We start from the raw sequence: 109923 nt of genomic DNA, 5'->3' as shown, positions 1-109923 counted from the left end.
GCTGGTACATCGGCAGCGCCTCCAGCACGACTCGGTACTGGTTGGCCTGGCCGTAGATAGTCGAGATCTGCCGCTGCGCGAAGGCGTCGTTCAGCGTGTCGGTGATGGCCTGGAGGCTGACGCCGAGTTGCCCCGCCCGCGTGCGATCCACGTCGAGCTGCGCCCGCAGCCCGCCTTCCTGCGCCTCCGAGGAGACGTCACGGAACAGCGGATTCCGCCGCATCTCCGCCACCAGCTTGCCCGCCCATTCCGAGACCAGCGTCGCATCGGTGCCGGTCAGCGTGTACTGGTATTGCGAGCGGCTCGACTGGGTCGAGATCTGCACGTCCTGCACCGGCTGGAAATAGACCGTCATGCCGGGAATGCCAGATACCCTCTCCTTCAGGCGAATCACGACCGCGGCGACATCGTCGCGCCGTTCGCCGCGCGGTTTCAAGGTCATCACGATGCGCCCGACATTGGTGGTCGGGTTGACCGAGCCCGCCCCGATCACGGAGACCACGCCAACCACGTCGGGATCGGCCTTGATGGCGGCGGCGGCCTCGGCTTGCCGCTTCTGCATCTCCGCGAACGACACGTCGGGCCCGGCCTCCGTCACCGCCGTGATCGAGGCGGTGTCCTGGAGCGGCAGGAAGCCTTTTGGCGCGACGACATAGAGGACGAGGGTCGCAACCAGCGTGGCAAAGGTTACGACCAAGGTGGCGCGCTGGCGTTCCAGCACCCACAGCAGCGTCCGGTGATAGGCCTCGACGGTGCGGTCGATGAAACGGCTGACAGCGGCGAGGCCCGGCACCGCCAGCTCCTCGTGGGCGGCTTTAAGCAGACGCGAGCACATCATCGGCGTCAGCGTCAGCGAGACCACCGCCGAGGTGACGACGGCGATGGTCAGCGTCAACGCGAATTCGCGGAACATGCGCCCGACGAGACCGGACATGAACAACAGCGGAATGAAGACCGCGATCAGCGACACCGTCAGCGAGATCACCGTGAAGCCGATTTCGCTGGCGCCCTTCAGCGAGGCCTCCATCGCACTCTCGCCATTCTCCATGTGGCGGACGATGTTCTCGATCATGACGATGGCGTCGTCGACGACGAAGCCGGTGCCGATCGTCAGCGCCATCAGCGAGAGATTGTCGAGGCTGAAGCCGGCAAAATACATGATGCCGAAGCTCGTAATCAGCGATAGCGGCAGCGCCACGCCTGCGATCAACGTAGCCCGTAGCGAACGCAGGAACAGCAGCACCACCAGGGTCACCAGCACGACGCTCAGGATCAAGGTGAACTGCACGTCATGGACCGAAGCACGAATGGTGACGGTGCGGTCGGAGACGATGGTGAGGTTCACGCCGGCAGGAATCGCGCGCTGCACCTTGGGGATCTCGGCGCGGATCTGGCTGACGACGTCGATGACGTTGGCGCCGGGCTGGCGCTGGATGTCGATGATGACCGCCGGCGTGCCCTGGTACCAGCCGCCAGTGCGGTCGTTCTCGAGGCCGTCGACGATCTGCGCGACGTCGGCGATGGTCACGGGCGAGCCATTGCGATAGGCAATGATGACGGGCTTGTAGGCGTCCGCCGCGGCGATCTGGTCGTTGGCGGCAATGATGTAGGATTGTTGCGCGCCGTCGAGCGATCCCTTCGGCCCGGAGACGTTGGCATTGGCGATCGCCGTGCGCAGGTCCTCCATGGCGATGCCATAGGCGGCCAGCCGCGCCAGATCGGCCTGGATGCGCACGGCCGGCTTCAGCCCGCCGAGCACCGAAACGCGTCCGACGCCAGAAATCTGGCTCAAGCGTTGCGCCAGAATGGTGTCGGCGATGTCGCTCATCACGCGCAGCGAGATCGTGTCCGAGCGCAGCGCCAGCGTCATCACCGGCGCGTCCGCCGGATTCACCTTGGCGTAGGTCGGCGGATAAGGCAGCGTTTTGGGCAGCACACCAGCCGCCGCGTTGATCGCGGCCTGCACGTCCTGGGTCGCACCGTCGATGTCGCGGTTGAGGTCGAACTGAAGCGAGATCTGGCTGACGCCGAACGAGCTGGTCGAGTTTATCGCCGACAGCGAGGGGATCTGGCCGAGCTGCCGCTCGAGCGGCGCGGTGATGAGCGAGGCGATCACGTCGGGGCTCGCGCCTGGCAGCTGCGTCGTCACCTGCACGGTCGGGAAATCGACCTGCGGCAACGCCGAGACCGGCAGCGCGAAGTAGCCGAGCGCGCCGCCGATCAACAGCGCGATGCCGAGCAGCGAGGTCGCAATCGGCCGTCGGATGAAGGGTTCGGAGACACCCATGGGCTACGCCTGCCGCTTCAGGCGGCTGTTGTCGGGATCATGGCTGCTTGGCTCCACTTCCCGATGCGCCCGGCCCCGGTGCCGGTCCGGTCTGCCCCTTCTGATCGCCTTCGCTGCTCTTCCGCTTGGCGCGGAACTCGCCCTCGTTGCCTTGTCCCTCCTTCTGGCCTTCTTTGGCACCATCCTTCTTCTGAGCGTCCGGCCCGCGCGAGCGCTTGCGCGGGGCTAGATCGGCCGAGGGGGTCTGGTCGTCGCGGCCGACGATCACTTTGGAGCCGTCGGACAAATTGGCAAAACCCGTGGTGACGATCTTGTCATTCGGCGAGAGGCCGCTGGCGATCACGGCATCATGCTCGTTCTGCTGCGTCACCGTCACGGGCTTGGCCGAGACGACGTTGTCCTCGCCGATGACATAGCTGAAGGTCCCGATCGGACCGCGCTGCACCGCAGAGGTCGGCACCACCAGCGCCTGCGTCAAGGTCTCGACTTTGAGGCGGACATTGACGAACTGGCCCGGCCAGAGCTGGTAATTGGCGTTGGGAAATTCCGCCTTGAGCTTGAGCGTGCCAGTGGTCTGGTCGACCTGGTTGTCGATGCCGGTGAGCTTGCCGGTATCGATCACCGTGACGCCGTCATTGCCGAACACGTCGACCGCGAGCGTCCCCTTCGCCGCCGCGGCGTTGACGCGCATGATCTGCTGTTGCGGCAAGCTGAACCACACCGCGATCGGCTGCAGCTGAGTGATCACCACGAGCCCTGTGGTGTCCGAGGCATGGATGATGTTGCCCTGGTCGACCTGGCGTAGGCCGGCCCGACCCGAGATCGGCGCTACGATCTTAGTGTAGCTCAGCGTCGCCGCTGCATTGTCGATCGCGGCCTGATCCGCCTTCACCAGCGCCTCAGTCTGGGCTACCAGCGCGCGCTGGGTGTCCGCCTGCTGCTTCGAGCCGGCATTGGAGGCGGCAAGCTGCTCGTAGCGCGCAAGGTCGATGCGCTGGTTGGCCAGCTGGGCTTGGTCCTGCGCCTTCTTCGCGACGGCTTGGTCGTATTGGGCCTGGTAGATCGCCGGATCGATCTCGCCGAGCACGTCGCCTTTCTTGACGTCCTGGCCTTCGGTGAAATTGACCGCGATCAGCTTGCCATCCACCTGCGAGCGCACGGTCACGGTATTGAGCGCGCGGATCGCCCCGACGCCATCGAGATAAACCGGCACGTCCTGGATGCGCGGGCTTGCCGCCAGCACCGGCGCCGGCAGATCGGGTCGCTGGTTGCGGTTGTTCGCTTGCTGCTGATGCGTGACGGTCCAGCCGAGATAACCGAGGCCGCCGAGGATCGCGAGCGTGATCAGGGTCATGATCAGGCCGCGGCCGCGCGACTTTTTCGCCGTGCCCTCCGTCGCGTCCTTCTTAGTCTCCGGCTTAAAGAGCATTGACCGGTTTCTCCATCCTCGGCTCCCAACCGCCGCCGAGCGCCTGGTACAGGCTGACGATGGCGAGGAGCCGTCCGAGTTGGGCCTGCGACAGCGCGTCTTCCGCCTGAAACAGGGTCAGTTGGGTGTTGAGCACGGTCACGATGTCGGCAGTGCCGGCGCGCAATTGCTGCTCGGAGAGATCGAAGGCGCGGCGCGAGGCGGCAACGACGTCGCGCTGCAATTGCAGCTTGATCGTGGTCTGCTTGATCGAGAACAGCGCGTTGTCGACGTCGGCAAAAGCCTGGACGATGGTCTTGCGGTAGGTCTGGAGCAGCTCGTCCTGCCGCGCCTTGGCCAGTTCGAAATTGCCGAGGATCCTGCCCCCGTCGAAGATCGGCTGCGTGGCACTGCCGACGAGCTGGAAGAAGGCGGCATGCGGCTGGAATAGCGAGACCAGCGCCGAGCTCTGATAGCCGCCATTGCCGGTCAGCTGGATCGTCGGAAAGAATTGCGCGCGGGCATTACCGATGTTTGCGGTAGCGGAGGCGAGCTGTGCCTCCTGCCGGCGGATGTCCGGCCGCTGCGTCAGGAGCTCCGACGGCAGTCCGGGCGTGACGCGGGGGATCGCGATCCGGTCGAGCGAGCCGCCGAGCACCCGCACGCTCTCCGGCGGACGCGATACCAAGACAGCCAGCGCATTGATGTTCTGGTCGAGCGTCTGGCGCAGCGGCGGGACCAGCGCCTTCTGGTTCGCGAGCACGCTCTCCTGCTGGGCGACGTCGAGATCGGTGCCGGTGCCGGCCCTGCGCCGCTCCTTGACCGCATCGAGGATGCGCTGCGCGCTCGCAATGTTGCGCTGTGAGGTCCTGATGCGGTCCTGTGAGGCCAGGACCTGGAAATAGGCATTGGCGACGGCCGCCAGCGTCGTCAGCGCGACCGTGTCGCGATCGAAGCGGTTGGCGTTCGCCGTCTCCTCGGCCGTTTGCAGCGCATCGCGGTTCTGGCCCCAGAAGTCGAGCTGGTAGCTCGCGCTCAACGAGGCCGAATAGTTGACGACTTCGCGCCCGCCTATGGACAGGCCGGAGGCGCTGGAGCCCGAGGTGCGTGAATAGGTTTCCGATCCGGCCGTGGACAGGCTCGGCAGCAGCGCCGCGCCCGCCTGCCGCGCCTGGGCGTCGGCCTGGACGATGCGCGCGACCGCAGCGGCGATGTCGAGGTTGACGGTCTGCGCCTCCTCCATGAGCTGCGTCAGCTCCGTGGAGCGGAAACCGCGCCACCAATCCAGCGATGGCGGCGCATCCCCTTTGCCGGCGTATTTGTATTGGGTGGGAACATCGAGCGCGGGATCGGGAAGATCCTGCGTCAGCACGCAAGCGCCCGAATTCGCCGCGAGGCACAGCGCCGCAAGCCAGCGCGCAGCGCGCCGCGTCCAGGACGCAGACCCCGGAGACCGCCGCATGGCGGTCGCAGGAACATCCTGTGTCACATCCACCCCCCGCCGGGCAGATCCAGCCGCCACCGCGAAGCCGGATTAACCGATTCGCGGCGGCAGAGTCGGGGGGCGTTGGACAACTCGTTCACAGCGTGATGCTTTCTGCGGAACCTCAGACTCATACTAGCCGGGTGCGCAACGGCGGGACAGTGCCGCAGGTGCGAGATAGACGGCTCGGACAAGCGTCTATCGAACCTGCCAAATGGGAAATATCCCTGTCTGGCAGCGATTTCTTCAATTCCGGCCCCCTCCTGGAGCGCGTTCAAGCTTACTAAGATTTCATGTGATACCGGCGCGGCCCGATCCGGGCGCACCGCTCGCAATGGGCGTCATGCGGCTTCAGCTCAGTCTCGGCGCCTGGCCGGCTGGTCTCACGATGTCGTCATTGGCCGAAAACGAGCCCGTCTCCGTCGTGTAGATATCTCCTCAAACTTCCACGCGCCATCGACGCTTTCGCCATCGAGACATCCTGCCGAAGGCGAAGATTGACGCGGGAGCCGCTCTTGCGACCGTTGTCTTCTGCACTCTCATAGATGTCAGGGATATCCTTCCCCTGATATCGCGCCCTCGTGGCCGAGCACATCATCGCCCGCTTTACCCTCTCAAGAATCCAGTGCTGCGGCGGCGCTTCGGCTGGTTTCGCCGCAGCGCAAAAGCCTTTCCCTTTTGGCTCCCAAGCACTAGGTTCTGGCCAACCTGATCAACCCTTTGCCAGTGATTTCCTCCGACATGACCATCAACAACGACGTTGTCGAAGCCATCGGCAACACCCCGCTCATCAGGCTCACGCGCGCCTCGGAGTTGACCGGCTGCACCATCCTGGGCAAGGCCGAGTTCATGAATCCCGGCCAGTCGGTGAAGGATCGCGCCGGCAAATGGATGATCCTGGAGGCCGAGAAGCGTGGCGAGCTGAAGCCCGGTGGCCTCGTGGTCGAGGCGACCGCCGGCAATACCGGAATCGGTCTCGCGGTCGTTGCGAGCGCGCGCGGCTACCGCACGCTGATCGTGATCCCGGAGACGCAGAGCCAGGAAAAGAAGGATTTCTTGAAGCTGTGCGGCGCCGAGCTGATCGAGGTGCCGGCCCTGCCCTATGCCAATCCGAATAACTATCAGCATGTCGGCCGCAGGCTCGCCGACGAGCTGCGCAAGACCGAACCCAATGGCGTGCTGTTCGCAGACCAATGGAACAATCTCGACAACGCCAAGGCGCATTACGAATCCACCGGACCTGAGATCTGGGAGCAGACCGGCGGCAAGGTCGACGGCTTTGTCTGCTCGGTCGGCAGCGGCGGCACGCTCGCCGGCGTCAGCCGCTACCTCAAAGAGAGGAACAAGAGCATCCGCATCGCCTGTGCCGATCCGCACGGCGCCGGCATGTACGAATATTTCAGGACCGGCGATCCCAAGGCGACGCCGGGTGGCTCGATCACCGAGGGCATCGGACTGAACCGCGCGACCGCGATCGTGGAGACAGCCAAGGTCGATGACGCCTATCTCATTCCCGACGCCGAAGCCGTAAGTGCGATCTACGAGCTGCTCCAGCACGAAGGCCTGTGCCTCGGCGGCTCGACCGGCATCAATATCGTCGGAGCGATGCGCCTTGCGAAGCAGCTCGGGCCCGGCAAGACGATCGTCACGGTGCTCTGCGATTCCGGCAGCCGCTACCTGTCGAAGCTGTTCAACGCCGACTTCATGCGCGCCAAGAACCTTCCAGTACCCGAGTGGCTGGAGAAGCGCAGCAACATCAAACCGCCGTTCGTCTGATAGCGGCGCGGGCGGTCTACGCGACCTCGACGCGTTCCGAGGCTGCCGCACAATAATCGCGCCAGAACTGGCGATAGCCCGCCTCGACCCTGCGCGTATAGATCTCGACATTGCCCGCCGGCGAGTGCGCGATCCGGGCCGGCAATTCCGAGCGCAGCTTCGCCAGATGCCCGGGCTGTGCCGCGAACTTGCGGGCGATCGCCGCATAGCCCTCGTCATCCTCGGTGACCCAGTCATCGAGACCGGCACCGGTCAGGATGGAGGCGCCGGCGCGGGACGAGGCACCGTGGCCGAGCTTGGCGACGACCGGAACGCCGGCATAGAGCGATTCCCAGGTGCTGATGCCGCCGTTCTGCGGAAATGGATCGAGCGATATATCGACCTCCATGAACGCCCGCAGGTGCTCCGCACGTTCCGACGAGCCCAGGCAGGTGACATGCTCTTCGGCAATGCCCTGTGCCGCGAATCGAGCGAGGAGACCGTCGCGCACCAAGGGATCGTCAAGCAGGGTATGCTTGACGATGAGCTTCGACCCGGTCACCTCGCGCATGATTTGCGACCACACGCGAATGGCCTCGTCCGAGATCTTGTTGATGCGGTTGAATACGCCGAAGGTCACATGGCCCTTGCGGAGCATGGGAAGCTCTGAAGGCGGCGCATCCAGGATCGGGTCGATCGTGATCAGGCACGGCAGGTCGTAGACCTTTTCCGTCAGCAGATGTCGTGCCAACTGCGGGATGAAGACGGGATCGGCGAGCACATAGTCCATGGCCTGAAGCCCCGTTCCCGTGGCATGCCCGAAGCCCGTGACCTGGATAGGGGCAGGCTTGCGCGCGAACACGGGCAGCCTGTTGCCGGTCGAATGACCAGACACGTCGATCAGGATATCGACCTTGTCAGCTTCAATACGATCGGCGAGTTCCTCGTCCGATAGCTGCCAGGCATCGACCCAGACGTCCGCCACCGACCTGAACCTGGCGGTCATCGCGTCCTGTGACGGCGAGCAAGAATAACAGATGATCTCGAACTGGGCGCGATCATGGCGGCTCAGCACCGGGAGCAGCGCGAATGCCGCCGAATGGTACCAGAACTCGGCAGCGACATAGCCGATCACGATCCGCCTGTCCGGATCGACCTGCCGGGGCGAAAGCTTGCGTCGCTGCACCCTGGCGCCAATCGTCTCGCCCCAATATCGTCGCGCGCCCTGCTGGACCGCGAAATCGGCGTCGGGGAGATAGTCGAGAAAGAAGATCTTCCGCGCGATCAGGTCCGGATCCGGTGCGATTGCCAGCGCGGCGTCGAGATGTTCGATCGCCGCTGCGATCTCGCCCTGATTCGCAAAACAGGCGCTGAGCAGCGCCAACGCGACCGCCGAGCGCGGATTTTCCTGAAGCAACGACTTGCAGGCGAGGATCGCCTGCGCCGTCTTTCCCATGCTCAGCGAGACTTCCGCCTTTCCCCGCAAGGCTGCCTCGAGATTCGGTGCAAGCGCGAGTGCGGCATCAAAATCCGACGCCGCCCGTTCGGGGCGCGACCGCGCAAGATGGAGCCGGCCTCGGTGCGCCAGGACCTTCGCCGAACGGGGCCTGATGGCGAGCGCCGCTTCGAGCGCGGCTTCCGCCTCGTCGTAGTGCTTGAGCTCGATACTGACCACGCCCTTGCCGACAAGCCCTTCCGCGTGACGCGGCTGGAACAGCAGGGCGCGCTCGAAACTCTGTTTGGCGCGCTCGATCCGGCCCAGCGCCAGCTCGGCCAAGCCGCGATTGCAGAGCGCGTCGGCATAGTCAGGCTTCAGCCCGATGGCGCGATCGTACATCTCGATGGCCTGCTCGGGCAGGTTCATGTGGAGCAAGGTGTTGCCGAGACCGGTCAGGGCCGGTGCGAAATTCGGCTTCAGTGCGATCGCCTTCTCCAGACAAGCGCGAGCGGCCCCGAACTTCTGCTGGACGAAGTACACGGTCGCGAGGTTGTTGTGGGCCTCGTGCGAACGCGGATCGATTGCGACCGCGCGCTCGAGCAGCTGTTGCCCCTCTTCCAGCCGCCCGGCCTGTTGCCCGCACAGGCCGAGCATGTGCGTGGCATCGAAATGATCCGGAACAGCCTGCAGGATCTGGCGGCAGAGCGCATCAGTCTCGGCATAACGGCCCTGGCCATAGGCGCTTGCGGCAGCAGAGATGAGGCCATCCGCCTGTTTCTTCAATTTCTTCTGCAAGCGCGCATTGTGGAATGCGCGCGCGCCGGCGCTGCTCTGCAAGATGTCTCTCCGGAAATGGCCCGGAGCGAGTCTAGCTGATTCGCATGCCGGGCCGGCTGGTCGGCGGCATCGGCAACCGCCCCGGTATTTCCCGGGGCTCGGCGCGGCATCTGGCAGGGAGCAGCTGGATCTGCCCGACCGGCCTACGCAGCATCGCCGCTTTCCGAGGCGGCAGCACAATAATCGCGCCAGAACTGGCGATAACCAGCTTCGAGCTCACGCGTGTAGATCTCGACATTGCCGGCGGGCGATGCTGCGATCTGAGCCGGCAACTCCGCGCGCAACTTCGCCAGATGATCAGGCTGCGTCGCAAATTTGCGGGCGATCTCGATGTAGCCCTCGTCATCCTCGGCGACCCAGTCGCCGAGCCCAACGGCCGTCACGATAGAGGCACCGGCACGCGAGGAAGCGCCGTTGCCGAGCCTGGCCACGACGGGAACGCCTTTGTAGAGCGATTCCCAGGTGCTGATGCCGCCATTTTGCGGGAACGTATCGAGGGAAATATCGATATTGGCAAAGGCCAACAAATGGTCGTTGCGCGAAGTGGAGCCCATGCAGGTGATATGCTCTTCGGCAATGCCCTGGGCCGCGAAACGTGCGATCAGACCATCGCGCAGCAATGGGTCATCGAGCAGACCATGTTTGAGAACAATCTTGGATCCCGGCACCTCTCGCATCAGGCGCGACCACACACGGATCGCATCGTCCGATATCTTGTAGATGCGGTTGAACACGCCGAAGGTGACGTAACCCTTGCGGAGCATCGGAAGCTCCGAAGGCTGCAGATCCGCGACGGGCTCCATCGTGATCAGGCACGGCAGGTCGTGAATCCTTTCGGCAAACAGATGCCGAACCGATGGCGGAATGAAAATGGAATCCGCGAGCACGTAGTCCATGGTCTGCATGCCCGTGCCCGTGGCGTGTCCGAAGCCCGTGGCCTGGATCGGGGCCGGCTTCCGCGCGAACACCTGCAGCCTGTTAGCGGTTGTGTGGCCCGAAACGTCGATCAGGATGTCGACATTGTCGGCCTGAATGCGATCGGCGAGTTCGTCGTCTGATAGCTGCCAGGCGTCGACCCAGACGTCCGCCATTTGCTTGAACTTGGCTGTGTACTCGTCCTCTCCCGGCCAAGAGTAGTAGCAGATGATTTCAAACCTGGCGTGATCATGATGGCGCAGCACCGGCAGCAGGGTGAGCCCCGCCGAGTGTTGCCGAAATTCAGCGGCGACATAGCCGACCACGATCCGCTTTTCCGGATCAAGCGGCCGCTTCGGCAGCTCCCTTCGCGGCAGCTTGGAGCCGATCAGGTCCCACCAGTCTCTTCGGACCGCCTGCTGGACGGCGAAATCGGCGTCGGCGCGGTAGTCCTGCAAGAAGATCTTGCCTCTGATCGCATCTCCATAGTCCGGTCGGATGGCCAGCGCACGATCGAGATAGTCGATCGCGGCGTCCATCTCCCCCTGGTTGGAATAAGCGAAGCCCATCAGCGCCAACCCGATCTCGGAGCGCGGATTTCGCTCGATCAAGGTCGTAGCGGCGGCCATCGCCTGCGCGGTCTTTCCCATGACGAGGCAGGCCTGTGCCTTCCCCCGGAGAGCCAGTTCGAGCTTGGGCGAAATCGCAAGCGCCGCCTCGAAATCCGCAAGCGCCTGCTCCAGGCGCTGCAGCTCGTAACTGAGCCGCCCGCGCTGGGCCAGGATCCTTGGCGAGTCGGGCTTGATCGCGAGCGCCATGGCAAATTTGGCCGCCGCCTCTTCGTGGTGCCGCAGCTCCATGCTGACCATGCCCTTGCCGACGATGGCCTCCGCGTGACGCGGCTGAAACAGCAGGGCGCGCTCGAAACTTTCCTTGGCGCGAGTGACCTGTCCAAGCAAGATCTCGACCATGCCGCGATTGCAGAATGCATCAGCGTAATCCGGCTTCAACTTGATGGCGCGCTCGTGCAGCTCCAGCGCCTGTCCGTACAGTCCTAAATGCATCAGCGTGTTGCCGAGATTGGTCAGCGCCACCGCGAAATTCGGCTTCAGCGCGATGGCCCTCTCCTGACACCGCCGCGCCTCTTCGTAGTCACCAAGATCGAAATGCACGGTGGCGAGATTGTTATGGGCATCGTGCAAGCGCGGGTCGAGCTCGATCACACGCTCGAGCAACTGTTGCGCCTCCTCAAGGCGCCGGCGGTCATGGGCGCACATGCCGAGCAGGTGCATGGAATCGACATGATCCGGAATCGCTTTCAGGATCTCACGGCAGAGCGCCTCGGTCTCGGCATATCTGCCCTGGCCATAGGCGGCGGCCGCGGCGGAGAGGATGGCGTCCGCCTGCTTCATCAATTTCTTCTGCAATCGCGCGTTCTGGAATGCGCGCGCGCCGCCGCTGCTCTGCAAGGTGTCTCTCCGGAGGATTGCCCGGAAAGGAGTCTAACTGATTCGCGGCCGGGGCCTGCCGGTCAGCTGCCGAGGACGCCCCCGGGATTCCCCGGGGTCAGCGCAGGATCTGGCTCAGGAAAAGCTTGGTGCGGGCGTGCTGCGGGGCCGCGAAGAACTCGTTCGGCGTGTTGGCCTCGATGATCTGGCCGGCGTCCATGAACACCACGCGGTTGGCGACCTCGCGGGCAAAGCCCATCTCGTGGGTTACGACCAGCATGGTCATGCCCTCCTCGGCGAGATCGACCATGGTGTCGAGCACCTCCTTGACCATTTCGGGGTCGAGCGCCGAGGTCGGCTCGTCGAACAGCATCACCTTCGGGTTCATGGTCAGCGCACGAGCGATCGCGACGCGCTGCTGCTGGCCGCCCGACATCTGGCCGGGAAACTTGTGGGCCTGGTGCGGAATCTTGACGCGCTCCAGGAATTTCATGGCGGTCGCCTCGGCATCCCTTTTGGGGATGTTGCGCACCCAGATCGGCGCCAGCGTGCAATTGTCGAGGACCGTGAGATGCGGAAACAGATTAAAGCTCTGAAACACCATGCCGACTTCGCGTCGCACCGCGTCGACATGCTTGAGGTTCGGCCCGAGCTCGATGCCGTCGACGACGATCTCGCCCTCCTGGAATTCCTCGAGCGCGTTGATGCAGCGGATCAGCGTCGACTTGCCTGAGCCCGACGGCCCGCAGATCACGATGCGCTCGCCCTTGCGGACCTCCAGGTCGATGTCGCGCAGGACGTGAAAGTCGCCGTACCATTTGTTGAGGCCGGAAATCTTGACGATGGGGTCGGACATGGTGAGCTCCATCAGGTGCGGCGGTGAGCGTTGAGGCGGTGCTCGACGAACAGCGAATATCGCGACATTCCAAAACAGAAGATGAAGTAGACGATGCCGGCGAAGGCAAAGCCGGTAAACGCGGTCGACGGCGTCGACCATTTCGGATCCGAGAACGAGGCGCGGAGCGAGCCGAGGAGGTCGAACAGCGCCACGATCGACACCAGCGAGGTGTCCTTGAACAGCGAGATGAAGCTGTTGACGAGGTTCGGAATGACATGGCGCAGCGCCTGCGGCAGCACGATCAGGGAGGTCGTCTTCCACCAGGATAGCCCCAGGGCGGCCGCCGCCTCGCCCTGCCCTCGCGGAATCGCGGCCAGCCCGCCGCGGACGTTCTCGGCCTGATAGGCGCCCGTGAACAGAGCAATCCCGATCAGGGCGCGCACGAGCCCGTCGACGGTGAAATTGCCGGGCAGGAACAAAGGCAGCATGTAGGTGGCAAAGAACAGCACGGTGATCAGCGGCACGCCGCGCCAGAACTCGATGAAGGCGATCGAGAATATCCGGATCAGCGGAATGGTGGAGCGGCGGCCGAGCGCCAGCGCGATGCCGATCGGCAGTGAGGTCACAATGCCGGTGACCGAGACCACCAGCGTCACCAGAAGGCCACCCCACAAGTTGGTTGACACGATCGGCAACCCACCACGATCGAGCCCCATCAGCTTGATGACGATCGCGATGCCAATGAAGGTGGCGATACTGGATGCCAGAGCCCGCCCGCCGGTACGAACGCCGCCGCCAAGAAGGAAGGCGATCCAGCAGACAATCACGGCCGTGGTGGCGAAATCGGCCCAGACCGGCTCCCCCGTCCTCTGGACATGATCACGCAGCCAGACGAGCGGAAAGATCAGCCAGGAGATCGCCGTGCCGACCAGTACAATCAGGCTCCCGACGGCCCACAGCAGCGGTGCGACCGCTGACGTCTTGCTGAGATTGAGCATCGCCTGCCCGGCGCCGATGATGCTTTCGTCGAACAATTGCAGCAGGCCAACCGTCCAGCTCAGGCCAAATCCCTTGATGCCGCCGCCGTGCAGCAGGAAGAATGCGACCACCGGAAAGGCGATGAAGAACAGGCCGGCATTCAAACTCTTCGCCGGCAGCCTGGGAATGAGCAGCGGCATCAGCAGCACCACCGCCAAGACGAACGTGAGATTGACCCGCCAGCGCTCGGCCTCGGGATAGAAGCCGTAGATCAGTTGCGGCAGCTTGGCCTGAATGTAAGGCCAGCAGGCGCCGACCGCAAAACCGACGTTCTCGGTGAGGCAGGCCGTGCGATCCTTGCCGGTCCAGACCGCATCGACCATCAGGAACTTGACGGAGGGAACGATGGTGAACCAGAGCAGCAGGGCGCCCACGATCGTGAGGAGGATGTTGGTCGGCGAGTTGAACAAGCGGGTGCGCAGCACGCCGATGAAGCCCGTGGTCTGGACCGGCGCGGGACGCTCAGCGACCAGGTCCTGACGGACGAAGGCGGACGTCGCCACATCGCTCATGCGTCCAGGCTCCGGCTGACGCGCCAACCGTAGACGCTCATGATCGCGCTGGTGACGAGTGAGATCAGGAGGTAGACGCCCATCGTCATCGCGATGATCTCGATCGCCTGTCCGGTCTGGCTCAGCGAGGTGCCGGCGAATACCGACACCAGGTCAGGATAGCCGATCGCGACGGCAAGCGAAGAATTCTTGGTCAGGTTGAGGTATTGATTGGTCAGCGGCGGCACGATGACGCGCATGGCCTGCGGCACGACGATCAGACGGAGCGTGGTGCCGCGGCTCAGGCCTAGCGAGGACCCCGCCTCCATCTGCCCCTTGTGGACGGACAGGATGCCGGCGCGCACGATCTCGGCGATGAAGGCGGCGGTATAGGTCGATAGCGCCAAGGTCAGCGCCACGAACTCCGGGATGATGCGCGAGCCACCGGCGAAATTGAACCCTTTGAGCTGCGGCAGCTCGAAGGTGAAGGGCAAACCGAACACCAAGATGGTAGCGAGCGGCAGCCCGAACAGCAGACCCAGCACATAGGGCCAGATCCGGATCATCCGCCCCTCCTGAAACAGCGCGCGCCGCGCGTGGATGCGCAAGGCCAGCGCCGCGACGAAGCCGAGCGCCAGCATCGCCAGGAACGGCTCGAGACCGCTCTGGCCGATCGGGCTGGGAACGACAAGGCCCCGGTTGCTGAGGAAGGCAATGCCGAGCAGCGAAATGCTCTGCCGCGGATTGGGCAACGCCGCCAGCACCGCGAGGTACCAGAACAGGATCTGGAACAGCAGCGGCAGGTTGCGGATGATCTCGACATAGATCTCGCCGACGCGCGACAACAGCCAGTTCGGCGACAGCCGGCACAGCGCGACGATGAAGCCAATCACGGTGGCGAAGACGATGCCGACCACGGAGACCACGAGCGTGTTCAGAAGCCCGACCACGAACACGCGCAGGAACGTGTCCGAGCCGGTGTAGGAGATCAGAGTCTGATTGACGTCGAAGCCGGCATTGTTCCGGAGGAAGCCGAATCCGGCGGCGATGTGCTGATTTTCGAGGTTGGCGCGAGCATTGGAGACGATCTCATAGCCGATCCAGCCCAGGATCGCCGCGAAGGCAAACTGGACGGCAATGCCGTTCCAGCCTGCCTTGCCGCCCAGCACGCGCCTGACCTTCAGCGCAATCTGGGGCGACGGTTTACGGGCCTCGGTGCTCATCGCCGCGAGCTGCGGATCAGGATGATCAGCGGATCGGCGGCGCGTACTGGAGACCGCCCTTGTTCCAGAGGTTGTTGAGACCGCGGTTGATGGCGAGCGGCGAGCCCGCGCCGACGTTGCGGTCGAACACCTCGCCGTAATTGCCGACCGCCTTCACGATCCGCACCACCCAGTCCTTGGTCAGGCCGAGCTGTTCGCCGAAATTGCCGTCGCTGCCGAGCACGCGCTTCAGCTCCGGGCTTTCCAGCTTCGCTTTCTCGTCGACGTTCTTCGAGGTCACGCCGAGCTCTTCGGCTGTGATCATCGCAAACAGCGTCCATTTCACGATGTCGAACCACTGGTCGTCGCCGTGGCGCACCATCGGCCCAAGCGGCTCCTTCGAGATGATTTCGGGGAGCACCATATGGTCGTTGGGATTGGCGAGCTTGAGGCGATTGGCGTACAGGCCCGATTGGTCGGTCGTGAAGACGTCGCAGCGGCCGGCCTCATAGGCCTTGACCGTTTCGTCGTTGGTGCCGAACGCGATCACCTCGTACTTCATGTTGTTGGCTTTGAAATAGTCGGCGAGATTTTGCTCTGTGGTGGTGCCGGTCTGCACGCAGACCGATGCGCTGTTGAGCTCGAGCGCCGAGTTCACCTTGAGCGACTTCTTCACCATGAAGCCCTGCCCGTCATAATAGGTCACGCCGGTGAAGTTGGCGCCGAGCGAGGTGTCGCGCGAGATGGTCCAGGTGGTGTTGCGCGAGAGCACATCGATTTCGCCGGATTGCAGCGCCGTGAAGCGGTCCTTGGCGGACAGCGGCACGTACTTGACCTTGGTCGGATCGTTGAAGATCGCTCCGGCGATGGCGCGGCAGACGTCGACGTCGAGCCCCGTCCAATTGCCCTTGTCGTCCGGCGATGAAAAGCCTGGCAGCCCCTGGCTGACGCCGCAGGACAGCATGCCCCGGTCCTTGACGGTCTTGAGCGTTTGCGCATCGGCGGCCTGGGCCGAGAGGCCGGCGGCGAGAGCAAGAGTGAGAGCCAGGGTTACGCGTTTCATGGGCTTTGGGCCTTTCAAAATCGCCTCAAGGTCGGGAACGTTGTCTTTGGGGTCATCTCTGCCAGGGCTAATCGTACCTAGGCTAGTCTTGCAAGACTCATGCTGGAAAACCTAGCCGAACACCCGCCGATCCCGGGAGGCCATACCTTCGTCCCGCCGAAGAGGCGCCCGCCGGGATGGCTGTGACGCGAAGTCCGTTCAGGCGATGGATCGAAGGTCGCAGCAGGCCCCTCAACATGCGGCGACTGAATAGCACCTGCGCATCACAGAACGACTGGCGTGCCGGGTCAAGGGGTTGACGGGACTCTTCTGTATTCTGTTATTAACGGCGGCGGCCTTTCGGCCAGCCCCGCGGGCGCGACGCGCCCGGCGGAAACGCGGTTTTGAAAGCAGACGCATGGATTCCTCGCACCCCTCCCAGCAGCATGCCGAGACCCGGCTGGTCACCTCCGGCCGCGACACCAAGGCGCAGAAGGGGTTCGTCAATCCGCCTGTGTTTCACGGCTCGACCGTGCTCTATCCGACCGCCGAGGACCTGCACGCCCATCGCGGCGAGTTCACCTATGGCCGCCACGGCTCCCCCACCACCAAGGCTTTCCAGGAGACGCTGATGGCGCTGGAGGGGCCGCAATGCGCCGGCGTCGGCATCGTGCCGTCGGGGCTGTCGGCGATCTCGACCACCCTGCTCTCGGTGCTGAACGCCGGCGACCATCTCCTGGTCTGCGACAACGTCTATCGGCCCTCGCGCAATTTCTGCAACGGCATGCTCACCCGCTATGGCATCGAGACCACCTATTTCGATCCGCTGATCGGCGCCGGGATCGAGAAGCTGTTCAAGCCCAACACCCGCGCGGTGCTGGTGGAGGCGCCAGGCTCGCAGTCGTTCGAAATGCCAGATATCCGCGCCATCGCCGAGGTCGCGCATGGGCGCGACGCGCTCGTCATCGACGACAATACCTGGGCGACACCACTCTATCACCGGTCGCTTGAACAGGGCGTCGACATCAGCATGCAGGCGGCCACAAAATATATCGGCGGCCATTCCGACATCATGTTCGGCACCATCTCCGCCAACGCAAAGACCTGGCCGATGGTCGCCGAAGGCATCCGCCTGCTCGGCGTCTGCGCCGGCCCCGACGACGTCTTCCTGGCGCTACGCGGCCTGCGCACGCTGTCGGTGCGGCTGGCGCAGCATCATCGTTCGGGACTCGACATGGCGCGCTGGCTGGCTAGCCGGGCGGAGGTCGCGCGCGTGCTGCATCCGGCACTCGAAACCGATCCCGGCCATGCGATCTGGAAGCGTGACTTCACCGGCGCGTCCGGCCTGTTCAGTATCGTGCTTAAGCCGGCGCCGCAGAAGGCAGTCGACACCATGCTCGACACGCTCAAACTGTTCGGCATGGGCTTCTCCTGGGGCGGCTTCGAGAGCCTCGTGATTCCGTTCGACTGCGACAGCTATCGCACCGCGACCAAATGGGCGCCGGGCGGCCCGACGCTGCGTCTGCACATCGGGCTCGAGAGCGTCGATGATCTCAAGGCCGATCTCGATCGCGGCTTCGCTGCACTGAAAGCGGCAATGTGAGCCTGCTCACAAGGCATCGTGCCGGCGGACGCGCCATCGCGCGCCGGGGGAACGTGCACGCGCCGTAAACGTTAACGCCGACGCGCCAACAAATGGTTTGATCCGCCGACGTTTGGCGCTAGCCTCACCAATCGACTCCAATCCGGACACGGAGCATGGGAACGTTGGTTCTGCTCGATCTCATGGGCGGCGTGGCGCTGTTGCTGTGGGGCCTGCACATGGTCCATAGCGGGATCTTGCGCGCCTTCGGTCCCGACCTTCGGCGCCTGCTCGGCAAGGCGCTGAGCAACCGCGTCAGCGCCTTCGCTGCCGGCCTCGGGCTCACCGCCCTGCTCCAGAGCAGCACGGCGACGGCGCTGATCACCAGTTCGTTCGCGGCCGAGGGCCTCGTCAGCCTCGCTGCCGCCCTCGCCATCATGCTCGGGGCCAATGTCGGCACGACGCTGATCGTGCAGGTGCTGTCGTTCAACATCGCAGCCGTTGCCCCGGTGCTGTTCGTGCTCGGCCTGGTCGCCTTCCGCTCCGGCCCGCGATCCCGGATCAAGGACATCGGCCGAGTCTGCATTGGCCTCGGCCTGATGCTGCTCTCGCTGCACATCCTGCTCGACACGTTGGCGCCGGCGGAGAACGCACCCGGCGTGCGCGTCGTGATGTCGGCCATAACAGGCGACCCCATTCTGTGCATCTTTATCGCCGCTCTCGTCACCTGGGCTGTACATTCGAGCGTCGCCAGCGTCCTGTTGATCATGTCGCTGGCCTATTCGCAGTTCATCTCGCCTGCCGCGGCTCTGGCGCTGGTGCTCGGGGCCAATCTCGGCAGCGCCATCAATCCGGTGTTCGAGGGCGCCAGGCGCGACGATCCCGCGAGCTACCGCCTGCCGGTCGGCAATCTCATCAACCGCGCGATCGGGATTGCTCTCGTCCTGCCCTTCCTCGGCGCGATCGCCGAGCACATGCACGCCTGGCAGCCCGATCTCGCCAAGCTGACGGCGGCCTTCCACATCGCCTTCAATGCCGGCACCGCCGTCCTCTTCATCGGTCTGCTCGATATCATGTCGCGTCTGTTGACCCGCCTCTTGCCCGATCGCGTCAAGGAGGCCGATCCGGCCCGCCCGCGCTATCTCGACGAGACCGCACTGGAGACACCGTCACTGGCGCTGGCCGACGCCGCCCGCGAGACCTTGCGCATGGGGGATCTCGTCGAGGTCATGCTGCGCAAGGTGATGGCCGCGATGATGACGGGCGACCGCGCACTGGTCGACCAGGTCTCGAAGACGGACAATCTCGTCGACGGCCTGGACGAGGCCATCAAGCTCTACGTCACAAAACTCATGCGAGGCAGCCTCGACGAGAGCGAAGGGCGGCGCGCGATGGAGATCATCTCCTTCGCCATCAACCTCGAGCATATCGGCGACATCATCGACAAGAGCCTGAGCGAGCTCGCCACCAAGAAGATCAAGCGGCGCTTCCAATTCTCGGCCGAAGGGGCTGAGGAGCTCGCCGCTTTCCACAAGCGCACGATGGATTCGCTGCGGATCGCCTTCGGCGTCTTCATGTCGGGCGACGCCAATGAGGCGCGCAAGCTGCTGGTAGAGAAGACGGCGCTGCGCAACACCGAGCTTGCTGCGGTCGAGCGCCATCTGGACCGGCTGCGGAAGGGCCGCCCCGAGACCATCGAGACCACGTCGCTGCATCTGGACGTGCTGCGTGATCTGCGTCGCATCCACTCGCATATCTGCTCGGTCGCCTACCCCGTGCTGGACGCGGCAGGTGAGCCCTATCGGAGGAGTGCGGCCGAAGCAGCTGCCCTGCCCGCGTCAGGCGCGGCGTCGGCGCTGCCGCACTAGCGTCTCCGGTCAGCGATCCAGCGTCTTCGAGGCGCTGCCGCGGTTCTTCCAGATCAGCATGATGTTTCTGATGTAGATGATGGTCGCGAGCGACTGTCCGAGGATGATGACGGGCTCGCGCTTCACGACGCCATAGACCAGCGTCATCAGCCCGCCGCCCATCGAGCAGAACCAGAACGCCATCGGCACCACGCTGTTGCCGGCGCGTTCGCTCGCGATCCACTGCACCAGGAAGCGCGCGGTGAAGAACAATTGCGCGACGAGGCCGAACGCGAGCCAGAAATCGAACTTGGCGACGAAGACGTCGTAGAGATAGTTGCTCAGCGCTTGACCGTATTGGATGATCATGGGTTCACCTCGGTCACATCTGGCGTCGGCTTCTTGCGCCGGATCAGCCACCACACGCCTGCGAGATCCATGATGCCGATCCACAGCCGGTCGAAAAAGCCATAATTCGACACGCCGGCGCGGCGCGGCCGATCGATCACGTCGACATAGGCAATGTCGTAGCCCTCGCGGCGGACCAGCGCCGGCAGGAAGCGATGCAGCCCGTCGAAATAGGGCAGCATCAGGAAGACGTCGCGCCGGAACGCCTTCAGGCCGCAGCCGGTGTCGCGCGTGCCGTCCTTCAGGATCGCGTTGCGAATGCCGTTCGCCACGCGCGACTGAAATTTCTTGAAGCCGGTGTCCTTGCGCCCGATCCGCTGGCCGGCGGCGAGCCCGACCCGCCCTGCTCCCTTCTCGACTGCCGCGATCAGGTCCGGCAGAAACGCCGGATTATTCTGGCCGTCTCCGTCAAGCGTGGCCACGATCATCCCGCGCGCCGCACGCACGCCACTGCGCACCGCCGCCGACTGGCCGCCCGATCTCGCATGGCGGAGCTGACGCAGATTGTCCCGCTGCTTCATCATGGCGCTGAGCCGCTCGCCGGTCGCATCCGTCGAGCCGTCGTTGACATAGATGATCTCATAGGCCCAGCGGCCATCGAGCGCCGCCGTGATCTCCTCGATCAAGGGCGCGATGTTCTCGGCTTCGTTGCGCACGGGAACGACGATGGAAACCGAAGGCTGGGACGTCGACAAATCGAGGCTCGTGGGTTGGAATGGGCCTGCCCCGTGGAACCGGCGGTCCGGCAGGCAGCCGCTTTTATGGGCCGGATGTCCGGCGGGCAACCCTTTTGAGGCGGCCGGAGACCATCCCCGCAATTGGCACGATGGTGCCGTCCGCCCGGATGGCAAAGCCTAGTTTTCGGGCCGCAAACCAGTAGCGGACCGCCATGGCACCGACCAGGCCGACCATGGCGCCGGCGACGACATCGCTCGGGTGATGCGCGAGCAGCACCAAGCGGGTCAAGAGGATCACGATCGCGTAAGTGAACATGAATACGCGCAGGTGCGGCCACAATGCCGACACTGCAAACGCCAAGGCGAATGCGGCGACCGCATGGCCCGACGGCAGGCTGGCGTAGGCACCCGTGCCCTCCAACGGGACGAAGTTGAACGGATCGGGCTTGCCGCCGACGAACGGACGTCCGCGCCCGATGAGATATTTCAGGATCTCGGCAGCGAACGCCGACACGGCAACCGACAGAAACATGAATTGCAGCCGCGTGCCGAGGCCGAGCAGCAACGCGCGGCGGGTCCCGTGCAGTGCTGCCGCGACGAAGGCCACGACCACCAGCGCAGCGCCCAGGAGAGACAGCACATACTCGTCCTTGCCGAAGTCGGTGAGGATGCGGATCGGCCAGAGGCTTGGCGTGCCGCGCGCCGGCATCAGTTGGATCTCAGTCTGGTCGAGCCCGACCATCAGCACGATGACCAGGGCTGCGCCTGCTGCGCTGAGCCAGAGCGAATGCCGCGCCAGCTTCCGGGCGGCCTCGGCGCGGCGCGAATGCGAGGGCGTGCGCACGAGCTGCGCCAGCGCGCGCCAGGACACGGCGAGCAATTGCGCGGGATAGCCTGCAGGCGGCCCAATGTCGTTCGGGGCCCGCATCTATTCGGTGCCCTCCGAGCGGAAGATCGAGATCGAGATCGCGCGCCCTTGCGAGAAATTGTAGCCCTCGATGCGCGTGCCAACCTTGTAGCGCAGCCCGATCGCCTCGGCGCGCTGCACGAAGCTACGCTCCGAGCGTTGCTCGATCAGGGCGAAGCGACAGCTGCCCTGCCGCAGAAAGTCAGCTGCGCCCGAGCCGTCGGTGAGCAGCGTCTGCGTGCCTGTCAGGAACACCAGGCTCGGCTCGTGATAGCCGGCAGCAGCCGCCTTCGGTCCCACGCAGGTGACGTTGCGAAGCGCGCGCGCGATCTCGATGCTCGGAAACAGCGGAGTCAGCGACGGCAGCACGATTCCGTAGACCGTCACCGCCAACATGAGCGCGGCGACCAGCGCGTTGAGCAGCGAGCGCTCGGCGCGATTGTTGTCGTAGAGCCACCAGGCGAACAGGCCGAAGATCAGCGACGCCGCGATGAAAGGCCAGGCCACGAAGGCCGGCTGGCGCGTCAGCATCACGGCGCCGACCACGGCGATGATCGAGGCGGCCGCGGGGATCGCGAACCACCAGGCCGAGCCGCGCATCAGCCAGGACCGCGACAGCACACGCCGCTCCAGCGCGCCCGCGGTGAGGATCGCGATCGCGGGGTACAGCGGCAGCACGTAATGCGGCAGCTTGGTCAGTACGGCCTCGAACACGATCCAGGACGGGACCAGCCAGGCCAGCAGGAACTGCGCGCCGGGCTCGCGCCGCGCTCGCCACACTGCGGGCGCCGCCATGGCCGCGAGCGGCGCGCCCGGCCAGAACGTGATCCAGAACAGCGCGAGGTAAAGACCGGGCGGCGCGCCATGGGATTCCTGGGCCCCTAACTTGCTCAGCATGTCGCCGCCGACGGAATCGGCGAAGAAGGCCTCGCCCGCGCGCCAGAAGATTGCGACGAACCAGGGCAGCACCAGGACCAGCATCCACATCAGGCCCCAGACCGGGCGCAGCTTCCGCAGCCAGGAGGCGTCGCGGTCCTGGATCGCGAGCGCGACGATAGTGAGGCCCGCGAACATCAGGATCAGCGGACCCTTGATCAGGATGCCGATGGCGAGCGCGCTCCAGAAGATCGCCGGCCAGCTCCAGGGCGGATGGGTCTCGTCCTCGGCGCGTTGCCATGACAGGTAGGCCCGCGCCATCGCGCCCATCGCGGCGACCACGCAGAGCAGCAGCATCGCGTCGGTCTTGGCCAGCCGCGCCTCGACGCCGAGCAGCACCGAGGCGGACATCATCAGCGCCGCCAGCACCGCGGCACGCCGGGTGACGAAGCCGAGTGCGGCCCAATAGGTCATGAGCACGGCGCCGATCGCTCCCAGCAGCGACGGCAGCCGGTAGACCCAGATGCGCAATTCGGCCTTCGGCAGCTTGAGCGCCGCGGCGGTTTCGACCGCGGCCGATTGCAGCCAGTAGATGCCGACCGGCTTCTTGTAGCGGACATCCTCCTGGAAGCGGATGTCGACATAGTCGCCGCTCTCGACCATCTGCTTGGTGGCCTGGGCAAAGCGCGCTTCATCGCGGTCAATAGGCGGGATGGTGAAGAAGCCCGGCAGGAACAGCAGCAGCGCACTCAGCACCAGAAAGCCGACTGCACGGGCGTGACTGGCCGTGACAATATCGAGCATGCGCACGAGCCCGCTGCCCGGATTCACGGGCGCTTTCGGCTCGCGGGGTGCTCCAAAACGGGGGCTCGGGTAGGTCTCGGCCATTGGTTCCGCTTACGCTGAAACCGCCATCGCCACAACCGCTTGAGGCAGGGTCATTGAATTCGAATGACAACTGTGTCCGCGGCGCCCGTCGCATCGATGACGGTGAGCCGCGCAAAGCCCGGACCGGGCGGATCGATCAGGCGCTGGCGACGGCCGTCGATCTCGCCAAGCGCGGTTCCGTTAACCATGACGATCATGGGCAGAACGCCGCCGGCGACCTTGACCGGCATCGCCGCGCCCTCCCGACCACTCGATCGATCGACGTCGATCCGCGAGCCGTTCAGCGGAAACTGAATGTGCAGCGCCTGCTCGCCGCCGGTGCGCACCAATTCCCCAACGGGACGGAACCGCTTCAGCGGCAGCGGCAACTTGGTATTGCTGGCGACCAGGGTTCCCTTGGGCGGCTTCGGCAACGGAGCGAGCGTCTTGCCGGTTCGGGCGAACGCGTCGAACAGGATCGGCGCGGCAGCGACGCGCCCGATCAGGCCGGGAACCGGGGCGCCGTCGGGCCGGCCGACCCAGACGCCGACGGTCATGCGGCCGTCGAACCCGACCGACCAAGCATCGCGATAGCCGTAGGAGGTGCCGGTCTTGAAGGCGATCCGGTTGTGGGCGGCGTTCTCGGGCGGCGGTGTGCCCAGAAGCACGTTGCCGACCTGCCAGGCCGCGACCTGATCGAGCAGCCGCAACGGCTCGCGATCATCCCTGTCAGTCATGACCTCGCGCAGCGGCTTGGTGGTGCCGAGCCGGGCGAAGCCCGTATAGAGCTGGACGAGGTCCTGGAGCGTGATTCCGACACCGCCGAGACCCATGACAAGCCCCGGCGCCTCGTCCTTGGGCAGCACGAGATTGCCACCAGCCTGCCGCAGCCGCGAGGCCAGCCGGCTGGAGCCAACGCGATCGAGCAGCACGATGGCGGGCACGTTCAACGACAATTGCAGCGCCTTCTTCACCGGCACCGTGCCCTGGAACATCATGTCGAAATTTTCCGGCGCGTAGGAGCCGAAGCGAACCGGCCGGTCGTCGATCAGGCTCTCCGGATGCACGAAGCCATCCTCGAAGGCGAGCCCGTAGATGAAAGGTTTGAGCGTCGAGCCCGGCGAGCGGATAGCGCGAGTCATGTCGACTTGCCCTGCCCGACTCTCGTCGAAATAATCGGCCGAGCCGACACGGGCGAGCACGTCGCCGCTCTCATTGTCGACCACGATGATGCCGACCGAGATGTTGGGCCCGAGCGCAATGGCGCGATCACGTGCCAGCGGCTCCAGCACCTTCTGCAAGTTCGCGTCCAGCGTCAGCCTGATGACCGGCGTGTCCTTCGCCGTGGAAAGCGCGGTGTCGGATGCATGCGGCGCCAGGATCGGCATCGGCTTGCGCAGCTTCGGAATGGCAACGGCCTTGGACTGCTTTGCATCCTCCGCGCTGACCTGATGCTCCGAGACCATGCGGTCGAGCACACGATCACGCGCAATGCGGGCTGTCTCTGGATGCCGATCAAGCCGGCGCGTCTCCGGCGATTGCGGGAGTGCGACCAGCAGCGCGGCCTCGGCCAGCGACAGACGCTTCGGCTCTTTGCCGAGATATGCGATCGACGCGGCGCGGATGCCTTCGAGATTGCCACCGTAAGGCGCGAGCGCGAGATAAAGGTCGAGGATCTCGTCCTTGCTCAAGCTCCGCTCGATCTCGATCGCGCGAACCATCTGCCGCAGCTTGGCATAGAGCGAGCGCTGTCGCCGCGGCTCCATCAGCCGCGCAAGCTGCATGGTAATGGTCGAGCCGCCCGACACGATGTGGCCGCGCGTTGCAAGCTGCAATGCGGCCCGGCCCAGCGCCAGCGGGTCGATGCCGTCATGCGCATAGAAGCGCTGGTCCTCATAGGCCAGCAGCAGTTTAAGATAGGTCGGATCAACGTTCGTCCTGGCATCGACGGGCAGCCGCCACCGCCCATCGGCCATGGCATAGGCGCGCAGCAGCTTGCCGTTGCGGTCGACGATGGTGGTCGAGACCTGCCGCGCCTCGTCGAGTGGCAGCGGACCGAGGGAGTAGACCCAGGCGACGAACCCGACGATGGCGAGGATGAGTGTGAGGGCGACGGCTGAGAGGACGCGATGGCCCTTGCCGCTGGCTACGTCATCGCCGCGCTTGTACTGGCCATCCACGTTCTTGCCCGCGGCCCCAAAAGCCGTAGATGCCCGGGACGCGCCCGGGCATGACGGCGGAGAATTTGGCGCGTTCAGAGCGTCACTCATCCTCGTTGCTCACTTCGCAGCCCGCACCTCGACGGTGCCCGTCCCGGTACGGCCGTAGCGCGAGGGATTATACATGTCCTCGACATAGGCCTGCGGCAGCACGTATTTGCCCGGCGAGACTGCGCGCACGACATAGGCGACTGTGAAGACCGACTTTGAGTCCGAGGCGCGGTCGATAGCCGCGGTGAAGCGGTCGTCGCGGAACTCGGTATCCTCAGGCTCCTCGCCGTCCTCGATCCAGTCCAGCGTACCGCTATCGCCGGACGAGACCAGCTTCGGATTGTCGATCTCGAGGCCCGCCGGCAGATAGTCCGACACCATGATGTGGCCGTCCTCGGGCTTGGCCTCGGTGATCTTCAGCACCACCGCAAAGCGCTGGTTCTGCTTGACCTTGCTGATGTCGGCCGGCTTGCCGTCGAGAGTGAAGTAGTTGCGCTCGATCTTGAAGCCGTTCGACGCCGCCGGCTCCGGCGTCACGGGCGAGCCCGACACCGAGACCACCGCCTGCACCGGCACATCGCCAGTGTTGGTGATCTTCAGCGGCTTGCCCTCCAGCGTCGCCGCCTTGTAGCTGCGATAGAGCGCAGTCTTCACCGGCTGGCCGTCGACTTCCATCGACAGGTTCTCCTTGGCGAGCGCGCGCGCCGCCAATACCAGCCAGGCATTCTCCTGCGTGGAGGTGTAGGGCGTAAGCCCGCGCGCGGTCTCGACCCGCGACACCGCCTGCGTCAGCGTCGCCTTCGGCGCGTTTCCTTCACTGGCGAGTGAGACCAGCGCCGCAGCATCACGGAGCTGCGAACCGTAGTCGGTGCGGCCGAACTCGAGTGCGGGCTTCGGCGCGAGGCTATCGAGTGCGGCGCCATAGACGCGTTCCGCGCGGTTACGATCGCCGACCAGCGCGAGCGCCGCCGCGAGCTGCGACTTCGCAATCGGCGTCGCAAGGTTGGCGAGCTTGGTGTCGGCGAGATAGCGGAGGTCTCCGATCGGAGCTGCGCCATTACGGGCAAGCACATAGAGGCCATAGGCGAGCTCCCGGCCGCCGTCTTTCTCTGGCTCGTCGGCATTGACGACGGAGTTGCGGATGCGGTCGAGCGCGTTCTTGAACAGCGCGTCCGGCACTGCAAAGCCCTTTTCGCGGGCGCGGGTCAGGAAGTCCGTGACATAGGCATCCAGCCAGGCATCGTCGCCCCCGGCCGACCACAGGCCGAACGAGCCGTTCGAACCCTGGCGCGCCAACAGCCGCTCGATCGCGTCGCGGATGCGCTGGTCGACCTCGGTATCCATGGCGAGGTGCGCCCCGGCGGCGAGGTCATTGACATAGAGCAATGGCATCGCGCGGCTCGTGATCTGCTCCGAGCAGCCATAGGGATAGCGGTCGAGCGCTTTCAGGATCGTCGCCGCATCGAGCGCGGTCGACAGGCTGGCCGACACCGAGACGCTGCCGGTGCCCGGCACGAGATCGGAGAACATATCCGCGGTCAGCGTCAGGCTCTCGCCCTTCGCCAGGGTACGGATCGAGCGCCGCGCCAACACCTGCGTCACCGCCTTGACGTCGAGCGCATAGTGACGCGCGAGCATAAGGCCGTTCGGTCCCTTGATGTCGACGTCGAGCGTCGCCTGCCCCGCGGCCGTTGCATCGATCGCCAGCGAGAACGCGTTGCGCTGCTTGGCGGCAAGCTTGACCGTGGTGGCGGGATTGCCAGTCATCTTCACCGGGCCGCCCGCCTTCACGTTGACGACATAGTCGCCGGCCTGGCCCTCGACATTGTCGATCTCCAGATTGACCGTGCCGCGATCACCATTGAGCAGGAACCGCGGCAGGGTCGTCGTCAGCACCACGGGATCGCGGATCACGACATCGGTGCTGGCGCGACCAAGTTTCGTGGCGGTCCACGCCACCGCCATCACGCGCGCGATGCCGGCGAACTCCGGAATGACGAAGCTCACTTCTGCGGTGCCGTCAGCGCCGAGCGTGACGATGCCTGAATACAGGGCCAGCGGTTTTTGCGTGGGCGGCGAGCCCTGGAGCTCGCCCGCACCGGCGTCGCCGCCGGACTTGATCTGGCCGCGGGTGCCCGACATCCCATCGATGAGTTGCCCGTAGAGATCGCGGATCTCGGCGCTGAGGCGACGCTGGCCGAGATAGTAATCATCCGGCGCCGGCGGCTTGTAATTGGTGAGGTTGAGGATGCCGACGTCGACTGCGGCGATGACGACCTTGGCGTCCTCGCCCGGATTGAGCCCGTCGAGCTTGACCGGGATTTTCAGCGTCGAGTTCGGCCGGATCAGCGCCGGCGGCGTCAGCTTCACTTGCAACGTGCGAGTCTGCTTGTCGATGCCGAACCATTTCAGGCCGATCGCCCGGCCCGGCATGCGCTGGGCGGCCGCATCGAGCGGACGGCGCAGCGTCGCCACGACGTAGGCGCCGGTGCCCCAGTCCTTGCCGATCGGAAGCTTGACTTGCGCGGTGCCTTCCTTGACGTCGATGGTCTGCGTCGTCAGCAGGCGGTCGCCGAGCACGTTGATGGTCAGCTTGCCGGCGCTGCGCACATTGACCGACACTGTCATGGTGTCGCCGGAGGCGTATTGCGGCTTGTCGATCGAGGTCTCCAACAGGTCCGGTGTGTCGGCGCTGCCATCGGAGTACCAGCCGACGTCGAACTGCACGGAGGTCACCGGGCCGTCAGCGTCGTTCGACTTCACATCGAGCCGATAGCGGCCGGGCTGGGGGTTCAGCGAAATCCGCGACGGCTTATCGGCGGCGATCACGACATCGCCATCGGCGACGCGCGAGGTCGACTTGACCGGCTCGTACTCCCAGTAATTATTCTGGCGATACCACTGATAGCGCGACTCTATCTTCAGGAGCTCGTAGCGGAGGCCATCGCGGGGGAGCGTCTTGCCCTCGGGCGAGACTAACACGACGTCGAACTCGGCCTTGTCGCCCTCGGCGACGTTCTTGTCGCCGAACAGCGGCTTGATGCCGATCATGGCGGTCGCTGGCGCGATCGGCAGCACCAGCTTGCGCTCGACGGCGCGACCGCCGGTCTCGACCATGCGGACGAAGATCTGCGCCTCCTGCGGGCGGGTCGAGGCCGGCTGCTTGTCCAGCGTCACCGGGAAGGTCGCAACGCCATTGGCGTCGGCTTCAGGCAGGTTCTCCAGCGGCGTGCGCTCGTTCGAGGTGGTCTCCTCGTCGTTGACGCCGAACTGGTAGCCGGCAAAGCCCGGACGCTCGCTCGCAGGCGCGACCAGCATGTCGCCTTCGAGCTGAAGGCCCGAGGCCGGCGCGCCATAGAGGAAATGACCGTCCGCCTTCAGCTCCACTGGAGCATTAGCTTTGATCAGCTTGTCCTTGGCGGACAAGTCGAATTCGATCCGATCGGGGACGTAATCCTCGACCATGAAGGTGGTTTCGCCGACCGAGGCGCCCTTCGGATCGGTGAAAGCGCGCGCTCGCCAGGTCCCGGTCGGGACGGCCGAGTTGAGCGGCACGGCGAGCGTGCGGCCGCCCGCGCCCTGGTCGGACAGCACGGCGCGGCGGAATTCGACGCCGTCGGGACGCTCGATCACTAGCGTGAGCGGCCCGCCGGTCACGGCATTGCCCTGCCCGTCGCGCAAGAGCGCAGTGAGATAGACGGTTTCGCTGGAACGGTAGACGCCGCGCTCGGCATAGACGAAGGCGTCGGCGCCGGCCGGGACCGCGCGGCCCGAAACGCCGCGGTCGGACAGGTCGAAGGCGCTCGTCTTGAGGCTGAGGAAGGCATAATCGGCGTTATCGCCAGTTACGGTCAGCAGCGCCGGCGACAGCCCGCCCTCACCGCGCGCGAGCCCCGCCTCGAACAGCACGTGGCCGCTGTCGTCAGTCTTGCGGCTAGCCAAGATCTCGTTGTTGCGGGCAACCAGCCGCACCTCGGCCTTGCCGACCGGATCGGTCGAAGCCAGCGAGTTGACGAAGACGTGGATGCCGTCGTTGCCGGAATAGGCCGACACGCCGAGATCGGAGACGATGAACCATTGCGTCGCGAGCTGGTAATCATCGTCGGAGCCTGGCCCCTTGGCCGCGGCGGTCATGACGTACACGCCAGGCTGAAGCTCGCCGAGCGCCTGATCGACTGGGAATGCGGTGGTGACGTCCTGGTTCAGCGTCGTCGCGGTCGCGAGCTGGCCGGACCAGACCTTGACACCGCGCTCGTCGCCGAGATCGGTGAGCTGATATTTCGACAACGTCTTCTGGAAGTCGCTGTCCACAACCGTGTTGATCAGGTTGCGGTCGCCGATCCTGAACACGTTGATGCTGACGGCGGGCGTATTGACGCTGACCACGGGAATGCCGCGCTGGCCGGTCCTCGGCAGTACATAGGCGCGGCTGGTGAAGCGCACGAAGGGTTTCCGGTCGCGCACATAAACATTGAATTCGGCCGATTTCGGCAGACCCTCCTTCACGGCCGACGGCAGCCCGGCGCGCAGGTTGATGTTGTAGCGCTCGCCATGCTTCAGCCCGTCGACGCAGAGCTGCTTACCCTCGGCCGACAGCGCCGGCCTGTCGGTGCCGGCCAACGCCAGGAACGGCGCAAAGTCGGTCCGCTTGGCCACCTCCTCAGAGAACTGGAAGCAGGCGCGCGGGCTCGCCGAATCCGAGTCCACGGTATAGTCGAGCAGCCGAAAACCATGCTCATCGCGCAGCTTTTCATACGGGCCGCGGACGTCGGCGACCTCGCGCATGTCCAGCGACAGCCGCATCGCATCCAGCGCCGGCCGCCACAGCTTGCGTTCGGCCAGCGACTTGCCGAGCGCGGCGAGCGCGTCGGCCTCCTCGCCCGAATTCCCGGCACGCATATAGGCGATGTAGGCGGCGGTCGACGCACGCTCCCAGAGGAACGTCTGCTCGCTCGAGCTCTTCGGCGAGATCTGGAAGATGACCTTGGCGAGCCGCAGCCAGTTGCCGGTATCCTCCGGCGTGATCGCCGCAATCTGCCCGAGCACCGAAAGGCCGGTGCGATAGTCGTTGCGCCGGAATGCGGCGTCGGCGTCGGTGCGCAGCGTCGCAATGGACTTGGCGACCGGTCCCGCCTCGCTCTTGATCTGGGCTTCCAGCTTGATCGCGGAATCGGCAAGATCGTCGCGCTTGAACGCCTTGTCGGCTCCTTGCGCTGCGCCAAGGCCGAGCGCCAGCGTGGCGCAGAGTGTGACGGCGCGGATCAGACCGATCATGAGGGACTCCCGGAAATCGCGGACGAGCGCCGCGGCGGCAAAATGAAGTGCGCGGAAAGGTGACGGACTCAAGGCGATGGAACCAAGGGTGCAAATCGTCGCTTCGCCATGACAACGCAAGCTCAGAGGAGACCGATCAAGATACCTCCGCGCACGTGTCCTGACGGCGCATCAATACCAGAGACCAGTCGGGGGGCGCCCGTGTCCCGGAAGCTATTCAGCGTTCCCGGAGATGTGATCCATCGTCCGTCGCGCTGCCGCTCGACCCGGCACCCTGACACGCCACCGTTCCGCTTTGTCGCCGCTCTGAGGAAAACGGTTCGGTTCAGACTTGGCGAAAGGCAAGAATTTTCCTATTGGCATGGAGGTGAACAGCCGGCCCTCAAAACCGGGGCGGCTGAAGACGGTCCCGTAGCTCAACTGGATAGAGTAGCGGATTTCTACTCCGCGGGTTGCAGGTTCGAGTCCTGCCGGGATCGCCAACCGACGCTAAAAGGGGGCTAGTCTCGCTCGGCCCCCGCGGCGCCGCAGCGGCGTTCATCTTCCAACCTCGGCCTGATGCGCCCGCCACCACGACGCAATCGCCGCGGCCAGATCATTCCAGAGCTCCGTCGGAAGATCGGGAATAGCCACCCGGACGCTATACTGTTCCCTAGTGGCATCGTGAAACCACTCGGTCGCGGCGAAGTCGAAACCGAAGCTGCCGGCGTGACGGATGGGAAAACCCTCGGCGCGGAGTTCGTTGCTCATGTCTTCGGCGGCCTGTCGCGCGCTCGCCTCGTCCAGCGGATGCCTGCTCCGAAGCGTAACGTAGAGGCCGTGGGTGAAATGGAGCTCGGCCGAGAGCGCCGGGAGCCTTGCGGCAAAATATCGGGCCGTGCTTCGTCCGTTGCGCAAGATCGCCGCAACGCGCCTTTTCGTCAGAGCCCAGTAGGTTGCACTGCCCGCAAAGGGCGGGAAGTGTGCCGGCAACGCCGCGCCGCCGAGCAGCCGCACCGCGTTACGCGTTGCGGCGGCGAGCCCTTTGCAGTCAAGGCGCCCTGCCCGCCGCTCGTGCTCCTTGTCATAGACGAAAACCGCCGAGCCGAGCCGGCCATATTCCGCTCCGAGCGAATCGAGCTTGTTGTGGCTTCGCACCAGCACCAGCGGAATTCCGTATCGCCGGGCCCATCGCAGGACGCGTCTGATCCGCCCGGATCTGCCGGCGAAACAGGTCGTGTCGAAGACGAGGAGATCGAGCCCCGAGCCGTCACTGCGGAGCGCCGCCTCGAAAGCGCCGGCAAAGGAGCAGGAATCGAGCAACAGGATTTGCGGAGAATTCCCCCGGGCAAACCCATCGCCCAGCGCGGGCTTCAAGCCGACGAGTTGCAGGTGCGGGACAAAGCTTCGGATCAGCTCCAGCGTTTCGCCGTAGGTGCTCGGGAGCACCAGGATGTCGGCCTTGTCGATGATCTGTGCGGAAGCGAGGAGCACAGCGGAGATCGCGGCCATGCCTGACGCGGTATAGATCGTCTCGATCGTGCAGCCGCACGCGAGCTCATAGAACGAAGGACCGCGTACCCTGAGATCGGCCCGCTGGTAGTCATAACTGAACTGGAACGGCCCGCTGGCGGGATCGGCCGTGTGCGACCAGGCCGTCTCCGTCGCCTTCCACTCATGCAGCTCATGCTCCGCTCTCAGCGCCGCAGTGATCTGGAATTTGGACCTGACGACCTCGTCGACGGATCGCGGACGTGCCAAATCGAGCCGGTTTCTCAGACAATCATTCAATAGCCTGAGTTCCTGATGCTTTCGTTCCAGATAGGCCTCAAGCGTCTCCATGCGGATCTTGGACATGTGCCATCCGCAATTCAACGTCTGCGCCCTGCGTTGGGTCCAGTATCTGCCCGCGCGGCCTGCAACGAAGGCCGCTCTTCGCAGTTAAAGACTGTGCAAGGAGGACCATATGGCTGATATCAGAGAGCACATGAAAATCATCGGCAAGGACGGCGCCCATGTCGGCACCGTCGACCGCGTCGAGGGCAACCGCATCAAGCTGACCCGGAAGGACAGTCCCGAAGGTCACAAGGACCACCATCACTACATCGACACGAAATATGTCGGCGCCGTCGAAGGCGATGTCGTCAAGCTGTCGGTGAACGCCGACGCCGTGCCGAAAACGGAAGCGGCATAACACAGCAAGCCCCTTTGGGGGCTTTTTCTTTGTTCACGGACCCGTTTCGGGGTTCGCCGATTCGTGTCAAGCGCAACATCGCTACGCAGCAAACTTTGCAAATCTATCGCACTTCAAGAAAGCGTGCGCAGGCCTGTCCAGCGGACAGCAGAGCCCTACCTATCCGGCATGCAAAAGAGCTGTCGAAGGTTATTGTGATGCCGCCATCCGATTGGACAAGAATCGCCATCACGTCCGGGGTTGCCGCCAGCGCCATGGCATTTTTGGCGATCGACGCTGCCGTAGACGTGAGCCCGGGCGGAATTGCGAAGCGCCTCGAAGTTGTGCAAGCTTCTCTGACGGATGTCGCGGTTGGTCACCATCAACTGGCCTTCGCCGTTCGGGCCTGGGCGCGTGGAGGCGACCAGACGCACCCGGCGGCGTATCGATCATGCATCCAGCGTCACGAGCAGAGGCCGCAGCCGGTAGGCATCAATCGCGGCGTTTGACAGTAGCAGTCTGCGCCGCTCGCCGCGCAGCATCATGCGGTCGATCCTGTTCAGGATGAAGCGGGCTGAATCCTTGGGTTCACCGGTTAGCAGACCGGATTGGTCGAGATATCTCCAGGCGATCTCGAAGGACTGTGCACGCAATTCGGGGTCGGTCATGGCCGGCCAACGCTGCTGCGGATCGAATGTTCCGAGATCTGAGCCGAGGTGGACCGCGCAAGCCGGTCGCCCTGGGCAAAGGCGCGATAAATTTCTGCGCGTCATGGAACGAGTTCACCACCGGCACGTTGCATGCGACGAAACAGGTGGTGCCGACCTACCAGCCCCGGTCGGCTTTGAAGAACCCCGTGCTTGTCCCCCCGAGCACGGGGTTTTTCTTGCCACGAAAGGGCTGTCGGCGGGAATGCGGCTAATCCGTCCGCTCCTCACGCCGGTCGCGGGCGAGCTGATGCCAAGCCAGGGCCAGCTGGATCAGGCGCTGCCGATCAGCGCCTTCGGACGCAGCGGCCCGCTTCATCGCGGCCTCGGCCTCGTGCTGTGGATCGTACTTGCTGCACATGATGCCGACCGTATAACCGGCCGATCTGGACAAGCGCATGGCAATTTCGTCCGTATCATTGCGGGGCAGCGCCGGCGTCCGGCGGAATTGTCACGGGAGACTCCGGAGCGATCGCTTCGATGTATGCAGGCATCGTGACGCCAGGGCCGAGATTCATTCAGACTGGTGTGTCATTCAGACTGGTCTGTGAATTGCCTCACAGGCTGCGGACGGCATCTCCGATAAACACTACTTGGCGCTCTCTAGGCGCGAGCGCTTGCAGGAGCGCAGAGGACAGGATGGTCCGGTCATGACACACAAAGCAGCAGCCGAGGTGGTCGTCCCGACCCAACGACAAGGGTCCGCCCTGCTCGGGATCGCCTATCTCGGCACCATCACCATCGTAATGCTGGCATGGATCGGCGGCCTGGTCTGGGCCGCGATGGCGTTTTTCAACTGGCTGGTATCTTGAAGCGCAAAGGCGATTTGGTCTGCCCGCTGGGGAGCCGCCGCCGATGGTGCGCTAGAACAGCTAATGCAGTACCTGCGAGAGCTTGATCCCCCCGCAAACGATCATGTCCCACCACGCCATGCTGATCTGGATGGAATCCAGCATGAGCTACACCCCGCGAATCATCCCGACGTTTTCTTTCGAGACTTGCGTGAGTGTCAGCGAGCGCAGTGCTGGATGTGATGCCTATCGCGGGGCGCCAGACGAAAGAGGCGGGCCTGAGCCCGCTTCTGCGCTTCAAATCCGGCTGGGAAAACTCAGTAGCATGCGCGGGGATCGGCCTGCACATACTGACCGTTGGGATAGCGGTAGTAGCAAACGCCCTGAGCCAGATAGTAGCCGGGTTGCGAGGCGGCCGTAGCGCCGGCGATCGCGCCGGTCGCCCCGCCGAGAACCGCGCCTGCGGCAGCTCCGGTTGCATTGCCGGAGAGCAGGCCGCCCAGCACCCCACCGACGATGGCGCCGCCCAGCGCGCTTGCACCGGGATCAGCTGGCGGCGGAGGCGGTGGCGGCGCGTACGCCGCCGGCGGCGGCGCATAAGCCACCGGCACGTCGTCGATATACTCCTCGGAGATGTAGGCCGGCGGTCCGGCCATGCGCTGCGGATAATAATACCAGACGCCGCCGACATCCCACCACCAGCCCGATCGGCCGTTGCGGACCTCGTGGCGCCAGCGTCCGCCCTCCCAGGCGCGGTTGCCGCGATAGGCGTGACCGCCCCAATCGCGCGCCGGTGCGGGCCCGCGGGCATAATTGCGCGCGGGCGGGCCGCCGGCATTGTGCGAGCCGGGACCGGCATGAGGCTGACCAGAAGGCTGCAGCGCGGGCCGGGCCGCCTGCTGCGGCGGAGGCCCCTTGCGCATGGACTGATTGTCCTGGGGCGGCGCGCCGGGTCGCGACCCTGCCGGCTGTTGGCCGGCCTCCTTCGGCGGTCTGGCCTCCTGCGCCTGCGCCGACAGCGCGAGCAACGACATGGCCGAAACCAAGGGAATGATGATCTTCATGCGGCTGGACGCACTCATGCGTGTTTGACCCCCTACTCTCTCGATTGCCGTGCTCAATTGCCGTGGTTCCTGGCGCGATAAACGCTTCATCTCACGCCGAGCTGACGCCGGGCTGACATAACTGACCTGCTTGATCGGCCAAGTCCCGTTAAAAATGATTAAGATCAGAGCAATTTTTGGCCCGAAAGAGCTGCAGCGGTGCGCGCCGGACCGCTCCTAGCGCGCCGGCTCGATCACGTTGCAGTTGCTCCGCCCTGACATCAGGCAGTCCTGCATCTTGCTGGCGGCCGTGAGATCCCGCGCGAGCCACCAGCCGACGCCCAGGATCACGATCGCAATAATCAAGCCGGCGACCGCGCCGCGCCGGTTGTCGCCGGATGGGGACTTTTGAGAGGATTTGGGCTTCGGGCCCGATTCGGGCTTGGACATGGCTACCAGACTCGGTCGGGCAAGGCGCCTTTAGCACCTCTGCGACGTGGCGTCACATCCGATCGTCCGATCCAGTTCAGCCCCGGGTCGGCCGGATTGCATCCTTGCGCGAGGTCTCGACCGCCGGGGTCGTCCGCGGTGCACAGGTGGTGAGCACGAATGCGGTCCGGGTGCACTCCCAATCGGCGCCCAACACGGCGCTCTCGATCGGCTGCGGACGGGCTAGCAGCAACGCGGCGCCGGCCAGCGCCGCCACCACGAAGGCAGCTCCGAGCGCCTTCAGGCTCAGTCGGAAGATCGTCATGCCCGTGCTCCGTCTCGTTGGGGCGGACGCTAGGCGCCGCTCCGCGTGCTCCCTTATGAGGGACATCACAATTCGGCAGTTTTTCCGGGCTACGAGAGATCGTCGGGGGGCGATTTTTCGTTGACCTGATCGGCTGCGATTTGGGTGGCGTTGCGACGTGCGTCGATGTACACGCATGTGCGTCGCGTGGCGCCTGCTATGCCCAGCCGACGTACCAACAGGCAGTGATTTAGGATCGAAAGCGAGGAAGACAAGGCTGGTCGATGAGTGGATTCAGGGAACCCGGTTTCGCAGACCGTCAGAAGGCGGCGCAGGACGCACGCAAAAATCTTTTGAACAAATTCAAATCCCAACCCGGGCCCGATGATCCCGCGGTTGCGGCGAAGCGCGCCGAGCGCGAGGCTCTCGCAGCGAAGCGCGCCGAGGCAAAGGCCGCGCGCGACGCGGAGAAGGCTGAGCAGAAGCGCCGCGAGGAAGAGGCGAAGGCAGCCGAGGCCGCGCGGATTGCACGCGAGGCTCAGGAGGCGGCCGAAAGGATGGCTGCGCTCGAGGCCGAGCAGAAGGCAAAGCGCGACGCCCGCTACGCGGCCCGCAAGGCCAAGCGGAAGTAGCGTTCAAATCAAATTGAACTGAGGCACGCCTCAGTTCACTTCACTTCGAGATGGTCCACCGGAGCGCGCGAATGCGCCGCCCCGATGGCCGATTGCGGAGGGCATCCGAAGCGCGCGCCTTCGCCTCGGCGAGGCGCTTCGCGACGACCCGGATGATCAATTCTTCTTCATCATCCCGTCGTCTTTCTTCATGCCGTCCTTCGACATGTGATCCTTCTTCATGCCCTCGTCCTTGGACATGGTATTCTTCTTCATGCCGTCCTTGGACATGGTGTCCTTCTTCATCATGCCCTCGTCCTTGCCCATCTTGTCCTGAGCAAAGGCGGCAGGCATCAGCGCGAGGCCAAGCGACAGGGCGGCAGCCGAAACGCCGAGCACGATGCGGGTGCGAATGGTCATGAGCAGTCTTCCCTTCGAGATGGTGTTTGTCAGCGACGGATGCCGCTGTCCTGTCGACGGATTGCCACGTGGTGTTGTTACGCGCCGGCCGATAATTTCCGCGCGCCCGCTGCCGTCCTTCGTCTGGCGTAGTCCCACGCAGATCGAAGTGTGCAGCGCAGCACGTCCGGCACTTGCCGCGGCATTCGGTCTCGAACTATCAGATGAGAGATCATCGGGTGTAAGACCGGCTAGGATGGGCCTACGCGCCGGGCTCGAAAACCCGGACCCAAATTCACGCCAAACAAGAACCGTGCAAAGAACCGCCCAAGGGGATCACACCATGCTCACGCGCCGTCATCTGCTCGCGACCGCCGTCGCCGCACCCGCCATTCTTCGCTTCGGCACCGGGACGGCGCAGGCCGCCACCACGCTGAAGATCTCGCACCAATTCCCAGGTGGCACCATCGACAAAGGCGATTTCCGCGACCGGCTCTGCCGCATGTTCGCCGCCGAAGTCGCCAAGCGCAGCAATGGCGACATCGCCGCTGAAATCTATCCGAACTCCTCGCTGATCAAGACCAACGCGCAGTTCTCCGCGATGCGCAAGGGCGCGCTCGACATCAGCCTCTATCCGATGCCTTATGCGGGCGGCGAGCTGCCGGAGACCAATATCGGCCTGATGCCCGGCCTCGTGACCACCTACGACCAGGGCTTGCGCTGGAAGAAAGAACCGGTCGGAAAGGCGCTGACCGACTTCCTCGCCGATAAGGGCATCATTCTGCTCACCTGGGTCTGGCAGGCCGGCGGCGTCGCCAGCCGCTCCAAGCCGATCGTCGCGCCTGAAGACGCCAAGGGCCTGAAGGTGCGCGGCGGCTCGCGCGAGATGGACATGGTGCTCCAGACCGCCGGTGCCTCGGTGCTGTCGGTGCCATCGAACGAAATCTATGCGGCGATGCAGACCGGCGCCTGCGATGCCGGCATCACCTCGTCCACCAGCCTGATCTCGTTCCGTCTCGAAGAGGTCGCGAAGTCGCTGACATCAGGGGCCGGCACCTCCTATTGGTTCATGCTCGAGCCGCTGATGATGTCGAAGGCGATCTTCGACAAGCTGCCGAAGAACCATCAGGACATCCTGCTCGCGGTCGGCACCGAGCTCGAAGCCTTCGGCCGCAAGGGCGCGCAGGACGACGACGTCGAGGTCGCCAAGGTCTACGAGAAAGCCGGCGCCAAGGTCTCGGCGCTCGACGCCGCGACCGTCGGCAAGTGGCGCGACATCGCCCGCGACACCGCCTGGAAGGACTACAGCGCCAAGACCGCGACCGCTGCGAACCTGCTCAAGCTCGCCACCGACGTCGCAGCATGAGCCACGGTCCGCTTCCGGATCGTGATGACCTGCCGAACGCTGCCGCAAGAACAGGCCTTGCGGCGGCGATCGATCGCGGCCTCGCCGTCCTCAACAGCATCATCGTCGTGTTCGCCGCGATCGCGCTGGTCGCGGCCTGTATGATCCTGAGCTACAGCGTGCTCAGCCGCGCGCTGTTCAAGGCCGCCAATTACTGGCAGGACGAGGCCGCCGTGTTCCTGCTGGTCGGCGCCACCTTCATGACGGCGGCCTATGTGCAGCAGAACCGCGGCCACATCGGCATCGAGGCCTTCGTCGGCCTGCTCTCGCCGTTCGCGAACAAGGTCCGGCTCTGGCTGGTCGACGCCGCAACGTTCCTGTTCTGCGCCTTCTTCGCCTGGAAGTCCTGGACCCTGGCCCATGAAGCCTATGTCGACGGCCAGGTCTCCAACTCGATGTGGTCGCCGCCCCTCGCCATTCCCTATTCGCTGATGGCACTCGGCATGAGCCTGCTCTGCATCCAGATCCTCGTGCAGCTTGCGCTGCCCTTCACCGGAGCCCGGCGGCCATGAGCGTCTTTGGTATCGGCCTCGCCTATGGAATCGCGACGCTGCTCGTGATGTTTTCGGGCATGCCGATTGCGTTCGCGCTTGGCGCAGTCGCAGTCGTGTTCATGGGCATCTACATGCCCGCCGCTTCGCTCGATACGGTGACGCAGAACGTCTACGAGGAAATGGCCTCGATCACACTCTTGTCGATCCCGCTCTTCATTCTCAAGGGTGCCGCGATCGGCAAGTCGCGCGCCGGCCAGGATCTCTATTCGGCGCTGCATGCCTGGCTGCATCGGGTGCCGGGCGGCCTCGGCGTTGCCAACGTCTTCGCCTGTGCGCTGTTTGCAGCGATGGCGGGCTCCTCGCCCGCGACCTGCTCGGCGATCGGCTCGGCCGGCATCCCCGAGATGCGCAAGCGCGGCTATTCCGGCGGCTTTGCTGCCGGCATCATCGCTGCCGGCGGCACGCTCGGCATTCTGCTGCCGCCCTCGATCACCATGATCCTGTTCGCCGTCGCCGCCGAAAAGTCGCTCGGGCGGCTGTTCCTCGCCGGCATCGGGCCCGGCCTCTTGCTGGTCTCGCTGTTCGGCGCCTATGCCGTGATCCGCTTCCGCCAGGAATATGCCGCCGCCGAAGCGATTTACAAGAACGGCGGCGCGGAAGCTGCGATCCTGCAGCGCGACGAGTATACGCTCGCCGAACGCTTCAGCGTGCTGCCGCGGGTGATCCCCTTCGTGCTGCTGCTCACCGGCGTCATGATCGCGCTCTATGGCGGCTACGCCACGCCGTCGGAAACCGCCGGCCTCGGCGGCCTCTTGGCGCTGGCGCTGATCGCAGCGATCTACAGCGTGTGGCGACCGAGCGATCTCGCTCCGATTATGCGGTCGACGATCCGGGAATCGACCATGCTAATGATGATCATCGGCATGTCGTTGCTCTATTCCTACGTGATGAGCTATCTGCACATCTCGCAATCGGTCGCCGAATCGATCGTCGCGATGCACCTGCCGCGCTGGGAGCTGCTGTTCGCGATCCTCGTCATGGTCGTGGTGCTCGGCTTCTTCCTGCCGCCGGTCTCGATTATCCTGATGACGGCGCCGATCATCCTGCCGCCGCTCCGCGCCGCCAATTTCGACATCATCTGGTTCGGCGTGGTCATGACCATCGTGATGGAGATGGGCCTGATCCACCCGCCGGTTGGCCTCAACATCTTCGTCATCCGCAATGTCGCGCCCGACATTCCCTTGCGCGAGGTGATCTGGGGCACGCTCCCCTTCGTGCTGCTGATGATGCTCGCAGTCCTGCTGCTGTGCCTCGTGCCGGAGATCTCGACCTGGCTGCCGGATCTCGTGATGGGGCCGGACGGGAGCAGGTAGAGCTAGCCGAACTGCCGTAGCTCGAGGAGCGAAGGCGGAAGCGTGCCCACCACTTCTGTCGCGATCATGGACAGATGGTGGGCACGGCGCTGCGCGCTTTTCCTCGCTTTACGATTTCTCCTTCCGCCGTGACTTCGGCGCGATCGCGCTGCCGGCCACCACCTGCAACAGATCCTTACGCACGGCTTCGATGTGCCGCTCCAGGAAACGGCAGGCCTCATCGACCTTCCGTGCGCGGCAGAGCGTGATCAGATACGCGTGCTCCTTCTCGGCGATCCCCATCGCCTTGGTGTTGGAGAGCTGCAAGCGGGTGTAGCGGTCGCTGGTCTGGAGCAGTGACAGCACGATCGCTCTTGTGCGCGGCTGCGGCGCATGAACGTAGAGCGCCATGTGGAAGTCGGCATTGAGCTGCCCCCATTCGCTGACGTTGCGCGCCTTGATCGCCTTCTCAAAACTCTTGTGGATGTCGTCGAGCCCGTCGAAATCATCAACGGTGAAACGTGGCGCCGACTGCGCCAGCAATCTCGGCTCCAGGATGCGGCGCAAATCGAACACGTCGTTGATCTCGTCCAGCGACAGCTCGGAGACGATGGCGCCCTTCTGCGGCACGATGCGCACCAGCCCTTCCGCCTCCAGCTGAAACAGCGCCTCCCGCACCGGGATGCGGCTGACGCCATAGGCCTCGCCAAGCGCATCTTGGCGCAGCTGCGATCCCGCCGGATAGGTGCCGTCGAGGATCGCCTGCCTGAGCTGGTCGACGATCGCGGCCGACAGCGTGCGATGCTTCAGAGGCTGTTTCATCTGACCTTCTGCCTTTCCTTCGCGATTCATCCGGCCGAAGCGGTCCCTCTCTTGCATGTTGAAGGCTTCAGCGAAAGCTAGAGTCCAGCAAAAGCCAGTGCCCAGCAAAACCGCGTCCTGCCGCCGAAGTGGCCGCAATCTCCGTTTGACAGCCTAAATGTATAAATTATACATTTGGCGATAGCACGACAAATCTCGAGGTTGGGCCTCCATGATCGAACAGACGATGCTGCCCACACGCGCATTCAGCGTTCGACGCATGATCGTCCGCGCGTCCAGCGCCCTGCTCGCGGTCGAGCGCCTCGCGCTGATGGGCCTCATGTACCTGCTCACCGGATTGATCCTGGTGAACGTCGTCACCCGGTACTCGCATTTCCCGATCTACTGGATCGACGAATCCGCCGTCTATTGCGTGGTCTGGCTGACCTTCATCGGCGCCTCCGCAATGACCCGGCTGCGGCTCGATTTCGCGGTGACTATGCTGACGGAGCGTCTTTCGGCGCCGCGCCAGAAGCTCGCCAAAGTGATCTCGACCGGCCTCGTGGTCGTGTTCGGCGCCGCACTGATCGTCACCTGCGTGCTTTGGATGGACCCGATTGGTCTCGCCCGCGCTGGCTTCGACGGGCGCAAGCTCGCCGCCGAGACCTTCAACTTCCTCTACACCGAGCACACCCAGACGCTGAACTGGCCGACCTGGATGCTATACCTGACGCTGCCGATCTTCGCGGTGTCGATGACCATTCACGGCCTCGCCAATCTGCTGGAAGATCTCGAGTTGGTCCCGCGCACCTCGCCAAAAGGCTTTCAGCTCTCCGAGCTGGACGGGGTCAACTGATGATCACATCAGCCGCCTTCATGGCTTTCATGCTGGTCGGCGTGCCGATCGGCCTCTGCCTGTGCCTCGCCGGCCTCGTCTACATCGCCGCATCCGGCAATCCCGTGCTGTTCCAGTCTTACCCGCTCCAGCTTTTCGGCGGCGTCGACAGCTACGGCCTGATCGCCATTCCGCTCTTCATCCTTATCGGCGAGATCATGAATGGCGGCGGCATCACAAGGCGCATCGTCGACATGGCGATGGCGTTCGTCGGCTCGTTCAAGGGCGGGCTCGCCTACGTCAATATCCTCGCCAACATGTTCATCTCGTCGATCCTGGGCTCTGCGACTGCGCAGGTCGCGATCATGGCCCAGATCATGGTGCCGGAGATGGAGAAGAAGGGCTACGACAAGACCTTCGCCGCGGGACTGACCGCCTATGGCGGCATGCTCGGCCCGATCATCCCGCCATCGGTGATGTTCGTGGTCTACAGCGTGCTCGCGCAGGTCTCGGTCAGCGACATGCTGATCGCCGGCATCGTGCCTGGCGTCATCCTCACCGTGATGTTCTGCCTCGTCATCGCGCTGATGGGCTATGTCTACAACTATCCCCGTGCGGACTATCAGACGCCGCGTCAGCGCATCATGACGATCCTGCGGACGTCTCCGACGCTGCTGATCCCCATCGTCATCGTCGGCACCATTCTCGGCGGCCTCGCCAACGCGACCGAATCCGCCGCCGTCGGGGCCGTCGCAGCAGCACTGGTCGGAAAATTCTGGACCAAGGAGTTCGAAGTTTCCCAGCTGCCGCAGATGATGCTGCGCAGCGGCATCTACTCGGCAATCGTGCTGTTCCTGGTGGCAGCCGCGGCGGTGTTCTCCTGGGTCCTGATCTTCGGCAAAGTGCCGCAGGAGACTGCCGCCTGGATCCAGACGGCCGCCAAGGACCCGGTCAGCTTCATGCTGATCTGCAACGTCATCCTGCTGGTGATCGGCACGGTGATCGACGGCATTCCCGGCCTGATCATGACGGTGCCGATCCTGCTTCCGGTCGCGACCGACGTCTATCACATCGACCCCCGGCATTTCGGCGTCGTGGTGGTGATCAATCTCGTGCTCGGCCTGCTGTCGCCGCCGGTCGGACTTTGCTTCTTCGTTGCGGCCGCTGTCACCGGTGCCAAGCCGGGCAAGATGTTCATGGTGACGCTGCCCTTCTTCGTCATCTCCTGCGTCCTCCTCGTGCTGCTCTCGCTCTACCCGTCACTCTCGCTGATCCTCGTCAAATAGGCCCATCCGAAAGGAGCCCGACCATGCCGCTTTCACGTCGCCGCTTTCTGGCCGCCAGTGCCGCCGCATCGGTGTTCGCGCCGTCGCTGGCGCTCGCCCAACCCAAGGAATTCCGGCTCGGCCTGATCACGCCCAACGGCCATTCCTGGAACAAGGCCGCCCTCAAATTCGGCGAAGATCTCAAGGCGGTCACGAGCGGCCGCTTGAGCGTCAGCGTGTTCCACTCCGGGCAGCTCGGCAACGAGCCCGCGATGATGCAGCAATTGCAATCCGGCGCACTCGACATGGGCTTCATCCAGGCCGCCGAGCTCGGCTCGCGCGTGCCGCACATCGCCGCGATCAATGCGCCCTACATCGTCCGCTCGACGCCTGCGGTCGCGAAATTCGTGCGGCATCCGGCTGCGGTGAAGCTGTTCGAAGTGCTGCCGCAGGAGACCGGAACGATCGGGCTCGGCTGGGGCATCACCGGCATGCGCGCCGTGTTCTCCTCCAAGGATCTGAATACGCTGGCCGACATTCGCGGCATGAAGCTGCGCATCAATCCGACGCCGGTCTATCGCGATTTCTATTCCTCGCTGGGCGCTGCACCGACTCCGATCCCGACGCCGCAGGTGTTCGACGCCATGGCCAACGGCCAGGTCGACGGCCTCGAGGCCGATCTCGAATTCTCCTGGAACCAGCGCTTCGACAAGGTGTCGAAAGTGATCCTCCAGATGAATGCCGTCTTCATGCCGATGGCGGCGGTCGTCTCGGGCCGGGTCTGGCAGTCGCTCCCCGCGGCCGACCGCGAGCTGATCACGAAGACGATCAGGTCGACGCTGGATGTGCAGATCGACGAGCTCGCCGGCAATGAGCCCGCGCTGATCGAGAATTTCAAGAACGCGCCGATTCCGATCCGCCAGGTCGACGCCAAGGACACCGAGGCCGTCATTGCCGAGTTCGACAAGATCTGGCTGCCAAAAGCCCCTGTCCTCGCCGAGCTGCGCAAGGTCGGCGCGACGCTCTGATCCCACTCTCGCCCTCACCGTCAATGCCCGGCGGATCGAACCATCCGCCGATACAATTCCAATCGGAGCCAAGCAATGAACCGCATTTCCTGGGAAGGCGTCTTCCCGGCCGTCACCACGCAATTCAACGACGACCTGTCGCTCAATATCGATGCGACAGCCAAGGTCATGGATGGGCTGATCCGCGACGGCGTTTCCGGTCTGATCGTCTGCGGCTCGGTCGGCGAGAACACCTCGCTGGAGCGCAAGGAGAAGGTCGCGATCATGGAGGCCGCGAAGTCGGTTGCGGCCGGCCGTGTGCCCGTGCTGTGCGGCATCGCCGAATTCACCACGGCGTTTGCAGTCGAGACCGCCAGGGAAGCCGCGCGCGCCGGTATCGACGGTGTGATGGTGATGCCGGCGCTGGTCTATTCGTCCAAGCCGCACGAGACGGCTGCGCATTTCCGCGCCGTTGCCAGTGCCACCGACCTGCCGGTGATGCTCTACAACAACCCGCCAATCTACAAGAACGACGTCACTCCGGACATCCTGGCCTCGCTCGCCGATGTCGACACCGTCGTCTGCTTCAAGGATTCGTCCGGCGACACGCGACGGTTCATCGACACCCGCAACATGGTCGGCGACCGCTTCGTGCTGTTCGCGGGCCTTGACGACGTCATCGTCGAGAGCGTCGCCATGGGCGCCGTTGGCTGGGTCTCCGGCATGTCGAACGCCTTCCCGCGCGAGGGCGAGACCCTGTTCCGTCTCGCCAAGGCAGGGCGCTACGCCGAGGCGATGCCGCTCTACGAATGGTTCATGCCGCTGTTGCATCTGGATGCACGCCCGGACCTCGTCCAGTGTATCAAACTGTGCGAGCACATCATGGGCCGCGGCACCGCGCTGACGCGCCCGCCGCGCCTGGCGCTGCTGCCGCAAGAGAAGACAGAAGTCGAGGCCATGATGGACAAGGCGCTCAAGAACCGGCCGCGCCTGCCGGATGTGGGCTTGAAGGCGGCGTAAGCGGCCTTAAGTCGCCGCGCGCCTCCGCTTGGCGTTCAGCGCGGACGCCACGCGGCTCACTGGCGGCTTGCCCAGCACGGCACTCATCTCGTTGGTCGCCGCCAGCAGCCGGTCCATATCTATACCGGTCTTGATGCCCATACCTTCGAGCATGTAGACGACGTCCTCGGTCGCGACATTGCCAGTCGCTCCGGGGGCGTAGGGGCAGCCGCCGAGGCCGCCCGCGGCGGCGTCGATGACGCGGACGCCCTCCTCCATCCCCGCATAGAGATTGGCGAGGGCTTGGCCGTAGGTGTCGTGGAAATGCATTGCGAGATGGGCGGGAGGAATGTTGGCGGCAACTGCGCGCAGCATCTCCCTTGCCTTGCTCGGCGTGCCGACGCCGATTGTATCGCCGAGCGAGATCTCGTAGCAGCCGAGCTCCCATAGCGAGTTGGCAAGATCGGCGACCGCCTTCGGCTTGATCTCGCCGTCGAACGGGCAGCCCAGCACGCAGGAGATATAGCCACGCACTTTGACGCCATCGGCTTTGGCGCGCGCGAGCACCGGCTTGAACCGCTCGATGGACTCCGCGACCGAGCAATTGATGTTGGCGCGCGAAAAGCCTTCCGAGGCTGCCGCGAACACCGAGACGACCTTCGCGCCCGCCGCGCTCGCGGCGTCATAGCCCTTCTCGTTCGGCACCAGCACATGGAATTCGGCGCCCTGCACATGGCTGACGCCGCGCAGCACGGCGTCCGAGCTTGCCATCTGCGGGATCGCCTTGGGCGAGACGAAAGCGCCGACCTCGACCGTGGTGAGGCCAGCCGCGACCAGCGCCTCGACGAAGGCGATACGGGACCCGACGCTGACGACCGTCTTCTCGTTCTGGAGGCCGTCGCGCGGCCCCATCTCGATGATGCGGATTTGGTCGCTCATCTCACTCTCCCGAAGGCTCGACCACAGCGAGTTCGATCCCCTCCTGCACGATGTCGCCGACCTTGCATTTGACGGACTTCAGCACGCCGGCATAGGGCGCGCGCAGCGTCTGCTCCATTTTCATCACTTCGAGCGTGAGGATCGGCGCGCCCTTATCGAGCTTGGCGCCCTCCTCCGCCAGCACGGCGACGACGGTACCCGGCAACGGCGCCGCGATCTTGTCCTCGCCGGCATGCTCTTCGCTCTCGCCGCCGAACGGATCGACCCAGTGCAGGTCGAAGCGGCCGTTGCGCGTGCGCAAATACAGCTCATGGCCGTCGATCACCGCCGCGACCTGCGATTTGACGCCGTCCAGCGTCAAGTCAAAGCCGCCTTCCTTGGTGGCAATCGCGAACGCCAGCTCGCGTTCGCCGATCACCAGCGTCGAGGCGCCGCTCCCGTAGTTCAGCGTAATCTTCTGCTCTGGCCCATGGCCGACGCGAAAGGCGAAAATGCGCTGGCGGCAGCCGACCGGCTGCCAGCCGAAGGTCTGCCAGGGCGAATTCGCATCCGCCTGCGCTGCTTGCCGTTCGTCATTGACGATTGCGGCCACGGCGGCGCACAGCTCGAGCTCGCCGGGCGCCGGCGCTGCCTGTGTCAGCACCGCCAGTTCGCGCTCGATGAAGCCGGTGTCGATCGCATTGGTCCGCACCTTCGGATGCGTCATCAGCGCCGACAGGAACGGAATGTTGGTGACGATGCCGCGGACGTCGGACTCCTGCAGTCCGCGGTTGAGCCGCTCGATCGCGACGTCCCGCGTCGGCGCCCAGGCAATCATCTTGGCGAGCATCGCATCGTAATACGGCGACACGCTGTCGCCCTCGCGATAGCCGGCATCGATGCGCAGTCCGCCGGTCTCGGCCGGCAAACGCCAGATCGAGATCCTGCCGACCGATGGCATGAAATTCTTGGTTGGATTTTCCGCATAGACGCGCGCCTCGACCGCATGGCCGTTGAGCCGGATCTCGTCCTGCTTCAAAGGCAGCGCCTCGCCGAAGGCGACGCGCAGCTGCCATTCGACGAGGTCGATGCCCGTAATCAGCTCGGTCACGGGATGCTCGACCTGGAGGCGCGTGTTCATCTCGATGAAGAACACGTCCTTGCCGTCGGAGACGAACTCGATCGTACCCGCCCCGACATAGTTCACCGCGCCCGCCGCCTTTCGCGCGGCGGCGCAAACGGTCTCGCGCTGGGCAGGATTGAGTGTCGGCGATGGTGCCTCCTCGATCACCTTCTGGTGCCGGCGCTGGAGCGTGCACTCGCGCTCGAACAGCGACAAGAGATTGCCGTGGCTGTCGCCGATCACCTGCACCTCGATGTGCCGAGGATTGTCGACATACTTCTCGATCAGCATGCGGTCGTCGCCGAACGCAGCCTTGGCTTCGCGTTTGGCGCTGATGATCGCGGGCCCGAGTTCGGCCGCCGAGCGCACGATCCTCATACCGCGGCCGCCGCCGCCGGCCGACGCCTTCACCAGGATGGGAAAGCCGATCCTGTCCGCAGCCTTCGAAAGCGTCGCCTCGTCCTGGACTTCGCCGTGATAGCCGGGCACCAGCGGCACGCCAGCCTTCTCCATCAGCGCCTTGGAGCCGGATTTCGAGCCCATCGCATTCATCATCTCGGCGGTTGGCCCGACGAAAACAAGCCCCGCATCGAGGCAGGCCCGCGCGAATTCGGCATTCTCCGATAGGAAGCCGTAGCCGGGATGCACGGCTTCGGCGCCGGTCTTGCGCGCGGCCTCGATCAGCCGCTCGACATTGAGATAGCTGTCGCGTGCCCGCGCCGGCCCGAGCAGCACGGCCTCGTCGGCGAGCGCGACATGCATCGCGTCGCGATCGGCCTCGGAATAGACCGCGACCGTGCGCAGGCCCATGGCCCGCGCAGTGCGGATGACGCGGCAGGCGATCTCGCCGCGGTTGGCGATCAGGAGCGTGCGAAATCGCCGGTAGAGCTTTGAGCGGTCCATCGCATCACATCCTGAACAGGCCGAATTTCGTCGGCTCGATCGGCGCATTCGACGCCGCCGAGAGGCCGAGCCCAAGCACCAGCCGCGTGTCGGCCGGATCGATCACGCCGTCGTCCCAGAGGCGCGCGGTCGCGTAATAGGGATGCCCCTGGCTCTCATATTGCGCGCGGATGGGGCTACGGAATTTCTCTTCCTCTTCCTTGGACCAGCTATCACCCTTGGCCTCGATATTGTCGCGCCGGACCTGGCTCAGCACCATCGAGGCCTGCTCGCCGCCCATTACCGAGATGCGCGCGTTCGGCCACATCCACAGGAAGCGCGGCGAGTAAGCGCGGCCGCACATGCCGTAATTGCCGGCGCCATAGGAGCCCCCGATCACGACGGTGAATTTCGGCACCGAAGCGGTCGCAACCGCCGTCACCAGCTTGGCGCCGTCGCGCGCAATGCCGCCGGCCTCGTATTTCTTGCCGACCATGAAGCCCGTGATGTTCTGCAGGAAAACCAGCGGGATGCCGCGCTGGCAGCACAGTTCGATGAAATGTGCGCCCTTGAGCGAGCTCTCGCTGAACAGGATGCCGTTGTTGGCGATAATTCCGACCGGATAGCCCCAGATATGAGCGAAGCCGCACACCAGCGTCGTGCCGTAAAGCTTCTTGAACTCGTCGAACTCGGAGCCGTCGACGATGCGGGCGATGATGTCGCGCACGTCGAATGGCTTGCGGCCGTCGACCGGGACCACGCCGTAGATCTCCTCCGCCGCAAACAGCGGTTCGCGCGGCGGATGCATGTTGAGGTTCGGCCGCGTCGGTGGCTTCAAGGTGCCGACAATGCGCCGGGCGATGCCGATCGCGTGTGCATCGTTCTGTGCGTAATGGTCGGTCACGCCGGACTGCCGCGAATGCACGTCGGCGCCGCCGAGCTCCTCCGCACTCACGACTTCGCCGGTCGCAGCCTTCACCAGTGGCGGACCGCCGAGGAAGATGGTGCCTTGATTGCGAACGATGATGCTCTCGTCCGACATCGCTGGAACATAGGCGCCGCCGGCAGTGCAGGAGCCCATCACGATCGCGATCTGCGGGATACCAGCCGAGGACATCTGCGCCTGGTTGTAGAAGATGCGGCCGAAATGCCGCTCATCCGGAAAGATCTCGTCCTGGAGCGGCAGGAAGGCGCCGCCGGAATCGACCATGTAGACGCAAGGAAGGTTGTTCTGCCGCGCGATGTCCTGCGCACGCAGATGCTTCTTCACCGTCATTGGATAGTAGGTGCCGCCCTTGATGGTGGCATCATTGGCGACGATCACGCATTCGCGACCCGAGATGCGCCCGACCCCGGTGACGACGCTCGCCGAATGCACGTCGCCGCCATAGAGGCCATAGGCCGCGAGCGGCGACAGCTCCAAGAATGACGTCCCGGGATCGACAAGCAGGTCGACGCGCTGGCGCGCCAGCATCTTGCCGCGTGCGGTGTGGCGGTTGCGCGACGCCTCACCGCCGCCGCCGGCGACCTGGCTAAGCTTTTCACGCAAGTCCGCGACGAGGGTGCGCATGGCCTCGGAATTGCGCGCGAAGTCTGATGAAGACGGATCGATGCTGGAATGGAGCGGCATGATGATTCCAATGAGGTGAACGTTTCAAGCCGTCTCGGCCATCAGCTCGCGGCCGATCAGCATGCGGCGGACCTCCGAGGTGCCGGCGCCGATCTCGTACAGTTTGGCGTCGCGCCACAGACGTCCGACCGGAAATTCACTGGTGTAGCCGACCCCGCCGAGCGCCTGAATCGCCTCGCCCGCCATCCATGTCGCCTTCTCCGCGGAATAGAGGATCGCGGCAGCGGCATCCTTGCGCAAGCTGCGCGCGTGGTCGGCGCGGTCACAGGCGCGCCCCACCGCATAGACATAAGCGCGCGTGGCCTGCCAGGTCGAATACATGTCGGCAAGCTTGCCCTGCATCAGCTGGAAGTCGCCGATCGGCTGGCCGAACTGCTTGCGCTCGTGCATGTAGGGCACCACCGCATCCATGCAGGCCGCCATAATGCCGAGCGGGCCGCCTGACAGTACCGCGCGCTCATAGTCGAGGCCGGACATCAGCACCTTGACGCCCTCGCCCACCTTGCCGAGCACGTTCTCCTCCGGCACCTCGCATTCGTCGAAGAACAAGGGGTAGGTGTTGGAGCCGCGCATGCCGAGCTTGTCGAGGTGCTGGCCGTGGGTGAATCCCTTGAAGCCTTTCTCGATGAGGAAGGCGGTCATGCCGCGCGGACCGGCCTCCGGATCGGTCTTGGCGTAGACGACGAGCACGTCGGCGTCGCCGCCATTGGTAATCCACATCTTGGAGCCGTTGAGCACGTAGCGGTCGCCGCGCTTGTCGGCGCGCAGCTTCATCGAGACCACGTCGGAGCCGGCGCCGGGCTCCGACATCGCGAGCGCGCCGACATGCTCGCCGGAGATCAGCTTCGGCAGATAGCGCTGGCGCTGGGTGTCGTTGCCGTTGCGGCGGATCTGGTTGACGCAGAGATTGGAATGGGCGCCGTAGGAGAGCCCCACGGCAGCCGAGCCGCGCGAAATCTCCTCCATGGCGACGATATGGGCGAGGTAGCCCATGTTTGACCCGCCATATTGCTCCGGCGCGGTCATGCCGAGCAGGCCGAGGTCGCCGAAACGCTTCCAGAGGTCTGCCGGAAACAGATTGGCTTTCTCGATGTCGGCAGCGCGCGGGGTGATCTCCGCCTCCACGAAAGCGCGAAGCGTGTCGCGCAGCATGCCGATGTCTTCGCCCAGATCGAAGTCGATGCTCGGGATGTTCAAGGCGATTCCTCCGTATCTTTGCGTCCGAACCTAGCGGGGCCCAGGCGCTCTTGCGGTCGAAAAGGTTGCATTTTCCGCCAAACTTGGCGAGGATTTTCCGAGGGAATTCCGATGCCTTTTCAAGCCGCCACCGCTATCCCGCGCCGCGCCGTGACCCCTGCCGCCTTCGTCCGCGGCGTGGTCGCCGCTTATGAACGATACGGCCGCGATCCAGCGGAGGCGCTGAGCCGGGGTCAGGTAGCGCTGGACCTTGTCAATTCTCCGGATGGGCGGATCACCGCCGCCCAGTTCGAGGCCGTGGCAGGCCATGCCATGCGCGAGCTCGATGACGAAGCGCTCGGCTGGTTCTCGCGGCGGCTGCCTTGGGGCACCTACGGCATGCTGTGCCGGGCCTCTATCACCGCACAGACGCTGGAGGTCGCGCTCAAGCGATGGTGCCGGCATCACCGTCTGGTGACCGAGGATGTGCTGCTCGATCTCGAGGTTGGCGAAGAGACGGCCGTCGTGTCGATCCGCGAGCTCCGTGACCTCGGGCCCTTCCGCGAGTTCTGCCTGGTCACCCTGTTCCGCTACGTGCTCGGCTTCTCGTGTTGGGCGGTCGACTCCCAGATCGCGCTCCGCGCGGCTGAATTCCCGTACCCGGAGCCCGGCCACGTCTCCGTCTATCCGACCATCTTCTGTCGGACTATCCGCTTCGACGCGGACCGCGCCGCGATCATCTTCGACAAGCACTATCTCTCGCTGCCGCTCACGCGCACCGCGGTCGACCTCGACAACATGCTCAAAGGCGCGTTGCGGCTGACCGTGCTGCCCTATCGGCGCGACCGCCTGCTGGTCGAGCGCGTCCGCCGCGTGCTCCGCAATGCGCGTGGGCGGGTCCTCGGTGCCGAGGATGTCGCGCGCGAGCTCGCGCTGTCCACACGCACCATGCACCGACGCCTGCGCGAAGAGGCCACCTCACTGCGCGATCTCAAGGAAGAGGCGAAGTTCGAGCTCGCCAAGCAGGAGCTGATGCGCGGCCGCACCCCGATCAAGCGCATCGCGGAGATCGCCGGCTTCCGCAACGAGAAGAGCTTCTCGCGCGCCTTCCGTACCTGGACCGGCGCGAGCCCGCGTGAATTTCGCGGCCGGTATCGGTGAGGCACACGCGAGCGCGTGCGTTGCGTGGTCGTCATGAAATTGACGGCCTCCGAGATGACTCTCGGAGGCCGTAACATCTCCAAACCAGTCTCGATTGCAACGTCAGTTCGAATTGGTCTGTCCGCCCGACCGAAGCTTGCGCGACTGCGTCTGCTTCGGCTGCAAGGCGAACGCGTCGCTGGAGGTTTTCGCTCCGCCGCTCTGCGAGCACGTGCCGCCGATGCCGCCGGCCGCGGCCCGGCACGCTTCCATCGTCGGATAGCCGCAGCCATGAGCGGCCTGGGCGCCGTTGGTGATGCAGTATTCTTCCGCCTGTGCTGCGGGTGCGGTCATCATCAGAAACGCAGATGCAAACAGCGTCGCAGCGGATGCGACGAACGTCTTCGAAATCGATGTCATGGTGTCTTTCCTGCTTCAGGGTCCCACAAAAGAGTCCTCGGCATGGCAGGCACGCCGAGGTTCACACCTTGCATCTAAGCGGCGCCGGGGAACCGACAATCACGGCCGAGCGCATTGCAGGACTTCGCAAATCACATGTCACAGTTAGGTTATTGACTCATGTATTATAATTCGGATTGCATGAAATACCGATTTGTCCGACCGGAGTATTCGGATCCTATCCTGCCGGCGCCGCCACGGCGACCTCCTGCAACGGCAGTGGCACGTCCTTCGCGACACCCAGCACCGGAAAGCTGCGGACGTTCTTCACGTTCGGCATCGCGGCGAAATGCAGGAGCTGCTGGCGCATGCTCTCGACGCTCGGCGCCACGCATTTAAGGAGATAATCGGTGTCGCCCGAAATCCGCCAGCACTGCTGGATGCGCGGGATTGCGGCGATCGAGCTCTCGAACGCCTCCAGCACCGGCTGGGCCTGGCTGCCGAGCTGGATCGACACGAACGACACCACCTCAAAGCCGAGCCGCCGTTCGTCGATGACAGCGCGCACCGCCCGGATCACGCCGCGGCTGAACAACGATTTCAGCCGCCGCAGGCAGTTGGGCGCGGATACGCCGACGCGCAGCGCCAGCTCGTTGTTGCGAACCCGCCCGTCCTGCTGCAGCTCGGACAGTATCTTCAGATCGACGCGATCGAGCTGGTCACGCCCCGCCATACCCCACCTCGCCCATAAGCTCGTCATGCCTCGCACCAGCGAAGCACGCGGCGGAATAGCTGCCAAGGGCCAGAGCCACTGGTTGCCTCATGGCCGGGCCCTGTCCGGGCCATCTAGGTTCTTTCGCGCGCCCCTGAGATGTAGATGCCCGGGACAAGCCCGGGCATGACGAGTTGACGTCGTTTGGACGCGGCGCAGTCTCGCCCGCTCCTCAATGCGTCCAGGGCTCGCCGCGCCGGAACGAGAAATTGTCGGCATAAGCGACCGGCCGGCGCACCGACTCCTGCGGCTCGATCACCTGGTAGGCGATCCCCTTGCGCTCGCAATAGGCGACCGCCTCTTCCTTAGAGTGGAAGCGCAGGGTGATCTGCTGCTTCATGTCGCCGGACGAGGTCCAGCCCATCAGCGGCTCGACCGAACGCGGCTGCTCCGGCTCGTAGTCGAGCTGCCATTCCCTCGTCTTGGACCGGCCGGATTGCATCGCGTTCTTGGCGGGCTTGAAAATGCGTGCGGTCATGGGTGGTCCGGGCCTCTTGGTCTTTCGCTCGATTTCGATGCGTCACGGTGGCAGTTGGTGGAAACCTCGGGGATAGTATAGAGACACCGTTGGAGAAATGTTCGGTGATTCCGGCTCCCGGGTGCCCTACCTTACGGGTATAGTCATTATGCTGCACCGTGACAATTGCGTACCCGCCTTCCGCGCCGGGACCCCGCCCGACGCCATTGCCTCCCCGACATCAGCGTATTTGTTCCTTCCGAAAGCTCTCGTTGCATGGCCTTCCTGAACATCAGCGCAACACTTCCCGAAAAGGGTCGCGACCTCCGGCTCGACCTGTTTCGCGGCGTCGCGAACTGGGCGATCTTCCTCGACCACATCCCCGACAACGTCGTGAACTGGGTCACGACGCGCAATTACGGTTTTTCCGACGCCGCCGACCTTTTCGTCTTCATCTCCGGCTACACGGCGTCCTTCGTCTATGCGCGCATGATGCTGGAGCGCGGCTTCATCGTCGGCGCCACAAGGCTGACCAAGCGGGTCTGGCAGCTCTATGTCGCCCACATCATCCTGTTCGTGATCTATATCGCCTCGATCAGCTACCTCGCCCTGCGCTTCGGCGATTCCGAGATGATCAACGAGTTCAACGTCGCCGGCCTCGTCGACAATGCCACCGAGACGCTGCGCCAGGGCCTGTTTCTGCGCTTCAAGCCGCTCAATCTCGACGTGCTACCGCTCTACATCGTGCTGATGGGACTGTTCCCGCCGGTGCTGTGGTTCATGCTGCGCAAACCCGACGTGACGATGGCGCTGTCAATCGTGCTGTGGCTCGCCGCGCGCCATTTCGGCTGGAATCTGACGGCCTATCCGGCCGGGCAGTGGTACTTCAACCCGTATTGCTGGCAGGTGCTGTTCGTGTTCGGGGCCTGGTGCGCCATGGGCGGCGCGCGGCGCTCGATGGCGCTGATCAATGCGCCGGTCACGCTCTACCTCTGCCTCGCCTATCTCGCCTTCGCGCTGATCATGACTATGGCTGGGCGCTTCCCGACCTTCGGCGGCATGTTCCCGCAGTGGCTGTTCTCGGCCTTCAACCCGAACGACAAGACCAACCTCGCGCCCTACCGCTTCATCCACTTCGTCGTGATCGTGATCCTGGTGATCCGCTTCGTGCCGAAGGAGTGGCCGGGCCTAGAGTGGAAGGTGTTCGATCCGCTGATCGTCTGCGGCCAGCAGTCACTCGCGGTGTTCTGCGTCGGCGTGTTCCTCTCCTTCGTCGGCCATTTCGAGCTGTCGATGAGCTCGGGCTCGCTGCTTGCGCAGCTCTTCGTCAGCATCGCCGGCATCGCGATCATGACGACGGTGGCCTATTACATCTCCTGGTCGAAGAAGCAGGACAAGCCCTTGAAGCCGCCACCGTCCAAGCCGGCAGCGAAGGCGGCCTGATCGTGACGCGGCGGCCGAAGCCGCGTCAGGCCGCCGCTTCGCCGTCGAACTCGGTGAACTTCTTGTAGATCCAGTCGCGGCCGTCATGGCGGCGCCAGACCTTGCCGTACACGAGCTGCCCGTTGATCGAACGGCGCGGCACGATCACGGTCCAGAGATGCCAGATTTCGGTCCAGCTCGTCTGCGGACCGGCGGTCTTGGAATTGCGATCGAAAGACATGGCAGAACTCACTGGCGCGGAAGTCACCCGCGCAGAACTCAACTGATGCGCGCGCTGCCGTCCACGTGCGAGCGCGGATTTCCGGCAGCCCATCGCGAGCCGTGCTTGATGTGATAACAGTCACTGAGGCGGCCGCAACAATCGCTCGCCCTTAACCTAACCGGTCAACCTTACTTCTCGTGCGCAAACGGCGAGATTGGTTGAAAGCCGCGGTCGACTTTTCTAGAATGCTTGCGTGATTTGAGAGCGCGCCGATTTGAGACGCGCGTGTTTTTGGCCCGACACGTATTTTGAAAACAATTGACCGGCCGGGGCGACCACAATGAATTTGCAATGTGCATGTCTGCGCTTGGCACTGCGATCGACGGCGCCTGTCCCGATCGTAAACACGTCCGCCCAGCAGCCGCCGAAAGCCGCCAACGATAACCAGACGGTCTGGCCGTTCGTGCCATTTCCGCTCGGCTGGCACGCCTCGAGCTGATGACGAGATCTGAACAGTGATGCCTGAAAAGCGCAACGCCGCGCAAGCGGAGTATCATCGCTCGGCGGCGTCCGTTAGGCATTGGGCGCTGAAATCCCCAACACGAATATGTCTTTGGCGGCGCTCAGAAGGTTCGAAGAGCGTCCGGAAATTCTGCGCCGCTCTGACGACCGCACGGCTTGAGGCGTCGCACCGAAGTCGCGCGGCAACGAGGTTGAGCGCCAAAGCTTCCGCCGCGCCTTTCGGCCCACACGAGGGCAACCAATCGCTGCGCCACGCGTTGCAGCTTTTTCCCGCCTGTCCGAGGGTGTCCGCAATCAGCGTGCGCCCGCCTGCGCGGAGGCGTCGCACGTCCATATGAGCTGGAGCGCGGCCGGTGAACTGTCGCGAACGAGCCGAAACCAACGAATGCCAGGCCGCAGGGCGAGGAAACGCTGGGAGCCAAGTCGATACGCCGGAGAAGCTCGTCGAGACGCCGGAGGCCGGAAGCTCGCTGCTTGCGCTCGGCGGGCTCGGCCTCGCGGGGATCGCCATGCTGGGCTGGATTTGCGCCCTCGCCTGGGTTGCTTGGCACCTCGTCAGCTGGCTGTTGTTCTGACGCGGTCCCGAAGCCCTCATAAGGCTTGGGCGTCGGCCTGGGGATGCTTGAGGCGCACGTCGGGACTGGTCGGGGCAGCTGGATTCGAACCAACGACCTGCAGTACCCAAAACTGCCGCGCTACCAGGCTGCGCTATACCCCGAATGTCCGGCGCGCCCCGTCGATACACGCTTCCCGGCTCGCCAGCAAGGCGCCAATGACGCCGATCCGGGGCGCCTATTTGCTGCCGAACAGCGGGTGGGCGACCCGGTCGCCAGGACGGATGCCGTATTTCTGCGCCGTTCCCGCCACCACCTCCAGCACCGCCCGGGCGGGGCCCTGAGACGAGATGATCTTGGTCGAGAGCGGCTCGGTGTTCTCGGCGATGCGCAGGATGCGGCCGTCGGCGCGGATGAAGATCATGTCGAGCGAGACGTAGGTGTTCTTCATCCACATCGAAACTTCCTGCTCGGGATTGAAGTCGAACAGCATGCCTTTGCCGTCGGCCAGTTCCTTGCGATACATCAGGCCGGTCTGCTTCTCCTGCTCGGTCGTCGCCATCTCGACCGAGAACACCTGCACGCCGCTTCTGGTGACGATCTCGAGCGGCTGGAAACTCGCGGCGCGGACGGATCCGATTGCGGCGACCATGCCGGCAACGACGAGGATGACGGCAAGCCAGCCCTTCACAACGGACCAGACGGCCTTTCGATCAGAATTCATGGGAGTACTCGGGGCGTGGGACTGGAACAGTCCTTACGCAACGGTCGCCGGAAAAGCCAGAGGCGCGCCGGTCGGCCGGTGCGCCTCTGCTCACGATTGCGGGAATTGGTGCCTTTAGTGCGACTGCAAGCCCGGCGAGCCGGTCTCGGGATGGATTTCGGCCGCCATCATGCCCTTGGAGCCGGGCCCGAACCGAACCAGCACATATTGGCCGGGGCGCAGTTCAGTCATGCCGAATCGGCGCAGCGTCTCCATGTGCACGAAGATGTCGGGCGTGCCCTCGCCGCAGGTGAGGAAGCCGAAGCCGCGCAGCCGGTTGAACCATTTGACCTGAGCCCGCTCCAGGCCGCTGGTCGGGGTGACCGTGACGTGGGTGCGCGGCGGCAGCATCTGCGCCGGATGGATCGCGGTGGATTCGTCCATCGAGACCACGCGGAATGCCTGATAGCCCTTGGCGCGCTGGATGCACTCGACGACGATGCGGGCGCCCTCGTAAGCGGTCTGAAAGCCGTCGCGCCTCAGCACGGTGACGTGCAGGAGCACGTCGGGCCAACCATTGTCGGGAACGATGAAGCCATAGCCCTTTGAGGCGTCGAACCATTTGATGACGCCGTGAACCTCGACCAGATTGCCGCTGCCCTCACCCAGTCCGGTGAAGGGGCTGAGCGCGCTGTCGCGACCGCCACCGTGCTCGCCCACGGGAACTCCAACCTTCTTGGACTCAAATCCGTCCGACGACCCCATAACCCCGGACCCCACACTGCCATGCAACCCGCCACATTGGCGGCGCTCGAATCACGCGTCTTAAGAGAATGTTCTCAATTCGACGCGACGCGAATCTTTCGACTCAAAAGATAACACTCCCGGTTGCGAGGCATAGACAAAAAAGAGATTCGCCGGGACCTATGAACAGCTTGCACAGCCGCGAATCAAATTGATGCCTCAATTCCCGGCAAAGGGCCCGAGCGTTTCGCCGATGTCGTGATGGATCACGAGGTCGGCGATGTCGTCCTGCTCGGTCGGCTCGCGGTTGATGATCACCAGACGTGCGCCGGCGTCCTTGGCCAACATCGGAAAGCCTGCCGCCGGCCACACCACCAGCGAGGAACCGATTGCGATGAAGAGGTCGCAGGCCTGCGACAGCGCGGTTGCCCGCTGCATTTCGTCCTCGGGCATCATCTGGCCGAACGAGATCGTGGCGGTCTTCACCGGCTCGTCGCACGTGGTGCAGTTGGGCGCAGCGCCCTCCGCGTCGAATCGGCGCTTCACCCAGTCGAGCTGGTAGACCTTGCCGCACCCGAGGCAGCGCGCATAAGTAGTATTTCCGTGAAGTTCAATCACGTGCTCGGCCGCCACCCCCGAGGCCTGGTGCAGATTGTCGATATTCTGGGTGATGATCGCGGGAACCTTGCCGGCGCGACAGAGCGAGGCCAGCGCTCGGTGGCCGCGGCCCGGCTTTGCAGCTGCGAAGACCTGCTCCATCGCAAAGCGGCGACGCCAGGATTCGTCGCGCGCCTCTTGGCTCGCCACGAACTCGTCGAACGGGATCGGACGGTTGCGCATCCACAGTCCGCCCGGCGAGCGGAAGTCGGGGATGCCGCATTCGGTCGAGATGCCGGCGCCGGTGAACGGCACGATTCGCTTCGCTTCGGCGATCATCTCGCCGAGCCGTTCGACGCCGCTGCGAAGATCCAATGCAATCAATCGCTGCTCCCGATGTGTTTGCGCTAGCTGCAAGGCGCACAAGCGGCAAGATTGTTGACGCTCTTGTCCAACATGATGAAAAAGAGCGAAGAGAAACAGAGTAGGCAACTCCTGCCGCCCCTCGCATATCACAATCCTGCAATGCCTCCTCCCAATTGACGCCCCATTCGAGAGCCCCAATGGATGTGTTGAATCCGACTCACGACGCAATGCGGCGGCAGCGCTCGAGGTCAGTCGAAAACACAGGTTCAGGTGCGAACAGAGGGGATGGACATGACCGAAGATGAAGAACGCAAAGCCCGCGAACGCGATGAGATCGCCGCCCGTGTTGCCGCCTTCCGCGCCACCCAGGAGAAGTTCAAGCGCGAGCGCGAGGAATATTTCGTGTCGACGCTCGATAATGCCCGCAAGGCGGAGCGTCCCTCGCTCTGGCCGTAGAGCGTGACATCAGGCGAACGAAAAAAAGCCCGGAGCCTTGCTCCGGGCTTTTCGCTTGTCAGTCGCTACCAGTGGCGCCAGTGGTGGTGCCGATAGTACGGTCCGCCGCCGTAATAGGCGTAAGGACCCGGTCCGTAATAGTAGCCCGGGCCGTCGTAATAGCCGTAACCCGGACCGTAATAGCCGTACGGATGCGATGCCGCGACCGCGCCCGCCGTGATTGCGCCGGCGGCAAGGCCGAATGCGAGGCCCGGCCCGATACCGCGGCCACGCGCCTCGGCAGGCGCAGGCGCCGCGACCGCGGTTACGCCGACGGCTGCGACGGTGGCCAGAACTGCCAATGTCTTCCTCATAATCTCCTCCTTCGCGCGTCTCGCGGAGATAACGGCGAGGGCCTGCGATGGTTGCGGCAATGCGGAACCGCAAGCCGTCCAAAAAATAGCGAGCCAGCAGGAACGAACGCTGCCTGCGCGGATTAACTCTGCAAGTGCGGAAGCCTTCACCATCCGGTTGAGGCGACAGCACGAAGACCCCGCCAGCATCCTCCGCGATGCTGGCGGGGTTTTTAGTTTCACGGGAGAGATGGCAGCAGAGGTGAGCTTCTGCCAGCGGGGCGGACGATCGAGGAGGAGAGATGCCCATATCCGCTTTGCTGGCCCGTATCCGCCGGCTCGTGCCCAAATCCGACGATCAGCACTACGAGGAGATCGTCCGCAGCTTCGGAGTCGGCACGCTGCGCCCGCCGGCGAAGCCAATGAGCGACCGCGAACTGGCGCAGGCCATCGCCGAGTTCCTCAAGGAACGGCCGTCGAGCGAGTCCGTTGCGGCCCTCGGCCGAAGGCTCGATCCCTCGTCCGGCCTCTGAACGGCGTAACTTCCTGTGTGCACGGAACAACATTTTCGCGCACACGTTGAGTCGTCTTCAGGCAGATGAGGCCCGACATGCCCGTGTGGCTCGAAGTCTTGCTCAACCTGTCCGGCTATGCCGGTTTCGTCGCGCTTGCAACGCGCGGCGGCATGTTCCGGGATACGTCCGCGGACGATCGGATTTGCGGCGAGAAGCGCTAGTTCGCGTGCGGCGCCTGCCCTGCCGTGCGCATCAGCCGATCCGCCTTGACCGCGACACGCGTGTCCTCGACCTGCGGCCGCAGCGAAAAGCTGATGGCCACGAAAGCGAGACAGAAGAGCGTGCCGACGATGGCGACGCGCCGGTAGGTGTGGCGGTCGCCTTGATAAAAGAACGGCTCCGAAAATGGTGTCATGACAAAATGGCTTCTGGACAAAGGCGTTTCTTGCAAACTCGCAAGGTCGTTTCTTGATTGTCGTTGCCAGACACCTATCCCAAGTAGCGGCGAGTGCAACGCGATTGGGCTTTTAACCTAACCGAATAGGGTTATTTGCTTTCCCCCAAGCTTTCGTTAGGCGCTGCGCCGCGATCTTGGTGCGCCGCTTCTGCATCGCGCGGAAGGTCCGCGCTGTCACGGCCCGCTACTCCCGACCTCCTTTGTTCCAGCTTCGACTCCTTTTCGTTCGCAAAGAACGAATCGGAATCCGGGAAATCGGCGCGGAGCAACCGTTAATGGGCGGTGAGGAGGCGCGCGGCGAACGTCCGAGCACGTAAGGTCGGTCGCTGCGGCACCGATAGCTTGCCTTGGCGTGGCTGCGAGTGGCGGACGCACCGGACGACCGCCGCGCAGCCCCGCCGTGACGGACGTGTCCCGCATCGACACAGAAGGCGTGGCTTGTTCTGCATCCGACTCCATTTCGTTCGCAAAGAACGAATCAGAATCGGAAAATCAGCGGGGCGCGAATCCTAACGATCCGTGAAAGCGTGCGCCGTCACGTCTTCGGCGCACGAGTCCTTGGCGGGAGAATTTTCGGCGGTAAGAATTTCGAGACGACGGCGAACACGATGACGATCTCACGGCACGGCTCGCATCGAAAGCTGTTGGGTGAGTTCGCCGTCATCGGCTTGGCGCATTGCGGGCATGTCATGCTGCGGGAACGCTGACGTCACAGGTTCGTTCCGTCACGTTGGCTTCCAAGGGCAATCAGCGATGGCGTTCGCTGATCCAATCACGCCGCCCGCTTCGCCTTGCCCTTCTCCGAAAAGCATTCCAGGATTTGGATGCGGAGCTCTTCTGCGGCCGGGCCATCGAGCTTTCTGAGCTCGTTCCAGAGCCTGATCACCTCGCGCTGTTTCTCGACGGTCATGAATCACCTCCAAGAGAAGATGACCAACTAGAACAAAATGAGAACAGAAAGTCCAGTCCTCCCCGAAATTCCACAGGGCGTGGCGGCTTGAACCTGCTCCGCGCTGTGCAGACCAAGGAGGCTCGGGATTTCAGCGCCTTGTCATACGGCAGCGCCGCCTGACGAACATATCCCGTCCTCGCGGCGCGGTTGCTATTTGGATTTTCAACCTTACGTTACAAGCGCAAGCGGCCAGGCGCTGAAATCCCAACGCCGTCAGCCAAGAGAGCCCCGTGCGAACGCGCGGAGTTTTTCTTTTCAGCCGCGGCTGGGCGGCAGGCCACCGCCGTGAGGACGAGTTTTCCTCTGTCGCATTGTCCGGCCGAATTCGATGGCGCCGGCGCCCTGGTGCGACGCGGCGCTAGGTCCCGGAGTTCCCGCGCCACGTGCGGGACTTGCGCGAGGCGCCGATGATCTGCCAGTTCTGCGAGAGCGAAATCCCGATCGGTCTTTCGGTGTGCCCGCTTGCGGCAAACCGCAGGGCGCGCCGGGACAAAACAGTCGGCGCTCCCTGGGGCTTCTCCTGATCGTCGTGGTGATGTTCGGCGTTGCCGTCGCCGAGCACCACTTTTTCTTCAGCGGTTGACCCGTCGTGATTCTTCGCGAAGCATCTCCGGTCTTAGACGGCGTCCTTGGCCACCTTCAGCGGCGAGGCCTTGACCGACTTGCTCGCCGGCTTTGCCGCAAACTGCATCGGCTCCTTGGTGAAGGGATTGATGCCCATCCTGGCTTCGGTCGCCGGCTTGTTCACCACCGACATCTTGACGAAGCCGGGAATGACGAACTCGCCGGACTCGTTGAGCTCCTTGTAGCCGACCGTCGCCATGTATTCGATCACCGACTTCACGTCGTTCTTTGACAGCTGCGTGCCTTCCGCAATTGCATCGATCAATTGGGTCTTCGTCATCTTCGCCATGTTCTGAATTCCTTTAAAGGGATGCGCGCGAATAACTCTGCTGTGGACGCGGCCGGACCCGCGGAGGCGCGCTTCTGATTCATGCCAGAGGTCATGAAGTGACGGGCTTAGAGCCTATCGAGGCTCAAAACGCAAGCAGGGGCTCTCTGGGGTTCCCGACGCCGGTGAACGGTGTCACGGCATGTGCCGGTACTTGTTGAACCATTTGCCCCCTGGCGCGTCTTACTCTTGAAGTCCCTAAGCTTCACCCCACCAGAAAGCCCCGCTTCCCCCAGGCGGGGTTTTCGCTGTTGGGTGCCTGTTAGGACGCCGCGGCTGCTATATGGTCGAGAGGTTTCTCGTGGGGGCTCATGAAGATCGCTATCGTCATCGCCGGCTTGATCGTTGTTGCAATCGCCGCCCTCGTAGCCATCCAGCCGAGCTTTTTGAAGCCTGCGTCATTGGCCCTCGTGAAAAAATCCGACATCTTCGGCTTCTCGCCCGGGATGACATTCGACGAGACAAGCAAGCTCGTCAGTCAACGTCGCTATCTGTGCCGCCAGATCCGCGGTTCGTATACCCTCGAATGCGACATCAATGGCGCCAAGGTCACGGTCCATAGCGACGAGGCCGACGTCAGGCATCCGATCTGGCGTGTCCATGCGGAGTTGACTAATCCGGGGCCGCAGGACGTCGCCGTCAAATCGATCTCCGACCAGTTCAACGCCCAGCCAGCCAAGGACCGCGATGGTTGGACATGGATCGTCGGCCGTGGGCTCAAGCTGAGCTATGACGGCCTCGCCTTGAATCTCGTGGACGAGAGCGCGGAGGCCCGGCTTCGCAAAGACGAAGCCAAGCGCTAGATCCGGAAAAGTGTACAGCGGTTGTCCGAAAAGATCATGCTCAAACAATGTCCTTCGCGATGACGCTTCATCCTGATTCATGCGCTTTAGAGAGAGCACTGCGGGTCACCTCATCGTGAAACTTGTGACTCGGCACACCTTGTTGAGACTTCGGTAACCTAACGCCTCCAATCTCGCATCAGTATCGTTGCGTTGGAGTATCCCACAGTGCTGGATTTTAACGAGCTGCGTGAACTCGCAGCTGACGTGCGTATTTTCGTCGATGTCGCCGAGGACAAGGCCGAAGCGCTGCGAGCCGTCATCGCAGCCTATGACGTCGTGCTCGCGATCTTCCCCTCTGGAGACGGCATGGGCCTCCACGTCGTCAAAGGCAAAGGGATCCTGGACAAGATCGCAAACTCGCGGAGCCACGCGACGTACAGCCACACGGCCATCGCGGTTCCTGACCTCGAGCACGCAGAAGTGCTCAAATACCTGACGGCCCCCGTCGAGCAACGGATCGCAGCCTGAAGCGGGAGGTTTTGTTGAATCGGTGCGGGCCGAGGGTTCACCTCTCCCGTAGTGCCGAAGGTGTTCGGCCGGCCTTTTTCGCTCGGCGATGCAAAGCATTGTCCGGAGACACCCGCGTCGGCGGCCTCCTCACCGTGACGGTCTGATATCTCGCCACAAAGCGACCTGAGGCCCGCTGGAAGCGGGCGTCTCGACGGATGGGCTCCGGGCGAGCTAACGCTACGTTTCTTGACCTGCCATAGGCCTTGCCCGCTGGGGAGAGGTGAACCCTCGAACGAGCGAGCGAAGCCGATTTCGCTACGAGCCGCATGGTTCTTCAGCAGCGCGCACCGTCACCGTTGAAGCACCTTGCAGCAAGCTTAGGAGGAAGCAGCATGAGAGCTGCAGGATGGGGTTCTCTTTTGGAAGCATTTCCTGCATAATGCTGCATGGCAAAAATAAAAGTTACTTTCAAAACCGTCCGGATCTCAGAGAACGACTGGAAGATACTGGCAGACTACCCCAACAGCGAACAGCGCGAAATCAGCGGATTCACCAGCAAGGCGGATGCCGACGACTGGATCAACGGCGACCGCAAGATCGCCTGGCTCCGCTCTCAGGGTTACGCCAAGTGACGCACTAGCTCGATCGCATCGCCCTTCAGCTCCACGCGGGCGGCCTTGGTCCTCCAAGGCTGCAACGACCCGCCTTCGGTTCATAGCAGCACCTAGGAACGCGTTGCTACTTGATGAACTCCGTCATCGGCTTGCCCTTGTCAACGACAAAGACGTTCAGCATCTTCAACGGCCGGTCACCGCCGATCTTGAATCCGGCGTGAGGCACATCGCGCGCGTTTATGATCGCAGCCCCTGTGGGCAACTCGCGATGACTTCCATCCGGCAAATCGAGCGTAGCGCCTTGCAGCACGTAGACGATTTCCTCACCGGGATAGATGTGCTTGGCCAGCGACTCACCGGGAGGCACTTCGACGACCACCACGACGACGTCCATGTCCTTTCCGGTGAGATCACCTCTCTTCAATTCCGTTCTGGAAATCGACGTTTGAGAACTCGCAGAGCCGATCAAGCAAGCGGTAGCAAATATGGAAAGGGCCAGTCGCATTGCAAACCTCCCTCGCAATATAGCTGTGAAAATTGGCATCCTGCATCATGCGCGTCCATGTCGCAAAGACACGGTCTCGGCTCGGCGCCGCCAACTGAGTGCACTGTCCTCGTAAGCCGTCGCCCATTTCCTGACTTGCTCATGGACTGTCCTTGGCCTTCCGGCTCTCGCCAATTGAAACCGGCTTGTTCAGGAAATACTCGCGGTTACCTGTCGCTGCTTCCGCATACTGGTCGATGGCCACGATGATGGCCTGGACGTGCGGATAGCACCACCCCTCCCGCGTCGCCTTTCGGCGAACATCCTCGAGCGCGGTCAGGAAGGGCGAGAGCCCTTGCTCGTCGTCGAACCAACGCCTGCTCACCACGTTCTCCCGCCAAGCACCCTGCCCTTGGTCTGGGGCGGCTGCGCACTCTTCAGCGCGTCCCGCTGGGCACAGAGACTTTCAACCTTCGCCTCCATCCGCGACAGCAGGGCTTCGGCCGATGCCGTCCCGAGACCCGCCCGCTGTAGCTGGAGGATTTCCTTCCTCTGCCTCCCCATCTGGATGCGCATCCGTTCGATCTCCAGCCTGACAGCGTCCAGGTCCGGCATGTTCAACCCCGCGATTTGAATATGGCCCATGAGAACAAAAACGGAACGAAGAGTCGAGTCAGACGTTGGACGAAAAAGGAGACGTGTGATGGCCGATAACACCCAGAAGACCCGAAAGACTGGGTTTCCGGGGATGACCCGATGACAGGAGCCCAGGAATCCTACCTCAAGACCCTCGCCGAGCAGGCCCATCAGAACCTGCCTGAGGAAGAGCTGACCAAGGCCGAGGCCTCCGAGCTGATCGACAAGATGCGGCAAAAGGCCGGGTTGGAGGAGTGACCCCATGATTGTGGGAACCTGCGGTCGTGTGGATGCAAACGAAATTGGGAATCGAAAATGCCCTATTTCGTTTGCGCCCGCGACGGTGCCGGGCAGATCATTTTGAAGAGGGACACCAGGGAAGCGGCCGAGAAAAAGGCCGCCGAGCTCCGTGACGTTGGCTACTTCGAAGTCGAGATCATCGCGAAAGCGGCCGAGAAGGCCGCCTGAGCAACTGGTGTCGCATTGCGCGCCCTGGCGTAGGTGCTCCTCCGCCTGCGCCGCACTTGTTGGGTCGCCCCTGCCCAGAACGGATGCAAGCGTGCGAGTGCGCGGCGGCCCTGCCGTCCATGGGGAATGGACGACCGCTGCTCGCTTTGGCTAGGCTGATCCAAATTCTGGAGGAGCCAAGATGCCGTACTTCACATCCAAGCAGGACCAGGCGCAACGCATTTGCAAGGTGCTGGCCGACGTGTTCTGCGCGATTTTGCTCGCGACCTTCTCGATTGTGTTTTTCGGACTGCTCGGCGGCATTGCCGCCTTCGTTGTAGTTGAGGCCGGCCTACTTGCGATTGATTGGCTCTTGCCGAACGAGGACGATGCGGCAGGCGTAGTTCGCTAGTGGACTTTCCCGTGGTGGCTCCATGCCGAAGCAGACGGGGCAGTCGGGCTTGTCAAAACTGATCGCCTATGAACTTGATGATGCTGACGATCAGGCCAGAGAGACATGCTGCAGTGCCGAGGTCGGCGAGATAAAGCAACACGTCACGTTCGTCCTCACTTAGTTCTGCCAGTGCCTTGCGCATCTTCCCTCTCCATGGCCTCGATCATCTCTTCGTCGTCGAGAACATCCAGCAGATCATTAATTGTCTTATTGCCGTCGCACGACCCCGGCTCGACATAACTTGCCAGAATAACCTGGGCCTGTTTGACGGCTACCCTCACGCGATCCGGTTTCACGGCCGGTACTCTACTTACACTGTGGAAGCTAAAACGCAGATAGGAACGGCGCGTTCCTTTGCTCAGCCCCTCGAATGAGCTGGCGCGCAACAACCCTTCGGATGTGATGTCGCGATACTCCACGTCAGCGTAGAACTTCGGCTCGACTCTGACGGGCGTGTCCGAAGGTCTTGGCCAGCGGGCTACAGGAGATCGAAGGCGACTACAACAAGCGATCCCGATCGCCCCCTTCGGTTCACGTTGGTTGGTGTAGTTCACCAGCTGTATTCCGCTCACGCACACGTGCGCCCGCCCCCTGCCCCTCCTCCCCTTTTCCTGCTACCTCCTAGCCCCGCCGTCCCGGCCCATAGCAAGACCCTCCATACGTCCAGGGAGCAACAACCATGCGATACCTCCACACCATGCTGCGCGTGCGCAATCTCGATGTCGCGCTCAAGTTTTACCAGGATGCGCTTGGCTTGAAGGAGGTGCGGCGGATCGAGAACGACAAGGGGCGCTTCACGCTGGTGTTCCTGTGCTCGGCGGACGATCTTGAAGGCCTGAAGAAGCAGCCGCAAACGCGCGGCGCGCCGCTGGTCGAGCTCACCTGGAATTGGGACGAGGAGAAGTACGGCGAGGATCGCTTCTTCGGCCATCTCGCTTATGAGGTCGACGACATCTACGCCACCTGCGAGAACCTGATGAAGGCCGGCGTCACCATCAACCGGCCGCCGCGCGACGGCAACATGGCCTTCGTCCGCTCGCCCGACCTGCACTCGATCGAGCTGTTGCAGAAGGGCGAACCGAAGCCGCCGCAGGAGCCTTGGGCATCGATGCCGAATACCGGTCATTGGTAAGACCCAGCAGGAACAAGCCCTCTCGCCCGTCGTTCTCTTCCCAACGAAGCCGATTGGAGGAGGATGCGATGGCGAGAGGGCTGTTGCTGTGGATGCTTGGCGTGCCGATTCCGGTGATCATTCTGTTGTGGCTGTTCTTCGGCCGCTGAGCGTCGCGTTGAATTTGCAATGAAGGCTCCGCCCCGGGCGGAGCTTTTTGCATGATGGGCTCGGCGCAATCGCGCATCGCTCGATGAGGCGAATTCCGCTATCACCCGCGCAAACGACAACGCCGCGGGAGACGCCTCATGCCTGACACCAAACTGACGATTTGGGGCCGCGCCAACTCGGTCAACGTGCAGAAGGTGCTGTGGTGCCTCACCGAGCTCGGCCTGCCCTACGAGCGCATCGATGCCGGCATGCAATACGGCAAGACCCGCGAGGCCGGGTATCTGGCGATGAATCCCAATGCGCGGATTCCGACGCTGGTCGAGGGCGATTTCGCGCTGTGGGAGTCCAATTCGATCATGCGCTATCTCTGCCTCGCGCATGGGCGCAGCACGCCGATCTACCCGGAGCCGCCGAAGCTGCGCGCCTCGGTCGACCGTTGGCTCGACTGGACGCTGTCGACGGTGCAGCCGGTCGACCGCCCGGTGTTCTGGGGCATCGTTCGCGCCGCGCCCGCCGAGCGCGACATGCTCCAGGTGCAGCGCGATGCCGATGCCGCTGCCGAGGTTTGGGCCATCGCCGACGGCCTGCTCGCCTCGCGCCGTTTCATCGAGGGTGATGCGTTCACGCTCGCCGACATCGCGATCGGGTCCTATGCGCGGCGCTGGCTCGGCGTCGAAGGCATCAGCCGTCCGGCGCAGCCGCACCTCACGCGCTGGCTCGCCGAGCTCGGCAAGCGGCCCGGATTTGCGCAATTCGTCGCACCGCCGATGTCGTGACCGCTGACGCGGCGTAAGTTGCGATGATCGCGCGAGGAATCGTCGTCGCGGCGCAAGCGCCCGGCGTCACGGCAGCACTTGATGGCTACTGTGCATGGGGTTGTTTTCGCATATTTTGTTGGGCCCTAGAGCCAGCCGCGCTCGACCAGCAGCACGCAGATGATCAGCATCAGCGTCACCGCCGCGGTGGCGAGCCGTGCGGTCCAGCTGAGGCCACGGCCGACCCACCACAGCAGCGCGCAGTACATCAGCACGGGGACGAGGATATCGAGCCGCAACAGGTCCGCCGACATGGGCCTTTAGCGCCGGATGCTGGTGTCGACGCTGACCGAGCCGCCGACCTTCACGCAGGTCCCGGTGCCCTCGACCATGACGAAGCGCGGGCCATAGGAGGCGCAGGAGCCGGCCTTTCCTGCACCGTCCGTGCCCTTCAGCGGCAGGATCTTGCCGGTCTCCTTGCCCGCCTGTGGCCGCTCGGCGGGCGGCAGGCGCAGGCTCTCCGCTGCGTTCGCGGACACGGCAGCAAACGAGATCAGGATGAGGAGCGGCATGCGCATGGCCGCCTTGTAGCCCGGACGGGCCGTGCGCGCCACCGGATCGGCGCGCAGCGATGTCAGAGGAATTTGATGCCGGCCGACTTGCCGCGGCGCCAGACCACCTGGCAGCTTCGCCCGGTCCGCGCATCGCGCGCGAAGGCCAACCGGATCACCCCGGGAAGCTGGCTCGCATCCTCGTCCATCGTGATCTTCGCGCCCGTATCCGAGATGTCCTGGACCAGGCAATGCCGCGCCGCGAATCCGCCGTCGAGCGTGATCCAGGCGTGCCGCGACAGCAGCTTGCGCTCTGAGCGCTTCTTGGGCGGTGGCATCGGAAAAATCTCCCACTCCAGCGCTACTCAGGGAACCCTAAGAAACCGTTGAATTCGCCCCCTGATCATCCCGCCTCGGCGCTATCCACCGGGAGCAAAAGAGCGTTCCCGAACGGCTTGCCCGGGAGCGCAAAGGCCACTATACGTTCGCGCGCTGCAAGCCGCCGGGCACTGTTCGGCCGGCCAGCGGCCGTGCCGCGGAAAGCGGCGGGGCCCTGCGTTTGCTCCCTTCGTCTATCGGTTAGGACGCCACCCTTTCACGGTGGAGAGAGCGGTTCGATTCCGCTAGGGAGCGCCACGCTCTATCGAGCTCCCGCCTCTTCAGCCTGCCATTTCGGGGCAAGGCGCGCCTGATGGCACGCCGCCTGCACGTCATCAGCCCAATGTCCGACCGATCCGCGCATTTACCGGAAATTTACCCCTGCTCCTGCGCGACGGTATCGTTTGCTTAGAATTTGGCCGCTACCGTCGAACTACGGAAATCACCCTGAAACCCCGGTTGGCGTTCATGTCTGTTGCAGAGTTCCTGAGGCAGCGTGCAGTGGAAGTCACCTTGAACGGCAGCTACTCGCTGCCGCGCTGGTATGATTGCGAAGGCAAGCTGCGCAGCTTCGCCTGCCGCACTAAGCGCGTCTCGCCCTTCCGCATGATCGTCGACGTACCGGTGGTCGGAAAAGTCGGCGAGCGCTTGACCTCCTACTTCCAGGATTTCGGCGAATTCCAGTGCACGATCAGCGCGACGCTGAAGTCGGGCTTCCTGATGGAGCTCGAGATGACGCGGGCGCGGCGCGCCTGGATGTCCGAAAAGCTAACCTGGCTCGAGAAAAAACAGAAGGACGCCAGCGTCCAGGAGCTGCGGCAAGACGCGCGTTTCGTTCCGCAAGTCCCGCACACGTTCCTGACGCTTGCCAACGGCAGCACCCATTCGTGCTTCATCATCGACGTCTCCACCGCAGGCGTCGCGATCTCCTGCGAATACGACCCGCCGATTGGAACCCCGCTTGCGGTCGGCGCCTGCGTCGGGCGCGTGATCCGCAAATTCCACCACGGCTTTGCGGTCAAGTTCGCCGAGAAGCAGTCCCGGGACGACCTCGTCCGGCTGATTGTCCGCACGCCCATGCTCCAGTCGGCCTGAGAAGCCGGGCAGATCGCTGCCCTATCGCGGCCCCATTGCAGGATCAGTTTTTGCCGATCCGGATGTCACATTTGCAGACTTGCGATCGGGGGACCGAATGGCAGTCGACAAGATCACGATTGATAAAGTCACAGTTGATAAGATCACTTGGGACAGGGTTGGCCGGGTCACCGAGCCCGGACGCTACATGTATACCTTCGGCTGGCTCACCATCACCGCCGGCGATCTCGAAATCTGGAAGCAATACCCGCAGGCCGCCTTCACGCTGCTGGCGCAACCGGCCGAGCCGGACGATTCCGTTGGCGCGGAATTCCATCTCGGAGCCTTCGATATCGCCCCCAGCGGGCCATCGCCGTTCACCACCCATTGAGCGAAGAAACCCACCCATTCGCTTGATCTGACTTACCAATCAGATCCAACGACGGGGCGCGCTGCGACAGGTGACGAGCTGGCTTTGCCATGCAATTGATGATGCTCACATTTGGCGTTGGGCGCCCTGATGAACGCTGGCTGTCGCGCTCGTTAAGCGAGCCGGCAGCGAGCGCATGACACATGGTCGCACCGGTGAATGTAGATAAGCTCATCAAGGGAACCTATTTTCGGCGCCGATGTACCTGATTGAAGCGCTACCCACTGTCATCGGAACTGCCGCCGTCGCGCCTGCGCTGCTGATGCTGTGGCTTGTCATCGCCGCCGAGGAGCGCCCGGGCCCGCCCGCCCAGGTCTGGACCGCCTTCCTGCTCGGGGCGGCCAGCATCTCGCTGCTGGGCCTCGCCCGCGCGCCCTTCGCCAGGATGGTCGCAGCGCCCGACGATCCCTGGGCGGCGCTCGCCATGCATTCGGTCTTCGGCGTCGCGCTGCCGGAGGAAGCCGTCAAGGTGATCGCCATCGTGCTGGTCTCCTCGACCAAGCGGCGGACCTTCGCCAATCCGATGGACACCGTGGTCTATGGTGCCGCAGTCGGCCTCGGCTTTGCCGCTTACGAGAACCTTGCGTATCTCGTGCAGCATGCCGAGATGTGGCGCTCGCTGGCCGCCCTGCGCAGCGTGCTGACGGTGCCGTTCCACGGCGCGCTTGGCATCATCGCAGGCGCCTACCTCACCATTGCCCGTGCCGGCACGGCGCTCGGAGCCAACCGCCATCATCGCGACTGGGCCCGCCTGTCCAGCCGCCTGCTGATCTTCGCCGGCCCACTCGCGCTGCATTCGGCGTTCGATTTTCCGCTGCTGACTCTCCAGCGCATGCCGGATCTGGACCCGACGCTGCGGATGTGGCTGGGCGCGGCGAGCCTGTTGATCGGCTTCAGCTCGATCGCGTTCGCCATCCGGCTGGTCCGGCGGGTCGCGCGCCATCACGCGCCCCGGACCGACGTCGCCCGCGAGCGGCTCAGCCAGCTGCGCCGGATGTGGGCGCTGCTGCTTGCCGGCGGCGGCGTCGGCTTCCTCGGCCTCGCCTTCGTGCTGACCTCGCTCCATCACTGGCTGATCAATCCCGAGCGCAATCTGACGCTGGCGCTGATCCCGATCGGCCTCACCTCGATCCTGCTCGGTCTTGCACTTCTGATTGTCACGACGGCGATCTACATTCTCGGCCGCAACCGCATCCGCACCAGCGCCGAAGGCTTTTCCTCGGCGCCCGGCGGGGGATAACCCTCGCGGGATGGCCAGCGCGACACGCAACTAGTAGATTGAGCCCAGCCCTCTCGTCCCGGAGCCTGCTGATGACATCGCCCGAGGAGTTCTCACGGATGCAATCGGCGATGAGCCGGGCGGTGAAGGCGCATTGGAAGGCCTTTCTGTTCGAAGGCATCCTCCTCGCCGTTCTCGGCATTGCCGCGCTGATCCTGCCGCCCCTCGCGAGCCTTGCGACCGCGATCTTCCTCGGCTGGATGTTCCTGATCAGCGGCATCGGCGGATTGATCGCGACCTACTGGGCGCGCAGCACGCCGGGGTTCTGGTGGTCGCTGATCTCGGCCGCGCTGGCGGTGCTCGCCGGCGGAATTCTGCTGGCGCGGCCGATCCAAGCGGTGCTGACGCTGACCATCGTGCTCGGTGCCTATTTTCTCGCCGAAGGCGTCACCACCATCATGTACGCACTGGAGCACCGTCGCGAGCTAAGCAGCCGCTGGTCATGGCTCCTGATCTCGGGCCTCGTCGACATCGCGATCTCCTTTATGGTGATCGCCGGACTGCCAAGCTCGGCGGAATGGGCGATCGGCGTCCTGGTCGGTATCAACCTGCTGTTCGGCGGCGCCACCCTGATCGGCATGGCCCTGGCGGCACGCAAGAGCAACACCTGAGACGCTCGTTGCGCCGTGTTCTGTTTTGGGGGTGACAACCCGCCAGCGCCGCGCTATATGGCCTGCCATGATCACCGTCGCCACCAGCTATTTTTGGTACTTTAGCTACGACAGCTCGCTGGCGGCGGGAGGATCGCGCTCAATCTGACACATTGCAGCAAACGTCCGAACAAGCCGCCAGACCTGGCGGCTTTTTTATTGGCCGGCAGGTTCTTAACAGACAGGAGCCCGCCGTGCTGAGCACGACCGACGATCTTCGTATCCGCGAACTGAAAGAGCTGAACACGCCGGAAGAGGTGATGCGGGAGGTCCCGCGCACGCTCACCGCGACGCGCGTGGTGATGGCAGCGCGCAATGCCATCCATGCGATCCTCAACGGCCAAGACGACCGCCTGCTGGTCGTGGTTGGCCCGTGCTCAGTGCATGATCCCAGGGCCGCGCTCGACTACGCCGAGCGCCTCGTACGCGTACGCGAAGACCTCGCCGACCAGCTCGAGATTGTGATGCGGGTCTATTTCGAGAAGCCGCGCACCACGGTCGGCTGGAAGGGCCTGATCAACGATCCCGATCTCGACGGCAGCTTCGACATCAACAAGGGCCTGCGTCTGGCGCGCAACGTGCTGTCGGCGGTGAACAATCTCGGCCTGCCCGCCGGCACCGAATTCCTGGACATGACGACGCCGCAATACATCGCCGACCTGGTGTCATGGGCTGCGATCGGCGCGCGTACGACCGAGAGCCAGATCCATCGCGAACTGGCGTCGGGGCTGTCCTGCCCAGTCGGCTTCAAGAACGGCACCGACGGCAACGTGCGGATCGCCGCGGACGCGGTGAAGTCGGCCTCGCATCCGCATCATTTCATGGCGGTGACCAAGCTCGGCCGCTCGGCGATCGCCTCGACCGCGGGCAACGAGGACTGCCACATCATCCTGCGCGGCGGCAGCAAGCCGAACTATGACGCGGCAAGCGTCGCGGCCACCTGCAACGAGCTGACCAAGTCCGGCGTTGCGCCGCTCGTGATGATCGATGCAAGCCACGCCAATTCGAGCAAAAAGCCGGAGAACCAGCCGCTGGTGATGACCGATATTGCCGGCCAGATCTCAAGCGGCGAGAACCGCATCATGGGCGTGATGATCGAGAGTAATCTGGTCGCCGGCCGTCAGGATGTGGTGCCCGGCAAGCCGCTTGCCTATGGACAGAGCATCACCGACGGCTGCATTGACTGGACGACCACGGCCGCCGTGCTTGAGCAGCTCGCCGATGCAGTCGAGATCCGCCGCAACACCCAGCGCGCTGGTCTGCACGAGCGATCAGCTTAGGACGTGACGAGGCGAAGTGTCAGTCGCGGGCTCAATTCTTCACCTCTCCCCGCCGGGGAGAGGTGCGGTTCCTAGCAGCCCCGGCAGATGCTCTTGATCTTCTTGTCGAGCGCCTGGTTTTCCTTGCTCAAGGGATCATTGGCGTCGCTCAGATTTTTTTCGCTCGGCACGTCAGCCGCGCGCGGCTGGCGGTGACCGACGGGTGCCGGCAACACCGTTCCAGAGGTGGCGCCGCCCGATGTCGAGCCCTTGGAGCCGCCGGTCTGTGCAACCGCCGCGCCACCGAGCAAGACCACGAGCGATGCTGCCACCATGATCTTTTTCATGTCCGCTTCTCCATTCTCAAACCGACGCACGCTCCAGCACCGCTCATGTTTCCGGCGGATAGAGATGAACGTCGCCGCAATAGTCCATGATACGATAGCGCGTTTCGGCTCCCGCTTCACCCGCATCGCCTGCGGTATTTTGTGCCACCACCACATAATTCGGCCCGACCGGCGACTTGCCGGCGCCGCCGGGAATATCGACGACATAATCAGGCTGACACAGCCCTGACACCCGCCCACGCAACTGCCGCATCAACTCCTGTCCCTGCGCCAGCGTGGTTCGCAGATGCGCAGTGCCCGGCGCGAGATCGCCATGATGCAGGTAATAGGGTTTGATCCGGCATTCGACGAAAGCTCGCATCAAATCCGATAGAGCAGCGACGTCGTCGTTGACGCCGCGCAAAAGCACGGACTGGCTCACCATGGGAATGCCGGCATCGACGAGCCGCGCGCAGGCGGCGCGCGCCGTTCCGGTCAGTTCCCGCGCATGGTTGGCGTGCAACGCGACCCAGGTGGTCGCTCCCTCGACCTTGAGCGCGGCGATCATCTCCTCGCTGATGCGCGCGGGATCGGCCACGGGCACGCGAGTATGAAGACGGATGATCCTGACGTGATCGATTCCCGCCAGATCGGCCATGATCTCGCTCATGCGACGCGGCGACAGCATCAGCGGATCGCCGCCGGTGAGGATGACTTCCCAGATCTCGCCATGCGCGCGGATGTAGTCGATCGCTGCGCGATAGGCGCTGTCCGAGAGTGCGGTTTCCTTACCGGGCCCGACCATCTCGCGGCGGAAGCAGAAGCGGCAATAGACCGCACAGACGTGAACCAACTTGAACAGCACGCGATCCGGATAGCGGTGCACGATTCCGGGAACCGGCGAGTGCGGATGATCGCCGATCGGATCGGCGTTCTCGCCCGGCTGTGCGTCCAGCTCGGCCGCGGTCGGAACGAACTGCCGTGCGATGGGATCGTCGGGATTGCCGGTGTCAATCAGTTCGACCAGCGCCGGCGTAATCGCCACCGCATAGCGCGCGGCAACGCGCTCCAGCGCCGGCAGCGTCGCTGCGGGCGCCAGGCCTTCGGCGACGAGCTCAGCCGACTCGCGCAAAGTGCGTGCAAGATTGGTCTTCGTCATGCCTCACCCGCAGGCGGTGTCCACACCACCTGATCAATTCGCGATGCGCCGCTCGCCAGCATGACCAGCCGGTCGAAGCCGAGCGCGACGCCGCTCGCCTCCGGCATCGCAGCGACCGCGGCCAGAAAGTCCTCATCCAGCGGATAGGCCTCTCCGTAGCGGCGCTGCTTCTCCGTCATCGATTCCGCGAAGCGCTTGCGCTGCTCCTCGGCGTCGGTGAGTTCGCCAAAGCCGTTCGCAAGCTCGACGCCGCAAGCATAGACCTCGAACCGTTCCGCAAGCCGCGGATCATCAAGCTTCACCCGCGCCAGCGCCGCCTCTGGAGATGGGTATTCGAACAGAATGGTCAAACGGCCCTGCCCCAGATGCGGCTCGACATGCTCAACCAGAACCTTGCTGAAGATGTCGGACCAGGTGTCGTCCTCGGCCACACGGACCTTGGCACCGGCCGCCTCGGCGAGCGCGGCACGGTTACCCTCGCCGCCCGAGATTGTCGACAGCAGGTCGATGCCGGCGAACCGCTCGAACGCCCCCGCGACCGTCACAAGCTCCGGCTCGGCGAAGGGATCGGCGGTCCGGCCTCGGAACGAGAAGGTTCCGATGCCGGTCGCCCGCGCCGCACGGGCAATGACCACGACGGTGTCCGCCATGATGGCGTCATAGGGGGCGCCTGCGCGGTACCATTCCAGCATGGTGAATTCGGGCAGGTGCAGGTCGCCGCGCTCGCGGTCTCGGAACACACGGGCAAACTCGAAAATCCGCGTCTCGCCCGCCGCCAGCAGCTTCTTGCAGGCGAATTCCGGCGAGGTTCGCAGGTAACGGCTCGCGCGGCTGCCGTCCGGCCGCATGATCTCGGTCCGGGGCGCGTGCAGATGGGTCTCATTGCCGGGCGAGATCTGGAGGACGGAGGTTTCGACCTCGACGAAGCCCTGCTCGGCGAAAAATTCCCGGAGAGCCGCGGTAATGGCCCCCCTGGCCTGGAGGAAAGGCTGTCGGTCGCGGTGCCGCCCGGGCGACCAGAACGGCGAAATCGGCTTGTCCCCAGCCATTAGCCGATTGCCCCTCGGAACAGCAAAATGCTGGCATCCAACGGCAAAATCAGTATGTTGCGGCCCGAAACGGGCGCCGAGGTCCGATTTGAGGCCCCAAGTCCCCCATCCATTCGACCACGTCCTGGCCGGTGCCGGGCCAAGCAAGCAGGAAATACAGCTTTGAGAGTCATCGCCAGTTCTATTCGCAAGGGCAACGTGATCGAGCAAGACGGCAAGCTTTATGTCGTCGTCAGCGCCGAGAACATCCATCCCGGCAAGGGCACCCCGGTCAGCCAGATCGAAATGCGCCGAATCTCGGACGGGGTAAAGATCTCCGAACGCTACAAGACGACCGACCAGGTCGAAAAGGCCACGATCGAAGAGCGCAACTACACCTACCTCTATGAGGACGGTGACGGCTACCATTTCATGAACCCGGAGACTTACGACCAGGTCCAGGTCTCCAAGGATGTCGTCGGCGACGCTGCTGCCTATCTTCAGGAGAGCATGACGGTCAAGCTGTCCATGCACGACACCAACCCGGTCTCGATCGCGCTGCCGCAGCGCGTGACGCTGGAAGTGGTCGAGACCGAGCCGGTGACCAAGGGCCAGACTGCCTCCTCCTCCTACAAGCCCGCGGTGCTCTCCAACGGCGTGCGCACCACCGTGCCGCCGCACATCACCGTCGGCACCCGCGTCGTGGTGATGACCGAAGACGGCTCCTACGCCGAACGCGCCAAGGACTAACGGGGAACAGAGCGATCGCAACAGGTGCCGCCGGGGGGCGAGACAGTGGTTGGGAAAGCTTTCCGCTTCGTCTCGCAACTCCTGGCGTCGCTTTCGCTCCTCATTGCCACCCCGCTTGCTGCGGAAGAATTTCGCAGCCCCTCGCTCACGGCCCTGCGCGTCGATTGGCGCGCAGCGCTCGACCAGTTCCGCGCCGAGATCAATAGTCGTCGGCGGGTCGCGGACGATTTCATTGTCGCGCCCCGCCGTTCGGTGCCGCGCCATGATCCGCGCGCAATACCCGCGTTGGTTCAGCTCAACGCGGTCTCCTCGCAATTCTTCACTGGCATCGCCCGCAGCCCCGTGCCGGTGCTGCTACCGTTCGACGCCGCCGCGTATCTCGAGGCGCAGCGCAACGGCGCGCCGGCTATGCTCGCGCTGTCGCGCTACCAGGCTGAATTCAATCCCGTCGACATGTTCGACGCCGGCCCCGCCGGCTACAGCGCGACGTTCTCGTTCGAGCCTGGCGCCGGCGACGGCATGCCGAGCCGGGTGTACGCAAGGCCGGTTGAGGTGCAGATCACGGGCTCGGCGCTTGTCTATGACATCGCCGATCCCTCTGGCGGCAAGGGCGAGCCGGTCAAACCCCTCGCAGCAACCTATCCAGACCTGCGCAGGTTCATCCGGGAAGGCTATCTGCGCTATGCCTTCACCCGTTTCGGCGTTGCCTATGTGGTGTCGATCCAGTGCCTTGACAGCATCGCCAAGCCGCGGCGGCTCGCCTGCAAGGAAGCCTATCCGGTCGCAGAACGCTTCCTGAAGGCGCTCCGGATCGCGGGCGGGCAACGGATGCGGCCTCTGATGGACGTTGCCTCTAACGTCCTCGATCGTCCGGCCGGACGCTCGGCAGATTTCAGCTATCGACCGAGCGGCGATATCATCCCGAATACGGGCTATCGCAAGCAAGACGGCCATCCCGACGTGATGGCCTATGCACAGATCCGCTTTCCGCTCGAAAAGGCGCCGGCCTTCGTGCGCTCGCAATCCCATGGCAGGCGTGACAGGAGCGACAGCCCGACCGCCTATCCCTGGCGCGACAATTTCTGCGAGTCCCGCAGTTTCGAGGTCTGGCAGTGCGCCGGCGGATATGGTCACCAGGGCGAGGATATTCGCGCCGCCGATTGCCCGCCGCCCGGCGACGGCCGCGAGCCCTGCGATCCCAAGCGGCGCGGTGTCGTCGCCGTCCGCGACGCGATCGTGATCCGCTCTGCCAAGGACCAGGCTGTGACGCTGCAAGTCAACAGCCGCACCGAGCACATCCGCTTCCGCTACATGCACATGAACCCGCAGGCGCTGAACGCCGATGGCGTGCTCAATGGCCGCATCGTCACCGAAGGCGAGAAGATCGGGGTGATCTCGAACTATCTCGACCATCCCGCCGGCACCTCGATGCATTTGCATTTCGACGTGCAGGTGTTCACCCGCGACGGTTGGATCTGGGTCAGTCCCTACGTCACGCTGGTCTCGGCCTATGAGCGCCTGATCCGCGCCCGCGGCCGCGAGATCGGCCCGGAGGTCGCAGGCACTCCGCAGCCCGTGGCACACGCGCTGCCGGAAGATGTGATCAAGCAGGACCTGCGCGAGGGCTCGAGCGGCGAGGAGAATTGAGGACTTGCTCGTTCCAAGCCCAGGCGGAGCAAGAGCGTGTCGTCGCGCACACCGCCGGCTCGAACGAAGAAGGGAAAGGGTTTATGAGTGTCGGACTGATCGGTCTTCTCGACGATATCGCGGCGATTGCAAAGGCGGCAGCAGCCTCGCTCGACGATGTGGCGAGTCAGGCTGCCAAAGCGGGCACAAAGGCGGCTGGCGTGGTCATCGATGACGCGGCGGTCACGCCTAACTTCGTCATCGGTTTTGCCTCGAAACGCGAACTGCCGATCGTCGCTAAGATTGCGGTCGGATCGCTACGCAATAAGTTGCTGCTTCTGCTTCCCCTTGCCCTGCTGCTTGGCTATTTCCTTCCTGCCGCGGTCACGCCGCTGCTCATGCTGGGCGGAGCCTTTCTCTGCTACGAGGGTGCCGAGAAGGTGCTCGAGGCCATGATGCCGCATCATGCGCGCCACCACGAGGCTCAGCTCCAGCCGATTGCGCTGAATGCCCGGTCGGTCGAGGACGAGAAGGTCGCGAGCGCCATCAAGACAGATTTCATCCTGTCGGCGGAGATCATGGCGATCACGCTGGCAGCCCTCCCGGCGGGGAGCATCTGGACGCAGGCGCTGGTGCTTGCGCTGGTTGGCGTCTGTATCACTGCCGGGGTCTACGGTGTGGTAGCCCTGATCGTGAAGGCGGACGATGTCGGCATGGCCCTTGCCCGCTATGACAGCGCCTCCGTCACTGGCGGCGCGATCCGCTTACTTGGACGCGCGCTCGTCCGCGGTATGCCCACCTTCCTGGCGGTGCTAAGCACCATCGGCACCGCCGCCATGATCTGGGTCGGCGGCGGCATCATCCTGCACGGCATTGAGAAATATGGCCCACCCGAGGTCGGCCGCACGATCCATGTCGCAACCGAGGCTGCCGCACATGTCCTTCCATCCGTTGCCGGCATCATCGAATGGTCGGTCGAAGCAGCCATCTCAGGCGTACTCGGACTGCTTGTCGGCGCACTTGCGATTCCGGCAGTCGAATACGGTCTCTCACCCCTGTGGAAACGGTTGAGGCGATCGCAGCCAACCTGAACAAAGGCGGTCGCGGGCTAGGAGTGCCAGCTACTCCAAGAACGTCGTCAACTGCGCGCCCTCATCCGCCACGAACACCGCGATCAATTCCGCCGGCTCTGTTGTACTGGCATTGGCGGAGACGAGATGTGTCGAGCCCGGCGGCTCGAAGAAGGACTCGCCGACGCCGAACGTCTCGATCGGGCCGCCGCCGAGTTGCGAGCGGATCTCGCCCTTGGTGATGTAGGCCGTCACAGAGCCCGCGTGACGATGCGGCCGCGAAAACCCGCCCGGACCGTAGGACACACGTACGATGGTGACGCGCTTGCCCGGGACGTTCGGCAGCGCGTAGGACCCGATCGGCTCGACCTTATCGAGCGGCGAACCCTCCGCAGCCGTGGCGCAGAGCGGCGCCAGCGCGCCTGACACAGTGTCGATCGTCACCGGCAGCGCCTTGCCGATTGCGAGTGCGCAGGCGAGCCCGCCGAGGGCGGCGATCGCCATTGAACGAGATGCTATCGGGCGCTGCGCAGCGGCCAAACTCATTGCTGTCATGCTGACGTCCCCGCGCTGCGATCAGGATGCCGCGGCATTCGTGGCCACAGGCCGCTTGGCCGGCGTCCAGCGATACGCCGCACCAAACCGATTCCAGACGTTGATCGAGGCAACCGCCGAGGTCAGGTAGGTCAGCTCGGTTTCGGAGAATTCGCGCTTTGCCTCCGAATAGACCTCCTCGCTGACGCCACCGGGAAGCATCGTCAAGGCCTCCGTCCAGGCCAGCGCCGCGCGCTCGCGCGCGGAAAAGATCGGCGCCTCGCGCCAGACCGCGACCAGATGGAGCTTGTCGGTGGAAACCCCGATCCGTTCCGACAGAAGGACGTGATGCTGCACGCAGAAGGCACAGCCGTTGATCTGCGAGGCGCGCAGCTTGACGAGTTCGATGAGCTGCTTGTCGAGACCGGCCTTGGTTGCAAGCTGACCCAGCGCCAGCACCAGATCATAAACATCGGGCGCGAGGCGCTTGAAATCCTCGTATTCGCTGCGGGCCTGTGACATTGCCGTTCACCTCGTATTATTGTAAGCGTGCTTATATCTTATAAGAGCTCTTATATGTCACACAAGACCGCTGCCATCACAAGATCGAAAACCGCGCGCACGGCGCCCGCCGGCGACGTCGCCGTGCGTGTACCCGCTCCCGGCGAAGGCAAGCGCGGCGAGCAAGGCTATCTCGGCTATCTGCTGCGCCAGGCTCACGCCGCGGTGCGGCTGAAAATGGAGCGCACCCTCGCCGATCTCGGCGTGACCTCGCCGCAATTCGCGGTGCTGACCATGCTCAACGCCTATCCCGGCCTGTCCGGCGCCGACGTTGCCCGCCTCACCTTTCTGACCCCCCAGACGGTCGGCGTCATCATCCGCAACCTCGAACGCGACGGCGCCATCGCAATGACGCCGCATCCGGTCCATGGCCGCATTCAGCAATGGACGCTGACGCCGCGGGGCGCGACGCTGCTAAAGGCTTGCCGGCAACGTGTGCTCGAATTGGAGAAGCGCCTCGCTCTGGGTTTGGACAGCAAGACGGAAACGACGATCCGGCGCTGGCTCGCCGGGGTCGCGGCCGAGTTGCAGGAGGATTAGCCGCCCTTCAACGCGTTCTTGACCTCGCCGTCGGGCCAAGTCTCGCCTGCGGCAATCACCCGCACGCGGGTTCGGTCCGCGGCATTGACCAGCACATGCGAACTCACCCGGTCGCGGCTCGGCTCCAGGTGCAGATCAGTTTCGGGCTTCCAGCTCAGCGTGGTCGCAAGATCGCCGGGAAAGATCTGCCATTGCGATCCGTCGTCGAGTTCGACGACATGGCTTTCCGCGTGTGCGTGTATCTTCATTCCACCCCGATTCTATTCGCCGAGTGCGGGCCCCGGCCGCAGGCCGAGGCCCATGCTCCGTCAATCGTTGTCGTGATGAATCACAGTCTTCTCGCGATTGCCGAATTCATCTTCCTTCTTGATCACCGTGGTGCGGTCGGCGGGTTCACGCTCTTTGATGACCGTGGTGCGGTCGCGATCTCGGTCTCGCTCGCGATATTCATGGGACTGACCAACCGTCACACCGGCCCCGGCCGGCCCGACGTGAACGCCGACCTCGTCCGCGAATGCGGGCAGCGCGACGGCGGTAGCCATGGCGGCGGCAAACAGATATTTCCTCATCTTCTCCTCCTCGTTGTCGCAAGGGGAATGCGAGACTGCGACAATTTGTTCCGACGGAACGATTGATCCCGCCGCGCAAGATCAGCCGCAGCATCTGTTCCGGGAACCGACTCACGCACGCCATGTTTCAGGCTAGAATGTGCCCATGACGCACGCTGATTCCTCCTCCCATCCAACTCGCCGCGCCCTGCTGCAATCGACGTTCGGTGCAGCGGCGTTGCTTGCATTCCCAAAACGCGCCCTCGCCGCGCCTCCAGGCTTCGATGAATGGCGCGAAGCCTTTCGCGCGCGGGCATTGGCCAAGGGCATTTCGGCAGCGACCTGGCAGCGCGCGATGGCGCGGGTCGAGCCGGACATGAGCGTGTTCAAGCAGATGCGCAACCAGCCGGAATTCCACGAGCAGGTCTGGCAATACATCAACCGCCGCGTCTCGGACTGGCGCATCATCAACGGAAAGATCGCGCTGAAAAACAACGAAGCGCTGTTCGCGCGCATCGAGCGCGATTTCGGCGTCGAGCGCGGCACGCTGCTGGCGCTGTGGGGCGTCGAGTCCGCCTATGGCGATCCCCTGGTGCAGCAGAACCATATGACCCCGGTGTTTCCCTCACTCGCCGCGCTCGCCTGGAACGAACCGCGGCGCAAGGCCTATTGGGAGACCGAGCTGATCAACGCACTGCGCATCGTCAACAAGGGCTGGAGCACGCCGGAGCAGATGCAGGGATCCTGGGCCGGTGCGATGGGCCATTCGCAATGGATGCCGGAAGTCTGGCTCAATGTCGGCATCGACTATGACGGCGACGGCAAGGTCTCGCCCTTCGGCAAGCCCGATGACGCGCTGGGCTCGACCGCAAAATATCTCGTCAATCGCGGCAAGTGGCATCGCGGCGAGCATTGGGGCTACGAAGTGCGCGCGCCCGGCAACATCAGCGGCAGCCGCACCTATGCGGCGTGGCAAGCGGCCGGTGTCACCCGCGCCGACGGCCAGCCATTCCCGCAACCGAATGCGTCGGCGCAGCTGTGGACGCCTGTTACGGGCGGGCCGAGCTTCCTGCTCGGACCGAATTTCTACTCGGTGAAGAGCTACAACCCTTCCATGAACTACGCGCTGGCGATCTGCCATCTCGGCGACCGCTGTCTGGGCGCGCCCCCCTTCATCCAGCCCTTTCCCGGCTCCGAGCGCGCGCTGACGCTTGCCGAGGTGCAGGAGATGCAGACGCGCCTGACCAAGGCCGGCTTCGATACCGGCGGCACCGACGGCCGCGTCGGCAACGACACGATGAAGGCGGTCAAGGATTTTCAGCAGCGCGCAGGAATCACGCCGGCGGACGGCTATGGCGGGCTGAAGGTGCTGGCGAGACTGCGGCAGGGATTGTAAGCGGCTCAGTGCCTATACTGCGGTTCTTCCGCGTCGAGCTGGCGGCGGATCGCGGCGAGATGCAGCCGCGCGGATTCGGAATCGCCTTCGCGCATCTGCCTGTAGGTTTCGGCGGCAACAGCGGGATCGATCGGCAGCACCTTTCGTCCGGTCGACATCGCCAGCACCTGCACCTCGGCTGCGCGTTCGAGGTAATAGAGATCGTCCCAGGCCTCGGCGATGGTCGGGGCCAGTACCATCACGCCGTGGTTCTTCATGAAAACGATATCCGCATCGCCGACGGCGGAGGCGATGCGCGCGCCCTCGCGGTTGTCGAGGGCAAGGCCGTTATAGTCGCGGTCCACCGCGGTACGGCCGTAGAATTTCAGCGCAGTCTGGCCGGCCCAGATCAGAGGCTCGCCCTCGGTCATTGAGAGCGCCGTCGCATAGGGCATGTGGGTGTGGAAAGCGACCTTGGCGCGCGGCAGGCGCTTGTGCATCTCGGCATGGATGTAGAAGGCCGTCGCCTCGGGCACGCCCTCGCCGTCGAGCACGTTGCCGTGGAAGTCGCAGATCAGCAGCTTTGACGCGGTCAGCTCGCGGAAGGCGTAGCCGTACGGATTGACCAGGAAGAGATCGTCATGTCCCGGCACCACGGCCGAGAAATGATTGCAGATGCCTTCCTCAAAACCGTTGCGCGCGGCCATGCGGAAGCAGGCGGCAAGATCCTCGCGCGCGGTGCGGATCGCCTCGGTGGCGAGGTCCGGCCGGTTCGAACGATGGGGCGCGGGAGAGGAAGCGTGAAGACTATGCGCCATGGAAGGACACCTATGTCGGTCGGAGCTGGCCGCGTTGTACAGGGGCTGCGCCTGCGCGTCAGCCCCTGCCGGCGCCCCCTGCCCTGCGCGGCTCATGCGCGCCGCGGCACGCCGCCGGCATTCATGCCGCCGTCGATGATGAGTTCGCTGCCGGTGACGTAGCGCGAGGCATCGGAGGCCAGATACAGCACGCCAGAAGCGATCTCCGCAGCCTGGCCGGCACGGCCGAGCGGCGTGACGACCTTGGCGCGCTCTTCTGGATCGATCGGCGCGTTCTGGCCGGCACCGGTCGCGCCGGTCGGGATCTTGCCCCAGATCGGCGTGTCGATGATGCCGGGATGCACCGAGTTGACGCGGATGCCGTCGCCAGCGGCCGCGCATTCCATCGCGATCGATTTCGCAAACAGCCGCACTCCGCCCTTGGTGGCCGAATAGGCCGACAGCCCGGGGGCACCGCGCAGGCCCGCCAGTGAAGACATCATCACGATCGAGCCGCCGCCGGTCTTGCGCATCAAGGGCAGGCAATGCTTAACAGAGAGGAACACGCCATCGAGGTTGATGGCGTTCTGCTTGCGCCAGTCGGCCAGCGTCATGTCGACGATGGAGGGCACGGAGATGCCGATGCCGGCATTGGAGACCATGATGTCCAGCCGGCCGTAGCGCTTTGCGACCTCGGTGACGACCTCGATCCAGCGTTCCTCGCTGGTGACATCCTGCGCCAGGAAGATCGCCTTGCCGCCGGCTCTTGTAATCCGGTTGGCAAGCTCTGGGCCGCGCAGCTCGTCGATGTCTGTCGCAATGACGGTGGCGCCCTCGCGCGCGAACAGCTCGACGATGGCCTCGCCAATGCCGGAGGCGCCGCCCGTCACCAGCGCGACCTTGCCCTCAACCTGCCCTGCCATGTTCACTCCCTTTTTTGTTGTTTGAGCGATCTATTTTTTTGTTGTTTGAGCGATCTATTTTTTCGCATAATCTTGCCGAAAACCGCGTCGCACTGTGCGCTCACGAGGCCTTTCGGGTCCGGCTCGCGCGCTATCTAATCACGGATGGCCCCTGGTCCGGTAGCGCGACGTCGACGACGCGGAATTGCACACGCTCGACGCCCTGGTAGCGATCGACCGACAAAGATCCCGCGACATGCAATTGCTGACCACGGTTGGCGAGCAGCGCATTGCCGAGCTTCTGGCCGACCGAACGGAACGCGATGCCGTTGACGATGGCGCCGTCACCGGACTTGAAGCGCAGCCTCAAGTGCGCCTGGCCGACCTCATCGGCATAGACGAGCTGATGCGCCGGCAGGGCCAGCACGACTTCCGGATTGCCGCTGCCGAACGGGCCGGCGCGATTGAGAGTCGTCGCAAGCTCCGGCGCCACTGCGCGCGCGGAGACTGCGCCGTCGACATAGAGCTCGTTGACGTGCCGCGCCTCCGCGACGTCGCGCGCCAGCGCGCTCTCCAGATAGGCGCGGAATTCGGCGAGCTTCTCCCTGCGCAGCGTGACGCCCGCAGCCATCGCGTGGCCGCCGCCCTTGAGCAGAATGCCGTCAGTAACCGCTTGCCGCACCGCCTTGCCGAGATCGACGCCGGCGATCGAGCGGCCCGAGCCGGTGCCGATGCCGCCGGGCTCGAGCGCGATGGCAAAAGCAGGCCGGGAAAACTTCTCCTTCAGGCGTGAGGCGACGAGGCCGACGACGCCGGGATGCCAGCCTTCGGAGGCCGTGACGATGACGCCGAGCTTGTCTTCCAGCCCGATCGAGGCAAGCGCCTCGGCTTCCGCCTGCGCTTCGGCCGCCTGCTCGATGACGCGGCGCTCACTGTTGAGGCGGTCGAGCTCGGCGGCGATGCGTGCGGCCTCGACGCTGTCACCTTCGAGCAAAAGGCGCACGCCGAGATCGGCCCGACCGATCCGACCGCCGGCATTGACGCGCGGCCCCAGCATGAAGCCGAGATGCCAGGCCTCCGGCGGACCATTGAGCCGCGCCACGTCCATCAGCGCGGTATGACCGACATGGTCGCGCCGCCGCATCGCGATCAGCCCTTTTGCGACGAAGGCGCGGTTGAGCCCGATCAGCGGCGCAACGTCGGCGACGGTGCCGAGTGCGACGTGATGCAGCATGCCGAGCAGATCGGGCTCAGGCATCTCGGCGCCCCAGAAACCGCGCTGGCGCAGCTCGCGATTGACGGCGACCAGCGTCACCAGCACGAGGCCGACGGCGGCGAGATGTCCGAGGCCCGAGAGATCGTCGGGGCGGTTCGGATTGACCAGCGCATCGACCTCGGGGAGATCGAGGCCGCATTGGTGGTGGTCGATCACGACAACGGACATGCCGAGGCGCTTCGCCTCGGCCAAGGGCTCGATACTGGTGGTGCCACAATCGACGGTGACGAGCAGCGTGGCGCCCTTTGCCGCCAGCGCGCGCACCGCTTCGGTGTTGGGGCCGTACCCCTCAAAGATCCGGTCCGGAATGTGGATCAGCGGATCGAGCCCGCAATGGCGCAGATGCCAGGCCAGCAGCGCCGCCGAAGTGGCGCCGTCGACGTCGTAATCGCCGAAGATCGCGACCCTTTCGCCCTTCCCCGCGGCATCCGCGATCCGCTGCGCGGCAGCTTCCATCTCCGTCACCGTGAACGGGTCCGGCAGCAGTTTTCGGATGGTCGGATCGAGGAAGTCCGGCACGGTGTCGATATCGACGCCGCGGCCGGCCAGCACCCGCGCCAGCAGTTCCGGCAATTGGTGACGTTGCACGATCGCAAGAGCCTTGGCCGCGCCGCGCGCGTCGAGCCGGTCGCGCCAGAGCTTGTCGGTGAGCGAGCGCGTCACCCCCAGGAACGCCTGGGGCGCTTCGACAGGCAAGGCAGTTGCGGGCGGGGTCATGAATGTTGATTGATTGAGGAGCCCGGACGGGTGGCAGCAGATTTGTCGGCAGGAACGATTGGCCCGGAATCGCTCCAGATATGCAATGCCTGCGCCGCACAAAGCGGTGGATTGCCTTTTTGCGGCGCGGAACTGACTATCATTTGGGCATTCCAGGGAACCGCAAATTAAGCGGGCGTTAGGTGGAATCCTCGAAGAAGATTCCCATTCGATCTGTAATTTTTTCCGGGTTCATTGCAGGTCAGACCTCATTGCCAAGGGAAGCTCCCCGATGTCTGCTGCGCTGGGTCTGAAAGCCAAGCCGATCACCGCCACCGAACCCGCCGATAATGATTCCGACATCTCCGTGCTGATCAACCGCCTGACTGCGGAGGTCAACCAGATCGCGGTCGACAAGACCAAGGCGATCCAGCAAATCACCAATCAGATGAAGATGCTGGCGCTGAACGCGCTGATCGAGAGCTCGCGCGCCGGTGCGCAGGGCGCGGGCTTTGCGGTCGTGGCGCAGGAGGTGCGTGGCGTCGGCCAGCAGGTCGAGACCATCGCCCGCGAGTTCGAGACACAGTTGACCAAACGAACCGGCGACCTCGTCGCCTCGATCGACCGCATGAGCCAGCGCTCGCGCGGCGAGCGCATGGTCGATCTGTCGCTCAACGCTATCGAGCTGATCGACCGCAACCTCTATGAGCGCACCTGCGACGTGCGTTGGTGGGCGACCGACTCCGCCGTGGTCGATTGCGCGGCCTCGCCGGCCGCGGCAGCTGTAAACCACGCCTCGCAGCGCCTCGGCGTGATCCTCGGGGCCTACACCGTCTACCTCGACCTCTGGCTTTGCGATCTCGACGGCAACGTCATCGCCAATGGCCGCGCCGACCGCTTTCGCGTCGTCGGCCAGAACGTCGCCCACACCAAATGGTTTCGCGAGGCGCAATCCTTGCGCTCCGGCGACGACTATGTCGCCGGTGACGTCGAGAACCAGCCGCTGCTCGGCAACGCCCAGGTCGCGACCTATTGCGCCAGCGTCCGCAGCGGCGGCCAGGCCAACGGGGGGCCGATCGGCGTGCTCGCCATTCATTTCGACTGGGAGGCGCAGGCCCGCGCCATCGTCAAGGGCGTGCGCGTCGGCGACAGCGACAAGGCCCGCGTACTGCTGGTCGATTCGAACCTTCGCGTGATTGCCGCCTCCGACGGCCAGGGCATCCTCAGCGAGCGCATCTCGATCGCGCTGAACGGCCAGCGCTCCGGCTTCTACCACGACCGCACCGGTGCGCTGGTCGCCTTCCATGCCACCCCGGGCTATGAGACCTATCGTGGGCTCGGCTGGTACGGCGTGATCATCTGCGGGGCGTGAGGCGCCCCGCAAAGGCGGCGAATAGCCCCTTTTATCAAAACTCGCGAAAACAACCCCATGCACAGTAGCCAAAGGGCTGTCTTCCCTAATAGTTTTTGCACTCGCCAAAACTCTTTGACACGTCGGGCAAAACAGGAGCAATCTGTGACGATCGCCAAGGGTGCCAACACGGCATATTTGTCCTTGTCCGACAGCGGCCGTCTCAGGAACATTTCGTTGGACGCGGCGATCTAGTACACACCGAACGCAACGGCAGTCTCGACACGATCCTTGCTCCAGTTCCCGTCTTGGGAAACAATGCTGGGCAAAGTACGAGCCTCGCTCTGGGCTCTCAGGCTTCTTCTGGCAGGGGGACGAGCTTGAGCGAACAAATGCATGCGGCAGCGCCTCATCATCTGCCATTCTTCGTGCCTGGACCTGATGGATCGGACGCCCTGATGGTCGTCATGGCCATCTTCCTCATCGTCGTCGTGTTGTGGGTGGGCACGCTCTATTGGAAGCTGCACAGCCTTCCGGAGCGCATGGCGCACCGATCGCAGAAGCTGCAATTCGAGATCGTCGCCGTGCTCGGCCTCATCTCGCTGTTCACGCACATGCACATCTTCTGGATCGCGGGCCTCCTGCTCGCGATGATCGACCTGCCGGACTTCTCGACGCCGCTGCGCACCATCGCCGGCTCGGTGGAGCGGATCGCCGATGCAGCGCCGCAGACGTCGCAATCAGCATCCGAAACCGAGCTGACCGGCAATTCCGGCACGAAGAGTGCGTCGAACGAGGGAGTCCAAGGTCATGCTTGAGCTCCTGCTCTGCTCGCTCGTGACGATCCTTCCGGACTACCTCTATCGGCGCTATCGGCAAGGTAAGCGGTTCGGCAAGGAGATCACCCTCTACTCGGTCTGGTTTGAGCTGAGGTGGGGCATTACCGGCTGCCTGATGCTGACCGTCGCGCTGATCACCATGATCTTCTACTATCATCCCTCGACCACGTCCGCGGCGCTCTACTTCCGCACCGTGCCGATCCTGCCCGAAGTGGCCGGCCGCGTCGCCGAAGTGAACGTCGATTACAGCGCGCCTGTGAAGAAGGGCGACGTCCTCTTCCGGCTGGACAGCGCCAAGCAGCAGGCGGCGCTCGAGACGACAAAACGAAAGGTCGCCGAGATCGATGCCTCGCTGATCAGCGCGCGGGCCGATGTGGTCAAGGCGGAAGCCCAGATCGCAGAAGCGAGGGCGGCCTGGCAGCAAGCGAGGGACGAGCTCGACACCAAGAGCGAATTGCAGCGGCGCAATCCTGGGATCGTGCCGCAGCGTGACATCGAGAAACTCCAGGTCGCCGTCGATCAGCGGCAGGCGGGCATCGATTCCGCCAGTGCCGCCAGGGAGGCTTCGGCGCTGCGGATCTCAACGCTTCTGCCGGCTGAGAAGGCGAGCGCAGAGGCCGCGATGGCAGAGGCGCAGGTGGACCTCGACAAGACTTCCATTCGGGCGGGGGTCGATGGGCGAGTGGAGCAATTCCTTCTGCGCACTGGCGATGTCGTCAATCAGATGATGCGGCCCGCCGGCCTCTTGATCCCAGAGGGCGCGGGCCGGCGCGTATTGCAGGCTGGCTTCGGCCAGATTGAAGCCCAGGTCATACGACCCGGCATGCTCGCAGAAGCGACTTGCATCTCGAAGCCCTGGGTCATCATTCCGCTCGTCATCACGGGCGTTCAGGACTATATCGCCGCCGGTCAATTCCGCTCGGGCGAACAGCTCATCGATCCGCAAAATCTTCGGCAGCCGGGCACGATCCTGGCATTTTTGGAACCGCTCTATAAGGGCGGGCTCGAGGGCGTCACGCCAGGCTCGACCTGCATCGTCAATGCCTATACGAGCAACCACGATGCGATTGCAGACCCAAAGACCGGCGCGCTCAAGGGATCTGCTCTGCATGTCGTCGATGCCACGGGGCTTGTACATGCCCTTCTGTTGCGCATTCAAGCGCTGCTGTTGCCGGTGAAGACGCTGGTGCTGAGCGGCCACTGATCTCCGAGATTTAAGGGAATGCTCCCAGACGAATTGTGTCGTATCGTAACGATCTCTCTGGAGCATTTTTCGGCAAGTCAGGCGCGTTCCAGGCAAGGGCCTGCCGATTGCTCCGATAGAACAGGCGTTGGATCGTGATGCACGTAAGCGCGAGAGCAGGAATTGGCCTTTTTCCCGCGCTCCGAAACACCGAGGAGACGTGCCATGAAGATCGTCGTGATCGGCGGGACCGGATTGATCGGATCTAAACTGGTGGCGAAGCTCAAGCAGCAGGGCCACGAGGCGGTGGCAGCCTCGCCAAGATCAGGCGTGAACGCCGTGACCGGGGAAGGTCTCGCTGCGGTGCTGGCCGGCGCCGATGTTGTCGTCGACGTCGCCAACGCGCCGTCCTGGGAGCCGACCGCCGTGCTCGATTTCTTCCAGCGTTCGAGCAAGAATCTCGTCGCGGCAGAAGCCGCAGCGGCCGTGAAACATCATGTGGCGCTCTCCATCGTCGGCACCGAGCGGTCGCCCGACAACGCCTATTTCCGTGCCAAGCTCGCCCAGGAGACCGTCATCAAATCCTCTTCGGTCCCCTACTCGATCGTGCGCGCCACCCAGTTCTTTGAATTCCTCGGCGCCATTGCCGAAACGGCTGTGACGGGCGGCAGGATTGTCGTTCCATCGGCGCAGTTTCAACCGATCGCGTCCGACGATGTGGTCGATTGTCTCGCGGAGATCGCAACGGGCCGGCCGCTCAACGGCACGATCGACATTGCTGGACCCGAGAAGGCCCCCTTCAATGAATTCATCGCGCGGCGCCTGAAGGCGTCCGGCGATGTCCGACCTGTGGTGGGAGACCCAAAGGCGCCCTATTACGGCGCTCTCATTGACGACACATCGCTGAATCCGCTTGGCGAGGCGCGGCTCGGGAAAACACCGCTCGCAACATGGCTCGCGAGTCTCTGAAGCTCCGTCAGCCTCAATCACGACGGAAATGACAATGAAGGGAATCCCATGCGCAGATTGCTGATCGCAACGGCGGTTTACGCCGCGTCTTTCCTGACGGCCCATGCAGCCGAGACGGCAGCACCATTGGCCAAAGTAACCGTGGTGTTCGACCAGGCCCTGCCCAACGTCCCCGGCAAGAGCATGAAGGGCGTGCTGGTCGAATATGGTCCGGGAGGCTCCTCACCGGCGCACATGCACCCGCGCTCCGCGTTTATCTATGCGACCATCCTGGAAGGAGCAATCCGCAGTCAAGTCAATGACGAGCCCGCGAAGGTCTATCGCAAGGGAGAGAATTTTTTCGAGAAACCCGGCGACCGCCACGCCATAAGCGCGAATGCCAGCGATTCCGAGCCTGCGAAGCTGCTGGCCGTCTTCGTCGTGGATACAGCAGACAAGGAGCTCGTGACGCCTATCGCGAAGTAACGCCCCGGGGCAGCAGGCGAGACGCCGCGTCAACCGGAGCCCGTCGCGCCTATCGAATTCTCAAGCCGCGGCGGCAACCAGCTTGCTGTACTCGCCTTCGTACTCTCGCGCCATCCGGCGCGCCGAGAAACGCTCCTCGAACCGTGCGCGCACCTGCCTTCGATCCAACTTGCCCACCTCGCCGACCGCCTGAACGGCTTGCTCCTCGTTCTCGACGATGAGACCAGTCAGGCCGTGCTCGATGACCTCAGGGACGGCGCCTGAGCGGTAGGCGATCACGGGAGTTCCGCAGGCCATTGCTTCGATCATGACCAGCCCGAAGGGCTCCGGCCAATCGATCGGGAACAACAGAGCGGCGGCTCGACCAAGGAACTGCTGTTTTCTGTCATTATCGACTTCGCCGACAAGCTTGATCTTCTCGTCGTCAATATGGGGCTCGACATGTTTCTTGAAATAGGCGGTCTCGGCGCGCGGGATCTTCGCGGCGATGCGCAGGGGCATACGGGTTTGATGCGCGATGCGGATGGCCTCCTCCGGACCTTTGTCTTTCGTCAGGCGGCCAAGAAATGCAAGGTAGGATCCCTGCTCGTAGCATGGGCGAAGCAGGTCGGACGGCATCCCGTGCTGGATCGTTCTAATCCATTTCGCATTTTGAAGCGGCAGGCGCTGACGGTCGGAAATCGACACGAGCGCTGCTTCGGGGAATTGCCGAACCACGTCGGGCAACCCAGGCAAGTCGAGGCGGCCGTGCATGGTCGTCAGGAACGGCACGCCCAGGCGACTGAGCAACGGCAGATGCAGCCAATCGATATGCGCGTGGATCACATCGAAATCCCTCGCTCGCTTCGCGATCGCTTCCAGCAGCATCGCGCAAGCTGCACTCGGATCGGCGCCCTTCCGCCCGAGACGCAACGCACGGGACCAAACCGGATAGAGTCTGCCGGCCGTCCGGGAATCGCCGCTCGCAAACAGCGTGACGTCGTGGCCGAGCTGCACCAGCTCATCCACCAGCCAAGCTACTACCCGCTCGGTGCCGCCGTAGAGCTTCGGAGGAACGCTTTCGGCCAGGGGAGCGAGCTGAGCGATACGCATGTGCTAAACTGCCAAGCGCACGATCAGCACGATCAATGCCGCCAGAAGGTTCGAAATCGCGAGCAAGGTCCAATTCGGCCTTGCGGTCGCGGCCGCCAGGCAGCAGGCCAGTTCCTCCACCAGCCCTAGCATTCGTCATCGTGAAGCCGCTCGAGATAGGCAAGGCCAGATGCCGTAAGGTCCTGGGCATCACCGCCACTCTCGCGCGCTTCCCGCCTCCCTTGTAGATGACGCTCGAGCAGACAGCGACGACCATCCGCGGCATCGACGTGACGATGCCGGGCGCGGTAGACGGACCAAGCAGTATCCACGGCCGTTCGTAGCGGGTCGTAGTCGACCATGTTCCAGCTCCCAGATGGAGACGTTCATGGGACGCAACTCATTACCACGCCGGAAGTTTCCACTTTTTCCCGAAACTCGCAGGCTTTGCGCGTACGAACTTCATGAGCGGGCTCCCCTGGCGCGCGCCATCAGGCGGCGCGACGCGCGGCCATCTCCGATGCGAGCAGCACAGCGGCGCGGCTAGCGCCAACCGATGCGATGCCCTGCCCGGCGATATCATAGGCGGTGCCGTGCGCGGGCGTGCAGATCGGGAAAGGGAAACCACCGAGCAAGGTGACACCGCGATCAAAACCCATCAGCTTCATCGCGATCTGACCTTGGTCGTGATACATCGTCAGCACCGCATCGAAGGCACCGCCCTTGGCGCGCAGGAACACCGTGTCGGCGGGGAACGGTCCCTCCGCGGCGATACCCTCGCGCTGGGCGGCCGCGACTACGGGCGAGATGATGTCAATTTCCTCACGGCCGAAATTGCCGCCGTCGCCGGCATGCGGATTGAGACCAGCGACCGCGATGCGGGGCCGCGCGAAACCGGCATTGCGCATACAGGAATCGGTCAGCTTGAGCGCGCGATGGATGCGCTCGCTGGACAGCTTTGCAGCGACGTCCTTGAGAGGGATATGGGAGGTGACCCGCGCGTTCCAGAGCCGGTCCAGCACGTTGAACTCGCTTGCCGCGGTCTTGAGCCCGACCACCTCGGCGGAGAACGCGATCTCGTCGTCGTATTCGGCGCGGGCAAGGCGCATCGCCTGCTTGTTGAAGGGGGTAAAGCAGACGGCATCGACACTTCCGTCACGGCCGAGTTCGAGCGCGTGCCGATAATTGGTCAGCGCGAATTTTCCGCCGGCAAGCGTCGCGGTCTTCGGCTCGACCTCCCTGGGGTCGAGGTGGCGGAGATCGACAAACAGCGTCTCGCCCTGCGCCGCGCCAAGGTCGGCGCCCTGCTCTACCATGGTCAGCTCCGACTTCACGCCGGCGACGCGCGCGCCTTCGTCGAAGATGCGGCGGTCACCGATGACGACGATCCGGCTGCGGGCGCGGACGTCATCCTGCACCGCGAGCTTCGCCGTCAGCTCCGGGCTGATGCCGGCGGGATCTCCCATTGCCAATGCAATGAGCGGCTTTGCGGTCATATGATCACCTTTTCCTCAGCTGTCGTCCGATCGGTAGACGGCGCGGGTTTGCGCCAGAGCCGCGTGAGCTGCAGCACGAGCGGAAGCAGCAACAATGCGATGCCGGCAACGATCAGGCATGTCACCAGCTTGTTTGCAAAGAATATCCCGAGCGATCCCTTGGAGATCAACATCGACTGCCGGAACGCGTCCTCGGCCTTGTCGCCGATGACGATCGCGAGCACGAGCGGCGCCAGCGGATAGAACAGCTTCTTGAAGAGATAGCCGACGATCCCGAAGCCAAGCATCATGACGACGTCGAGATAGGAGTTCGACACCGAATAGGCGCCGACGACGCAGATGATCACGATCAGGGGCGCGATCACCACAAACGGAATCCGCATCAAGGCCGCGAAGACCGGAACGGTGAGCAGCACCAGCGCGACGGCGACGATGTTGCCGACATACATCGAGGCGATCAGGCCCCAGACGAAATCCTTACTGTCGACGAACAGCATCGGCCCGGGATTGAGGCCCCAGATCATCAGCCCGCCCATCATGACCGCCGCGGTCGCCGAGCCGGGAATGCCTAGCGAGAGCATCGGCAGCAGCGCGCTGGTGCCGGCGGCATGGTCGGCCGTCTCCGGCGAGATGATGCCTTCGACCTCGCCGGTGCCGAAATATCGGCCGCGGCGCGAGAAGCGGCGCGCGATGCCGTAGCTCATGAAGGAGGCCGCGGTCGGGCCGCCCGGCGTAATCCCCATCCAGCATCCGATCGCGGCGCTGCGCAACAGGGCAATACCATGCCGCGGCAGGCGGCCGACCGCGCGGAACACCTCACGCCAGTCGATCTTCGAGGAGACCGCGCGCGCGTGAAACTCCTCTTCGACTGCAACCAAGAGCTCGCCGATGCCGAACAGACCCATCACGGCGACGACGAAGCTCACGCCCTTGACGAGTTCATCGACCCCCATGGTGAGGCGCACGCTGCCGGACACCGTGTCGATGCCGATGGCAGCGATCGCAAAGCCGATCGCCAGCGCCACGACGGTCTTGATCGGCGCCGCACCGCCCATGCCGACGAAGCTGGCAAAGGCCAGGAAATAGACCGCAAAATACTCGGCCGGCCCGAACGCGAGCGCAACCTGGGCCACCCAGGATGCAAGGAAGGTGATCAGGATGACGCCGATCAGCGCGCCGAACGCCGCCGAACCGAAGGCGGTGGCGAGCGCCGTCGTTGGCCGGCCGTCGCGCGCCATCGGGTAGCCGTCGAACGTGGTCGCGACCGAGGACGGCTCGCCGGGAATGTTGAACAGGATCGAGGTCACGGAGCCGCCGAACAGCGCCCCCCAATACATGCTGGAGAGCAGGATGATGGCCGAGACCGGCTGCATACCGAAGGTCATCGGCAAAAGCAGCGATACTCCGTTTGGCGCGCCCAGCCCCGGCAGCACGCCGACGAGAATGCCGAGCAGCACGCCGATTACCATGAGCAGCAGATGTGGCGCGGTGACCGCGATGGTGAAGCCGTGCAGGAGCTCTGCGAGATTATCCATCGGACCTCTCCATCAGAACCCGAACGCGGCGGCGAGCGCGCCATGCGGCAGGCTGACCTGGAACATGCGCTCGAACACGACGTAGAGCGCGAGTGCCGTCGCCCCCGCCATCGCGAGCGCACGCGGCACGGATTGATACTTGGGGATCGCCAGCACTGCGAAAACGTACAATGCTGAAGCGACGTACATCCCGGCCAGCGGGATCGCGGCAACAAAAATCGCAGCCGGCACGAACAGGCCGGCGAGCCTGCGCAGCTCGAGGGACGTGATGGCGATGGGGACATTTGCCAGTGTCGCGGCCGGTAGCACGCCCCGCACCAGATTGTAGAGGCTCCCGATCACGATGATGACCCCGGTCAGGAACGGAAACGTGCCGGCGTCCACCCCGGCGCTCGACCAGCCGATGCCGTTGTCGAGGCTGGAGATGACGACTGCCACACCGAAGGTCCCGGTGAGGACTGCGGTCGCAAGTTCAAGCGCGCGGCGGGAGATCATGGTCTGTTACCTCTGAGCTATCCCATGTGACGGCGGTGAGGCCTGCTGAACGAGCTCGGCCTGCATGGTTCGAGACGCCCGCTTTGGCGGGCTCCTCACCATGAGGGTTGGATATCTTGCCACGGCGCGCGACCTCACCCTGCGGGCCCGCCGCAGGCGGGCGTCTCGAAGGATGGCCGCAGGCGACCTGCCCGCCGCCTCACTTGACGAGCCAGCCCTGCTCGCCCGCGACCTGCTTGACGTGCTCGAGGTCCTCCTTGATGAATTTTTCGAACTCGGCGCCGGTCAGGAAGGTGTCGACCTGTGAGGTCTTCTCGATGTAGTCCTTCCATTCCGGCGTTGCCTGCACCTTCTTCATCAGGTCGACATAGAACGCCGCCTGGTCCGGCGTGACCTTGCCGGGCAGCCACACCGTGCGCGGCTGCTCATACTGCTTGATGTCGAGGCCCTGCTCGACGCAGGTCGGAACGTCGCTCCAGCCTTCGGTTGCGGTGACCTTCGGACCCTGCGGCAGCCGTTTCGGGCTGAAAACGCAGAGCGGGCGCTGCGTACCGCCGCGCCATTGCCCGAGGCTCTCGCTGGGATTGTTGACGTGGGAATCGAGATGTCCGCCGGCGAGCTGCACAGCGGTCTCGGCGCCGCTCTTGAAAGGGATGTAGGTCAGCTTGACCTTGCCGGCCTTCTCGATCATGCGCGTCAACACCTCGTCGGTGTCCTTGGATTGCGCGCCGCCCATCTTGAATTCGCCCGATGCGGCCGCCTTCAGATAATCGCCCGCGGTTTTGTAGGGCGCGTCCTGCTTGACCCAGAGCAGGAACTCATCCTGCGCCATCGCCGCGATCGGGGTGAGATCGGTGTAGTTGAAGGCGACCTTGGAGACGAGCGGCTGCTGCCAGGCGTTGGAGGTGCCGAAGATCACCTTGTGGGGATCGCCCGCGGAGGCCTTGCCGTAGACATAACCTTCGGCGCCGCTGCCGCCGCCCTTGTTGACGACGACGATCGGCTGGTCTGTCAGCTTGTACTTGGTGATGATGTTCTGGACCGCGCGCGCGAGATTGTCAGTGCCGCCACCCGGCCCGGCCGTGGCGACGAACTCGATCGGCTTTTGCGGTTGCCAGGCGGCGAGCGCCGGCATCGTGCCGGCGAGCACGATCGCGGCCGCGGGGAGCAGAAGTGTTGACGTCCGACCCATGATGTTCCTCCAGCTGATTTTTGTCTTTTGTTGTTGTCTTATCGACGTCCGCTCAGGCGACGCGTTCCTCGCGACTTGCTGAGGCCAGCACGATTGCGCCTTCTTTTTCGAGCGCTTCGATCTGCTTCTGGTCGAACCCGTGCTCGGCCAGCACCTCACTTGTGTGCTCACCATAGACCGGCGCGCCTGAGCGAACTTTGCCTGGGGTCTCCGAAAACTTGATGGGAAGCCCGATCGTCTTTACGGGGCCGAGCGTGGAGTGCTCGACCTCGACGACCATCTCGCGCGCCAGCGTCTGCGGATCGCTGAGCGCTTCCAGCATGTCGTGCACGGGGCCGCACGGCACGCCCTTCTCGTCCAGCGCCGCAAGCCAATGCGCGCGCGATTTGGTGCGGAAGCGTTCGCTCAAGACGGCTTCCAGCTCCTTCAGATGCGCCATACGGTCGGAGCCGGTGACGAAGCGCGGATCGGCGGCGAGTTCGCTGGCGCCGAGTGCTTCCAGCATCAACAGCCAATGCTTCTTGTTGGCGCCGCCGACGACGAGCCAGCCATCCGAGGCTTCGAACGCCTGATAGGGCGCATTGAGCGGATGGGCCGAGCCCATCGCGCGCGGTGCCGTGCCCGCGGCCAGCGCGATGGTGGACTGCCAATAGGTCTGCACCAGGGCCGCTTCATAGAGCGATGTCTCCACCCACTGTCCTTCGCCGGTCTTGAGACGGTGCGTATAGGCCGCGAGGATGCCCATGCTCGCCAGCAGACCGGCGGTGATGTCGGACAGTGGCGGGCCGCATTTGACGGGCGGACCGTCGGGGCGTTCGCCGGTAAAGCTCATGATGCCGCTCATGGCCTGCGCGACCAGATCGAAGCCGCGGCGGTGCTTGTACGGGCCGGTGCGGCCGAAGCCCGACAGCGAGCAGTAGATCAGCGCGGGAAATTCCGCGTGCAGTGCCTCGTAGCCGAAACCGAGACGCTCCATCGCGCCGGGCGCAAAGTTCTCCACCAGCACGTCGGCGCTCGCGATCAACCGCCGAAGCACCTGCTTGCCACCGTCGGTCTTCAGATCCAGCACGATGCCGCGCTTGTTGCGGTTCATCATCAGGAAGGAGGCCGCCTCATCGCCGATCTTCGGCGGCACCGAATGGCGGGTATCGTCGCCATTGGGCCATTTCTCGATCTTGATGACGTCGGCGCCCATGTCGGCGAGCATCAAGGTGCAGGTCGGCCCGGCCATGACATGGGTGAGATCGATGACCTTGAGACCGGCGAGCGGTCCCGAACGGCGGGAGGTGGATTGCGATCGATCGCTCTGCATGGGCCCGTCCTATTGGCCGCGCCATTGCGGCGCGCGCTTGTTGAGGAAAGCATCGAGCCCTTCGCGAAAATCCTGGCTCGTGTAGCACATCAGGATGAGGTCTTCGCCCTCGTCCCGCGTCAGCCGTCTTTGCAGGCGCGTCACCGCCTGCTTGGTCGCATTCAGCGTCAGCGGCGCATGACTGGCGAGCAGCCGAGCGACCTCGTCAGTGCGCCGATCGAGCGCGGCAAGATCGTCCACGACCTCGCCAAGCAGCCCGATGCTCGCGGCCTCGGTGGCATCGACCAGGCGCGCGGTGAAGATCAGATCCTTGACGCGCGCGGCGCCGATGAGCGCGGCGAGACGGCTGACATTGGACATCGACAGGCAATTGCCGAGCGTGCGGGCGATGGGGAAACCGATCTTGGCGGTCTTGGTGCCGATGCGGAGGTCGCAGGCCGCAGCGATGCCGGCCCCGCCTCCGGTACAGAACCCGTTGATCGCCGCGATCGTCGGCACACGGCACTGCTCCAGCGTTGTGAGCACGCGATCGATGCGGTTCTCGTAATCGATGGCGTCCTGCGGCGTCTTGAATTCGCGGAACTGGTTGATGTCGGTGCCCGAGGCGAACGCCTTGTCGCCAGCCCCGCGCAGCACCAGCACCTTGATCGCAGGGTCGCGGTCAGCCTCCTCGCAAATCGCAGCGAGCCGCTCGTACATGGCAAACGTGAAGGCGTTGCGGGCCTGCGGGCGGTTAAAGGTGATCCGCCCGATGCCGTCCTGGCGCTCGAAGACGAGCTCTTGTGCCTCCACTTGCAGGTCCATTCCCCACACCCTTTCTGCTTTTCTACAGTTTTGAATGCAAAAATTGGAATTTTCAAGCAGGAACTTGCAATTTTCCGTTTGTAGGCCCATTTTTGCATGCAAATAGAGTTTCAGACCATGCTTCACGAAGAAGTCGTCGGCCGCATTCGCGCCATCCTGCTCGACGGTGAAATCCCGCCAGGGGCGCGCATTCCGGAGCGCGAGCTGTGCGAGCGGCTGGAGATCTCGCGCACGCCGCTGCGCGAGGCGCTCAAGGTGCTGGCCGCCGAAGGCCTCGTGCAGCTGCTGCCGCATCGCGGCTCGCGCGCGGCGAAGCTGACCGACCAGGACATGCGCGACCTGTTCGAGGTCTGCCAGGGCCTCGAAGCCCTTGCCGGCGAGCTTGCCTGCGAGCGCATCACGGACGCCGAGATCGACGCGATCGCCACCGCGCATGCGGACATGGTGCAGCATTATCGCGAGGGTGACCTGATCCAGTACTATCGCGGCAACCGCGCAATTCACGAAGCCATCGTCAACGCGGCCGGAAACCCGGTGCTCGCGAGCCTTTACACCTCGGTGACAGCGCGGATCCGCCGCGCGCGCTACGTCACGCCGATGACGCCGCAGCGCTGGGCGCTCGCCGTCAAGGAGCACGAGGCAATCCTCAATGCGCTCCAGCGCCGCGACGGCGCCGGCCTCGCCCACATCCTGCGTGCGCATCTGCGCCATAAGCGCGAAGAGGTCTTACAGGCCGGCTTTGCCGAAACGGACGGCAATGACCTCACGCTGAGAATTGCGTAAGGCGCAATTCCGCGGGGCTTTGTTTTTGCGGAACGTGCTCCGCACGCCGTGTCCCTGCCCGGCATGCATCCGCGGACCAATTCCACTTGCTAGCTCATCGCAACCGGCGCAGCATGCCTTCCGCCGACCTCCGGCCTCATGGTCGACCGGGGCCGGTCACACCGCGCCAACAATCGCGCAGGTCAAAAAAGCGGAGGAAACGCATGACAATCGATGTCTCACGTCGATCCCTTCTCGCACTCGGGGCCGGCCTTGGCGCCAGCGCGCTGCTCGGCAGCAGCGCGATGGCCCGGGCACCCAAGCTCGGCACCCAGACGCCCTACTGGCATCGCTTCATTCTCGGCGATGCCGAGGTGACCGTCGTATCCGATGGGCCGCTGCCGCTCGGCGATCCCTCCGGGACCTTCACCGGCGTTCCCAAGGAAGAGGTCAAGAAGATGCTGGCCGACAATTTCCTGTCGCCGGACAATGTCGTGCTCGAGCAGAACTCGCCGATCGTGAACACCGGCGACAAGCTCATCCTGTTCGATACCGGCATGGGCAGCTCAAAAATGTTCGGCGCCAGCACCGGACGGCAGCAGAAGAGCATGACCGAGGCCGGAATCAAGCCGGAGGACATCGACGCCGTGGTGTGCTCGCACGCCCATATCGACCACATCGGGGGCATCGTGGACGAGGGCGGCAAACCGTTGTTTCCGAACGCGCAGGTCTACATCTCCCAGTCCGATTTCGACTTCTGGACCGATGAGGGCAAGCTCGGCAGCCCGGCCAAGGACTTCGTCCTCCACGCCCGCAAGAACCTGCTGCCGGTCCGCGACCGCATCGTGTTTTTCAAGGACGGCCAGGAATTTTTGCCGGGCGTGCAGGCGGTCGCCGCGCCCGGTCACACTGTCGGCCACACCATCTTCATGGTCTCCTCGGCGGGCAAATCGTTCGCCTTCCTCGGCGATCTCTCGCACCATTCGGTGCTGCTGCTGGAGCGGCCGAGGATGGAGTTCTCCTACGACACCGACCCGAAGCAGGCGGCAGACTCGCGCGTCAAGCTGCTGACGATGCTTGCGGCAAACAAGACCCCCGTGATGTCCTATCACTTCGCCTGGCCGGGCTACGGCCATGTCGCCAAGACAGGCGAAGGCTTCCACTACTATCCGGAGCCGATGAAGATGACCTTGTAGTTTCGAAATCAGGTCCGGGCGGCGCGCGCTGCCCGGACCGGCGTTGCCGCGTACAAGCTATCAAGAACGTCGCTAGCACCCGAGCTTGTCGGCGATCCCGCCAAAATCCTTTGCGACGATGTCCCAATTGCCGGTCGCCTCGAAGTCGACCTTCTGCAACGGTCCGTACTCGGTCGGCCGCGCCACGAACGCGGTCTTCAATCCGTTCTTCTGCGCAGCCGCAAGATCGCCATTGTGGGCCGCGACCATCATCACCTTTTGCGGCTTGAGGCAGAGCAGGCGCGCGGCGCCGAGATAGGTCTCGGGATCAGGCTTGTAGTGCTCGAACAGCTCGGCGGACATGATGAGGTCCCAGGGCAGCCCTGCAAACTTCGCCATGTTGGTGAGCAGGGCGACATTGCCGTTCGACAGCGGCGAGATCACGAATTTGGTCTTCAGCCGGGTCAGACCGCCGACGCTGTCGGGCCAGGGATGCAGGCGGTGCCAGCCTTTGGTGAGATAGTCGAGATCGGCTTCGGTGAGGCCCTTGATCGAGAATTGATCGACCAGCTTTTCCAGCGAGCGGCGGTGCAGATCGTCGAGCATGACGTAGCCGCGCTCGGGATGTTTGCGCACGTCGTCCATCGAGGCCATGTACATGCCGCGCCAGCCATCGACGAGCGCGGTCCAATCAGCGCTGATGCCGCGCTGCTTGCCCCACCACATGAAATCGGTGATCAGGCTGGTGCGCCAGTCCACGACGGTACCGAACACGTCGAAGACGAGGGCTTTGACGGCGGAGAGATCGGACATGGCGCTTCCCCTCTTTTTCTTATCGTCATTCCGGGGCGATGCGCAGCATCGAACCCGGAACCCATTGCGCGTCGGAGACTGTCGCCCGATGGATTCCGGGCTCGCGGGCCGCGCGTTGCGCGGTCCCGTCGCCCCGGAACGACGACAGTGGTGTTGCCTGGATCAATCCAGATGGAACTTGGCCAGCTCGCGGTGCTCGGCCTTGATGTAGCGCACGGTGCCGGTGACGGAGCGCATCACCACCGTCTCGGTCTCGATCACGCCGTCCTTGCGGAATTTGACGCCCGAGAGCAGCGAGCCCGTGGTGACGCCGGTGGCGGCAAACAGGCAGTCGCCGCGCGCCATGTCCTCGATGCCGTAGATCATCTTGGGATCGTTGACGCCCATCTTGGCGGCGCGCTCGCGCTTCTCTTCGGAGTCGAGGATGAGGCGGCACTGCATCTGACCGCCGATGCAGCGCAGCGCCACGGCGGCGAGCACGCCTTCCGGCGCACCGCCGGTGCCGAGATACATGTCGACGCCGGTGTTGTCGGGGTCGGCGCAATGGATCACGCCGGCGACGTCGCCGTCGGTGATCAGGCGCACGGCGGCGCCGGTCGAACGCACGCTCGCAATGATGTCGGCATGGCGCGGACGATCGAGCACGAGAACGGTGATGCCATCAGGCTTGACGCCCTTGGCCTTGGCGAGGCGGCGGACGTTATCAGCCGGCGAGGCATCGAGATCGACGACGCCCTTGTCGTAGCCGGGTCCGATCGCGAGCTTCTGCATGTAGACGTCGGGGGCATGCAGCAGCGTGCCGCCGTCGGCCATCGCCATTGTGGCGATCGAGCCCGGCATGTTCTTGGCGCATAGCGTGGTGCCTTCGAGCGGATCGACCGCGATATCGACCTGGGGACCGGCATTCATGCCGACCTTCTCGCCGATGAAGAGCATCGGTGCCTCGTCACGTTCACCTTCGCCGATCACGATAGTGCCTTCGATCGGCAGCTTGTTGAGCTCGCGGCGCATGGCGTCGACAGCAGCCTGGTCAGCCTGCTTCTCGTTGCCGTGCCCGCGCAGCCGCGCCGAGGACACCGCCGCCCGCTCCGTCACCCGCACGATCTCCAGCGTGAGGATGCGCTCGAGCAACGCTTGCGGCGGGACTGAAATATGGGTCGACATCGGCTCACTCCTTCGAAACGGTTTTGGACGGACATCTCCGTCCGCATCAACTCGTAACACCCACAGTTCGTTCGAACCGTGTCAGTTCTTCTCGATCCGGATCACCTGCGGCCTTCCGCTGATCACCTTGTCGCGCTGGACTGCGGCGAGCGCGCGGCGCACGGCGTCCTCATGGGTCGCATAAGTGATCAGGATGACCGGCACGGGGACTGTCTTGCCGTCGCTGGGAGCAGCGCCGCCATTGGGATGACGCTGCACGATCGATTCGATCGAAATCTTCTGTTCTGCAAGCCGCGTGGCGATCGCGGCCGCAGTGCCGGGGAAATCGCGGGCGAGCAGGCGGATGTAATAACCGCCCTCATGCCGCTCCATGGGCGCCTTCTTGGTGTCGCGCAAGTGCGAAATCGGCCGTCCGAACGGATTGGCACGAATGCCGCGCGCAACGTCGGCGATGTCGGCGACAACGGCGGATGCGGTCGCGGCACCGCCTGCGCCGGGGCCGACCAGCGTGATCGGCGGAATCCCCTCGCCATCGATCGTGACCGCATTGGTGACACCCATCACCTGCGCGATCGAGGAGGATTTTGGCACCATGGTCGGATGCACGCGCTGCTCGATGCCCTTGGCGGTGCGAACCGCAACGCCGAGCAGCTTGACGCGGTAGCCGAGATCGGCCGCCGCGCGCAGGTCTTCCGGCGCGATGGATGAGATGCCTTCGACATACACCGCGCTTTGAGCAACTTTCGTGCCGAAGGCCAGGCTGGCCAGAATGGCGAGTTTTTGCGCGGTGTCGTGGCCGTCGACGTCGAAGGACGGATCGGCCTCGGCATAGCCGAGCCGCTGCGCGTCCTTCAGGCATTCGGCAAAGGACAGGCCCTCCTGCTCCATCCGGGTCAGGATGTAATTGCAGGTGCCGTTGAGGATGCCATAGACGCGGTTGACGCCGGTTCCAGCGAGCCCCTCGCGTAACGTCTTGATGACAGGGATAGCGGCGCCGACCGCTGCCTCGAAATTCAGCGCGCCGCCGTGCTTTTCAGCCGCCTTGGCGAGCTTGAGGCCATGCTTGGCGAGCAGCGCCTTGTTGGCGGTGACAACCGACTTGCCGGCATTGAGCGCGGCTTCCACCGCCGACAGCGCGGGATCGCCGGCGCCGCCCATCAGTTCGACGAAGCAATCGACCTCGGCATGGGTGGCAAGCGCCATTGGATCCCTCGCCCATTCGACGCCGCGCAAGTCGACGCCGCGCTTCTTCGCCTTCGAGCGCGCGGTGACGGCAACGACGCGGATGCCCCGGCCGCTGCGTCCCGTGAGCACGCGCGCTTGCGTTTCGATCAAACGGACGACTTCGGCACCCACGGTGCCGAGCCCCGCTATGCCCACTTTCAGGGGTGCGACCATGATAGTTCAGAAAACCTGCAGAAGAGAATTAGCGCCGATTGGCGAGCGGAACCACGTTGTGCAACGTTTCGACGCCGCTTTCAAGGAAGCGGCGCACGCCGCGCGCGGCCTGCCTGATCCGTTGCTCGTTTTCCACCATGGCGATGCGGACATATCCTTCACCATGCTCGCCAAAGCCGACGCCGGGCGAGACCGCGACGCCGGATTTCTCCACCATCAGGGTCGCGAACTGCATGCTGCCGATGCTGCGGAAGGCCTCTGGCAGCGGCACCCAGGCGAACATCGAGGCCTCCGGCGGCGGAATCTCCCAGCCGGCGCGGCCGAACGATTCCACCAGCGCGTCGCGGCGCTTGCGGTAAGTGTCGCGCATCTCCTTGATGCAATCGTCCGGGCCGTTCAATGCGGCGGTCGCCGCGACCTGGACCGGCGTGAACGCGCCGTAATCGAGATAGGATTTGACGCGGGCGAGCGCCGCGATCACGCGCTCATTGCCGACCGCAAAGCCCATGCGCCAGCCGGCCATCGAATAGGTCTTCGACATCGAGGTGAACTCGACGGCGACGTCCATCGCGCCGGGCACCTGGAGCACCGAGGGCGGCGGGTTGCTCTCGTCGAAATAGACTTCGGCATAAGCGAGATCGGACAGGATCAGGATCTCGTGCTTCTTCGCGAACGCGACGAGGTCCTTGTAGAAGTCGAGGCTCGCGACATAGGCCGTCGGGTTCGAGGGGTAGCAGACGACGAGCGCCAGCGGCTTGGGGATCGAATGGATGATCGCCCGCTCGGCCGCCTCGAAGAATTGCGGCGTCGGCTCGGAAGGCACCGAGCGGATCACCCCGCCCGCCATCAAAAAGCCGAAGGCGTGAATCGGATAGCTCGGGTTCGGACAGAGGATGACGTCGCCCGGCGCGGTGATGGCCTGCGCCACGTTGGCAAAGCCTTCCTTGGAGCCGAGCGTCGCGACAACCTGGGTATCGGGATTGAGCTTCACGCCGAAGCGGCGGGCGTAGTAGGCAGCTTGCGCCCGGCGCAGCCCCGGAATGCCGCGTGAGGCCGAGTAGCGGTCGGTGCGCGGCTTGCCAAGAGTCTCCTTGAGCTTCTCAAGCACGTGCGGCGGCGCCGGCAGGTCCGGATTGCCCATGCCGAGGTCGATGATGTCGGCGCCGGCGTTCCGCGCGGCCGCCTTGGCCCGGTTGACCTGTTCGAACACGTAAGGCGGCAGGCGGCGGATGCGGTAAAACTCTTCCATGGCTCTCTGGGCTCCGGGCAACCGGTCAGGACAGAATCGACAGGCCATGACGGCCGTTCGGAAACGCGCCCAGTCCCTTCACGAAAATTACTCGAAATCAAACACTTAGAGCAATCATCGACGATGGCGGCTGAGGTCGTTCGCCCTGACTATTGGCTGAACTGAGGTCTTTTAGCACGGCAAGACGGGGGCGCCAGCGATTACCTTGCACCGCCTCATTTGCTCACTTGGCGTCCTTGGCGGCCAGAGCTTGACGATCGCGCGCCGCGGCAAGCTCGGCCTCGATCTTGGCGCGCTGGTCCGGCGGGATGGTCGCCTGATCGCGATCCGGCGGCAGATCATGCACCGGCAGATAGCTGCCGGGCTCCCTGGGATGCGCCTGCGCATCCGCGGGCGTCATATCCGCGAGCTGGCTTGAGCAGCCGCCCAAGGCAAGCGCCGCGATCAACAGCGCGCCACAGATCGGCAGCGTCTTTTGCAGGTCCCATAACACCAACACTTGGGAAATCCCCTACTCGTCCCGAAGCACGGCCCCCAGGGCAACTTACCCAAGACCGCGCCCAAGCTCAAACCATGGCTGCCCAAAATGGTATGAGCGAGAAAACCACCCGGCGCTACCAAGCCGAGCGGTTGCGGCTCGATTGTGACGGAACCAAGAAAATTTGTCGCGCTGCAACACATCTTCGAGAGTGTTTAACGCCAAACATGCGAGCTTCGCGGTGACGAATACAGAATGAATCGTTACTGTTCTGCGCATGAGTACCGTCACAACCGACACGCCCAAATCCGGCACCCCGTTCGAGACGAAGTTCGATGCCGAAGCTTTCGCGATGAATGTCGCGCGGGCGATGGAGAGCGGTGGCAAGGCGCTCGCTGCCTACCTCAAACCGCGCGAGACCGGCGAGGTGCAGGATCGCCCGCCGCCCGAGCTTGCCGAGATCGTCAGGACCTTCACCTCGGTCGCCGAATACTGGCTGTCGGACACGTCCCGCTCCTCCGATCTCCAGACCAAGCTCGCCAAGGACTATCTCGACCTCTGGGGCTCGGCGGTTCGCCGCATGGCGGGCCAGGACGCCCCGCCCGCGATCACGCCCTCGCCGCGCGACAAGCGCTTTGCCGATCCCGAATGGAAGTCGAACCAGTTCTTCGATTTCGTCATGCAGCTCTATCTGCTCACGACCAAATGGGCGCAGGAGCTGGTGCGCGCTGCCGAAGGGCTCGATCCGCATACCCGCCGCAAGGCCGAGTTCTACGTCCAGCAGGTCACCAACGCGCTGTCGCCGTCCAACTTCGTGCTGACCAATCCGGAGGTGCTGCGCGAGACACTTGCCACGTCCGGCGATAACCTCGCGCGCGGCCTGACGATGTTGGCCGAGGACATCGCGGCCGGCAAAGGCATGTTGAAGATCCGCCAGTCCAATCCGGACAATCTCGTCGTCGGCGTCAACATGGCGACGACGCCGGGCAAGGTGATCTACCAGAACGAAATGATGCAGCTGATCCAGTATGCGCCGACCACCGAGAAAGTGCTACGCACCCCGCTCCTGATCGTGCCGCCCTGGATCAACAAGTTCTACATCCTCGATCTCAAGCCGGAGAAATCCTACATCAAGTGGTGCGTCGACCAGGGCATCACCGTGTTCGTGATCTCATGGGTCAATCCCGACAAGCGGCTCGGCAACAAGGGCTGGGAAGACTACATGAAGGAAGGCCCGCTCGCGGCGATGGACGTGATCGAGAAGATCACCGGCGAGATGAAGGTACACACTGCCGGCTATTGTGTCGGCGGCACGATGCTCGCGACCACGCTGGCCTGGCTCGCCGAGAAACGCCGCCAGCGCGTTGCATCGGCGACGTTCTTCGCGGCCCAGGTCGACTTCACCCATGCCGGCGATCTCCTCGTGTTCGTCGACGAGGAGCAGATCGCAGCCCTCGAGCAGGACATGAAGGCGGCCGGCGTGCTCGAAGGCTCGAAGATGGCGATGGCCTTCAACATGCTGCGCTCCAACGATTTGATCTGGTCCTATGTCGTCAGCAACTATCTGAAGGGCCAGCAGCCGAGTGCTTTCGACCTGTTGCACTGGAATTCGGACGCGACACGGATGACCCAGGCCAACCATTCCTATTATTTGCGCAACTGTTATCTGGAAAATCGGTTCTCGACCGGCACGATGGTGCTCGACAATACCCTGCTCGATCTCTCCAAGGTCAAGGTCCCCGTCTACAATCTCGCCACCCGCGAGGATCACATCGCACCGGCGGAATCGGTGCTGTACGGTTCGCAGTTCTTTGGCGGCCCGGTGAAATACGTGCTGTCGGGCTCGGGCCACATCGCCGGCGTGGTCAATCCGCCGGCCTCGAACAAGTATCAGTACTGGACCAACGACAACATCAAGGACGTCAGCGTCGCCGAGTGGATGAAGGGCGCGGTGGAGCACAAGGGCTCATGGTGGCCGGACTGGCGCCAATGGCTCGGCGAGCTGGATCCGGAGGAGGTCCCGGCGCGTCCGGTCGGCAGCGAGACGTTCCCGCCGATCGAGGATGCGCCCGGCAGCTATGTCAGGGTTCGCGCATAGCGGAATCGTCCGCGCTTTCGTATAGACTCGCTCTCACCACAGCGACGACAGAAGGGACCGGACCATGACGCGCGAATTGTTCTGGCTGACACTGACGGTGATCCTGACCGGAGTGCTCTGGATCCCCTACATCATCAACCGCTGCCAGGTTCGCGGGCTCAGCGGTGCGATGGCCAATCCGTCGCGCAACGACAAGCCGCAGGCGGATTGGGCCAACCGGTTGATGTTCGCGCACGACAACGCGGTCGAAAACCTCGTGATCTTCGCGCCGCTGGTGCTGATCCTCAACGCAATCGACTATTCGACGAAATGGACGGTGCTCGCCTGCGCGGTGTATTTCTGGTCGCGCGTCGCACATATCATTGTCTACGCCATCGGGATCCCGATCTTCCGCACGCTCGCATTCACCGTCGGCTTCCTCGCCCAGGCCGTGCTGGCGCTGGCGATCTTCGGGGTACTTTGACGCGATTTCACTGTCATTGCTGTCGATGTTCAATAATTCGCTGATTGGATCGCGGTGGTCTTGGTAGCGGCGAAGGCCTTGGGAGTTTGTCCTGCCAAGGCCTGATGGGGTCTGTGGTT

General features: G+C 64.0%; 116 protein-coding genes and 3 tRNA genes (1 of these 119 only partly in view). 48 read left to right on the top strand and 71 right to left on the bottom strand.

The features are described from left to right. The 3 genes in view from IVA92_RS34475 to IVA92_RS34465 are tightly spaced (at most 37 nt apart) and all read right to left on the bottom strand, a layout consistent with a single transcriptional unit that may run on beyond the window. Window positions 1–2287, bottom strand: the 5' portion of a protein-coding gene (locus IVA92_RS34475; RefSeq protein WP_247281067.1) for an efflux RND transporter permease subunit. The gene continues 863 nt to the left of window position 1, outside the view; the window shows 2287 of its 3150 coding nt (coding positions 1–2287); its start codon is at window positions 2285–2287; its stop codon lies off the left edge, out of view. Window positions 2288–2324: 37 nt separating this feature from the next. Further along, complete coding sequence (locus IVA92_RS34470; RefSeq protein ID WP_247281066.1) at window positions 2325–3716, bottom strand: efflux RND transporter periplasmic adaptor subunit; 1392 nt, start codon at window positions 3714–3716, stop codon at window positions 2325–2327. Further along, the gene (locus tag IVA92_RS34465; RefSeq protein ID WP_247281065.1) at window positions 3706–5157 is read right to left on the bottom strand and encodes an efflux transporter outer membrane subunit; all 1452 of its coding nucleotides are present in this window, start codon (window positions 5155–5157) and stop codon (window positions 3706–3708) included. The genes IVA92_RS34470 and IVA92_RS34465 overlap by 11 nt, the downstream gene beginning before the upstream one ends. A gap of 762 nt (window positions 5158–5919) precedes the next feature. Here IVA92_RS34465 and IVA92_RS34460 point away from each other — a divergent pair. Continuing rightward, a complete protein-coding gene (locus IVA92_RS34460; RefSeq protein WP_247281064.1) occupies window positions 5920–6954 on the top strand; it encodes a cysteine synthase A in 1035 nt (344 codons plus the stop codon). Window positions 6955–6970: 16 nt separating this feature from the next. Here IVA92_RS34460 and IVA92_RS34455 read toward each other — a convergent pair whose 3' ends face one another. The 6 genes from IVA92_RS34455 to IVA92_RS34430 form a co-directional block, all read right to left on the bottom strand. After that, complete coding sequence (locus IVA92_RS34455; protein ID WP_247281063.1) at window positions 6971–9208, bottom strand: tetratricopeptide repeat protein; 2238 nt, start codon at window positions 9206–9208, stop codon at window positions 6971–6973. Between the two features lie 143 nt (window positions 9209–9351). Then, on the bottom strand, window positions 9352–11592 hold the full coding sequence (locus IVA92_RS34450; protein ID WP_247281062.1) for a tetratricopeptide repeat protein: 2241 nt from the start codon (window positions 11590–11592) through the stop codon (window positions 9352–9354). A 97-nt stretch (window positions 11593–11689) separates the two neighbouring features. Continuing rightward, complete coding sequence (locus IVA92_RS34445) at window positions 11690–12427, bottom strand: amino acid ABC transporter ATP-binding protein (protein ID WP_247281061.1); 738 nt, start codon at window positions 12425–12427, stop codon at window positions 11690–11692. Between the two features lie 11 nt (window positions 12428–12438). Next, window positions 12439–13959, bottom strand: coding sequence for an amino acid ABC transporter permease (locus IVA92_RS34440; protein ID WP_247281060.1), 1521 nt, complete (start codon window positions 13957–13959; stop codon window positions 12439–12441). Continuing rightward, window positions 13956–15161 (bottom strand): ABC transporter permease subunit, encoded by a 1206-nt coding sequence (locus tag IVA92_RS34435; RefSeq protein WP_247281059.1) that lies wholly within the window; start codon window positions 15159–15161, stop codon window positions 13956–13958. Before IVA92_RS34435 ends, IVA92_RS34440 begins: the two co-directional genes overlap by 4 nt. Before the next feature lie 25 nt (window positions 15162–15186). Continuing rightward, window positions 15187–16203, bottom strand: coding sequence for an amino acid ABC transporter substrate-binding protein (locus IVA92_RS34430; protein WP_247281058.1), 1017 nt, complete (start codon window positions 16201–16203; stop codon window positions 15187–15189). A 397-nt stretch (window positions 16204–16600) separates the two neighbouring features. On the opposite strand from IVA92_RS34430, the gene metC reads away from it, so the two are divergent. Both metC and IVA92_RS34420 read left to right on the top strand, forming a co-directional pair. Continuing rightward, complete coding sequence (gene metC / locus IVA92_RS34425; protein ID WP_247281057.1) at window positions 16601–17785, top strand: cystathionine beta-lyase; 1185 nt, start codon at window positions 16601–16603, stop codon at window positions 17783–17785. A gap of 155 nt (window positions 17786–17940) precedes the next feature. After that, window positions 17941–19632 (top strand): Na/Pi cotransporter family protein, encoded by a 1692-nt coding sequence (locus IVA92_RS34420; RefSeq protein ID WP_247281056.1) that lies wholly within the window; start codon window positions 17941–17943, stop codon window positions 19630–19632. Between the two features lie 9 nt (window positions 19633–19641). Here the strand turns inward: IVA92_RS34420 and IVA92_RS34415 are convergent, their stop codons facing one another. The 6 genes from IVA92_RS34415 to IVA92_RS34390 all read right to left on the bottom strand — a co-directional run bounded on the left by IVA92_RS34415 (window position 19642) and on the right by IVA92_RS34390 (window position 30830). Next, window positions 19642–19980, bottom strand: coding sequence for a lipid-A-disaccharide synthase N-terminal domain-containing protein (locus IVA92_RS34415; protein ID WP_061881543.1), 339 nt, complete (start codon window positions 19978–19980; stop codon window positions 19642–19644). Beyond that, on the bottom strand, window positions 19977–20714 hold the full coding sequence (locus IVA92_RS34410; protein WP_247281055.1) for a glycosyltransferase family 2 protein: 738 nt from the start codon (window positions 20712–20714) through the stop codon (window positions 19977–19979). Before IVA92_RS34410 ends, IVA92_RS34415 begins: the two co-directional genes overlap by 4 nt. A 64-nt stretch (window positions 20715–20778) precedes the next feature. Further along, window positions 20779–21624, bottom strand: coding sequence for a phosphatase PAP2 family protein (locus tag IVA92_RS34405; protein WP_247281054.1), 846 nt, complete (start codon window positions 21622–21624; stop codon window positions 20779–20781). Continuing rightward, window positions 21625–23367 (bottom strand): glycosyltransferase family 39 protein, encoded by a 1743-nt coding sequence (locus tag IVA92_RS34400; RefSeq protein WP_247281053.1) that lies wholly within the window; start codon window positions 23365–23367, stop codon window positions 21625–21627. A 50-nt stretch (window positions 23368–23417) separates the two neighbouring features. Then, the gene (gene pbpC, locus IVA92_RS34395; protein ID WP_247281052.1) at window positions 23418–25616 is read right to left on the bottom strand and encodes a penicillin-binding protein 1C; all 2199 of its coding nucleotides are present in this window, start codon (window positions 25614–25616) and stop codon (window positions 23418–23420) included. Between the two features lie 9 nt (window positions 25617–25625). Beyond that, window positions 25626–30830 carry an alpha-2-macroglobulin gene (locus tag IVA92_RS34390; protein ID WP_247281051.1) on the bottom strand — a complete coding sequence of 1735 codons (5205 nt, stop codon included), beginning with the start codon at window positions 30828–30830 and terminating at the stop codon, window positions 25626–25628. 405 nt (window positions 30831–31235) lie between these two features. Between IVA92_RS34390 and IVA92_RS34385 the strand changes: the two genes are divergently transcribed. Next, window positions 31236–31312: transfer RNA gene (locus IVA92_RS34385), tRNA-Arg, on the top strand. A 55-nt stretch (window positions 31313–31367) separates the two neighbouring features. On the opposite strand, the gene IVA92_RS34380 is transcribed toward IVA92_RS34385, so the two are convergent. Next, a complete protein-coding gene (locus IVA92_RS34380; RefSeq protein ID WP_247281127.1) occupies window positions 31368–32651 on the bottom strand; it encodes a hypothetical protein in 1284 nt (427 codons plus the stop codon). Window positions 32652–32775: 124 nt separating this feature from the next. On the opposite strand from IVA92_RS34380, the gene IVA92_RS34375 reads away from it, so the two are divergent. Then, window positions 32776–33003, top strand: coding sequence for a DUF2171 domain-containing protein (locus IVA92_RS34375; protein WP_027574503.1), 228 nt, complete (start codon window positions 32776–32778; stop codon window positions 33001–33003). A gap of 428 nt (window positions 33004–33431) precedes the next feature. On the opposite strand, the gene IVA92_RS34370 is transcribed toward IVA92_RS34375, so the two are convergent. Together IVA92_RS34370 and IVA92_RS34365 are read right to left on the bottom strand one after the other, a co-directional pair. Then, complete coding sequence (locus IVA92_RS34370; protein ID WP_247281050.1) at window positions 33432–33650, bottom strand: hypothetical protein; 219 nt, start codon at window positions 33648–33650, stop codon at window positions 33432–33434. Window positions 33651–33900: 250 nt separating this feature from the next. After that, window positions 33901–34089, bottom strand: a complete 189-nt coding sequence (locus tag IVA92_RS34365) for a hypothetical protein (RefSeq protein ID WP_247281049.1) — start codon at window positions 34087–34089, stop codon at window positions 33901–33903. Between the two features lie 250 nt (window positions 34090–34339). On the opposite strand from IVA92_RS34365, the gene IVA92_RS34360 reads away from it, so the two are divergent. Next, complete coding sequence (locus IVA92_RS34360; RefSeq protein ID WP_247281048.1) at window positions 34340–34501, top strand: hypothetical protein; 162 nt, start codon at window positions 34340–34342, stop codon at window positions 34499–34501. Between the two features lie 296 nt (window positions 34502–34797). Here IVA92_RS34360 and IVA92_RS34355 read toward each other — a convergent pair whose 3' ends face one another. From IVA92_RS34355 to IVA92_RS34345, 3 genes are all read right to left on the bottom strand, one after another. Next, the gene (locus IVA92_RS34355; RefSeq protein ID WP_247281047.1) at window positions 34798–35562 is read right to left on the bottom strand and encodes a hypothetical protein; all 765 of its coding nucleotides are present in this window, start codon (window positions 35560–35562) and stop codon (window positions 34798–34800) included. 198 nt (window positions 35563–35760) lie between these two features. Further along, window positions 35761–35973, bottom strand: a complete 213-nt coding sequence (locus IVA92_RS34350; RefSeq protein WP_247281046.1) for a hypothetical protein — start codon at window positions 35971–35973, stop codon at window positions 35761–35763. A 76-nt stretch (window positions 35974–36049) separates the two neighbouring features. Continuing rightward, entirely contained in the window at window positions 36050–36277 is a 228-nt protein-coding gene (locus IVA92_RS34345; RefSeq protein WP_247281045.1) for a hypothetical protein, read from the bottom strand. A gap of 263 nt (window positions 36278–36540) precedes the next feature. On the opposite strand from IVA92_RS34345, the gene IVA92_RS34340 reads away from it, so the two are divergent. Next, the gene (locus IVA92_RS34340; protein WP_247281044.1) at window positions 36541–36888 is read left to right on the top strand and encodes a DUF6481 family protein; all 348 of its coding nucleotides are present in this window, start codon (window positions 36541–36543) and stop codon (window positions 36886–36888) included. A 156-nt stretch (window positions 36889–37044) separates the two neighbouring features. On the opposite strand, the gene IVA92_RS34335 is transcribed toward IVA92_RS34340, so the two are convergent. Beyond that, window positions 37045–37287 (bottom strand): pentapeptide MXKDX repeat protein, encoded by a 243-nt coding sequence (locus IVA92_RS34335; protein WP_247281043.1) that lies wholly within the window; start codon window positions 37285–37287, stop codon window positions 37045–37047. 322 nt (window positions 37288–37609) lie between these two features. Between IVA92_RS34335 and dctP the strand changes: the two genes are divergently transcribed. Genes dctP through IVA92_RS34320 form a run of 3 tightly spaced genes read left to right on the top strand, consistent with a single transcriptional unit; the run spans window position 37610 to window position 40538 of the window. After that, complete coding sequence (gene dctP / locus IVA92_RS34330; RefSeq protein WP_247281042.1) at window positions 37610–38632, top strand: TRAP transporter substrate-binding protein DctP; 1023 nt, start codon at window positions 37610–37612, stop codon at window positions 38630–38632. Beyond that, a complete protein-coding gene (locus IVA92_RS34325; protein WP_247281041.1) occupies window positions 38629–39183 on the top strand; it encodes a TRAP transporter small permease in 555 nt (184 codons plus the stop codon). The genes dctP and IVA92_RS34325 overlap by 4 nt, the downstream gene beginning before the upstream one ends. Continuing rightward, window positions 39180–40538 carry a TRAP transporter large permease gene (locus IVA92_RS34320; RefSeq protein ID WP_247281040.1) on the top strand — a complete coding sequence of 453 codons (1359 nt, stop codon included), beginning with the start codon at window positions 39180–39182 and terminating at the stop codon, window positions 40536–40538. Before IVA92_RS34325 ends, IVA92_RS34320 begins: the two co-directional genes overlap by 4 nt. 108 nt (window positions 40539–40646) lie before the next feature. On the opposite strand, the gene IVA92_RS34315 is transcribed toward IVA92_RS34320, so the two are convergent. After that, window positions 40647–41339: a GntR family transcriptional regulator gene (locus IVA92_RS34315; RefSeq protein WP_247281039.1), complete on the bottom strand. Its 693-nt coding sequence runs from the start codon at window positions 41337–41339 to the stop codon at window positions 40647–40649. 226 nt (window positions 41340–41565) lie between these two features. Here IVA92_RS34315 and IVA92_RS34310 point away from each other — a divergent pair, with 226 nt between their 5' ends. The 4 genes from IVA92_RS34310 (at window position 41566) to IVA92_RS34295 (ending at window position 45445) form a co-directional block, all read left to right on the top strand. Then, window positions 41566–42174, top strand: a complete 609-nt coding sequence (locus IVA92_RS34310; RefSeq protein WP_247281126.1) for a TRAP transporter small permease — start codon at window positions 41566–41568, stop codon at window positions 42172–42174. Continuing rightward, on the top strand, window positions 42174–43439 hold the full coding sequence (locus IVA92_RS34305) for a TRAP transporter large permease (protein WP_247281038.1): 1266 nt from the start codon (window positions 42174–42176) through the stop codon (window positions 43437–43439). The genes IVA92_RS34310 and IVA92_RS34305 overlap by 1 nt, the downstream gene beginning before the upstream one ends. 23 nt (window positions 43440–43462) lie before the next feature. Further along, window positions 43463–44446 (top strand): TRAP transporter substrate-binding protein, encoded by a 984-nt coding sequence (locus tag IVA92_RS34300; RefSeq protein WP_247281037.1) that lies wholly within the window; start codon window positions 43463–43465, stop codon window positions 44444–44446. Between the two features lie 75 nt (window positions 44447–44521). Further along, on the top strand, window positions 44522–45445 hold the full coding sequence (locus IVA92_RS34295; RefSeq protein WP_247281036.1) for a dihydrodipicolinate synthase family protein: 924 nt from the start codon (window positions 44522–44524) through the stop codon (window positions 45443–45445). A 6-nt stretch (window positions 45446–45451) separates the two neighbouring features. Here the strand turns inward: IVA92_RS34295 and IVA92_RS34290 are convergent, their stop codons facing one another. Genes IVA92_RS34290 through IVA92_RS34275 form a run of 4 tightly spaced genes read right to left on the bottom strand, consistent with a single transcriptional unit; the run spans window position 45452 to window position 51174 of the window. Beyond that, window positions 45452–46363 (bottom strand): hydroxymethylglutaryl-CoA lyase, encoded by a 912-nt coding sequence (locus tag IVA92_RS34290; protein WP_247281035.1) that lies wholly within the window; start codon window positions 46361–46363, stop codon window positions 45452–45454. A gap of 1 nt (window position 46364) precedes the next feature. Beyond that, window positions 46365–48368 (bottom strand): acetyl/propionyl/methylcrotonyl-CoA carboxylase subunit alpha, encoded by a 2004-nt coding sequence (locus tag IVA92_RS34285; RefSeq protein WP_247281034.1) that lies wholly within the window; start codon window positions 48366–48368, stop codon window positions 46365–46367. A 4-nt stretch (window positions 48369–48372) separates the two neighbouring features. Then, the gene (locus IVA92_RS34280) at window positions 48373–49977 is read right to left on the bottom strand and encodes a carboxyl transferase domain-containing protein (RefSeq protein ID WP_247281033.1); all 1605 of its coding nucleotides are present in this window, start codon (window positions 49975–49977) and stop codon (window positions 48373–48375) included. A 24-nt stretch (window positions 49978–50001) separates the two neighbouring features. Further along, the gene (locus IVA92_RS34275) at window positions 50002–51174 is read right to left on the bottom strand and encodes an isovaleryl-CoA dehydrogenase (protein WP_247281032.1); all 1173 of its coding nucleotides are present in this window, start codon (window positions 51172–51174) and stop codon (window positions 50002–50004) included. Between the two features lie 111 nt (window positions 51175–51285). On the opposite strand from IVA92_RS34275, the gene IVA92_RS34270 reads away from it, so the two are divergent. Next, window positions 51286–52314, top strand: a complete 1029-nt coding sequence (locus IVA92_RS34270; protein WP_247281031.1) for an AraC family transcriptional regulator — start codon at window positions 51286–51288, stop codon at window positions 52312–52314. A 102-nt stretch (window positions 52315–52416) separates the two neighbouring features. On the opposite strand, the gene IVA92_RS34265 is transcribed toward IVA92_RS34270, so the two are convergent. From IVA92_RS34265 to IVA92_RS34255, 3 genes are all read right to left on the bottom strand, one after another. Continuing rightward, window positions 52417–52713: a DUF3551 domain-containing protein gene (locus IVA92_RS34265; RefSeq protein WP_247281030.1), complete on the bottom strand. Its 297-nt coding sequence runs from the start codon at window positions 52711–52713 to the stop codon at window positions 52417–52419. A 217-nt stretch (window positions 52714–52930) separates the two neighbouring features. Beyond that, on the bottom strand, window positions 52931–53425 hold the full coding sequence (locus IVA92_RS34260; protein WP_247281029.1) for an Lrp/AsnC family transcriptional regulator: 495 nt from the start codon (window positions 53423–53425) through the stop codon (window positions 52931–52933). A 211-nt stretch (window positions 53426–53636) separates the two neighbouring features. Next, window positions 53637–53942 carry an ETC complex I subunit gene (locus IVA92_RS34255; RefSeq protein ID WP_247281028.1) on the bottom strand — a complete coding sequence of 102 codons (306 nt, stop codon included), beginning with the start codon at window positions 53940–53942 and terminating at the stop codon, window positions 53637–53639. A 255-nt stretch (window positions 53943–54197) separates the two neighbouring features. On the opposite strand from IVA92_RS34255, the gene IVA92_RS34250 reads away from it, so the two are divergent. Further along, window positions 54198–55364 (top strand): OpgC domain-containing protein, encoded by a 1167-nt coding sequence (locus IVA92_RS34250; protein WP_247281027.1) that lies wholly within the window; start codon window positions 54198–54200, stop codon window positions 55362–55364. A 25-nt stretch (window positions 55365–55389) separates the two neighbouring features. Here IVA92_RS34250 and IVA92_RS34245 read toward each other — a convergent pair whose 3' ends face one another. Next, window positions 55390–55584 (bottom strand): hypothetical protein, encoded by a 195-nt coding sequence (locus tag IVA92_RS34245; RefSeq protein ID WP_247281026.1) that lies wholly within the window; start codon window positions 55582–55584, stop codon window positions 55390–55392. A gap of 857 nt (window positions 55585–56441) precedes the next feature. Between IVA92_RS34245 and IVA92_RS34240 the strand changes: the two genes are divergently transcribed. Further along, window positions 56442–56663, top strand: a complete 222-nt coding sequence (locus tag IVA92_RS34240) for an RNA-binding protein (RefSeq protein ID WP_247281025.1) — start codon at window positions 56442–56444, stop codon at window positions 56661–56663. Window positions 56664–56729: 66 nt separating this feature from the next. Here IVA92_RS34240 and IVA92_RS34235 read toward each other — a convergent pair. The 4 genes from IVA92_RS34235 to IVA92_RS34220 form a co-directional block, all read right to left on the bottom strand. Next, window positions 56730–56806: transfer RNA gene (locus IVA92_RS34235), tRNA-Pro, on the bottom strand. Window positions 56807–56880: 74 nt separating this feature from the next. Then, entirely contained in the window at window positions 56881–57366 is a 486-nt protein-coding gene (locus IVA92_RS34230) for a DUF192 domain-containing protein (RefSeq protein ID WP_247281024.1), read from the bottom strand. 114 nt (window positions 57367–57480) lie between these two features. Continuing rightward, window positions 57481–58110: a cold-shock protein gene (locus IVA92_RS34225; protein ID WP_247281023.1), complete on the bottom strand. Its 630-nt coding sequence runs from the start codon at window positions 58108–58110 to the stop codon at window positions 57481–57483. 198 nt (window positions 58111–58308) lie between these two features. Next, window positions 58309–59070 (bottom strand): Sir2 family NAD-dependent protein deacetylase, encoded by a 762-nt coding sequence (locus IVA92_RS34220; protein ID WP_247281022.1) that lies wholly within the window; start codon window positions 59068–59070, stop codon window positions 58309–58311. Window positions 59071–59343: 273 nt separating this feature from the next. On the opposite strand from IVA92_RS34220, the gene IVA92_RS34215 reads away from it, so the two are divergent. After that, on the top strand, window positions 59344–59508 hold the full coding sequence (locus IVA92_RS34215; protein WP_247281021.1) for a hypothetical protein: 165 nt from the start codon (window positions 59344–59346) through the stop codon (window positions 59506–59508). 65 nt (window positions 59509–59573) lie between these two features. Here IVA92_RS34215 and IVA92_RS34210 read toward each other — a convergent pair whose 3' ends face one another. Next, window positions 59574–59861, bottom strand: a complete 288-nt coding sequence (locus IVA92_RS34210) for a hypothetical protein (protein ID WP_247281020.1) — start codon at window positions 59859–59861, stop codon at window positions 59574–59576. A gap of 281 nt (window positions 59862–60142) precedes the next feature. Between IVA92_RS34210 and IVA92_RS34205 the strand changes: the two genes are divergently transcribed. Together IVA92_RS34205 and IVA92_RS35865 are read left to right on the top strand one after the other, a co-directional pair. Continuing rightward, window positions 60143–60373, top strand: a complete 231-nt coding sequence (locus tag IVA92_RS34205; protein ID WP_247281019.1) for a hypothetical protein — start codon at window positions 60143–60145, stop codon at window positions 60371–60373. A 77-nt stretch (window positions 60374–60450) separates the two neighbouring features. After that, a complete protein-coding gene (locus IVA92_RS35865) occupies window positions 60451–60576 on the top strand; it encodes a hypothetical protein (RefSeq protein WP_256464568.1) in 126 nt (41 codons plus the stop codon). Here IVA92_RS35865 and IVA92_RS34200 read toward each other — a convergent pair. From IVA92_RS34200 to IVA92_RS34185, 4 genes are all read right to left on the bottom strand, one after another. Beyond that, window positions 60573–60770 carry a hypothetical protein gene (locus IVA92_RS34200; protein ID WP_247281018.1) on the bottom strand — a complete coding sequence of 66 codons (198 nt, stop codon included), beginning with the start codon at window positions 60768–60770 and terminating at the stop codon, window positions 60573–60575. The genes IVA92_RS35865 and IVA92_RS34200 overlap by 4 nt on opposite strands. A gap of 814 nt (window positions 60771–61584) precedes the next feature. Next, window positions 61585–61722, bottom strand: a complete 138-nt coding sequence (locus tag IVA92_RS34195) for a hypothetical protein (protein WP_247281017.1) — start codon at window positions 61720–61722, stop codon at window positions 61585–61587. Window positions 61723–62122: 400 nt separating this feature from the next. Beyond that, the gene (locus IVA92_RS34190; RefSeq protein WP_247281016.1) at window positions 62123–62326 is read right to left on the bottom strand and encodes a hypothetical protein; all 204 of its coding nucleotides are present in this window, start codon (window positions 62324–62326) and stop codon (window positions 62123–62125) included. Between the two features lie 54 nt (window positions 62327–62380). Beyond that, on the bottom strand, window positions 62381–62677 hold the full coding sequence (locus tag IVA92_RS34185) for an HU family DNA-binding protein (protein WP_008558895.1): 297 nt from the start codon (window positions 62675–62677) through the stop codon (window positions 62381–62383). A gap of 350 nt (window positions 62678–63027) precedes the next feature. Here IVA92_RS34185 and IVA92_RS34180 point away from each other — a divergent pair, with 350 nt between their 5' ends. From IVA92_RS34180 to IVA92_RS34170, 3 genes are all read left to right on the top strand, one after another. Then, window positions 63028–63519 carry a hypothetical protein gene (locus tag IVA92_RS34180; protein ID WP_247281015.1) on the top strand — a complete coding sequence of 164 codons (492 nt, stop codon included), beginning with the start codon at window positions 63028–63030 and terminating at the stop codon, window positions 63517–63519. A gap of 207 nt (window positions 63520–63726) precedes the next feature. Further along, on the top strand, window positions 63727–64029 hold the full coding sequence (locus IVA92_RS34175) for a hypothetical protein (RefSeq protein ID WP_247281014.1): 303 nt from the start codon (window positions 63727–63729) through the stop codon (window positions 64027–64029). Between the two features lie 428 nt (window positions 64030–64457). Then, window positions 64458–64643, top strand: coding sequence for a hypothetical protein (locus tag IVA92_RS34170; protein WP_247281013.1), 186 nt, complete (start codon window positions 64458–64460; stop codon window positions 64641–64643). A gap of 106 nt (window positions 64644–64749) precedes the next feature. Here IVA92_RS34170 and IVA92_RS34165 read toward each other — a convergent pair whose 3' ends face one another. The 3 genes from IVA92_RS34165 to IVA92_RS34155 form a co-directional block, all read right to left on the bottom strand. Then, window positions 64750–65019, bottom strand: a complete 270-nt coding sequence (locus tag IVA92_RS34165; RefSeq protein WP_247281012.1) for a cupin domain-containing protein — start codon at window positions 65017–65019, stop codon at window positions 64750–64752. Between the two features lie 250 nt (window positions 65020–65269). Further along, on the bottom strand, window positions 65270–65494 hold the full coding sequence (locus tag IVA92_RS34160; RefSeq protein ID WP_247281011.1) for a hypothetical protein: 225 nt from the start codon (window positions 65492–65494) through the stop codon (window positions 65270–65272). Next, a complete protein-coding gene (locus tag IVA92_RS34155; protein WP_247281010.1) occupies window positions 65491–65724 on the bottom strand; it encodes a hypothetical protein in 234 nt (77 codons plus the stop codon). The genes IVA92_RS34160 and IVA92_RS34155 overlap by 4 nt, the downstream gene beginning before the upstream one ends. A gap of 141 nt (window positions 65725–65865) precedes the next feature. Between IVA92_RS34155 and IVA92_RS34150 the strand changes: the two genes are divergently transcribed. From IVA92_RS34150 to IVA92_RS34140, 3 genes are all read left to right on the top strand, one after another. Beyond that, window positions 65866–66003, top strand: coding sequence for a DUF3072 domain-containing protein (locus IVA92_RS34150; protein WP_247281009.1), 138 nt, complete (start codon window positions 65866–65868; stop codon window positions 66001–66003). Window positions 66004–66060: 57 nt separating this feature from the next. Then, the gene (locus IVA92_RS34145) at window positions 66061–66213 is read left to right on the top strand and encodes a hypothetical protein (protein ID WP_247281008.1); all 153 of its coding nucleotides are present in this window, start codon (window positions 66061–66063) and stop codon (window positions 66211–66213) included. Window positions 66214–66394: 181 nt separating this feature from the next. Next, window positions 66395–66604, top strand: coding sequence for a hypothetical protein (locus IVA92_RS34140; protein WP_247281007.1), 210 nt, complete (start codon window positions 66395–66397; stop codon window positions 66602–66604). A gap of 52 nt (window positions 66605–66656) precedes the next feature. On the opposite strand, the gene IVA92_RS35860 is transcribed toward IVA92_RS34140, so the two are convergent. Next, window positions 66657–66788: a hypothetical protein gene (locus tag IVA92_RS35860; RefSeq protein ID WP_256464567.1), complete on the bottom strand. Its 132-nt coding sequence runs from the start codon at window positions 66786–66788 to the stop codon at window positions 66657–66659. Continuing rightward, window positions 66760–67200: a hypothetical protein gene (locus IVA92_RS34135; protein ID WP_247281006.1), complete on the bottom strand. Its 441-nt coding sequence runs from the start codon at window positions 67198–67200 to the stop codon at window positions 66760–66762. Before IVA92_RS34135 ends, IVA92_RS35860 begins: the two co-directional genes overlap by 29 nt. Window positions 67201–67325: 125 nt before the next feature. On the opposite strand from IVA92_RS34135, the gene IVA92_RS34130 reads away from it, so the two are divergent. Together IVA92_RS34130 and IVA92_RS34125 are read left to right on the top strand one after the other, a co-directional pair. Then, window positions 67326–67778: a VOC family protein gene (locus IVA92_RS34130; RefSeq protein ID WP_247281005.1), complete on the top strand. Its 453-nt coding sequence runs from the start codon at window positions 67326–67328 to the stop codon at window positions 67776–67778. 287 nt (window positions 67779–68065) lie between these two features. Further along, a complete protein-coding gene (locus tag IVA92_RS34125; protein WP_247281004.1) occupies window positions 68066–68704 on the top strand; it encodes a glutathione S-transferase in 639 nt (212 codons plus the stop codon). 125 nt (window positions 68705–68829) lie between these two features. On the opposite strand, the gene IVA92_RS34120 is transcribed toward IVA92_RS34125, so the two are convergent. Genes IVA92_RS34120 through IVA92_RS34110 form a run of 3 tightly spaced genes read right to left on the bottom strand, consistent with a single transcriptional unit; the run spans window position 68830 to window position 69572 of the window. Beyond that, window positions 68830–68997 carry a hypothetical protein gene (locus IVA92_RS34120; protein WP_247281003.1) on the bottom strand — a complete coding sequence of 56 codons (168 nt, stop codon included), beginning with the start codon at window positions 68995–68997 and terminating at the stop codon, window positions 68830–68832. A gap of 6 nt (window positions 68998–69003) precedes the next feature. Then, window positions 69004–69261 (bottom strand): hypothetical protein, encoded by a 258-nt coding sequence (locus IVA92_RS34115; protein ID WP_247281002.1) that lies wholly within the window; start codon window positions 69259–69261, stop codon window positions 69004–69006. Between the two features lie 56 nt (window positions 69262–69317). Further along, window positions 69318–69572: a PilZ domain-containing protein gene (locus IVA92_RS34110; protein WP_247281001.1), complete on the bottom strand. Its 255-nt coding sequence runs from the start codon at window positions 69570–69572 to the stop codon at window positions 69318–69320. A gap of 223 nt (window positions 69573–69795) precedes the next feature. Between IVA92_RS34110 and IVA92_RS34105 the strand changes: the two genes are divergently transcribed. From IVA92_RS34105 to IVA92_RS34080, 6 genes are all read left to right on the top strand, one after another. Next, window positions 69796–69870, top strand: a tRNA-Glu gene (locus IVA92_RS34105). Window positions 69871–70080: 210 nt separating this feature from the next. Then, window positions 70081–70707, top strand: coding sequence for a PilZ domain-containing protein (locus IVA92_RS34100; protein ID WP_247281000.1), 627 nt, complete (start codon window positions 70081–70083; stop codon window positions 70705–70707). 97 nt (window positions 70708–70804) lie between these two features. Next, complete coding sequence (locus IVA92_RS34095; protein ID WP_247280999.1) at window positions 70805–71077, top strand: hypothetical protein; 273 nt, start codon at window positions 70805–70807, stop codon at window positions 71075–71077. 238 nt (window positions 71078–71315) lie between these two features. Then, a complete protein-coding gene (locus IVA92_RS34090) occupies window positions 71316–72356 on the top strand; it encodes a PrsW family glutamic-type intramembrane protease (protein WP_247280998.1) in 1041 nt (346 codons plus the stop codon). 71 nt (window positions 72357–72427) lie between these two features. Next, window positions 72428–73006, top strand: a complete 579-nt coding sequence (locus IVA92_RS34085) for an HdeD family acid-resistance protein (protein ID WP_247280997.1) — start codon at window positions 72428–72430, stop codon at window positions 73004–73006. 233 nt (window positions 73007–73239) lie between these two features. Beyond that, window positions 73240–74325: a 3-deoxy-7-phosphoheptulonate synthase gene (locus IVA92_RS34080; RefSeq protein WP_346015593.1), complete on the top strand. Its 1086-nt coding sequence runs from the start codon at window positions 73240–73242 to the stop codon at window positions 74323–74325. A 71-nt stretch (window positions 74326–74396) separates the two neighbouring features. On the opposite strand, the gene IVA92_RS34075 is transcribed toward IVA92_RS34080, so the two are convergent. The 3 genes from IVA92_RS34075 to epmA are packed head-to-tail and all read right to left on the bottom strand — an operon-like array spanning window position 74397 to window position 76838. Beyond that, entirely contained in the window at window positions 74397–74651 is a 255-nt protein-coding gene (locus IVA92_RS34075) for a hypothetical protein (protein ID WP_247280996.1), read from the bottom strand. A gap of 43 nt (window positions 74652–74694) precedes the next feature. Further along, a complete protein-coding gene (locus tag IVA92_RS34070; RefSeq protein WP_247280995.1) occupies window positions 74695–75789 on the bottom strand; it encodes a lysine-2,3-aminomutase-like protein in 1095 nt (364 codons plus the stop codon). Next, complete coding sequence (gene epmA / locus IVA92_RS34065; RefSeq protein WP_247280994.1) at window positions 75786–76838, bottom strand: EF-P lysine aminoacylase EpmA; 1053 nt, start codon at window positions 76836–76838, stop codon at window positions 75786–75788. The genes IVA92_RS34070 and epmA overlap by 4 nt, the downstream gene beginning before the upstream one ends. Before the next feature lie 162 nt (window positions 76839–77000). Between epmA and efp the strand changes: the two genes are divergently transcribed. The 3 genes from efp to IVA92_RS34050 all read left to right on the top strand — a co-directional run bounded on the left by efp (window position 77001) and on the right by IVA92_RS34050 (window position 80284). Then, entirely contained in the window at window positions 77001–77567 is a 567-nt protein-coding gene (efp, locus tag IVA92_RS34060; protein WP_027572324.1) for an elongation factor P, read from the top strand. 24 nt (window positions 77568–77591) lie between these two features. Next, window positions 77592–79214, top strand: coding sequence for a M23 family peptidase (locus IVA92_RS34055; RefSeq protein ID WP_247280993.1), 1623 nt, complete (start codon window positions 77592–77594; stop codon window positions 79212–79214). A gap of 83 nt (window positions 79215–79297) precedes the next feature. Beyond that, window positions 79298–80284 carry a DUF808 domain-containing protein gene (locus IVA92_RS34050; protein WP_247280992.1) on the top strand — a complete coding sequence of 329 codons (987 nt, stop codon included), beginning with the start codon at window positions 79298–79300 and terminating at the stop codon, window positions 80282–80284. A 30-nt stretch (window positions 80285–80314) separates the two neighbouring features. Here the strand turns inward: IVA92_RS34050 and IVA92_RS34045 are convergent, their stop codons facing one another. After that, a complete protein-coding gene (locus IVA92_RS34045; protein WP_247280991.1) occupies window positions 80315–80818 on the bottom strand; it encodes a cupin domain-containing protein in 504 nt (167 codons plus the stop codon). A 21-nt stretch (window positions 80819–80839) separates the two neighbouring features. After that, complete coding sequence (locus tag IVA92_RS34040; RefSeq protein ID WP_247280990.1) at window positions 80840–81319, bottom strand: carboxymuconolactone decarboxylase family protein; 480 nt, start codon at window positions 81317–81319, stop codon at window positions 80840–80842. A gap of 54 nt (window positions 81320–81373) precedes the next feature. On the opposite strand from IVA92_RS34040, the gene IVA92_RS34035 reads away from it, so the two are divergent. Next, the gene (locus IVA92_RS34035) at window positions 81374–81898 is read left to right on the top strand and encodes a MarR family transcriptional regulator (protein ID WP_247280989.1); all 525 of its coding nucleotides are present in this window, start codon (window positions 81374–81376) and stop codon (window positions 81896–81898) included. Here IVA92_RS34035 and IVA92_RS34030 read toward each other — a convergent pair. Next, the gene (locus IVA92_RS34030) at window positions 81895–82146 is read right to left on the bottom strand and encodes a hypothetical protein (protein ID WP_247280988.1); all 252 of its coding nucleotides are present in this window, start codon (window positions 82144–82146) and stop codon (window positions 81895–81897) included. The genes IVA92_RS34035 and IVA92_RS34030 overlap by 4 nt on opposite strands. 60 nt (window positions 82147–82206) lie before the next feature. Further along, window positions 82207–82467, bottom strand: coding sequence for a hypothetical protein (locus tag IVA92_RS34025; protein WP_247280987.1), 261 nt, complete (start codon window positions 82465–82467; stop codon window positions 82207–82209). Window positions 82468–82612: 145 nt separating this feature from the next. Between IVA92_RS34025 and IVA92_RS34020 the strand changes: the two genes are divergently transcribed. Further along, window positions 82613–83842, top strand: a complete 1230-nt coding sequence (locus tag IVA92_RS34020; protein ID WP_247280986.1) for a lytic murein transglycosylase — start codon at window positions 82613–82615, stop codon at window positions 83840–83842. 5 nt (window positions 83843–83847) lie between these two features. Here the strand turns inward: IVA92_RS34020 and IVA92_RS34015 are convergent, their stop codons facing one another. The 3 genes from IVA92_RS34015 to recJ form a co-directional block, all read right to left on the bottom strand. After that, window positions 83848–84639, bottom strand: coding sequence for an aldolase (locus IVA92_RS34015; RefSeq protein WP_247280985.1), 792 nt, complete (start codon window positions 84637–84639; stop codon window positions 83848–83850). A gap of 92 nt (window positions 84640–84731) precedes the next feature. Further along, window positions 84732–85541, bottom strand: a complete 810-nt coding sequence (locus IVA92_RS34010) for a glucose 1-dehydrogenase (protein WP_247280984.1) — start codon at window positions 85539–85541, stop codon at window positions 84732–84734. A gap of 130 nt (window positions 85542–85671) precedes the next feature. Next, on the bottom strand, window positions 85672–87513 hold the full coding sequence (gene recJ / locus IVA92_RS34005) for a single-stranded-DNA-specific exonuclease RecJ (protein ID WP_247280983.1): 1842 nt from the start codon (window positions 87511–87513) through the stop codon (window positions 85672–85674). A gap of 271 nt (window positions 87514–87784) precedes the next feature. On the opposite strand from recJ, the gene IVA92_RS34000 reads away from it, so the two are divergent. The 5 genes from IVA92_RS34000 to IVA92_RS33980 all read left to right on the top strand — a co-directional run bounded on the left by IVA92_RS34000 (window position 87785) and on the right by IVA92_RS33980 (window position 92299). Continuing rightward, on the top strand, window positions 87785–88864 hold the full coding sequence (locus tag IVA92_RS34000; RefSeq protein WP_247280982.1) for a methyl-accepting chemotaxis protein: 1080 nt from the start codon (window positions 87785–87787) through the stop codon (window positions 88862–88864). A gap of 359 nt (window positions 88865–89223) precedes the next feature. Continuing rightward, window positions 89224–89661: a hypothetical protein gene (locus IVA92_RS33995; protein WP_247280981.1), complete on the top strand. Its 438-nt coding sequence runs from the start codon at window positions 89224–89226 to the stop codon at window positions 89659–89661. Then, window positions 89654–90886 carry a biotin/lipoyl-binding protein gene (locus IVA92_RS33990; RefSeq protein WP_247280980.1) on the top strand — a complete coding sequence of 411 codons (1233 nt, stop codon included), beginning with the start codon at window positions 89654–89656 and terminating at the stop codon, window positions 90884–90886. The genes IVA92_RS33995 and IVA92_RS33990 overlap by 8 nt, the downstream gene beginning before the upstream one ends. A gap of 204 nt (window positions 90887–91090) precedes the next feature. Next, window positions 91091–91834 carry an SDR family oxidoreductase gene (locus IVA92_RS33985; protein ID WP_247280979.1) on the top strand — a complete coding sequence of 248 codons (744 nt, stop codon included), beginning with the start codon at window positions 91091–91093 and terminating at the stop codon, window positions 91832–91834. A gap of 48 nt (window positions 91835–91882) precedes the next feature. Next, entirely contained in the window at window positions 91883–92299 is a 417-nt protein-coding gene (locus tag IVA92_RS33980) for a cupin domain-containing protein (RefSeq protein WP_247280978.1), read from the top strand. Between the two features lie 60 nt (window positions 92300–92359). On the opposite strand, the gene IVA92_RS33975 is transcribed toward IVA92_RS33980, so the two are convergent. From IVA92_RS33975 to IVA92_RS33940, 8 genes are all read right to left on the bottom strand, one after another. Next, entirely contained in the window at window positions 92360–93391 is a 1032-nt protein-coding gene (locus IVA92_RS33975) for a glycosyltransferase family 4 protein (RefSeq protein ID WP_247280977.1), read from the bottom strand. A 125-nt stretch (window positions 93392–93516) separates the two neighbouring features. Next, window positions 93517–93732, bottom strand: coding sequence for a hypothetical protein (locus IVA92_RS33970; protein WP_247280976.1), 216 nt, complete (start codon window positions 93730–93732; stop codon window positions 93517–93519). Between the two features lie 129 nt (window positions 93733–93861). Then, window positions 93862–94866 carry a 4-hydroxythreonine-4-phosphate dehydrogenase PdxA gene (locus IVA92_RS33965; RefSeq protein ID WP_247280975.1) on the bottom strand — a complete coding sequence of 335 codons (1005 nt, stop codon included), beginning with the start codon at window positions 94864–94866 and terminating at the stop codon, window positions 93862–93864. Continuing rightward, window positions 94863–96401, bottom strand: a complete 1539-nt coding sequence (locus IVA92_RS33960) for a tripartite tricarboxylate transporter permease (RefSeq protein WP_247280974.1) — start codon at window positions 96399–96401, stop codon at window positions 94863–94865. The genes IVA92_RS33965 and IVA92_RS33960 overlap by 4 nt, the downstream gene beginning before the upstream one ends. Window positions 96402–96413: 12 nt before the next feature. Next, window positions 96414–96896, bottom strand: a complete 483-nt coding sequence (locus IVA92_RS33955) for a tripartite tricarboxylate transporter TctB family protein (RefSeq protein ID WP_247280973.1) — start codon at window positions 96894–96896, stop codon at window positions 96414–96416. A 199-nt stretch (window positions 96897–97095) separates the two neighbouring features. After that, window positions 97096–98088: a tripartite tricarboxylate transporter substrate-binding protein gene (locus IVA92_RS33950; protein WP_247280972.1), complete on the bottom strand. Its 993-nt coding sequence runs from the start codon at window positions 98086–98088 to the stop codon at window positions 97096–97098. A gap of 52 nt (window positions 98089–98140) precedes the next feature. After that, on the bottom strand, window positions 98141–99400 hold the full coding sequence (locus tag IVA92_RS33945; protein WP_247280971.1) for a CoA transferase: 1260 nt from the start codon (window positions 99398–99400) through the stop codon (window positions 98141–98143). A gap of 9 nt (window positions 99401–99409) precedes the next feature. After that, window positions 99410–100204, bottom strand: a complete 795-nt coding sequence (locus IVA92_RS33940) for an enoyl-CoA hydratase/isomerase family protein (protein WP_247280970.1) — start codon at window positions 100202–100204, stop codon at window positions 99410–99412. Between the two features lie 117 nt (window positions 100205–100321). On the opposite strand from IVA92_RS33940, the gene IVA92_RS33935 reads away from it, so the two are divergent. Both IVA92_RS33935 and IVA92_RS33930 read left to right on the top strand, forming a co-directional pair. Further along, a complete protein-coding gene (locus tag IVA92_RS33935) occupies window positions 100322–100987 on the top strand; it encodes a GntR family transcriptional regulator (RefSeq protein WP_247280969.1) in 666 nt (221 codons plus the stop codon). A 203-nt stretch (window positions 100988–101190) separates the two neighbouring features. Further along, on the top strand, window positions 101191–102162 hold the full coding sequence (locus IVA92_RS33930) for an MBL fold metallo-hydrolase (protein WP_247280968.1): 972 nt from the start codon (window positions 101191–101193) through the stop codon (window positions 102160–102162). A 72-nt stretch (window positions 102163–102234) separates the two neighbouring features. Here IVA92_RS33930 and IVA92_RS33925 read toward each other — a convergent pair whose 3' ends face one another. The 5 genes from IVA92_RS33925 to IVA92_RS33905 all read right to left on the bottom strand — a co-directional run bounded on the left by IVA92_RS33925 (window position 102235) and on the right by IVA92_RS33905 (window position 107264). After that, window positions 102235–102954, bottom strand: a complete 720-nt coding sequence (locus IVA92_RS33925) for a haloacid dehalogenase type II (RefSeq protein WP_247280967.1) — start codon at window positions 102952–102954, stop codon at window positions 102235–102237. 162 nt (window positions 102955–103116) lie between these two features. Then, on the bottom strand, window positions 103117–104118 hold the full coding sequence (gene glpX / locus IVA92_RS33920) for a class II fructose-bisphosphatase (protein WP_247280966.1): 1002 nt from the start codon (window positions 104116–104118) through the stop codon (window positions 103117–103119). 81 nt (window positions 104119–104199) lie between these two features. Continuing rightward, window positions 104200–105516: a homoserine dehydrogenase gene (locus IVA92_RS33915; protein ID WP_247280965.1), complete on the bottom strand. Its 1317-nt coding sequence runs from the start codon at window positions 105514–105516 to the stop codon at window positions 104200–104202. A 28-nt stretch (window positions 105517–105544) separates the two neighbouring features. Continuing rightward, entirely contained in the window at window positions 105545–106765 is a 1221-nt protein-coding gene (locus tag IVA92_RS33910) for an LL-diaminopimelate aminotransferase (protein ID WP_247280964.1), read from the bottom strand. A 223-nt stretch (window positions 106766–106988) separates the two neighbouring features. Continuing rightward, window positions 106989–107264 carry a hypothetical protein gene (locus tag IVA92_RS33905; RefSeq protein WP_247280963.1) on the bottom strand — a complete coding sequence of 92 codons (276 nt, stop codon included), beginning with the start codon at window positions 107262–107264 and terminating at the stop codon, window positions 106989–106991. Window positions 107265–107520: 256 nt separating this feature from the next. On the opposite strand from IVA92_RS33905, the gene phaC reads away from it, so the two are divergent. Both phaC and IVA92_RS33895 read left to right on the top strand, forming a co-directional pair. Next, window positions 107521–109341, top strand: a complete 1821-nt coding sequence (phaC, locus tag IVA92_RS33900) for a class I poly(R)-hydroxyalkanoic acid synthase (protein WP_247280962.1) — start codon at window positions 107521–107523, stop codon at window positions 109339–109341. 64 nt (window positions 109342–109405) lie between these two features. After that, entirely contained in the window at window positions 109406–109804 is a 399-nt protein-coding gene (locus IVA92_RS33895; protein ID WP_247280961.1) for an MAPEG family protein, read from the top strand. Window positions 109805–109923: the final 119 nt, after the last annotated feature.

It is taken from the genome of Bradyrhizobium sp. 154 (genome assembly GCF_023073875.1).
Taxonomy (GTDB): Bacteria; Pseudomonadota; Alphaproteobacteria; order Rhizobiales; family Xanthobacteraceae; genus Bradyrhizobium.
This window is presented reverse-complemented; position numbering and strand designations above follow the sequence as displayed.

Excerpts from the sequence above, each read along its gene's own strand:
- IVA92_RS34470 (WP_247281066.1), bottom strand. The coding sequence starts at position 3,716 with ATGCTCTTTAAGCCGGAGACTAAGAAGGACGCGACGGAGGGCACGGCG.
- IVA92_RS34465 (WP_247281065.1), bottom strand. The coding sequence starts at position 5,157 with ATGCGGCGGTCTCCGGGGTCTGCGTCCTGGACGCGGCGCGCTGCGCGC.
- IVA92_RS34460 (WP_247281064.1), top strand. The coding sequence starts at position 5,920 with ATGACCATCAACAACGACGTTGTCGAAGCCATCGGCAACACCCCGCTC.
- IVA92_RS34445 (WP_247281061.1), bottom strand. The coding sequence starts at position 12,427 with ATGTCCGACCCCATCGTCAAGATTTCCGGCCTCAACAAATGGTACGGC.
- IVA92_RS34440 (WP_247281060.1), bottom strand. The coding sequence starts at position 13,959 with ATGAGCGATGTGGCGACGTCCGCCTTCGTCCGTCAGGACCTGGTCGCT.
- IVA92_RS34435 (WP_247281059.1), bottom strand. The coding sequence starts at position 15,161 with ATGAGCACCGAGGCCCGTAAACCGTCGCCCCAGATTGCGCTGAAGGTC.
- IVA92_RS34430 (WP_247281058.1), bottom strand. The coding sequence starts at position 16,203 with ATGAAACGCGTAACCCTGGCTCTCACTCTTGCTCTCGCCGCCGGCCTC.
- metC (WP_247281057.1), top strand. The coding sequence starts at position 16,601 with ATGGATTCCTCGCACCCCTCCCAGCAGCATGCCGAGACCCGGCTGGTC.
- IVA92_RS34420 (WP_247281056.1), top strand. The coding sequence starts at position 17,941 with ATGGGAACGTTGGTTCTGCTCGATCTCATGGGCGGCGTGGCGCTGTTG.
- IVA92_RS34415 (WP_061881543.1), bottom strand. The coding sequence starts at position 19,980 with ATGATCATCCAATACGGTCAAGCGCTGAGCAACTATCTCTACGACGTC.
- IVA92_RS34405 (WP_247281054.1), bottom strand. The coding sequence starts at position 21,624 with ATGCGGGCCCCGAACGACATTGGGCCGCCTGCAGGCTATCCCGCGCAA.
- IVA92_RS34400 (WP_247281053.1), bottom strand. The coding sequence starts at position 23,367 with ATGGCCGAGACCTACCCGAGCCCCCGTTTTGGAGCACCCCGCGAGCCG.
- pbpC (WP_247281052.1), bottom strand. The coding sequence starts at position 25,616 with ATGAGTGACGCTCTGAACGCGCCAAATTCTCCGCCGTCATGCCCGGGC.
- IVA92_RS34390 (WP_247281051.1), bottom strand. The coding sequence starts at position 30,830 with ATGATCGGTCTGATCCGCGCCGTCACACTCTGCGCCACGCTGGCGCTC.
- IVA92_RS34380 (WP_247281127.1), bottom strand. The coding sequence starts at position 32,651 with ATGGAGACGCTTGAGGCCTATCTGGAACGAAAGCATCAGGAACTCAGG.
- IVA92_RS34375 (WP_027574503.1), top strand. The coding sequence starts at position 32,776 with ATGGCTGATATCAGAGAGCACATGAAAATCATCGGCAAGGACGGCGCC.
- IVA92_RS34370 (WP_247281050.1), bottom strand. The coding sequence starts at position 33,650 with ATGACCGACCCCGAATTGCGTGCACAGTCCTTCGAGATCGCCTGGAGA.
- IVA92_RS34365 (WP_247281049.1), bottom strand. The coding sequence starts at position 34,089 with ATGCGCTTGTCCAGATCGGCCGGTTATACGGTCGGCATCATGTGCAGC.
- IVA92_RS34360 (WP_247281048.1), top strand. The coding sequence starts at position 34,340 with ATGACACACAAAGCAGCAGCCGAGGTGGTCGTCCCGACCCAACGACAA.
- IVA92_RS34355 (WP_247281047.1), bottom strand. The coding sequence starts at position 35,562 with ATGAGTGCGTCCAGCCGCATGAAGATCATCATTCCCTTGGTTTCGGCC.
- IVA92_RS34350 (WP_247281046.1), bottom strand. The coding sequence starts at position 35,973 with ATGTCCAAGCCCGAATCGGGCCCGAAGCCCAAATCCTCTCAAAAGTCC.
- IVA92_RS34345 (WP_247281045.1), bottom strand. The coding sequence starts at position 36,277 with ATGACGATCTTCCGACTGAGCCTGAAGGCGCTCGGAGCTGCCTTCGTG.
- IVA92_RS34340 (WP_247281044.1), top strand. The coding sequence starts at position 36,541 with ATGAGTGGATTCAGGGAACCCGGTTTCGCAGACCGTCAGAAGGCGGCG.
- IVA92_RS34335 (WP_247281043.1), bottom strand. The coding sequence starts at position 37,287 with ATGACCATTCGCACCCGCATCGTGCTCGGCGTTTCGGCTGCCGCCCTG.
- dctP (WP_247281042.1), top strand. The coding sequence starts at position 37,610 with ATGCTCACGCGCCGTCATCTGCTCGCGACCGCCGTCGCCGCACCCGCC.
- IVA92_RS34325 (WP_247281041.1), top strand. The coding sequence starts at position 38,629 with ATGAGCCACGGTCCGCTTCCGGATCGTGATGACCTGCCGAACGCTGCC.
- IVA92_RS34320 (WP_247281040.1), top strand. The coding sequence starts at position 39,180 with ATGAGCGTCTTTGGTATCGGCCTCGCCTATGGAATCGCGACGCTGCTC.
- IVA92_RS34315 (WP_247281039.1), bottom strand. The coding sequence starts at position 41,339 with ATGAAACAGCCTCTGAAGCATCGCACGCTGTCGGCCGCGATCGTCGAC.
- IVA92_RS34310 (WP_247281126.1), top strand. The coding sequence starts at position 41,566 with ATGCTGCCCACACGCGCATTCAGCGTTCGACGCATGATCGTCCGCGCG.
- IVA92_RS34305 (WP_247281038.1), top strand. The coding sequence starts at position 42,174 with ATGATCACATCAGCCGCCTTCATGGCTTTCATGCTGGTCGGCGTGCCG.
- IVA92_RS34300 (WP_247281037.1), top strand. The coding sequence starts at position 43,463 with ATGCCGCTTTCACGTCGCCGCTTTCTGGCCGCCAGTGCCGCCGCATCG.
- IVA92_RS34295 (WP_247281036.1), top strand. The coding sequence starts at position 44,522 with ATGAACCGCATTTCCTGGGAAGGCGTCTTCCCGGCCGTCACCACGCAA.
- IVA92_RS34290 (WP_247281035.1), bottom strand. The coding sequence starts at position 46,363 with ATGAGCGACCAAATCCGCATCATCGAGATGGGGCCGCGCGACGGCCTC.
- IVA92_RS34285 (WP_247281034.1), bottom strand. The coding sequence starts at position 48,368 with ATGGACCGCTCAAAGCTCTACCGGCGATTTCGCACGCTCCTGATCGCC.
- IVA92_RS34280 (WP_247281033.1), bottom strand. The coding sequence starts at position 49,977 with ATGCCGCTCCATTCCAGCATCGATCCGTCTTCATCAGACTTCGCGCGC.
- IVA92_RS34270 (WP_247281031.1), top strand. The coding sequence starts at position 51,286 with ATGCCTTTTCAAGCCGCCACCGCTATCCCGCGCCGCGCCGTGACCCCT.
- IVA92_RS34265 (WP_247281030.1), bottom strand. The coding sequence starts at position 52,713 with ATGACATCGATTTCGAAGACGTTCGTCGCATCCGCTGCGACGCTGTTT.
- IVA92_RS34260 (WP_247281029.1), bottom strand. The coding sequence starts at position 53,425 with ATGGCGGGGCGTGACCAGCTCGATCGCGTCGATCTGAAGATACTGTCC.
- IVA92_RS34255 (WP_247281028.1), bottom strand. The coding sequence starts at position 53,942 with ATGACCGCACGCATTTTCAAGCCCGCCAAGAACGCGATGCAATCCGGC.
- IVA92_RS34250 (WP_247281027.1), top strand. The coding sequence starts at position 54,198 with ATGGCCTTCCTGAACATCAGCGCAACACTTCCCGAAAAGGGTCGCGAC.
- IVA92_RS34245 (WP_247281026.1), bottom strand. The coding sequence starts at position 55,584 with ATGTCTTTCGATCGCAATTCCAAGACCGCCGGTCCGCAGACGAGCTGG.
- IVA92_RS34230 (WP_247281024.1), bottom strand. The coding sequence starts at position 57,366 with ATGAATTCTGATCGAAAGGCCGTCTGGTCCGTTGTGAAGGGCTGGCTT.
- IVA92_RS34225 (WP_247281023.1), bottom strand. The coding sequence starts at position 58,110 with ATGGGGTCGTCGGACGGATTTGAGTCCAAGAAGGTTGGAGTTCCCGTG.
- IVA92_RS34215 (WP_247281021.1), top strand. The coding sequence starts at position 59,344 with ATGACCGAAGATGAAGAACGCAAAGCCCGCGAACGCGATGAGATCGCC.
- IVA92_RS34210 (WP_247281020.1), bottom strand. The coding sequence starts at position 59,861 with ATGAGGAAGACATTGGCAGTTCTGGCCACCGTCGCAGCCGTCGGCGTA.
- IVA92_RS34205 (WP_247281019.1), top strand. The coding sequence starts at position 60,143 with ATGCCCATATCCGCTTTGCTGGCCCGTATCCGCCGGCTCGTGCCCAAA.
- IVA92_RS35865 (WP_256464568.1), top strand. The coding sequence starts at position 60,451 with ATGCCCGTGTGGCTCGAAGTCTTGCTCAACCTGTCCGGCTATGCCGGT.
- IVA92_RS34200 (WP_247281018.1), bottom strand. The coding sequence starts at position 60,770 with ATGACACCATTTTCGGAGCCGTTCTTTTATCAAGGCGACCGCCACACC.
- IVA92_RS34195 (WP_247281017.1), bottom strand. The coding sequence starts at position 61,722 with ATGACCGTCGAGAAACAGCGCGAGGTGATCAGGCTCTGGAACGAGCTC.
- IVA92_RS34185 (WP_008558895.1), bottom strand. The coding sequence starts at position 62,677 with ATGGCGAAGATGACGAAGACCCAATTGATCGATGCAATTGCGGAAGGC.
- IVA92_RS34180 (WP_247281015.1), top strand. The coding sequence starts at position 63,028 with ATGAAGATCGCTATCGTCATCGCCGGCTTGATCGTTGTTGCAATCGCC.
- IVA92_RS34170 (WP_247281013.1), top strand. The coding sequence starts at position 64,458 with ATGGCAAAAATAAAAGTTACTTTCAAAACCGTCCGGATCTCAGAGAAC.
- IVA92_RS34165 (WP_247281012.1), bottom strand. The coding sequence starts at position 65,019 with ATGGACGTCGTCGTGGTGGTCGTCGAAGTGCCTCCCGGTGAGTCGCTG.
- IVA92_RS34155 (WP_247281010.1), bottom strand. The coding sequence starts at position 65,724 with ATGCCGGACCTGGACGCTGTCAGGCTGGAGATCGAACGGATGCGCATC.
- IVA92_RS34150 (WP_247281009.1), top strand. The coding sequence starts at position 65,866 with ATGACAGGAGCCCAGGAATCCTACCTCAAGACCCTCGCCGAGCAGGCC.
- IVA92_RS34145 (WP_247281008.1), top strand. The coding sequence starts at position 66,061 with ATGCCCTATTTCGTTTGCGCCCGCGACGGTGCCGGGCAGATCATTTTG.
- IVA92_RS34140 (WP_247281007.1), top strand. The coding sequence starts at position 66,395 with ATGCCGTACTTCACATCCAAGCAGGACCAGGCGCAACGCATTTGCAAG.
- IVA92_RS35860 (WP_256464567.1), bottom strand. The coding sequence starts at position 66,788 with ATGCGCAAGGCACTGGCAGAACTAAGTGAGGACGAACGTGACGTGTTG.
- IVA92_RS34130 (WP_247281005.1), top strand. The coding sequence starts at position 67,326 with ATGCGATACCTCCACACCATGCTGCGCGTGCGCAATCTCGATGTCGCG.
- IVA92_RS34125 (WP_247281004.1), top strand. The coding sequence starts at position 68,066 with ATGCCTGACACCAAACTGACGATTTGGGGCCGCGCCAACTCGGTCAAC.
- IVA92_RS34120 (WP_247281003.1), bottom strand. The coding sequence starts at position 68,997 with ATGTCGGCGGACCTGTTGCGGCTCGATATCCTCGTCCCCGTGCTGATG.
- IVA92_RS34115 (WP_247281002.1), bottom strand. The coding sequence starts at position 69,261 with ATGCGCATGCCGCTCCTCATCCTGATCTCGTTTGCTGCCGTGTCCGCG.
- IVA92_RS34110 (WP_247281001.1), bottom strand. The coding sequence starts at position 69,572 with ATGCCACCGCCCAAGAAGCGCTCAGAGCGCAAGCTGCTGTCGCGGCAC.
- IVA92_RS34100 (WP_247281000.1), top strand. The coding sequence starts at position 70,081 with ATGTCTGTTGCAGAGTTCCTGAGGCAGCGTGCAGTGGAAGTCACCTTG.
- IVA92_RS34095 (WP_247280999.1), top strand. The coding sequence starts at position 70,805 with ATGGCAGTCGACAAGATCACGATTGATAAAGTCACAGTTGATAAGATC.
- IVA92_RS34090 (WP_247280998.1), top strand. The coding sequence starts at position 71,316 with ATGTACCTGATTGAAGCGCTACCCACTGTCATCGGAACTGCCGCCGTC.
- IVA92_RS34085 (WP_247280997.1), top strand. The coding sequence starts at position 72,428 with ATGACATCGCCCGAGGAGTTCTCACGGATGCAATCGGCGATGAGCCGG.
- IVA92_RS34075 (WP_247280996.1), bottom strand. The coding sequence starts at position 74,651 with ATGAAAAAGATCATGGTGGCAGCATCGCTCGTGGTCTTGCTCGGTGGC.
- IVA92_RS34070 (WP_247280995.1), bottom strand. The coding sequence starts at position 75,789 with ATGACGAAGACCAATCTTGCACGCACTTTGCGCGAGTCGGCTGAGCTC.
- epmA (WP_247280994.1), bottom strand. The coding sequence starts at position 76,838 with ATGGCTGGGGACAAGCCGATTTCGCCGTTCTGGTCGCCCGGGCGGCAC.
- IVA92_RS34050 (WP_247280992.1), top strand. The coding sequence starts at position 79,298 with ATGAGTGTCGGACTGATCGGTCTTCTCGACGATATCGCGGCGATTGCA.
- IVA92_RS34045 (WP_247280991.1), bottom strand. The coding sequence starts at position 80,818 with ATGACAGCAATGAGTTTGGCCGCTGCGCAGCGCCCGATAGCATCTCGT.
- IVA92_RS34040 (WP_247280990.1), bottom strand. The coding sequence starts at position 81,319 with ATGTCACAGGCCCGCAGCGAATACGAGGATTTCAAGCGCCTCGCGCCC.
- IVA92_RS34035 (WP_247280989.1), top strand. The coding sequence starts at position 81,374 with ATGTCACACAAGACCGCTGCCATCACAAGATCGAAAACCGCGCGCACG.
- IVA92_RS34030 (WP_247280988.1), bottom strand. The coding sequence starts at position 82,146 with ATGAAGATACACGCACACGCGGAAAGCCATGTCGTCGAACTCGACGAC.
- IVA92_RS34025 (WP_247280987.1), bottom strand. The coding sequence starts at position 82,467 with ATGAGGAAATATCTGTTTGCCGCCGCCATGGCTACCGCCGTCGCGCTG.
- IVA92_RS34020 (WP_247280986.1), top strand. The coding sequence starts at position 82,613 with ATGACGCACGCTGATTCCTCCTCCCATCCAACTCGCCGCGCCCTGCTG.
- IVA92_RS34015 (WP_247280985.1), bottom strand. The coding sequence starts at position 84,639 with ATGGCGCATAGTCTTCACGCTTCCTCTCCCGCGCCCCATCGTTCGAAC.
- IVA92_RS34010 (WP_247280984.1), bottom strand. The coding sequence starts at position 85,541 with ATGGCAGGGCAGGTTGAGGGCAAGGTCGCGCTGGTGACGGGCGGCGCC.
- recJ (WP_247280983.1), bottom strand. The coding sequence starts at position 87,513 with ATGACCCCGCCCGCAACTGCCTTGCCTGTCGAAGCGCCCCAGGCGTTC.
- IVA92_RS34000 (WP_247280982.1), top strand. The coding sequence starts at position 87,785 with ATGTCTGCTGCGCTGGGTCTGAAAGCCAAGCCGATCACCGCCACCGAA.
- IVA92_RS33990 (WP_247280980.1), top strand. The coding sequence starts at position 89,654 with ATGCTTGAGCTCCTGCTCTGCTCGCTCGTGACGATCCTTCCGGACTAC.
- IVA92_RS33985 (WP_247280979.1), top strand. The coding sequence starts at position 91,091 with ATGAAGATCGTCGTGATCGGCGGGACCGGATTGATCGGATCTAAACTG.
- IVA92_RS33980 (WP_247280978.1), top strand. The coding sequence starts at position 91,883 with ATGCGCAGATTGCTGATCGCAACGGCGGTTTACGCCGCGTCTTTCCTG.
- IVA92_RS33975 (WP_247280977.1), bottom strand. The coding sequence starts at position 93,391 with ATGCGTATCGCTCAGCTCGCTCCCCTGGCCGAAAGCGTTCCTCCGAAG.
- IVA92_RS33970 (WP_247280976.1), bottom strand. The coding sequence starts at position 93,732 with ATGGTCGACTACGACCCGCTACGAACGGCCGTGGATACTGCTTGGTCC.
- IVA92_RS33965 (WP_247280975.1), bottom strand. The coding sequence starts at position 94,866 with ATGACCGCAAAGCCGCTCATTGCATTGGCAATGGGAGATCCCGCCGGC.
- IVA92_RS33960 (WP_247280974.1), bottom strand. The coding sequence starts at position 96,401 with ATGGATAATCTCGCAGAGCTCCTGCACGGCTTCACCATCGCGGTCACC.
- IVA92_RS33955 (WP_247280973.1), bottom strand. The coding sequence starts at position 96,896 with ATGATCTCCCGCCGCGCGCTTGAACTTGCGACCGCAGTCCTCACCGGG.
- IVA92_RS33950 (WP_247280972.1), bottom strand. The coding sequence starts at position 98,088 with ATGGGTCGGACGTCAACACTTCTGCTCCCCGCGGCCGCGATCGTGCTC.
- IVA92_RS33945 (WP_247280971.1), bottom strand. The coding sequence starts at position 99,400 with ATGCAGAGCGATCGATCGCAATCCACCTCCCGCCGTTCGGGACCGCTC.
- IVA92_RS33940 (WP_247280970.1), bottom strand. The coding sequence starts at position 100,204 with ATGGACCTGCAAGTGGAGGCACAAGAGCTCGTCTTCGAGCGCCAGGAC.
- IVA92_RS33935 (WP_247280969.1), top strand. The coding sequence starts at position 100,322 with ATGCTTCACGAAGAAGTCGTCGGCCGCATTCGCGCCATCCTGCTCGAC.
- IVA92_RS33930 (WP_247280968.1), top strand. The coding sequence starts at position 101,191 with ATGACAATCGATGTCTCACGTCGATCCCTTCTCGCACTCGGGGCCGGC.
- IVA92_RS33925 (WP_247280967.1), bottom strand. The coding sequence starts at position 102,954 with ATGTCCGATCTCTCCGCCGTCAAAGCCCTCGTCTTCGACGTGTTCGGT.
- glpX (WP_247280966.1), bottom strand. The coding sequence starts at position 104,118 with ATGTCGACCCATATTTCAGTCCCGCCGCAAGCGTTGCTCGAGCGCATC.
- IVA92_RS33915 (WP_247280965.1), bottom strand. The coding sequence starts at position 105,516 with ATGGTCGCACCCCTGAAAGTGGGCATAGCGGGGCTCGGCACCGTGGGT.
- IVA92_RS33910 (WP_247280964.1), bottom strand. The coding sequence starts at position 106,765 with ATGGAAGAGTTTTACCGCATCCGCCGCCTGCCGCCTTACGTGTTCGAA.
- phaC (WP_247280962.1), top strand. The coding sequence starts at position 107,521 with ATGAGTACCGTCACAACCGACACGCCCAAATCCGGCACCCCGTTCGAG.
- IVA92_RS33895 (WP_247280961.1), top strand. The coding sequence starts at position 109,406 with ATGACGCGCGAATTGTTCTGGCTGACACTGACGGTGATCCTGACCGGA.